Annotated in this window: 103 protein-coding genes, 1 tRNA gene and 5 pseudogenes (2 of these 109 running past the window's edge); 79 read left to right on the forward strand and 30 right to left on the reverse strand. The window is 50.2% G+C overall.

From position 1 onward, the window contains the following. Nucleotides 1-589, reverse strand: partial view of an HD-GYP domain-containing protein gene (locus ET464_RS14915; protein ID WP_129442184.1) — the 5' portion only. Its footprint begins 497 nt before the window's first position; the window shows 589 of its 1,086 coding nt (coding positions 1-589); the start codon lies at nt 587-589; the stop codon falls past the left edge of the window. 45 nt (nt 590-634) lie between these two features. Next, nucleotides 635-3,124 (reverse strand): DNA gyrase subunit A, encoded by a 2,490-nt coding sequence (gyrA, locus tag ET464_RS14920; protein WP_129442186.1) that lies wholly within the window; start codon nt 3,122-3,124, stop codon nt 635-637. Nucleotides 3,125-3,441: 317 nt separating this feature from the next. On the opposite strand from gyrA, the gene ET464_RS14925 reads away from it, so the two are divergent. Continuing rightward, nucleotides 3,442-4,209, forward strand: coding sequence for a YheC/YheD family protein (locus ET464_RS14925; protein WP_129442188.1), 768 nt, complete (start codon nt 3,442-3,444; stop codon nt 4,207-4,209). Nucleotides 4,210-4,343: 134 nt separating this feature from the next. Here the strand turns inward: ET464_RS14925 and gyrB are convergent. From gyrB to dnaA, 6 genes and pseudogenes are all read right to left on the reverse strand, one after another. Further along, nucleotides 4,344-6,253: pseudogene (gene gyrB, locus ET464_RS14930) on the reverse strand (DNA topoisomerase (ATP-hydrolyzing) subunit B). Nucleotides 6,254-6,291: 38 nt separating this feature from the next. Continuing rightward, nucleotides 6,292-6,543, reverse strand: coding sequence for an extracellular matrix regulator RemB (remB, locus tag ET464_RS14935; RefSeq protein WP_129442190.1), 252 nt, complete (start codon nt 6,541-6,543; stop codon nt 6,292-6,294). Between the two features lie 23 nt (nt 6,544-6,566). Then, on the reverse strand, nt 6,567-7,676 hold the full coding sequence (recF, locus tag ET464_RS14940; RefSeq protein WP_129442192.1) for a DNA replication/repair protein RecF: 1,110 nt from the start codon (nt 7,674-7,676) through the stop codon (nt 6,567-6,569). Nucleotides 7,677-7,704: 28 nt separating this feature from the next. Beyond that, nucleotides 7,705-7,920, reverse strand: coding sequence for a S4 domain-containing protein YaaA (yaaA, locus tag ET464_RS14945; protein WP_129442194.1), 216 nt, complete (start codon nt 7,918-7,920; stop codon nt 7,705-7,707). 41 nt (nt 7,921-7,961) lie between these two features. Further along, nucleotides 7,962-9,104 carry a DNA polymerase III subunit beta gene (gene dnaN / locus ET464_RS14950; protein WP_129442196.1) on the reverse strand — a complete coding sequence of 381 codons (1,143 nt, stop codon included), beginning with the start codon at nt 9,102-9,104 and terminating at the stop codon, nt 7,962-7,964. A 251-nt stretch (nt 9,105-9,355) separates the two neighbouring features. After that, nucleotides 9,356-10,705: a chromosomal replication initiator protein DnaA gene (gene dnaA, locus ET464_RS14955; protein WP_129442198.1), complete on the reverse strand. Its 1,350-nt coding sequence runs from the start codon at nt 10,703-10,705 to the stop codon at nt 9,356-9,358. A 564-nt stretch (nt 10,706-11,269) separates the two neighbouring features. Here dnaA and rpmH point away from each other — a divergent pair. The 12 genes from rpmH to ET464_RS15015 all read left to right on the forward strand — a co-directional run bounded on the left by rpmH (nt 11,270) and on the right by ET464_RS15015 (nt 22,524). Then, a complete protein-coding gene (gene rpmH, locus ET464_RS14960) occupies nt 11,270-11,404 on the forward strand; it encodes a 50S ribosomal protein L34 (RefSeq protein WP_068778604.1) in 135 nt (44 codons plus the stop codon). Nucleotides 11,405-11,599: 195 nt separating this feature from the next. After that, nucleotides 11,600-11,983, forward strand: a complete 384-nt coding sequence (rnpA, locus tag ET464_RS14965; protein WP_129442200.1) for a ribonuclease P protein component — start codon at nt 11,600-11,602, stop codon at nt 11,981-11,983. Between the two features lie 83 nt (nt 11,984-12,066). Continuing rightward, nucleotides 12,067-12,984, forward strand: coding sequence for a YidC/Oxa1 family membrane protein insertase (locus tag ET464_RS14970; RefSeq protein ID WP_482811941.1), 918 nt, complete (start codon nt 12,067-12,069; stop codon nt 12,982-12,984). Next, nucleotides 12,981-13,601, forward strand: coding sequence for an RNA-binding cell elongation regulator Jag/EloR (gene jag, locus ET464_RS14975; protein ID WP_129442202.1), 621 nt, complete (start codon nt 12,981-12,983; stop codon nt 13,599-13,601). The genes ET464_RS14970 and jag overlap by 4 nt, the downstream gene beginning before the upstream one ends. 91 nt (nt 13,602-13,692) lie before the next feature. Beyond that, nucleotides 13,693-15,072: a tRNA uridine-5-carboxymethylaminomethyl(34) synthesis GTPase MnmE gene (gene mnmE, locus ET464_RS14980; RefSeq protein ID WP_129442204.1), complete on the forward strand. Its 1,380-nt coding sequence runs from the start codon at nt 13,693-13,695 to the stop codon at nt 15,070-15,072. A gap of 98 nt (nt 15,073-15,170) precedes the next feature. Next, nucleotides 15,171-17,057 carry a tRNA uridine-5-carboxymethylaminomethyl(34) synthesis enzyme MnmG gene (mnmG, locus tag ET464_RS14985; protein WP_129442206.1) on the forward strand — a complete coding sequence of 629 codons (1,887 nt, stop codon included), beginning with the start codon at nt 15,171-15,173 and terminating at the stop codon, nt 17,055-17,057. Beyond that, nucleotides 17,058-17,777 (forward strand): 16S rRNA (guanine(527)-N(7))-methyltransferase RsmG, encoded by a 720-nt coding sequence (gene rsmG, locus ET464_RS14990; RefSeq protein WP_129442208.1) that lies wholly within the window; start codon nt 17,058-17,060, stop codon nt 17,775-17,777. A gap of 254 nt (nt 17,778-18,031) precedes the next feature. Continuing rightward, a complete protein-coding gene (gene noc, locus ET464_RS14995) occupies nt 18,032-18,853 on the forward strand; it encodes a nucleoid occlusion protein (protein ID WP_129442210.1) in 822 nt (273 codons plus the stop codon). A 240-nt stretch (nt 18,854-19,093) separates the two neighbouring features. Then, entirely contained in the window at nt 19,094-19,867 is a 774-nt protein-coding gene (locus ET464_RS15000; RefSeq protein WP_129442212.1) for a ParA family protein, read from the forward strand. Next, complete coding sequence (locus ET464_RS15005; protein WP_129442214.1) at nt 19,848-20,702, forward strand: ParB/RepB/Spo0J family partition protein; 855 nt, start codon at nt 19,848-19,850, stop codon at nt 20,700-20,702. The genes ET464_RS15000 and ET464_RS15005 overlap by 20 nt, the downstream gene beginning before the upstream one ends. 118 nt (nt 20,703-20,820) lie before the next feature. Then, nucleotides 20,821-21,987 carry an aminotransferase class V-fold PLP-dependent enzyme gene (locus ET464_RS15010; RefSeq protein WP_129442216.1) on the forward strand — a complete coding sequence of 389 codons (1,167 nt, stop codon included), beginning with the start codon at nt 20,821-20,823 and terminating at the stop codon, nt 21,985-21,987. A 54-nt stretch (nt 21,988-22,041) separates the two neighbouring features. Next, on the forward strand, nt 22,042-22,524 hold the full coding sequence (locus ET464_RS15015) for a DUF4446 family protein (protein WP_129442218.1): 483 nt from the start codon (nt 22,042-22,044) through the stop codon (nt 22,522-22,524). A gap of 32 nt (nt 22,525-22,556) precedes the next feature. On the opposite strand, the gene yyaC is transcribed toward ET464_RS15015, so the two are convergent. Beyond that, the gene (gene yyaC / locus ET464_RS15020; protein WP_129442220.1) at nt 22,557-23,168 is read right to left on the reverse strand and encodes a spore protease YyaC; all 612 of its coding nucleotides are present in this window, start codon (nt 23,166-23,168) and stop codon (nt 22,557-22,559) included. Nucleotides 23,169-23,411: 243 nt separating this feature from the next. Here yyaC and ET464_RS15025 point away from each other — a divergent pair, with 243 nt between their 5' ends. From ET464_RS15025 to ET464_RS15045, 5 genes are all read left to right on the forward strand, one after another. After that, the gene (locus tag ET464_RS15025) at nt 23,412-23,654 is read left to right on the forward strand and encodes a putative Se/S carrier protein (RefSeq protein WP_129442222.1); all 243 of its coding nucleotides are present in this window, start codon (nt 23,412-23,414) and stop codon (nt 23,652-23,654) included. 14 nt (nt 23,655-23,668) lie between these two features. Continuing rightward, a complete protein-coding gene (locus tag ET464_RS15030; RefSeq protein ID WP_244226551.1) occupies nt 23,669-24,586 on the forward strand; it encodes a mechanosensitive ion channel family protein in 918 nt (305 codons plus the stop codon). Further along, entirely contained in the window at nt 24,576-24,815 is a 240-nt protein-coding gene (locus tag ET464_RS15035) for a DUF951 domain-containing protein (RefSeq protein WP_129442224.1), read from the forward strand. The genes ET464_RS15030 and ET464_RS15035 overlap by 11 nt, the downstream gene beginning before the upstream one ends. A gap of 161 nt (nt 24,816-24,976) precedes the next feature. Beyond that, a tRNA-Ser gene (locus ET464_RS15040) sits at nt 24,977-25,067 on the forward strand. Nucleotides 25,068-25,208: 141 nt separating this feature from the next. Further along, nucleotides 25,209-25,514 (forward strand): hypothetical protein, encoded by a 306-nt coding sequence (locus ET464_RS15045; protein WP_129442226.1) that lies wholly within the window; start codon nt 25,209-25,211, stop codon nt 25,512-25,514. A 329-nt stretch (nt 25,515-25,843) separates the two neighbouring features. Here ET464_RS15045 and ET464_RS15050 read toward each other — a convergent pair whose 3' ends face one another. Beyond that, nucleotides 25,844-26,026, reverse strand: a complete 183-nt coding sequence (locus ET464_RS15050; RefSeq protein ID WP_129442228.1) for a YjzC family protein — start codon at nt 26,024-26,026, stop codon at nt 25,844-25,846. 245 nt (nt 26,027-26,271) lie between these two features. Between ET464_RS15050 and rpsF the strand changes: the two genes are divergently transcribed. From rpsF to ET464_RS15070, 4 genes are all read left to right on the forward strand, one after another. Then, on the forward strand, nt 26,272-26,556 hold the full coding sequence (gene rpsF / locus ET464_RS15055) for a 30S ribosomal protein S6 (protein WP_129442230.1): 285 nt from the start codon (nt 26,272-26,274) through the stop codon (nt 26,554-26,556). 35 nt (nt 26,557-26,591) lie between these two features. After that, the gene (gene ssb / locus ET464_RS15060; RefSeq protein ID WP_129442232.1) at nt 26,592-27,128 is read left to right on the forward strand and encodes a single-stranded DNA-binding protein; all 537 of its coding nucleotides are present in this window, start codon (nt 26,592-26,594) and stop codon (nt 27,126-27,128) included. A gap of 19 nt (nt 27,129-27,147) precedes the next feature. Then, nucleotides 27,148-27,426, forward strand: coding sequence for a 30S ribosomal protein S18 (gene rpsR, locus ET464_RS15065; RefSeq protein WP_129442234.1), 279 nt, complete (start codon nt 27,148-27,150; stop codon nt 27,424-27,426). 299 nt (nt 27,427-27,725) lie between these two features. Further along, complete coding sequence (locus ET464_RS15070) at nt 27,726-28,895, forward strand: AI-2E family transporter (protein ID WP_129442236.1); 1,170 nt, start codon at nt 27,726-27,728, stop codon at nt 28,893-28,895. 47 nt (nt 28,896-28,942) lie between these two features. On the opposite strand, the gene ET464_RS15075 is transcribed toward ET464_RS15070, so the two are convergent. Beyond that, a complete protein-coding gene (locus tag ET464_RS15075; RefSeq protein ID WP_129442238.1) occupies nt 28,943-29,284 on the reverse strand; it encodes a DUF4870 domain-containing protein in 342 nt (113 codons plus the stop codon). A gap of 258 nt (nt 29,285-29,542) precedes the next feature. On the opposite strand from ET464_RS15075, the gene ET464_RS15080 reads away from it, so the two are divergent. From ET464_RS15080 to ET464_RS15140, 13 genes are all read left to right on the forward strand, one after another. Beyond that, nucleotides 29,543-29,977 carry a CBS domain-containing protein gene (locus tag ET464_RS15080; RefSeq protein WP_129442240.1) on the forward strand — a complete coding sequence of 145 codons (435 nt, stop codon included), beginning with the start codon at nt 29,543-29,545 and terminating at the stop codon, nt 29,975-29,977. Between the two features lie 145 nt (nt 29,978-30,122). Continuing rightward, a complete protein-coding gene (locus ET464_RS15085) occupies nt 30,123-30,983 on the forward strand; it encodes a DUF2232 domain-containing protein (RefSeq protein ID WP_244226552.1) in 861 nt (286 codons plus the stop codon). A gap of 18 nt (nt 30,984-31,001) precedes the next feature. Next, nucleotides 31,002-32,963 carry a DHH family phosphoesterase gene (locus ET464_RS15090; protein ID WP_129442244.1) on the forward strand — a complete coding sequence of 654 codons (1,962 nt, stop codon included), beginning with the start codon at nt 31,002-31,004 and terminating at the stop codon, nt 32,961-32,963. After that, nucleotides 32,960-33,403, forward strand: coding sequence for a 50S ribosomal protein L9 (rplI, locus tag ET464_RS15095; protein ID WP_129442246.1), 444 nt, complete (start codon nt 32,960-32,962; stop codon nt 33,401-33,403). The genes ET464_RS15090 and rplI overlap by 4 nt, the downstream gene beginning before the upstream one ends. Beyond that, complete coding sequence (gene dnaB / locus ET464_RS15100; RefSeq protein ID WP_129442248.1) at nt 33,400-34,770, forward strand: replicative DNA helicase; 1,371 nt, start codon at nt 33,400-33,402, stop codon at nt 34,768-34,770. Before rplI ends, dnaB begins: the two co-directional genes overlap by 4 nt. 195 nt (nt 34,771-34,965) lie before the next feature. Continuing rightward, complete coding sequence (locus ET464_RS15105) at nt 34,966-36,252, forward strand: adenylosuccinate synthase (protein WP_129442250.1); 1,287 nt, start codon at nt 34,966-34,968, stop codon at nt 36,250-36,252. A 311-nt stretch (nt 36,253-36,563) separates the two neighbouring features. Further along, complete coding sequence (locus ET464_RS15110) at nt 36,564-37,346, forward strand: hypothetical protein (RefSeq protein ID WP_129442252.1); 783 nt, start codon at nt 36,564-36,566, stop codon at nt 37,344-37,346. 271 nt (nt 37,347-37,617) lie between these two features. Next, the gene (locus tag ET464_RS15115) at nt 37,618-39,114 is read left to right on the forward strand and encodes a M23 family metallopeptidase (RefSeq protein ID WP_244226553.1); all 1,497 of its coding nucleotides are present in this window, start codon (nt 37,618-37,620) and stop codon (nt 39,112-39,114) included. A 175-nt stretch (nt 39,115-39,289) separates the two neighbouring features. Beyond that, nucleotides 39,290-40,033, forward strand: a complete 744-nt coding sequence (gene yycF / locus ET464_RS15120) for a response regulator YycF (RefSeq protein ID WP_129444440.1) — start codon at nt 39,290-39,292, stop codon at nt 40,031-40,033. Between the two features lie 71 nt (nt 40,034-40,104). After that, complete coding sequence (locus ET464_RS15125) at nt 40,105-41,877, forward strand: ATP-binding protein (RefSeq protein ID WP_425271774.1); 1,773 nt, start codon at nt 40,105-40,107, stop codon at nt 41,875-41,877. Then, nucleotides 41,874-43,280 (forward strand): YycH family regulatory protein, encoded by a 1,407-nt coding sequence (locus tag ET464_RS15130; RefSeq protein WP_129442258.1) that lies wholly within the window; start codon nt 41,874-41,876, stop codon nt 43,278-43,280. The genes ET464_RS15125 and ET464_RS15130 overlap by 4 nt, the downstream gene beginning before the upstream one ends. Continuing rightward, nucleotides 43,267-44,076, forward strand: coding sequence for a two-component system regulatory protein YycI (gene yycI, locus ET464_RS15135; protein WP_129442260.1), 810 nt, complete (start codon nt 43,267-43,269; stop codon nt 44,074-44,076). Before ET464_RS15130 ends, yycI begins: the two co-directional genes overlap by 14 nt. Nucleotides 44,077-44,350: 274 nt before the next feature. Beyond that, nucleotides 44,351-45,157: an MBL fold metallo-hydrolase gene (locus ET464_RS15140; protein ID WP_129442262.1), complete on the forward strand. Its 807-nt coding sequence runs from the start codon at nt 44,351-44,353 to the stop codon at nt 45,155-45,157. Here the strand turns inward: ET464_RS15140 and ET464_RS15145 are convergent. Beyond that, entirely contained in the window at nt 45,126-45,344 is a 219-nt protein-coding gene (locus ET464_RS15145; RefSeq protein WP_129442264.1) for a hypothetical protein, read from the reverse strand. The genes ET464_RS15140 and ET464_RS15145 overlap by 32 nt on opposite strands. Nucleotides 45,345-45,513: 169 nt before the next feature. Here ET464_RS15145 and ET464_RS15150 point away from each other — a divergent pair, with 169 nt between their 5' ends. The 7 genes and pseudogenes from ET464_RS15150 to ET464_RS20405 all read left to right on the forward strand — a co-directional run bounded on the left by ET464_RS15150 (nt 45,514) and on the right by ET464_RS20405 (nt 51,558). After that, entirely contained in the window at nt 45,514-46,803 is a 1,290-nt protein-coding gene (locus tag ET464_RS15150; RefSeq protein ID WP_129442266.1) for a S1C family serine protease, read from the forward strand. A gap of 447 nt (nt 46,804-47,250) precedes the next feature. After that, on the forward strand, nt 47,251-48,201 hold the full coding sequence (locus ET464_RS15160; protein ID WP_129442271.1) for an acetylxylan esterase: 951 nt from the start codon (nt 47,251-47,253) through the stop codon (nt 48,199-48,201). A gap of 555 nt (nt 48,202-48,756) precedes the next feature. Beyond that, nucleotides 48,757-48,924, forward strand: a complete 168-nt coding sequence (locus tag ET464_RS15165; RefSeq protein WP_129442273.1) for a CxxH/CxxC protein — start codon at nt 48,757-48,759, stop codon at nt 48,922-48,924. A 243-nt stretch (nt 48,925-49,167) separates the two neighbouring features. After that, nucleotides 49,168-49,515, forward strand: a complete 348-nt coding sequence (locus ET464_RS15170) for an MmcQ/YjbR family DNA-binding protein (RefSeq protein WP_129444442.1) — start codon at nt 49,168-49,170, stop codon at nt 49,513-49,515. Between the two features lie 79 nt (nt 49,516-49,594). Next, nucleotides 49,595-50,073: pseudogene (rlmH, locus tag ET464_RS15175) on the forward strand (23S rRNA (pseudouridine(1915)-N(3))-methyltransferase RlmH). A gap of 197 nt (nt 50,074-50,270) precedes the next feature. Continuing rightward, nucleotides 50,271-51,337: pseudogene (locus tag ET464_RS15180) on the forward strand (DNA cytosine methyltransferase). Beyond that, nucleotides 51,301-51,558, forward strand: coding sequence for a DNA cytosine methyltransferase (locus tag ET464_RS20405; protein WP_244226554.1), 258 nt, complete (start codon nt 51,301-51,303; stop codon nt 51,556-51,558). Before ET464_RS15180 ends, ET464_RS20405 begins: the two are co-directional and overlap by 37 nt. Before the next feature lie 44 nt (nt 51,559-51,602). Here ET464_RS20405 and ET464_RS15185 read toward each other — a convergent pair whose 3' ends face one another. Then, a complete protein-coding gene (locus ET464_RS15185; protein ID WP_244226555.1) occupies nt 51,603-52,334 on the reverse strand; it encodes a PmeII family type II restriction endonuclease in 732 nt (243 codons plus the stop codon). Between the two features lie 192 nt (nt 52,335-52,526). On the opposite strand from ET464_RS15185, the gene ET464_RS15190 reads away from it, so the two are divergent. The 6 genes from ET464_RS15190 to ET464_RS15215 all read left to right on the forward strand — a co-directional run bounded on the left by ET464_RS15190 (nt 52,527) and on the right by ET464_RS15215 (nt 57,508). Continuing rightward, the gene (locus ET464_RS15190) at nt 52,527-52,859 is read left to right on the forward strand and encodes a transposase (protein WP_129437896.1); all 333 of its coding nucleotides are present in this window, start codon (nt 52,527-52,529) and stop codon (nt 52,857-52,859) included. Nucleotides 52,860-52,888: 29 nt separating this feature from the next. After that, nucleotides 52,889-53,782 (forward strand): IS3 family transposase, encoded by an 894-nt coding sequence (locus tag ET464_RS15195; RefSeq protein WP_165280014.1) that lies wholly within the window; start codon nt 52,889-52,891, stop codon nt 53,780-53,782. 269 nt (nt 53,783-54,051) lie between these two features. Beyond that, nucleotides 54,052-54,798 carry a hypothetical protein gene (locus ET464_RS15200; RefSeq protein WP_129442279.1) on the forward strand — a complete coding sequence of 249 codons (747 nt, stop codon included), beginning with the start codon at nt 54,052-54,054 and terminating at the stop codon, nt 54,796-54,798. A 198-nt stretch (nt 54,799-54,996) separates the two neighbouring features. Continuing rightward, nucleotides 54,997-55,677, forward strand: a complete 681-nt coding sequence (locus tag ET464_RS15205) for a DUF4145 domain-containing protein (protein ID WP_129442281.1) — start codon at nt 54,997-54,999, stop codon at nt 55,675-55,677. Between the two features lie 121 nt (nt 55,678-55,798). Further along, entirely contained in the window at nt 55,799-56,227 is a 429-nt protein-coding gene (locus ET464_RS15210; RefSeq protein WP_129442283.1) for a hypothetical protein, read from the forward strand. A gap of 60 nt (nt 56,228-56,287) precedes the next feature. Beyond that, the gene (locus ET464_RS15215; protein WP_129437612.1) at nt 56,288-57,508 is read left to right on the forward strand and encodes an IS256 family transposase; all 1,221 of its coding nucleotides are present in this window, start codon (nt 56,288-56,290) and stop codon (nt 57,506-57,508) included. Nucleotides 57,509-58,235: 727 nt separating this feature from the next. On the opposite strand, the gene ET464_RS20910 is transcribed toward ET464_RS15215, so the two are convergent. The 4 genes from ET464_RS20910 to ET464_RS15235 form a co-directional block, all read right to left on the reverse strand. Further along, on the reverse strand, nt 58,236-58,388 hold the full coding sequence (locus tag ET464_RS20910; RefSeq protein ID WP_129444444.1) for a C40 family peptidase: 153 nt from the start codon (nt 58,386-58,388) through the stop codon (nt 58,236-58,238). 200 nt (nt 58,389-58,588) lie between these two features. Then, nucleotides 58,589-63,136, reverse strand: coding sequence for a DUF7507 domain-containing protein (locus ET464_RS15225; protein WP_165280015.1), 4,548 nt, complete (start codon nt 63,134-63,136; stop codon nt 58,589-58,591). 413 nt (nt 63,137-63,549) lie between these two features. Then, the gene (locus ET464_RS15230) at nt 63,550-63,891 is read right to left on the reverse strand and encodes a nuclear transport factor 2 family protein (RefSeq protein WP_129442287.1); all 342 of its coding nucleotides are present in this window, start codon (nt 63,889-63,891) and stop codon (nt 63,550-63,552) included. A 23-nt stretch (nt 63,892-63,914) separates the two neighbouring features. Beyond that, on the reverse strand, nt 63,915-64,706 hold the full coding sequence (locus ET464_RS15235; protein WP_129444446.1) for an SDR family oxidoreductase: 792 nt from the start codon (nt 64,704-64,706) through the stop codon (nt 63,915-63,917). A gap of 251 nt (nt 64,707-64,957) precedes the next feature. Here ET464_RS15235 and ET464_RS15240 point away from each other — a divergent pair, with 251 nt between their 5' ends. The 7 genes from ET464_RS15240 (at nt 64,958) to ET464_RS15275 (ending at nt 70,555) form a co-directional block, all read left to right on the forward strand. Then, nucleotides 64,958-65,839 carry a LysR family transcriptional regulator gene (locus ET464_RS15240; RefSeq protein ID WP_129442289.1) on the forward strand — a complete coding sequence of 294 codons (882 nt, stop codon included), beginning with the start codon at nt 64,958-64,960 and terminating at the stop codon, nt 65,837-65,839. A gap of 195 nt (nt 65,840-66,034) precedes the next feature. Then, nucleotides 66,035-66,952: a multicopper oxidase family protein gene (locus tag ET464_RS15245; RefSeq protein WP_341869699.1), complete on the forward strand. Its 918-nt coding sequence runs from the start codon at nt 66,035-66,037 to the stop codon at nt 66,950-66,952. Between the two features lie 334 nt (nt 66,953-67,286). Continuing rightward, nucleotides 67,287-67,799, forward strand: a complete 513-nt coding sequence (locus ET464_RS15255) for a cysteine hydrolase family protein (protein ID WP_129444450.1) — start codon at nt 67,287-67,289, stop codon at nt 67,797-67,799. A gap of 381 nt (nt 67,800-68,180) precedes the next feature. Continuing rightward, nucleotides 68,181-68,357 carry an Lrp/AsnC ligand binding domain-containing protein gene (locus tag ET464_RS15260; protein ID WP_244226556.1) on the forward strand — a complete coding sequence of 59 codons (177 nt, stop codon included), beginning with the start codon at nt 68,181-68,183 and terminating at the stop codon, nt 68,355-68,357. Nucleotides 68,358-68,530: 173 nt separating this feature from the next. Next, nucleotides 68,531-69,406: an AraC family transcriptional regulator gene (locus tag ET464_RS15265; RefSeq protein WP_129442291.1), complete on the forward strand. Its 876-nt coding sequence runs from the start codon at nt 68,531-68,533 to the stop codon at nt 69,404-69,406. 276 nt (nt 69,407-69,682) lie between these two features. Continuing rightward, a complete protein-coding gene (locus ET464_RS15270) occupies nt 69,683-70,063 on the forward strand; it encodes a VOC family protein (RefSeq protein WP_129442293.1) in 381 nt (126 codons plus the stop codon). 228 nt (nt 70,064-70,291) lie between these two features. Continuing rightward, nucleotides 70,292-70,555 carry a hypothetical protein gene (locus ET464_RS15275; protein WP_129442295.1) on the forward strand — a complete coding sequence of 88 codons (264 nt, stop codon included), beginning with the start codon at nt 70,292-70,294 and terminating at the stop codon, nt 70,553-70,555. Nucleotides 70,556-70,808: 253 nt separating this feature from the next. Here ET464_RS15275 and ET464_RS20915 read toward each other — a convergent pair. Then, nucleotides 70,809-71,746, reverse strand: a pseudogene (locus ET464_RS20915) (sugar-binding transcriptional regulator). A 235-nt stretch (nt 71,747-71,981) separates the two neighbouring features. On the opposite strand from ET464_RS20915, the gene ET464_RS15285 reads away from it, so the two are divergent. The 6 genes from ET464_RS15285 to ET464_RS15310 all read left to right on the forward strand — a co-directional run bounded on the left by ET464_RS15285 (nt 71,982) and on the right by ET464_RS15310 (nt 78,380). Beyond that, nucleotides 71,982-72,716 carry an MBL fold metallo-hydrolase gene (locus tag ET464_RS15285; RefSeq protein ID WP_129444452.1) on the forward strand — a complete coding sequence of 245 codons (735 nt, stop codon included), beginning with the start codon at nt 71,982-71,984 and terminating at the stop codon, nt 72,714-72,716. 79 nt (nt 72,717-72,795) lie between these two features. Further along, the gene (locus ET464_RS15290) at nt 72,796-73,650 is read left to right on the forward strand and encodes a Cof-type HAD-IIB family hydrolase (protein ID WP_165280016.1); all 855 of its coding nucleotides are present in this window, start codon (nt 72,796-72,798) and stop codon (nt 73,648-73,650) included. Between the two features lie 35 nt (nt 73,651-73,685). Next, nucleotides 73,686-74,747: an ABC transporter substrate-binding protein gene (locus tag ET464_RS15295; RefSeq protein ID WP_129442299.1), complete on the forward strand. Its 1,062-nt coding sequence runs from the start codon at nt 73,686-73,688 to the stop codon at nt 74,745-74,747. A gap of 15 nt (nt 74,748-74,762) precedes the next feature. Beyond that, nucleotides 74,763-76,520: an ABC transporter permease gene (locus ET464_RS15300; protein ID WP_129442301.1), complete on the forward strand. Its 1,758-nt coding sequence runs from the start codon at nt 74,763-74,765 to the stop codon at nt 76,518-76,520. Then, nucleotides 76,517-77,581: an ABC transporter ATP-binding protein gene (locus tag ET464_RS15305; RefSeq protein WP_129442303.1), complete on the forward strand. Its 1,065-nt coding sequence runs from the start codon at nt 76,517-76,519 to the stop codon at nt 77,579-77,581. The genes ET464_RS15300 and ET464_RS15305 overlap by 4 nt, the downstream gene beginning before the upstream one ends. Nucleotides 77,582-77,600: 19 nt before the next feature. After that, on the forward strand, nt 77,601-78,380 hold the full coding sequence (locus tag ET464_RS15310) for a Cof-type HAD-IIB family hydrolase (protein ID WP_129444454.1): 780 nt from the start codon (nt 77,601-77,603) through the stop codon (nt 78,378-78,380). 112 nt (nt 78,381-78,492) lie between these two features. On the opposite strand, the gene ET464_RS15315 is transcribed toward ET464_RS15310, so the two are convergent. Next, on the reverse strand, nt 78,493-79,434 hold the full coding sequence (locus ET464_RS15315) for an NADP-dependent oxidoreductase (protein ID WP_208543860.1): 942 nt from the start codon (nt 79,432-79,434) through the stop codon (nt 78,493-78,495). Nucleotides 79,435-79,691: 257 nt separating this feature from the next. On the opposite strand from ET464_RS15315, the gene ET464_RS15320 reads away from it, so the two are divergent. Next, nucleotides 79,692-80,279: a TetR/AcrR family transcriptional regulator gene (locus tag ET464_RS15320; protein WP_129442305.1), complete on the forward strand. Its 588-nt coding sequence runs from the start codon at nt 79,692-79,694 to the stop codon at nt 80,277-80,279. A gap of 107 nt (nt 80,280-80,386) precedes the next feature. Here ET464_RS15320 and ET464_RS15325 read toward each other — a convergent pair whose 3' ends face one another. Continuing rightward, nucleotides 80,387-81,298, reverse strand: coding sequence for a LysR family transcriptional regulator (locus ET464_RS15325; RefSeq protein WP_129442308.1), 912 nt, complete (start codon nt 81,296-81,298; stop codon nt 80,387-80,389). A 139-nt stretch (nt 81,299-81,437) separates the two neighbouring features. On the opposite strand from ET464_RS15325, the gene ET464_RS15330 reads away from it, so the two are divergent. The 4 genes from ET464_RS15330 to ET464_RS19880 all read left to right on the forward strand — a co-directional run bounded on the left by ET464_RS15330 (nt 81,438) and on the right by ET464_RS19880 (nt 86,283). Next, a complete protein-coding gene (locus ET464_RS15330; protein ID WP_129442310.1) occupies nt 81,438-81,914 on the forward strand; it encodes a DinB family protein in 477 nt (158 codons plus the stop codon). Further along, nucleotides 81,914-82,717, forward strand: coding sequence for an alpha/beta fold hydrolase (locus ET464_RS15335; protein WP_244226558.1), 804 nt, complete (start codon nt 81,914-81,916; stop codon nt 82,715-82,717). Before ET464_RS15330 ends, ET464_RS15335 begins: the two co-directional genes overlap by 1 nt. Before the next feature lie 663 nt (nt 82,718-83,380). Then, nucleotides 83,381-85,450 carry an S-layer homology domain-containing protein gene (locus ET464_RS15340; protein WP_165280017.1) on the forward strand — a complete coding sequence of 690 codons (2,070 nt, stop codon included), beginning with the start codon at nt 83,381-83,383 and terminating at the stop codon, nt 85,448-85,450. After that, nucleotides 85,429-86,283, forward strand: a complete 855-nt coding sequence (locus tag ET464_RS19880; RefSeq protein ID WP_165280018.1) for a chitobiase/beta-hexosaminidase C-terminal domain-containing protein — start codon at nt 85,429-85,431, stop codon at nt 86,281-86,283. Before ET464_RS15340 ends, ET464_RS19880 begins: the two co-directional genes overlap by 22 nt. 66 nt (nt 86,284-86,349) lie before the next feature. On the opposite strand, the gene ET464_RS15350 is transcribed toward ET464_RS19880, so the two are convergent. Further along, nucleotides 86,350-87,702, reverse strand: a complete 1,353-nt coding sequence (locus ET464_RS15350; RefSeq protein WP_165280019.1) for an MATE family efflux transporter — start codon at nt 87,700-87,702, stop codon at nt 86,350-86,352. Nucleotides 87,703-87,831: 129 nt separating this feature from the next. On the opposite strand from ET464_RS15350, the gene ET464_RS15355 reads away from it, so the two are divergent. From ET464_RS15355 to ET464_RS15365, 3 genes are all read left to right on the forward strand, one after another. Further along, nucleotides 87,832-88,512 (forward strand): TetR/AcrR family transcriptional regulator, encoded by a 681-nt coding sequence (locus ET464_RS15355; RefSeq protein WP_129442317.1) that lies wholly within the window; start codon nt 87,832-87,834, stop codon nt 88,510-88,512. Nucleotides 88,513-88,573: 61 nt separating this feature from the next. Continuing rightward, a complete protein-coding gene (locus ET464_RS15360; protein ID WP_129442319.1) occupies nt 88,574-89,176 on the forward strand; it encodes a class I SAM-dependent methyltransferase in 603 nt (200 codons plus the stop codon). An 85-nt stretch (nt 89,177-89,261) separates the two neighbouring features. Next, complete coding sequence (locus ET464_RS15365; RefSeq protein ID WP_129442321.1) at nt 89,262-89,732, forward strand: DUF8821 family protein; 471 nt, start codon at nt 89,262-89,264, stop codon at nt 89,730-89,732. Nucleotides 89,733-89,836: 104 nt separating this feature from the next. Here ET464_RS15365 and ET464_RS15370 read toward each other — a convergent pair whose 3' ends face one another. Together ET464_RS15370 and ET464_RS15375 are read right to left on the reverse strand one after the other, a co-directional pair. Further along, entirely contained in the window at nt 89,837-90,412 is a 576-nt protein-coding gene (locus ET464_RS15370) for a GNAT family N-acetyltransferase (RefSeq protein WP_129442323.1), read from the reverse strand. 108 nt (nt 90,413-90,520) lie between these two features. After that, nucleotides 90,521-91,627, reverse strand: coding sequence for an MBL fold metallo-hydrolase (locus ET464_RS15375; protein ID WP_244226559.1), 1,107 nt, complete (start codon nt 91,625-91,627; stop codon nt 90,521-90,523). 608 nt (nt 91,628-92,235) lie between these two features. On the opposite strand from ET464_RS15375, the pseudogene helD reads away from it, so the two are divergent. Then, nucleotides 92,236-94,643 (forward strand): annotated as a pseudogene (gene helD / locus ET464_RS15380) (RNA polymerase recycling motor HelD). A gap of 129 nt (nt 94,644-94,772) precedes the next feature. Here the strand turns inward: helD and nspC are convergent. Both nspC and ET464_RS15390 read right to left on the reverse strand, forming a co-directional pair. Then, nucleotides 94,773-95,900, reverse strand: coding sequence for a carboxynorspermidine decarboxylase (nspC, locus tag ET464_RS15385; protein ID WP_129442327.1), 1,128 nt, complete (start codon nt 95,898-95,900; stop codon nt 94,773-94,775). Nucleotide 95,901: 1 nt separating this feature from the next. Beyond that, nucleotides 95,902-97,143 (reverse strand): saccharopine dehydrogenase family protein, encoded by a 1,242-nt coding sequence (locus ET464_RS15390; protein ID WP_129442329.1) that lies wholly within the window; start codon nt 97,141-97,143, stop codon nt 95,902-95,904. A gap of 785 nt (nt 97,144-97,928) precedes the next feature. On the opposite strand from ET464_RS15390, the gene ET464_RS20615 reads away from it, so the two are divergent. The 6 genes from ET464_RS20615 to ET464_RS15420 all read left to right on the forward strand — a co-directional run bounded on the left by ET464_RS20615 (nt 97,929) and on the right by ET464_RS15420 (nt 104,642). After that, nucleotides 97,929-98,639, forward strand: coding sequence for a GntR family transcriptional regulator (locus tag ET464_RS20615; RefSeq protein WP_129442331.1), 711 nt, complete (start codon nt 97,929-97,931; stop codon nt 98,637-98,639). A gap of 178 nt (nt 98,640-98,817) precedes the next feature. Next, nucleotides 98,818-99,939 (forward strand): ABC transporter substrate-binding protein, encoded by a 1,122-nt coding sequence (locus ET464_RS15400; RefSeq protein WP_129442333.1) that lies wholly within the window; start codon nt 98,818-98,820, stop codon nt 99,937-99,939. Between the two features lie 96 nt (nt 99,940-100,035). After that, nucleotides 100,036-101,682: an ABC transporter permease gene (locus ET464_RS15405; protein ID WP_165280020.1), complete on the forward strand. Its 1,647-nt coding sequence runs from the start codon at nt 100,036-100,038 to the stop codon at nt 101,680-101,682. Further along, nucleotides 101,679-102,767 (forward strand): ABC transporter ATP-binding protein, encoded by a 1,089-nt coding sequence (locus ET464_RS15410; protein ID WP_129442337.1) that lies wholly within the window; start codon nt 101,679-101,681, stop codon nt 102,765-102,767. The genes ET464_RS15405 and ET464_RS15410 overlap by 4 nt, the downstream gene beginning before the upstream one ends. Before the next feature lie 21 nt (nt 102,768-102,788). Further along, nucleotides 102,789-103,745, forward strand: a complete 957-nt coding sequence (locus ET464_RS15415) for a ComEC/Rec2 family competence protein (RefSeq protein ID WP_165280021.1) — start codon at nt 102,789-102,791, stop codon at nt 103,743-103,745. A 66-nt stretch (nt 103,746-103,811) separates the two neighbouring features. Continuing rightward, a complete protein-coding gene (locus tag ET464_RS15420; RefSeq protein ID WP_129442341.1) occupies nt 103,812-104,642 on the forward strand; it encodes an inositol monophosphatase family protein in 831 nt (276 codons plus the stop codon). Nucleotides 104,643-104,791: 149 nt separating this feature from the next. Here ET464_RS15420 and ET464_RS15425 read toward each other — a convergent pair whose 3' ends face one another. Then, complete coding sequence (locus ET464_RS15425) at nt 104,792-109,027, reverse strand: DUF7507 domain-containing protein (protein WP_165280022.1); 4,236 nt, start codon at nt 109,025-109,027, stop codon at nt 104,792-104,794. Nucleotides 109,028-109,083: 56 nt separating this feature from the next. Beyond that, nucleotides 109,084-109,941, reverse strand: coding sequence for a DUF7948 domain-containing protein (locus ET464_RS15430; protein ID WP_165280023.1), 858 nt, complete (start codon nt 109,939-109,941; stop codon nt 109,084-109,086). Nucleotides 109,942-110,292: 351 nt separating this feature from the next. On the opposite strand from ET464_RS15430, the gene ET464_RS15435 reads away from it, so the two are divergent. Continuing rightward, nucleotides 110,293-112,002 (forward strand): right-handed parallel beta-helix repeat-containing protein, encoded by a 1,710-nt coding sequence (locus ET464_RS15435; RefSeq protein ID WP_129442347.1) that lies wholly within the window; start codon nt 110,293-110,295, stop codon nt 112,000-112,002. Nucleotides 112,003-112,066: 64 nt separating this feature from the next. Here ET464_RS15435 and ET464_RS15440 read toward each other — a convergent pair whose 3' ends face one another. From ET464_RS15440 to ET464_RS15450, 3 genes are all read right to left on the reverse strand, one after another. Continuing rightward, complete coding sequence (locus ET464_RS15440; RefSeq protein WP_129442349.1) at nt 112,067-112,828, reverse strand: SDR family oxidoreductase; 762 nt, start codon at nt 112,826-112,828, stop codon at nt 112,067-112,069. Further along, entirely contained in the window at nt 112,825-113,199 is a 375-nt protein-coding gene (locus ET464_RS15445; RefSeq protein WP_129442351.1) for a MerR family transcriptional regulator, read from the reverse strand. The genes ET464_RS15440 and ET464_RS15445 overlap by 4 nt, the downstream gene beginning before the upstream one ends. 116 nt (nt 113,200-113,315) lie before the next feature. Continuing rightward, nucleotides 113,316-113,699, reverse strand: coding sequence for a MerR family transcriptional regulator (locus tag ET464_RS15450; RefSeq protein WP_129442353.1), 384 nt, complete (start codon nt 113,697-113,699; stop codon nt 113,316-113,318). A gap of 88 nt (nt 113,700-113,787) precedes the next feature. On the opposite strand from ET464_RS15450, the gene ET464_RS15455 reads away from it, so the two are divergent. After that, a complete protein-coding gene (locus ET464_RS15455; protein ID WP_129442355.1) occupies nt 113,788-114,642 on the forward strand; it encodes an SDR family NAD(P)-dependent oxidoreductase in 855 nt (284 codons plus the stop codon). Nucleotides 114,643-114,955: 313 nt separating this feature from the next. Further along, on the forward strand, nt 114,956-115,343 hold the 5' portion of the coding sequence (locus ET464_RS15460) for a coiled-coil domain-containing protein (protein WP_129442358.1). It continues 335 nt past the right edge of the window; 388 of the gene's 723 nt are visible here — the first part of the coding sequence; the start codon lies at nt 114,956-114,958; its stop codon lies beyond the right edge, outside the window.

Raw genomic sequence — 115,343 nt, forward strand, 5'->3', positions numbered from 1 at the left:
CCGACGGCTTGAATAAAATGTCCGGATCAATCCTGCTGTTGCCGATGTCGTGAAAAAGCCCCGCCATAGCAATCTGCATCCAATCCTTTTGCGGCAGCCCTACCCATTGTGCAATCAAATAAGAGGTTAAAGCGCATGCTGCACTGCTGTGATACATATATTCCGGCTGCTTAAAGCTCCGCGGCGCAAATGTAAGAGGGTTGTAGCTCCCGATATGGCGCAAAACCTTCTCCAGCTGCTGACGCAGCTCCAACACCGGTATTTCACCAGCGGCTGCCGATTTGAACGTCTTTTTCAGGAGCTCGACCAAGCGTTCGTATTCATCATCAAATGGGATTGGAGCAGCGGGGGCCTTGATCAGGCCAGCATTCTGCTCCTGAATCTCATCGCTGCCGTCTTGATTGGGCGGCATCGTCCGATTACGGTCGTCGCTAATTGAAACTTGCTGCACCATAAATGCCTTCAAGATTTCAATTTCACGCCCTTGAATCACTTTGCCTTTATGAAACAGAGTGCTGCCAAGCGGAGTGAGTACATCTCCCGCAAGCTTATCACCTAACTTAAGTTGTGATACTGCCACTACGCTCACAATGATTCCCGCTCCTCTTATGTCAGATTTGAATAATCGGCTTCACTATTCCAAATCAGTTGGTCCCGCAGCCCCTTCGTCGTTCTCGTCATCCTGCAGGTCCGAATCCTCATTGCGCGCAACACGGGTCACCGTCGCTACGGAATCGTCATCACGCGTATTGATCAGCTTCACGCCTTGCGTGTTGCGTCCCATCGTCGAGATGCCCTCCATACTGGTCCGGATCATCGTACCTGAGGCTGTCATGATCATCAGGTCCTCTTCGTTCTCAACCACTTTAAGGCTGACGACAGGGCCATTCTTATCTGTGATGTTCAATGTCTTGATCCCTTTGCCGCCACGGCTTTGCACCCGGTATTCGGATATCGGCGTACGTTTGCCGTAACCTTTCGAAGTTACGATAAGCACGTCATTGTCCGGATCGACAATATCCATATCGATAACGATATCGCCTTCTTCGAGCTGAATGCCCTTCACCCCGGTTGCAGGGCGTCCCATCGTACGGACATCCGTCTCCGGGAAGCGGATTGACATGCCTTGGGCCGTACCCATAATAATTTCCTTTGTGCCGTCGGTAAGTTTAACGCCAATCAGATCATCATCTTCGCGCAGCGAAATCGCAATAAGGCCCACCTTGCGAATGTTGCTGTAATCGTCCAGAGGAGTTTTCTTCACGACGCCCTGACGGGTTGCAAAGAACAAAAATTTATCAGGGTCAAGCGACTCAACCGGTATGACAGCGTGAATCGTCTCGCCTTGTTCAATTTGGATCAAGTTAATAATCGGCGTTCCCCGTGCAGTACGGCTAAGATCCGGAATCTCATAAGCTTTCAGCTTGTAGACCTTGCCTTTATTCGTAAAGAACAGCAGGTTGTGGTGCGTATTGGAAACAAACAGATGCTCGACAAAATCATCATCCTTTGTATCCATGCCTACCACACCTTTGCCCCCGCGCTTCTGGCTGCGGTACGTCGAGACCGGCAGGCGTTTAATATAACCGGTATGGGTGATGGAGATAAACACATCCTCGCGCGGGATCAGGTCTTCATCCAAAATTTCTTCGTCGCTCAGCGTAATTTCCGTGCGGCGTTCATCGTTGAATTTTTCCTTAATCTCATTGAGCTCGGTGCTGATAATATCCAGAACAAGCTGCTCGTCGGCCAGAATGGCTTTATATTCGGCAATTTTACGCAGCAGTTCCGCATATTCCGCCTCGATTTTCTCGCGTTCCAGACCGGTCAGGCGCTGGAGGCGCATATCGAGAATCGCTTGCGATTGATCGTAGCTGAGCGAGAAGCGCTCCATCAATCCTTCTCTAGCTATATCGGTCGTTTGTGAAGAACGGATAAGCGCAATTACTTCATCCAGATGGTCAAGCGCAATTCGCAAGCCTTCCAGAATGTGGGCGCGTGCTTCCGCTTTTCTCAGATCAAACTCCGTGCGGCGGCGTATAACTTCGATCTGATGCTGCAAATAATGGTATAAAATGTCGCGCAGGTTCAATATTCTCGGCTGGCCGTCCACAAGGGCAAGCATGTTGATACCGAAGTTGAACTGCATTTGCGTTTGTTTGTACAGGTTGTTTAACACGACGCTTGGATTAACGTCACGGCGCAGCTCGATGACAACACGCATGCCGTTACGGTCCGATTCATCACGCAGATCGGTAATGCCGTCGATCTTTTTCTCGCGGACAAGCTCGGCGATTTTCTCCACCAGGCGTGCTTTGATCACCTGATACGGCAGCTCGTGAACGATAATGCGGGCTTTGCCGCCGTTCTCTTCGATTTCGGCGCGGGCGCGCATCGTTACCGTGCCGCGTCCGGTCAAATATGCCTGGCGGATGCCATGGCGGCCAAGCACCAGACCTGCGGTCGGGAAGTCAGGGCCTTTCACATACTCCATCAGCTCAACCGGCGTAATGTCCGGGTTGGCAATAAGCGCCTGCACCCCATCAATGACTTCACCAAGGTTATGCGGAGGAATATTAGTCGCCATACCAACCGCAATACCGGTTACCCCGTTAACAAGCAGATTCGGAAAACGGGCAGGCAAAACGGCCGGTTCTTTCTCCTCGCCATCATAGTTCGGGACAAAATCAACCGTATCTTTATTCAAATCCCGCATCATTTCCATCGCGATTTTCGTTAAACGGGATTCCGTATAACGCATCGCAGCTGCGCCGTCGCCGTCGATCGAACCAAAGTTGCCGTGTCCGTCGACCAGCATGTAACGCATGGAGAAATCTTGCGCCAAACGAACCATCGTCTCATAAACGGCTGCATCGCCGTGCGGGTGATACTTACCGATTACGTCGCCTACGATTCTCGCAGATTTCTTATAAGGCTTGTCCGGCGACATGCCAAGCTCCGACATCGAATATAAAATACGCCGGTGCACCGGCTTCAGCCCGTCCCTCACATCGGGAAGCGCGCGGCTTACGATAATACTCATTGCGTAATCCATAAAGGAATCACGCATTTCCGTACTAATATCACGGTCTATAATTTGCGAATTTCGCTGGTCTTCCGCCATGTTATACCTCCCTGACGTATCTATCGCCACATGCTCGGTTGGCAGTTATGCCGATGGCGAACATGAATACCCATTATATTACTTTCACAAAAAGGGATTCGTTAAACGTTCCCCCGCCGTTCTGCTGGCCCGGTTACCCGGACGGCAGAAACATTATTTTCTAAAAACAGGAAAATAGCCGATTATCTCTTTCCTTTGTTTAAAAGGTGCATAAGATAAACAGACCCAACTTTCATTATACCACTCATTCCAAAGTCTGTCTCCTTCATGCTTGATATACCGCCTGTCCAGGTTAACGATCGAAAGGAGATTTACGAGTGGCCATTCAACGCGTCCAAAGCAAATGGGCAAAAACAAAAGTGCTGCTTCAATCGGAGCAGTTGCGTGAATACATGCCGCTGACAAAACGATTAGAACCCGAAACGCTTCGCTCCATGCTCGATAAATACGGCATGGTGTATGTGAAGCCGGTAAACGGCACATTTGGCCATGGCGTCATTCGCGTGGAGCATCATCCCGGCGGCGGCGCACGTTCGTACACGTTCCAGGAGGGAACGTCTCTCGCATCGTGCGGCTCGTATGAAGAGCTGCACCGCCGGCTGCTGGCCAAAATCAAACGCCGGCCTTACCTGGTCCAGCAAGGAATCGAGCTTCTGCGCCATCAGAACCGAAGGTTCGACATCCGCGCCATGGTGCAAAAAAACGGCCCACACTGGGAAACAACCGGCCTGATCGGACGGCTGGCGCATCCCAAGCGGATCGTTACTAACTATCACAGCGGCGGAACGCCGATGGATTTGTCCATGCTGATGATCGGGCATCTGCAGGGCAATGAGCTGCACGAATTTGAAGAGAAATTGAGGCGGCTGGGTGTAGCCATTGCCAATCAGCTGCAGACCGCCTATCCCGGGCTAAAAGAGATTGGCGTCGATATAGCCGTGGATACGAAAATGCATCCCTGGATACTCGAGGTCAATACACTGCCGGACCCGTTTATTTTCCGCAAACTGAAAGATAAGCGCGTATTCCCGAAAATTTATCGCTATGCCGTCGCTTACGGCCGGTTTAGAAAACGGTCCAAATAAGCCGATCCGCCACGCTCTGCATTCCCCCGCAGGATACAAAAAAAAGCCGCTCTATCAAGAACGTGAACGACTGCCCTTTAAAGGCCCGCCGTTCACGAAGTAGAGACGGCTTTTTATTTTGAATTATCCCGCCGTTAAATATCGAGATTTTTTACGTTTTTCGCATATTGGTTAATGAACTCGCGGCGCGGTTCGACGTTATCCCCCATCAGGGTATCGAACAGGCCGTCCGCTTCCATCGCATCGTCAATCGTAACCTGCAGCATGGTGCGGCTCTCCGGATCCATCGTCGTTTCCCACAGCTGGGTCGGATTCATCTCGCCAAGGCCTTTATAACGCTGTACATTGACTTTCGCGCCTTCGCCGAACTCGGCGATAATGTCGTCCCGCTCTTTTTCCGACTGGGCATAACGGATCGTCTTGTTGCGCTCGATCTTGTAAAGCGGCGGCTGAGCGATATAAATATATCCCGCCTCGACAATCTTCCGCATATACCGATAGAAAAACGTGAGCAAAAGCGTGCGAATATGAGCGCCGTCGACATCGGCATCGGTCATAATGACGATTTTGTGGTAACGGGCTTTCGCCAGGTCGAAATCGTCGCTAATGCCGGTGCCAAGTGCCGTAATGATGGCACGAATCTCCGCATTGGACAAAATGCGGTCGAGGCGCGCTTTTTCAACGTTCAAAATTTTACCGCGCAGCGGCAAAATCGCCTGGAAGTGGCGGTCGCGGCCCTGCTTCGCCGATCCGCCTGCGGAGTCGCCTTCGACGATATACAGCTCGCTGATCGACGCGTCCTTGGAAGAGCAGTCTGCCAGCTTGCCCGGCAAGGAGCTGACTTCCAGCGCGCTTTTGCGGCGCGTCAGCTCGCGCGCTTTGCGTGCCGCTTCGCGGGCTCTGGAAGCAGACAAGCCCTTCTCGAGAATTTTTTTCGAAGTGGACGGGTTTTCCTCTAGAAACTCCTGCAGCTTTTCTGCAAAAAACGACTCGACGATACCGCGCACTTCACTGTTGCCAAGCTTTGTTTTCGTCTGGCCTTCGAATTGCGGCTCCGGAATTTTAACGGAAATGATCGCCGTCAGCCCTTCGCGCACGTCGTCGCCGGTCAGATTGGAGTTGCTGTCTTTAATCACGCCTGTTTTGCGGGCGTAATCATTGATAATCCGCGTCAGCGCGCTCTTGAAGCCCGATTCATGCGTACCGCCTTCATGCGTATGAATGTTGTTCGCAAAGGAATAAATATTCTCGCTGTAGCTGTCGTTGTACTGCAGCGCAACTTCAACTTGAATATTATCTTTGGTTCCTTCGACATAAATCGGCGTTTCATGCAGCGCTTCGCGGTTGCGGTTCAAATGCTCGACAAACTCGATAATGCCGCCGTCATATTTGAATGTGTTCGATACGCCCGAGCGCTCGTCGGTAAGCACCAGCTCGATCCCTTTGTTCAGGAACGCAAGCTCGCGGACACGGGACTGCAGCACGTCATATTCGAACACAGTTGTATCCGTAAAAATTTCCGGATCGGGATGGAACGTCGTTATAGTCCCCGTCTCTTCCGTATCGCCAATAACTTGAATGTCGCTCAGCGGCGTGCCGCGATGATATTCTTGCTGGTAAATATGGCCGTCGCGTTTGACGTTCACGACAACCTTCTCCGAAAGAGCGTTAACGACAGAAATGCCGACGCCGTGCAAACCGCCCGATACTTTATATCCTTCGCCGCCGAACTTGCCGCCTGCATGCAGAACCGTCATAACGACTTCCAGCGTCGATTTTTTCAGCTTCGGATGTTCCCCGACCGGGATCCCCGGCCGTTATCGATAACCGTGATGCTGTTATCTTCATGAATTTTGATCTGGATTTTGTTGCAATAGCCTGCCAGCGCTTCGTCAATACTATTGTCGACAACCTCCCATACAAGATGGTGAAGGCCTTTGGCGCTGGTCGAGCCAATATACATCCCTGGCCGCTTGCGTACAGCTTCCAGCCCCTCAAGTACCTGTATCTGGCTCTCGTCATACGTATTTTGATTCAAAGACATGCCTGCTCACTGCTCCTCTCATACCTGATCCCAAATCTCTATCCATTAGCCGCAAAATGATTGGCTCTTTTTTTCAACGTAGAGGATGATATGGGAGAATAAAAAATTTTACTCTCGGTCACTACGATGGACTTCGGATCCTCTTCCCCGATCATCTCCACCGTCTTCCGTTTGCGGGACTCCGCAACAAACTGCTTGGAAAGCTTGGAGGATTGCTCAATGGAAATATCAAAGATGGCTACAAGCTCGGAAGCCCGAATTATTTTTTCTCCGCCTAAATGAATATACAATGAATTCGCTCCTCCCGGCCTTCCTAACGTGTCACTTGGCCTTCCCGCACATGATAAATACCGGCATCATGAAGCTTGGCAATATTGACGCTTTCGATTCCGGTTGTTGTTATAAACGTTTGCACTTTGCTTTGAAAAGTTTCGATAAGCTGCGTCTGGCGGTGCTGGTCCAGCTCTGACAGCACATCGTCCAGCAGCAAGAGCGGATATTCGCCGATCTCTTCCCGAATCAGCTCAATTTCCGCCAGTTTCAGCGACAAGGCCGTCGTGCGCTGCTGCCCTTGCGAGCCGTAAACATGCGCTTCCTTGCCGTTTATATAAAAAGCAAGATCATCCCGATGAGGCCCGGCAAGCGTCATTCCCCTGCGAACCTCCTGATCTTTCACCTGTGATAACTTTAACATAAATTGTTCAAATAAAACAGTTTCATCTTCCGAGGAGCCTGCGTCAAACGATGGCCGGTACTCAATGACAAGCTGCTCCAGGCCTGCTGTTATGCCGCTATGAATTTGCTCTGCCCAGCCTTGCAGTTTATGAATAAAGTGTTTCCTTTTTTTCATAATTTTAACACCATGCTCCGCAAGCTGCATATTCCATACATCCATCATCGCCTGCTGGAAGCTGCCGCTGCCGGCTGTCTTTAAATAATTGTTACGCTGGACAAGCACTTTGGCGTATTGCTGAAGCGTATGCAAATAACCGGGCTGCACCTGACCGATCTCCATGTCGAGAAACCGTCTCCGCACGCCCGGTGTGCCTTTCACTATTTCCAAATCTTCCGGCGCAAACATGACCACATTAAGCGATCCGACAAAATCACTCAGCTTGCGCTGCTCGAGGCCGTTAATTTTGGCTCGTTTGCCCTGTGTGGACAAAGATAAATCCAGCTTCACCGCGCCGTACCGCTTATCGACTTCGCCGTGGATCCGCGCCGCATCGGCCTGCCAGCCGATCAGCTCCTTGTCCTTGGAGGTGCGATGCGATTTGGTGAGGGCCAGCACAAAGATGGATTCCAGCAAATTCGTTTTCCCTTGTGCATTAGGCCCAACAAACAAATTCACTTGATTGTCCGTCTGCAGCTCCAGCTGGCTGTAGTTCCGGTAGTTTTGCAGATGGATTTGTTTTAAAAACACGATAGGCCCTCCCGGTTGCCGGGCATATTCACGTCCTGGTGACCGTAAATACGCCGCAGCCTTCAACTTCTATCCGATCTCCTGCATACAGCTTTCTGCCGCGCCGGTTATCCGGCTCTCCGTTAATAAGAACCTCATTCTCCTGCAAAAAAAACTTCGCATGCCCGCCGGTTTGAATGCAGTCAGCCAGCTTCAAAAACTGGCCGAGCTGAATGTATTCGGTGTGAATCTCGATTTGTTTCATCGGTATTCCCGTTCCTCTCTGCTTATCTTTGATCCGGCCGCTTAGCCGGTTGTCCGGTAAGGCAAAATGATATAGGTGCTGTGCTCGTAGTCGGTTGGTTTAATGACAATCGGGCTCATTGCGCCGTTAAAGCCGATCAAAATTTGCTCGCTGTCGATAACCTTCAGCACATCCAGCATATATTTGGAGTTAAACGCGATACGCAGCGGATCGCCGGACATCCGGCCTACTTCCAGCTGCTCGGTAACGCGGCCCAGTTCGGTAGAGCTTGACGATATTTCAATTGATTGGTCGTCTTGCGTCACAATGCGGACGATATTGGTTTTTTCCTCGCGGCTCATCAAATAAGCGCGGTCGATTGCGTCGGTTAATTTTTTCGTATCCAGCACGAGTTCTGTTTTGTACACCTGCGGAATAATTTTGGAAGTATCCGGGTAAGTGCCGTCCAGTACGCGGGAATAGAACAAAATATTGTCGATTTTGAACAGAACTTGATTGTCCGCTACGACAATATCGACAGGCGTATTATGTTCCGGCACCAGCTTCGACAGCTCGACCAGCGTTTTGGCCGCGATGACGACATTATGGAAACGGGTATCTTCCGGCGCTTCCACGGTGGCGAAACGGCTGGCCAAGCGGTGGCGGTCGGTGGCTACAAATTTCAATTCCCCGTTTTGGAGCGTCCAAAGCACACCTGTCAAAATAGCCATTTGTTCATTGGCGGAAGCGGCCAGCACTGTCTGACGGATCATCGCTTTCAGCAAATCGCCCGGAATCGGGAACGATTCATTCTCATCAATGGAAGGCAGAACCGGAAATTCCTCCGGGTCCAGACCAACCATCTGAATATCGGTCGAGCCGGAACGGATCTGCGTCTGGAACTGGGCGTTTACTTCGAATTCGACTTGGTCCGAAGGAAGCTTCTTCACGATTTCCACAAAAAACTTCGCCGGCAAAACGACGCTTCCCGGCTTGTCCACATGTGCATAAATATTTCCGTCTTGTTCTACTGGAATAAAGCTTTGAATAGATATATCGGTATCACTTGCTGTAAGCGTAATGCCCTGATGCGTCACTTCGATCTTGATGCCGCCGAGAATCGGAATGGTTGGTCTGGAGGACGCAGCTTTGGCTACATGCTGGATAGCTTCGTTCAGTTCATTTTTAGCTATTTTTAATTTCATGTGTTGAATTCACTCCTAAATTGAATGTAGGCCGAGGCACATGGCCTGTTTTCGGGAAAAAGGTCGGATTTTGAAAAGGCAGCGCAAGCTGCTTGTTTAGATGATGATTTATTTAAAAAAATAGTAGTAGTAGCAGTAGGGCACCTGAATATGTGGATAAGCCCCCAGAACGTTGATAAAGCAAGCCTATCCACATGTGCATAGCGTGTGCATAGGCTTGCTTGGTTGTTCATATGTTTTCACAGCTTGGCTTACGTATGATTCCGGACTTTTTCCGACAAGTTCTGCACGATCTTATAAAGTTCCGGATCTTGTTTCAGCTGCTGCGTAATTTTCTCATGCGCATGGATGACGGTTGTATGGTCGCGGCCGCCAAATGCTTCGCCGATTTTAGGCAGGGAATAATCCGTCAGCTCCCGGGATAAATACATGGCGATTTGGCGCGGAAAAGCGACGGCTTTCGTCCTTTTGCGCGCTTTAAACTCTTCCAGGCGAAGGCCGTAAAACTCGCCGACCTTTTGCTGAATATCCTGAATTGTAATCATTTTCGGGCGGCTGGTCGGGATAATATCTTTAAGCGCCTCTGCTGCCAAATGCGACGTAATATCTTCATTGATCAGCGAGGAGTAAGCGACCACCCGAATTAAAGCGCCTTCCAATTCACGGATGTTGGTATCAATCTGGCTTGCAATATAAATCATCGCTTCGTTTGGAATATCGAGGTTCTCCGCTTTTGCTTTTTTGCGCAAAATCGCAATCCGCGTCTCCAAATCCGGCGCTTGAATATCCGTGATAAGGCCCCATTCAAAGCGGGAACGCAGCCGTTCCTCCAGCGTCGGAATTTCCTTAGGCGTGCGGTCGCTGGAAATAACGATCTGTTTCCGTTCCTCATGCAGCGCATTAAAAGTATGGAAAAACTCTTCCTGGGTGCCGTCTTTGCCGGCGAGAAACTGGATGTCGTCAATGAGCAGCACGTCGATATTCCGGTATTTATTGCGGAAGCTTTCGCCGCGGTTATCCCGGATTGCATTAATGAATTCGTTCGTAAACTTCTCGGACGAAATATACATAATCTTGGTGCGCGGATTATGTTCCATAATGTAATGGCCGATCGCATGCATCAAGTGGGTTTTGCCGAGCCCTACGCCGCCGTATAGGAACAGCGGGTTGTACGCTTTGGCAGGCGCTTCCGCGACAGCCAGCGATGCGGCATGCGCAAAGCGGTTGTTCGCGCCGATGACAAACGTATCGAAAGTGTATTTCGGGTTAAGCATATTAGAGAAAGGCTCTTCCTGGACGGAAGGCAGCTCAACCGGCGGCGGAGCCTGAAGTACGGGTTCAGCCGTTCTTGCTTCTTCAATTGAAAAACGAACGTCCACCTGCCTGCCTAGAAATTCAAACAGGGTCGTTCGTATAAGTTTCGTATATCGGCCTTCCAGCCATTCCGCGGCAAATGTCGTCGGCGCGGTTACTTCCAGCAGCGATTCATTAATGAAGGAAGCTTTGGTCGCTTTAAACCAGGTATCAAAGCTTGGTTTGCTCAGCTTTGTCTGGATGATCGACAACACTTGCTGCCATATATCGTAATTATGGCTGTCCACAGACTGTCACTCCTATCCCAATACTAAAAAAAGCACTTTTATGTGAGAAATCATGTCGAAAAACATGGGTGTATACCGAAATCATCCACATTATGAAGTTCATGAACAGGATGAGTTATAAATAGGGGATAAGTTTGTTCACAATGTTATCCACAGGGTGTTGATAAAGCTGAGGTTAAATCGCTGTCATCCACATCTAAAACAAATTAATCATAGCAAAAGATCCCTTGTATTTCAACGAATTCGGCGATTTTATCCACAACGTCAATAGGTTGTGCATAGAAGTTATCTACAACACTAGATATTGTTTATATCTTGTTAAGTTTCGACAGGATTCGCACAATGGCCGGCTGAAATTGTGCACATGTTATTAGTTTGTGTCGATAAGGGGGCATTTCATTCAGTTGTCCACAATTTATGGCGAATGGATGCCCGGCATTGACTTTTAGGCACTAACATGGTTTAATTGAAAAAGCTTTTTTTCTCCGGTAACGGTACGTCCTCCTTTCGTGGGACGAGTTCGTTTCTGAAGGAGGAGCATGATATAGGGGAGGTGCATTACGAATGAGACCTACATTTAAACCAAATGTAAGCAAACGCAAAAAAGTCCATGGTTTCCGCAAACGGATGAGCACGAAGAATGGACGCAAAGTTTTGGCGGCACGCCGTCAAAAAGGAAGAAAAGTTCTTAGCGCGTAAAGTTGAAGACCACGTCCGGTGGTCTTTTTTTTTACCTTGGAACAGACAGGCCGGCTGAGGAAGAGACGCCAAACGCCGGCTTGACGTTATAGATTAAAAAGGTAGCTACATATAAAAAAGATGGACAGCTGCCTGTTAAGCTGATGTGTAATCGGCAATACTGGCTGACAGGATGGAAAGAGCGGTGAGTGAAGCGTGCATCGGAAATTGCGTTTGAAAAACCGCAATGATTTCAATCGGGTATACCGTGCCGGCAAATCGTTTGCGAACGGCCAATTTGTTGTGTACTGGTCCAGGCAGAGGATTGCTGATCCTTTCCGGCTTGGCGTATCCGCCAGCAAAAAAATCGGCAATGCGGTTGTCCGCAACCGGATGAGGCGTGTCGTGAAGGAAATTGTCCGGTTAAACAGGGACCGGATCGTCCCAAACATCGATTTTATATTAATAGTAAGAAAACCTGCTGTAGAGATGCAGACCAAGGATTTGGAACGGAGTGTGCTTCATGTGCTGAAGCGGGCCGGCCTGCTGAAAAACACGGTTCCTCCAAAAGCTGCAAAGCCGGTGCCGAAGCCCGATTAAAGGCTGTGGACAATTGTTTCTTATCCCAGGTTTATGGTATAGTTAGGATTGGTATGTAATGGCTCTCAGAGAGGAGTTTTGGCGTGTTTTTTCGTAAGAATTGGAATCGAAAATGGCTTGTTGTTTTAGGTTTGACCGCCATGATGGTCCTGCTTGCAGGCTGCGGCTCGTCCGTTAACCAGACGACAAGCACCGAAGATTTGCAGCACGGCAATTGGTGGGAAAAGTACGTTGTTTATTATTTTGCAGTAACGCTGGACAAGTTCGCCGAGTGGATGGACGGCCAGTATGGCCTCGCGATTTTGCTTATGGTTATTATCGTAAGGACGATTATTTTGCCGCTTACGATCAAGCAATATAAGAGCTCGAAAGCAATGCAGGCGCTGCAGCCTGAAATTAAGCAGATTCGGGAAAAATATAAAGACAGTCCGCAAAAGATGCAGGAAGAAATGATGAAGCTGTATCAGGCGAACCAGGTCAACCCGATGGCGGGCTGTTTGCCGATGATTGTCCAAATGCCGGTGTATATCGCGCTCTATAACTCGATTTACCGGAATCCGGATATTCGCGAGCATGCGTTTTTGTGGCTGAAGCTTGGGGAGAAGGACCCGTATTATATTTTGCCGGTTATCGCAGCGATTACGACCTTCGTTCAATCGAAAATGATGCAAAAAACGCAGGTACAGCCAATGCCGGGCATGGGCGCGATGCTCATGATTATGCCGGTCATGATTTTTGTCATGGCGATCAATTTCCCTGCCGCATTGCCTTTGTACTGGATTTACAGTAACGGTTACACGATTGTCCAAAACTACTTCCTTTACATTTTCCCTAACCGGAAAAATAAGAACGACAATCAAGGCAGCTCGAACGGTTCGGGCGGCAACAAAAATGCGGGTGCCGGCAAAGCAAAAGGCGCCGGCGGCAGCAAAGCGAATAACAAAGGTAACAGCAATAAAAGTAACAGCGGCAAGAAAGGCAAGGAGGCCCCTGCGAAATGAAGAAAATCGTTGCATCAGGCAAAACGATAGACGATGCTGTCCGCCAAGGTTTAATGGAATGGAACGTAACGGAGAACCGTGTAAAGGTAGCGGTTTTGGAACAGCCTTCGAAAGGGTTTTTAGGGCTTATTGGCGTAAAGCCTGCGAAAGTTGAGATGGAACTGATCCCGGATCCGATCGAGGAAGCCGAACAGTTTCTCCGTGAAGTGGCAAGTACAATGGGGCTGCAGGTTGAAGTGCAGCATAAGCAAACGAGAGAAGGCAATTACTTATCGTTATCCGGCAGCGGCGATATGGGCATGCTGATTGGCAGACGTGGTCAAACGCTTGATTCTTTGCAGTACTTGGTTAATATTGTTGCCAACCGTTATTCGGACAGCCATTTGCGTATCGTGCTTGATGCAGAAGATTTTCGCGAACGGCGGCGCAAGACGCTGGAGGACATGTCCGACCGTCTAGCAGGCAAAGTCATTCGTACGCAGCAAGAGGTTGTGCTGGAGCCTATGCCGGCGCAAGAGAGAAAAGTGATCCATTCGCAGCTGCAAAACCATCCGAAGGTGAAAACCTACAGCCAAGGGGACGAGCCGAATCGGCGTGTCGTCATTTCACCCAGGTAACGGCAGCATTGGAGCGGGAGGATAAAGATATAGACGCAGCAATGGCTCAATAGTCATTGCTGTTTTTCAATTTAGCGAGGTGGTTTGCTCCATGATTAACGACACAATAGCAGCCATTGCGACAGCAATCGGGGAAGGCGGCATCGCCATTATCCGCGTGAGCGGCCCTGAAGCGATAGAAGGAGTAGGGCGGATTTTTCGCTCGAAAACGGCATTGCAGGATGCGGAGTCGCATACGGTGCATTACGGGAATATTATCGATCCGGCAACGGGCGATTCCATAGAGGAAGTTATCGTGACGCTGATGCGAGGACCTCGGTCCTTTACAGCGGAGGATGTTGTTGAAATCAATACGCACGGCGGCGTTATTGCAGTGAAAAAGGTTCTTGATGCGGTGCTGCTGCAGAAAGATATCCGGATTGCGGAGCCGGGCGAATTTACGAAACGCGCCTTTCTGAACGGGCGTATTGATTTGATGCAGGCGGAGGCGGTTATTGACCTCATCCGCTCGAAATCGGACCGTGCTTTTTCCGTGGCAAGGAAGCAGGCGGAAGGAATATTGTCGAAGCGCATTCAAGCGCTGCGGCAAACGGTCATTGAGCTGCTCGCTCATATCGAGGTCAATATTGATTATCCGGAGCATGATGTGGCTGAAATGACCGCGGCATATATCCGGGAGCAATGCGGCAGTGCGCTGGAAGAGATCGGACGGCTGCTAAAAACGGCGAATGAAGGTAAAATATTAAGAGAAGGCATTATGACGGCCATTGTCGGAAGGCCCAATGTCGGCAAATCTTCGCTGATGAACGTGCTTACCCAGGAAAACAAAGCGATTGTGACCGATATCCCGGGCACGACTCGCGATGTCATTGAAGAATACGTTTCATTGAACGGCATTCCGCTTCGTTTGATGGATACGGCCGGCATTCGGGAAACAACCGATGTGGTGGAGAAAATCGGCGTGGAGCGTTCGCGTTCCGCACTGGAGGATGCCGATCTTGTATTGCTGGTGCTAAATAATCATGAGACGCTGCATGAAGATGACCGCAAACTGATGGAGCTTGTGGAAGGGCGGCCGGTCATTGTTATCATTAACAAAACCGACTTGCCGAATAAGCTGGATATCGGTGAAGTGGAAAGCCGGTTTGGCAGCGAAGCGGTTATCCGGATGTCCGTCGTTGCCGAGCAGGGAATGGATCAGCTGGAAAAAGCGATCAGCCGCATGTTTTTTGAAGGCGAGCTGGATTCCGGCGATTTAACTTATGTGAGCAATGTACGCCATATATCGCTGCTTAAGCAGGCGCGGCAATCGCTGCTGGATGCAGTGGAAGCGTCGGATATCGGCATTCCGATTGATGTCATTCAAATTGATGTCCGAACGGCATGGGAATCGCTTGGCGAAATATTGGGCGATACGGCCGGCGACTCGCTTATCGACCAAATCTTTTCCCAGTTCTGTTTGGGAAAATAAGTTTTACAATAGTGCAGTAACGAATTTAATTATAAATAATGGAATTTATGTTAAACAGTGGATTAAACGCTGTGCGGCTATAGGGAGGGATATGAATAATGGGATATGAAGCGGGTCAATATGACGTTATTGTTGTAGGCGCAGGCCATGCCGGGGTAGAAGCGGCGCTGGCTGCAGCGCGGATGGGATGCGAGACGCTGCTTGTGACGATTAACTTGGATATGGTGGCGTTTATGCCGTGCAATCCGTCTATTGGCGGACCGGCCAAAGGCCATGTTGTGCGTGAAATTGATGCGCTGGGCGGCGAGATGGGCCGCAACATCGATAAAACGTTTATTCAAATGCGGATGTTGAATACCGGGAAAGGGCCGGCCGTTCATGCGCTGCGTGCACAAGCGGACAAATTTTCGTATCAGCATCAAATGAAGAAGACGATTGAGGAAACGGAACATTTGACGCTGCGCCAGGCGATGATTGAAGAGCTGGTTGTGGAGGATGGCGTATGCAAAGGCGTTGTAACCCAAACCGGCGCTATTTACAGCGCGAAAGCGGTCGTAGTCACAACCGGCACTTATTTGCGCGGTAAAATTATTATGGGCGAACTGATGTATTCAAGCGGCCCTAATAACCAGCAACCGTCTTTGAAGCTTGCTGAAAACTTGAAGGAGCTGGGCCTCAAGCTGGTCCGCTTCAAAACGGGCACGCCTCCGCGTGTTCATAAGGATACGATTGATTTTTCGAAAACGGAAATTCAGCCGGGCGATGAGCAGCCGAAGTTTTTCTCCTATGAGACGAAGTCTTCGGATAATGAGCAGCTGCCTTGCTGGCTGACGTATACGTCGGAGCAAACGCATCAAATTATTAATGACAACCTGCATCGCGCTCCGATGTTCTCGGGTGTGATTGAAGGAACGGGGCCGCGGTATTGCCCGTCGATTGAGGATAAAATCGTTCGTTTTGCCGATAAGCCAAAACACCAAATTTTCTTGGAGCCGGAAGGCAAACATACGTCCGAATATTATGTCCAAGGGCTTTCGACCAGTATGCCGGAAGACGTGCAGCTGCAAATTTTAAGGTCAATTCCGGGCCTTGAAAAAGTGGAAATGATGCGTAACGGTTATGCGATTGAATACGATGCGGTGGTGCCCACTCAGCTGTGGCCGTCGCTGGAGACCAAAGTGATTACCGGTTTGTTTACGGCAGGCCAAATTAACGGCACATCCGGTTATGAAGAAGCAGCTGGTCAAGGCATTATGGCTGGCATTAACGCAGCCCGTAAAGTGCAGGGGAAAGAACCGGTGATCATTTCGCGTTCGCAAGGTTATATCGGCGTGATGATCGACGATCTGGTGACGAAGGGAACAAACGACCCTTACCGTCTGCTCACTTCCCGTGCTGAATATCGTTTGCTGCTCCGTCACGATAACGCGGATCTCCGCTTAACGCCGCTTGGCCATGAAATCGGCCTCATTTCGGAAGAGCGGTACCAGTCATTTTTGGCGAAAAAGCAGCTTGTAGCGGATGAGATCGAACGTCTGCGCACAGTAAAAATCCGTCCAGAGGAAGCGGCGGAGATGCTGACGGCTGCAGGATCGGCTCCGATTGCGAATACGACGGACGCGTTGACGCTGCTTCGCCGCCCGGAGGTTTCGTATGCAATGCTGGAGCAAATTGCGCCATCGCCTTTGGAACTGACGGAAGAAATGAAAGAACAGGCTGAAATTCAAATCAAATACGCCGGTTATATTGAGAAACAGCTTCTTCAAGTAGAGCGGCTGAACAAAATGGAAAAGAAAAAGATACCGGATAATATCGTATATGAAGAAATTAATGGCCTAGCTTCGGAAGCGAAGCAAAAACTTAGCGTTGTCCGGCCGTTAACGCTGGGGCAAGCATCACGTGTCGGAGGTGTAACGCCAGCTGATATTTCGATTTTGCTCGTTTATTTGGAGCATTACAATCGGGTAACGGCGGCTAGAGCATAGATGGAACAACATTTTCAATTTCAACAGCAGCTGGAGCAAAAGGGGATTTCACTGAGCCCGGTGCAGCTCCAGCAATTTGAACATTATTATGAACTGCTTGTCGAGTGGAACGAGAAAATGAATTTGACAGGCATTACGGAACGAAATGCCGTTTATGAAAAACATTTTTACGATTCGGTTTCCCTTTCGTTTTTTGTAGAGATGCAAAGCGTCAACAAGCTGGCGGATATCGGCTCGGGGGCAGGTTTTCCGAGCGTTCCGCTTAAAATTTTATTCCCGCATCTGGAAATTACTATTGTGGACTCGTTGAACAAACGAATTCAGTTTCTAAGGATGTTAGCCGAGCAGCTTGGTCTTGACCGGGTCAATTGCGTACATGGCAGAGCTGAAGATATTGCCAGGCTGCCGGAACACCGGGACCGTTATGATCTTGTCACAGCAAGAGCGGTAGCACGATTAAATGTATTGAACGAATTTTGCTTGCCTTTCGTGAAAGTAGGGGGCACCTTTGCTGCTATGAAAGGCGCTAAAAGCGAAGAAGAGGTACAGGAGTCAGCAGCGAGTTTGAAAGCTTTAAGAGGAAAGCTGTTGTCTCAGCATGAATTTGTTTTGCCGCATGAGCAAAGCGAGCGCCATATTGTTCTCATTTCGAAGGTGGATCATACCCCTCGATTATATCCGAGAAAAGCGGGTACGCCTTTAAAGCAGCCGATTGTTTAAAAATAGCTGAACATCAATGACGTTTGACAATAATGTTCCACGTGGAACATTATTGTCACTTTTTTGTGCGGCTTGGCACACTGTCTAGCAGGAAAATTGTGCTTGCTAGTCGAAATAATAGAGTGAAAGATTTGCGTACTCGTCGGTCATTTGTTGATGGAGTTATAAGGCATACATAGAATCACATCTTTGAAGTATCATGCTTCGGATACAAGTGGGGAGCATGAGCTTCTGGGTCGGGTGGTATATAGGTTATGAAAGAGCAATTTTCACGATTGTTTGGTTTGTCCGATTCGCGAAGCAGCGCGGATGAGGTGCGTCAAATTCCGGTTAATGAAATTGATTCAAGTCCATTTCAGCCGCGTACTGTATTTGATGACGAGCGGATTGATGAGCTTTGTCAAACGATTAAGACACATGGCGTCATCCAGCCGATTGTTGTTCGCATCCGTAATGGCCGCTACGAATTAATTGCAGGCGAGCGCCGGTGGCGTGCCGTCACAAAGCTTGGCATGGAGACGATTCCAGCCATTGTACGGGAGTTCAATGATTCACAGACGGCCTCCATTGCGCTGATAGAAAATTTACAGCGGGAAGGCTTGACGGCTATTGAAGAAGCGATTGCTTATCAGAAGCTGATTGAGCTGCACCAATTAACGCAGGAGAGTCTTGCTCAGCGTTTAGGCAAAAGCCAATCCACGATTGCCAATAAGCTGCGGCTGTTAGGGCTTGGAGAGACAGTGAGAAATGCGCTGATCGAACGTAAAATTACAGAGCGTCATGCGAGAGCATTGCTGAGCCTGGAAACGGAAGAACAGCAAAATAAATTACTGGAAGAGATTATTGCGAAAGAACTGAACGTCAAACAGACGGAAGCGCGGATCGCATTTTTGAAAGAGGCGGCTAAAGCGGCGAAGAAGCCGAAACGGTTTTCTTTTACGAAAGATACGAGACTTGCGATCAATACAATCAGGCAGTCGATAGACATGGTGGCCGGTTCCGGATTAAAAATAAAGACAAACGAGCAGGACTACGACGATCATTATGAGATCGTTATTCAAATCCCGAAACGTTAGATTATCTGTATATGCGATAAAAAATCATTTTATTGCTGGATTGTCATGATGCCGTCTTCCAATAGGGAGGCGGCGATGCCGTTTTTCTGGTACAATGCAATTATCGCATTCTTTTTCTAATAGAGAGAAAAGCTGCTATAACGAGCTGATGATAGAGCAGACTTGATTTACAGGATGAGGAGTCGCTGGGATCAGAAGCTGTTGGCTAGACCAAGATTGTTAACTACAGAGGTGAGCGGTTTGTCTAAAATAATTGCAATTGCAAATCAGAAAGGCGGCGTTGGCAAAACAACGACGTCCGTCAATCTTGGAGCCTGTCTCGCTTCGCTTGGCAAACGCGTATTGCTGGTGGATATTGACCCGCAAGGGAATACTACAAGCGGCATTGGCATTAATAAAGCGGATGTGGAAAATTGCATTTACGATGTGCTTATTAATGATGTGCATCCAAGAGATGCGATACAAAACACGGATATTGATAATTTGAAAGTAATTCCGGCAACAATTCAATTGGCCGGTGCCGAGATTGAGTTAGTATCGACGATTTCAAGAGAACTGCGGCTAAAAAAATCGCTGCATCAAGTAAAAGATCAATTTGATTATATTTTAATTGATTGTCCGCCATCGCTAGGTCTTCTTACCATTAACTCGCTTACGGCGGCCGATTCTGTCATTATTCCGATTCAATGCGAATATTACGCTTTGGAAGGGCTTAGCCAGCTTTTGAATACGGTTAGGCTTGTACAAAAGCATTTAAATACGTCGCTTCAAATTGAAGGCGTACTTCTTACGATGCTGGATGCCAGAACGAATCTGGGCATTCAAGTGATCGAGGAAGTGAAAAAGTATTTTCAAAGCAAGGTGTATCAGACGATCATTCCGCGTAATGTCCGCTTAAGCGAAGCGCCTTCCCATGGACAAGCGATTATTACTTATGATCCGAGATCTAAAGGAGCAGAAGTTTATTTAGAACTAGCGAAGGAAGTGATTATGTATGAGCAAGCGGCTAGGTAGAGGTCTCGACGCTCTTATTCCTTCGTTGGCGGTCAGCGAAGATGATAAAGTGGTGGAAATTCCGCTTTCCGAGCTGCGGCCTAATCCGTATCAGCCCCGGAAGCATTTTGAAGACAATTCCATTAAAGAGCTGGCAGAATCCATTAAGCAGCATGGCGTCATTCAGCCGATTATCGTTCGTACCGTTCTTAAAGGATATGAAATTATTGCCGGCGAACGCCGTTTCCGTGCTTCTCAGCTTATTGGCAATGCGACCATTCCGGCTGTCGTCCGGTCGTTCTCCGATCAGCAGGTTATGGAAATTGCGCTTATTGAGAACTTGCAGCGGGAAGATTTGAATGCCATCGAGGTTGCGATTGCATATCAGTCGCTGATGGACAAGTTCAATTTGACGCAAGAAGAGCTGTCGTTAAAAGTGGGGAAGTCGCGTTCGCATATTGCTAACTTTATTCGGCTGCTTTCTTTGCCGGCGGAAATTAAGGATAATGTTTCACGTGGAACAATTTCGATGGGCCATGCCAGAGCGCTGGCCGGTTTGAAAGATACGGCTGTTCAAAAGGAATTGGCAGAACGGATTGTTGAGCAAGAGTGGAGCGTCCGCGAGCTGGAGGAAGCGATTCAGAAGCTGGATATGAAGCCGTTGCCGGACAAGCCGGAGAAAGCAAAACAGAAGAAACGAGACCCTTATATTGAGAGTCTTGAAGATACGCTGCGGGACCGTTTCAAGACAACGGTAAGAATTAAACAGCAAAAAGATAAAGGTAAAATTGAGCTCCAATATTACAGCAAGCAAGATTTGGAAAGGCTTCTTGAACTGCTGCAAAGTTTGAGCTAAAAGCCCGTAAAATATAGCATACCAAAGTTGTAATCTTCGATGTGAAAGATTAAACTAAGGTATGCTATTATTTTTTTGAAATGAACAGATTGATAGGGAAAGAAGAGGGCTGGCGCGGATGAAAAATAATCAGTCACCGGTTATTTATTTGGATCATGCAGCAACATCGTGGCCAAAGCCTTCATCGGTCATCGAAGCGGTTCAGCATGCGATGCTGCATGAAGCCGCAAACCCCGGCAGAGGCAGCCACCGGATGGCCGTTCAAGCGAGCAGAGTGATCTTTCAGGCAAGGAAAGAGTTAAGCAAGCTGTTCCATGTGCATAACCCCAATGATATTGTTTTTGCAGCGAATACAACAGCCGCTTTAAATTTGGCTATTAAAGGCTTTATTCGCGAAGGGGATCATGTCATTGCAACAGCTGTTGAACATAATGCCGTCCGAAGGCCGCTGGAGTATGCGAAGCGGGTTATGAACGTCCAGGTCACGTATGTAGAAGCCGATGAAGAGGGCACAGTAACAGCTGAACAGGTGCTTGCCGCGCTGCAGCCCAATACGAAGCTGGTTATTGTTAACCACAGTTCCAATCTGCTTGGCACCATTCAGCCGGTTGAACAAATCGCTGAATCGCTTAAGGGGAAGGGGATTAAGCTGCTTGTAGACGCCGCCCAAAGCGCCGGACTGCTGCCAATAGACGTACAGGCGATGGGAATTGATATGCTCGCTTTTCCGGGCCATAAAGGGCTGTTAGGGCCGCAAGGAACCGGCGGGTTGTATATTCACCCCGATATTGATTTGGAGCCTCATATGCACGGCGGCACGGGCAGCCAGTCCGAAGCGCCGGAACAGCCGGCAGTCCGTCCAGACCGTTATGAAGCAGGCACATTAAATACGCCGGGGATTGCCGGTTTAGGCGCTGGTGTCCGTTATGTGCTTCAGGAAGGTACGGCAGCGATATACGAGAAGGAATGGCGATTGTCCCAGCGCATAATGGAAGGACTGCTTCAACTCAATCGGATACGAATATTAGGTCCGCGGCTCGGGTCTCCGAGAACCGGCATCGTCTCATTTGTGGCTGAAGGGATTGATCCGTCCGAAATGTCTTTTATTTTAGATCAGCATTACGGGATTGCGGTAAGAGCCGGATTCCATTGCACGCCGCTGGCTCATGAAAGTGCAGGGACTACGGGAACCGGCGCTGTTCGGGCAAGCGTGGGCTGTTTTACAACCGAAGAAGAATGCGACCGCCTCATTGAAGCGGTAAAAGAAATTAGCGCTCATTACTAAACAACAAGATCAGTGCACAAGTTAATCATCAAGAACCGGGAGCGATAAAAGTTCATGGAAGAGTGGAGTTCGAACCCTACAGTAGGGGCTGCAGTTGTCATTGTTATTGGCGTTATTATTATGGTTTTATGGGTATCGGCACTGGGACGCAAACTGAAGCGACTAAGAAAACAATATGTAGAAGTGATGGGCAGCTTTGGCGTTTCGAACATGGAGGAAGTCATTACAGGTCTGAAACAAACAATCGCTTCGCAGCAGCAGGTGATGGACCGCCAGCAGCAGGAGCTGCAAGCGCTGAAGGCACAGCAAAATGAGATGAAGGGGAAAGTAAGCGTAACCCGCTATAATGCTTTTTCCGAGCAGGGCAATAACTTGAGCTTCTCGATTGCGGTGTTAAACGAGCAGAAGGACGGTTATGTATTAACGGGGATTTATAACCGCGATAATACATACGTATATGCCAAGCCAATCGAAAAAGGCGAGTCTGTCCATCCGCTGTCGCCGGAAGAACGAAACGCCATCGATCAAGCCAAATAGCTTTTTGGCAGCAGGGATTTTGAATCCGGCCGTTAGAAGTGGAGGTCTGCGGCGGCGGTTTGATTGCGGGAAACAGCGGATACAGCAGTTCTGTTCACAATGGAATTAAACAAGCTTGCGGAAATGAGCTCGGAAAGCTTCATAACCAGATGAAGCCTTGTGTTCTGCAAAACGAAATATTCCATAAAACCGCCTACATTCACAATACCGGTAATATGAATGTCGCCGACCGGCGGCAAATCTTTATTAACGCCGGCGCCTGGGCGGACAGGACCGACGCCAACTTGCACGCAGCCGACGCTTGCAACTTGTCCGAGGCAAGCATCAATGCCGATTATAAATGGCCGGTGATGCTTCCGGTTAATAAGGAGCAAGGTTTCCTCCAGGTTCATAGCATGGACCGGTTCTTCCAACGTCCCGTATACCGAGAACATCGGGCTTTGGTATTGCGAGAGAGAGGAACCGACAAGAGGGCCCAAGGAATCGCCGGTGGAACGGTCGGTGCCGACGCAAACAATGACAACGGGGCGGGTGCCGGCCATTTCATCCAACATCGCGGTTAAGCGGGCCATCAGCTGGTGGGAAGCATTTGATTCCGTATAAAATACTTTTAAGGGCGAATCTTTAAAAAACGATAGTTTCATAGTTTCCCCTCCAATGAACCGATATGGTACTAGTATATGGAAGGATAGGCCATTTTATACGTAGAGACATGCTATAAAACCGGTGTCAGGAAAGGGCGGGACACAAGCAGCATCAGGCAGGGCTGGTATGGTGGCCGGGAGGCTGCTGCGCCTGCTTGTGCAGAGAAGCCTCTGCGCTGCCCATCCTTTAACAATCGTATAAGAATGTTCAACATGCATCATCCTGACAGGAGGGTTATACGGATGCTGATTGCTTTTGATTCCACGCAGCAGGCGCTCCGGGCGGAGATGCTGCTGGAATATGTCGAGATTGAAATCGATATATGCCCGACTCCCAAAGAAATAACCGCGGGCTGCGCTTTGTCGATTCAGTTCGCTGACGACGATTTGCAGGCGGTAGCCGAAGTGATAGCAAGCGAGCAAGTAGAGATCCGGGGGATCTTTAAAGCGGTGCAGCCGCATATGTATGAGGAAGTTTTGATTTAAAGAGGTGTTACGAAGTGATCGAATTGGCGGAAGATGTGCAGGATGTTCAAACGATCGAAGAAAGCGTAAACTGGTTTCAAGGAATCGTCGAATCGATGACCGACTCCGATACATGGACAAGAATTGGCGAATCCGCATTTCGTATTGTTGTAATTATTGCGATTGGGCTATTGATGATGTGGGTAGTCCATAAAACGATCGACCGGATTATTTTACAAAAGGAAATGCTGCGGCTTCAAAACCATAGCCGGAGAATGAACACGGTAGGCAAGCTGCTCAAAAATATTGTAACTTATGTCGTGTACTTTATTGGCGGGCTGCTTATTTTATCCGAGTTCGGCATTCATCTGGCTCCGCTGCTGGCTGGCGCCGGCGTCATCGGGCTGGCCATTGGCTTTGGCGCGCAAAGCTTAGTGAAGGACGTTATTACCGGATTTTTTATTATATTGGAAGATCAGTTTGCGGTAGGCGATGTCATTCAAACCGGCAGCTACCGGGGGACGGTCGAAGTAATCGGCTTAAGGGCAACCCGGATATTGAGCTGGACCGGTGAAGTGTATATCATTCCGAACGGGATGATTAATGAAGTAACGAATTTCTCGCTGCGTAATGCAGTAGCGGTAATCGATATTGCCATTGCCTACGAATCCGACGTGGAGCGGGCAACAGAAGTTATTAGCGGGCATTTGGCGCAGTTTCAGGACGAGAATCTGGTGAAGACGCCGGAAGTGCTCGGGGTACAGTCGATTGGCGCCTCTGAAGTGACGCTCCGCGTGACGGCGGAGTGCCTGCCGAATACAACGGCTGCCATAAGCCGTAAACTGAACGGCGAGCTGAAAAAGGCGCTGGATGAGAACGGCATCGAATTCCCGTATACGCGTATGATGACCTATCAGCGCAATGAGAAGGGCGGAGCGAAAAATGGAGCGTAAGCAGTTCGAATTAGGCGATATCGTTCAAATGAAAAAGCCGCATCCTTGCGGCACGAACGAGATGGAGATTATCCGCATGGGAATGGACATCCGCATCAAATGCGTAGGCTGCAAGCATAGCGTGCTTGTTCCGCGGGTGAAGTTCGAAAAAAGCATGAAAAAGGTGCTGCGCTCCGCAGCAGATGCAGGCCAGCAATCCGGCAGAACGGATAACGGATCAGCGGAGTAAACCGGGTATTATTCCGCTGGTTTAGCCAGCCCAGCATAAAGGCATCAAAAACAAAGTGGGATATGGAATTATTTTACATAATTTTAAATGCAAAAAAAATTGGTTTTGGGACTTGCGCAAGGCTGATTCGTATGCTAAGATAATTTTTGTCTTGAAAATACGGAGAGGTACCCAAGAGGCCCAAGGGGGCTGACTCGAAATCAGCTAGGCGTGTCAAAGCGTGCGTGGGTTCGAATCCCACCCTCTCCGCCATACATAACCGATTAGCCTTCTGCAGCAGCAAGCTGCAGGGGGCTTTTTTATTATTTATCGCCGGAATGGACAGCCACATAAGCAGCTTAGCGATATGGACATACATTGTATGACCAAGCTATAAAGGAGCGATGTGGTCTCATGGCGCAAAAAAAGAGCAACATCAATATTTTTCTGATTTTCAGCCATAACAAAATTATTCATGTGGAGCAGCGTGCAGAAGGCGGGGCGCAAATTAACCGGAATGTAGGCGCTACAGCCACGCAAGGGGGGCAAAATGCGATTTTTGGACGCACGGCCAATAAATATTCGCAGTTTGCAAACGGCAACGGCAGAAGCGGCATTGCCGGCAAAAAAAACGATGAGCAGGGCGGCCAGGAATCTAAGAAGGTCAAGAAAACGATCATCAAGGGCGCAAGCAAACCTTGGATCAAACGAAAACGCTAATAACGGCTTTAAAAGGCATAAGCAGCAAAAGAGCGGCCCGCAGGAAGCAAGAATCAAAAGAGAGCCCCGGAGGGCTCTCTTTTTGACGGTGATGAATGGGTTTGAGTCTGCTGTCATTACTGCTTAGCAAATCGTGAGTGCATTCTTTTAATCGAATGTGTGTTTACAGACGCTTGTCTTTAGCACAACCCCTCGCTTCTTTGCGAATAGATGACTTCCTCCAGTGTTTCCTGATCCATGAGGTTCAATGGAACCACACCTCGCTTGTCACCGTCGTTTAGTATGATGTCCCGGCATCGTAAAGGTTATACATAAGTCATGCAAAAAAATTAATGGCCCAGCTTTCTCCACTTGCGTTCATGATTGGACGTATCCGGAAATTTCTCGCCTTTGCGCAGATGCACTTTTTTCGGATCCTGAATGCCCATATGAAACGAATTTACGCCATCCTCAATATACGTGCCGTCATTTGGCGCTTTGTCTCCCGGCGAAAAAAAGGTCCATTCACCCATGATGTTCCACCTCCTGCATAATGGCCAAGCTTGAAGGAAAGACGCGCTGACGCGTCCGTCTGTATCGTTTGCAAGCGGTGAGGCGCTCATGAGAGGGGATTGCAGGAAAGGCTGGCAGCCGCGCCAAAGTTCACTTGCCAAGGCCCATTACAATTTGATATAGTAATCAAGTATGCGAACGCGAGAATATATCTCGCTCCTTGCTCCCATATGGGGGCCGCTAGTCCAAGAGGAGGTGAAACAATATGCGCAAATATGAAGTGATGTACATTCTGCGTCCGGAACTTGAGCAAGAAGCTGTTCAAGCCATCGTTGAGAAGTTCAATGGCATCATCTCCAATGGCGGAGAGGTTACGAAGCAAGATCTGATCGGAAAACGCCGTCTTGCGTATGAGATCAACAAAATTCGTGACGGTTACTACGTTTTGGTTAACTTCAACGCAACGACTGAAGTTATCAACGAACTTGACCGCGTCATGAAGATTTCGGATGAAGTTATCCGTTCCTTGATCGTCAAAGACGTAGCTTAATTCCTTCAGTATTGCACGATTGGGAGGTCTGAACGATGTTGAACCGCGTAATTTTGATTGGCAGATTGACGAGGGACCCCGAAATGCGGTACACCCCCGCAGGCGTTGCGGTAACGCAATTTACGCTTGCTGTGGACCGGCCATTTACGAGCGGCGGCGGAGAACGCGAAGCGGATTTTATACCGGTCGTCACATGGCGGCAGTTGGCTGAGACCTGTGCCAACTACTTGCGCAAAGGGCGTTTGACGGCGGTTGAGGGGCGCATTCAAGTGCGCAACTACGAGAATAACGAAGGCAAACGCGTCTATGTCACGGAAGTGATTGCCGATAACGTACGATTCTTGGAATCCGGACGCGATAATGCAGCGCGTGAGGATAATGGCGGCGGCGGTTACGCCGGTGGCAGCGGAAACGGCGGATCTTTCGGCGGAGGCAACGCTCCTTCTTATGGAGGCGGCGGCAGCCAAGGAAGCCGGTCCGGTAATTACTCTCCAACACGTAACGACAACCGTGATCCGTTCTCGGATGATGGTCGACCGATCGACATTTCCGAAGATGATTTGCCATTTTAATTGAAAGGATGGGACAAGAATGAGCTTCAAAGCGAGAGAAGAAGGCGGAGAACGTCCAGAACGCAAGTTCGGCCGTAAAGGCGGACGCAACAAACGCCGCAAAGTTTGCTACTTTACAGTAAACAAAATTACTCACATTGATTATAAAGATACGGATCTGCTCAAAAAGTTCATCAGCGAGCGCGGTAAAATTTTGCCACGCCGTGTAACTGGAACGAGCGCGAAGTATCAACGTGCTCTGACGATTGCGATCAAACGCGCACGTCAAGTTGCATTGCTGCCATACACGACAGAATAGTCGCTTTGGCGGTAACCCAGAAACATCCTTGTCATCCTTCGGGACGGCAGGGATGTTTTTTTATTGCCGTTATGCGGCTTTCCGTTCCTGGATGGGCAACAATAAGAAGGATATTGGCTGTCCGGGGCGAAATGGTTGAGGATTGGAAGCGGAGGCCGGCGGGGCGGCTGGACGCCGGGAGCGGCAGCTTAGACAGGAAGAAGACGGAACTTTGCCGGCAGGCAGCCGTATTACGTTACATATGTCTAACGCTCTCCTGCAAGAAAAAAGGATTATTTTTTCAGAAAGGATACTGGCCTATGAATCATTTCCGCGCCGGCGCAGAACGGTTTAAAGCGTATTTTCTGAACAATAAAGCCGTTATTTTCCTGCTCGTGCTTCTGCTGCTCGGCATTAACATTTTTGTGCTCAACAAGATCAGTTTTATTTTTACGCCCGTCATGGTCATGCTCAAGACTATCCTTCTTCCAATCATTTTGAGCGGTATCGGCTATTATTTGCTTAATCCGATCGTCAATTATTTGGAACGGAAAAAGATAAAGCGAGGTTATTCGATCCTTGCGTTATATTTGCTGATTGCGGCTATATTGGTGCTGCTAATCGTGGCGGTCGTTCCTTTTATTAGCGGTCAGGTGTCCGATTTTATCAGCAGTCTTCCCGACTATATCGTCCAACTGCAAAATGTGATGGAATCGATCATCGGCACGGCGACTGCGTCGGAGCTGCTTAACAAGTTCCATCTGAATTCACCCGACATTACATCATCGCTCAGCCAGCATGTAACTAATTTTATTCAGAACGCCTGGTCGACGATCGGCAGTTTTGTTGGCGCGGTGACGGAAATTGTATTATCCGTTGTCATGGTCCCGCTGATCCTGTTTTATTTGCTGAAGGACGGGAAACGGCTTCCCGATTATTTGAAAAAACTGCTGCCGACAAGGCTGCGCCCCCGTTCCGGCCAAGTGCTGAAGGATATGAACCACCAGATCAGCACCTATATCCGTGGGCAAATTATTGTCAGCTTCTGCATTGGCGTATTGCTCTATATCGGCTATGTCATTATCGGGCTGAAATATTCGCTTATACTCGCGGTAGTGGCGGCCTGCACGGCGGTTATCCCGTATTTGGGGCCGGCGATTGCCATTACGCCCGCGCTTGTTGTTGCGATTGTCACATCGCCTATTATGCTGCTCAAAATGCTGGTCATATGGACGATTGTACAGCTCATCGAAGGCAAGTTTATTTCCCCGCAAATTATGGGCAAAAGCTTGCAGGTGCATCCGATCACGATTTTGTTCGTGATTTTAACCTCGGGCCATCTGTTTGGCGTGGTAGGCGTAATATTGGCGGTTCCGGGCTATGCGGTGCTGAAGGTTATCGTCGTCAGCTTGTTCGACTGGTTCAAGATGCGCACCCGCCTGTACGATGAAGAGGATGGGGCAGACGGCCGTACATGGCCAGCAGAATAAAAATACAGCCCTTGCTTCTGGAAAGAAGCAGGGGCTGCTGAGGGCGTCTACAGCTTGCGGGCTTGCTGCTCCGCAAAATCACCTATAATCGGCAGCTTGTACGCCTTGCCTTGATAAGCGAGCGCCATAAGCGCGATCCAGAGCAGGATGGAGGCCGGGGCAATAACGAAGCCAATAATCGGAATCCAGCCGAATATAAAATTAATGACCATTAACAGAACGGAAACGGCAATGGATTGGACGGCATGAAATTTGACGAACCGGCTTTGCTTTTCTATGAAGAGGAACACGAGGCCGGTTACGAACCATAACAAATAACAAAGCAGAGCAGCTGCCTTTGGATCAAGCCCTGTTGAGGATGGTTCAGGATTAAGCGATGGCTGGACCACGCGAATCCCCCTTTCGGCTTTTATTTATTCTCATCCTATTCGGCCCTATATTTTCATATTCCTTCCATATTATGAGAGATAAACAGGTATGGCTTGAAATATTTTGATCATACGCGCAAACCGCCGATCGTTTACAATAGAGTCGTATTCGTTTAACTTTAATAGGTAAACTTCGAAGGATTGCAGGCCGTCCTTCCGGATGGAGGAACGCAGGCTGCAGCCAGCCTTCGGGCATTAGAATAACGGAGGATATACGATATGAACATTGCATTTTTTCTGCTCCCGAAGCAGGAGGTCGTCACGCTTACCTCGGATGCCACGCTAAGGCAGACGCTGGAGAAGATGGAGCATCACCGGTATACGGCTGTGCCGATCATTGATCCGGACGGCCATTATAAGGGCTCGGTAACGGAAGGCGATTTGTTATGGTATATGAAAAACCATCCGGAGCTTTCATTCGAGCAGACGAATAAGGTGAAGCTGTCGGAAGTGCCGCTGCGCTTGAACGTCCGTACGGTCAGCATTGACTCCAACATGGAGGATTTGATTTCGCTTGCGAAAGCGCAAAACTTCGTGCCGGTCGTCGATGACCGGAACCGTTTTATCGGGATTGTCAGACGGAGCGAAATCATTGATTATTGCGAGAAGCTTATTATTATGCAGGATCATACGGATCTTGAAGCAAGCATGTAAACAAGGACGGGCCGCTTTTGCTGCGATGTACAGCTTTTGTGCTATAATGTTCTGTGACATGTGCTCGGTTGAGCCGTGTAAAACTTACAAGAGGTGAACAGTTTTGAAGGCCGGTTTAAAATCAGTGCTTTGGAGCCTGACAGCATTGTTATTATTGCTATCCTTGCTCATACCCGGATTAAATATGGTAACGGTTATGTTTATGATCGTTCCTTTTACGGTGCTGTACGCTACGTTATCCACGAAGGCCTTTGTGCTTCATGTGGTTCCTGTTCTGATTATTGCAGCTCTCATTTTAGGGTCGCCGGCGCTTATGGTGGGTATCTTTTTTTTAGTGCCTGCCATTGTAATGGGCAATTTGTACCGAAGGCGTACTGCCGCTTCCAAAGTTATCGTTACAGCCGTATTGACTATGCTTGCGATGATGCTGATTGCACTGCTTGGATTCCAGCTTATTATGGACGTATCGCTGATCGACCAGATGCGGGATTCGATTACAACAACAATTGACGATTTGCATAAACAAAATCTGATGCCTGAGCAATGGGACAGCGATCTGACGGATGCGCTGGTGCGCACGATGGTGAACTCGATTCCGCTCACCGTTATTATGGCCGCATTCTTGTATGCGGTTGTTACGCATTATGCAGCCCGCCGGGCGCTTATCCGGAGCGGCATGGATGTGCCGGCGGCACCGCCGGCAAGGGAGTGGATGCTCCCGCGTATTATGGTTATTTATTATTTGATCGCTTATGTCATTGATTTATTTGTGCCAAGCACAAGCACCGGCTTCCTGTCGGTTGCTCTTCTGAATCTCGTGCCGCTGCTGCGGTACGCTTTTGCGATTCAGGCTGTCGGTTTTCTGTTTTTCCTTGCGCATCAGCGCGGCTGGCGCCGTCCTGTTCCGGTTATTCTCTCGATCATCGTGCTTATTTTCCCGCCGTTCAGCTTGCTGGGCGTACTGGATGCTGCGTTTCCAATCCGAAAATCAATGACGAAACGATAATACGGGAGCGAATGGGAAATGCCGAAGTTTTTGTTTAAACGCTGGCATGGGATCCAGCAATGGGTGGGACTGGCGCTTATTTTGGCTCTTGATGCTTTGCTGGCGATGTATGACTGGTGGCTGGGGGCGGCCGGCTTTGTGCTCGCTGCAGCGCTGATTGTCTATACGATTATAGGCGAGAGGGCATTCCGCAGAGACTATAAAGCGTATATCGGTTCGTTAACCCAGCGGCTGAAGCGGACCGGGGAAAATGTCATCAGCGAGCTGCCGTTTGGCATCATTTTGTATAACGAAGAGAAGCAGGTGGAGTGGCATAATCCGTTTGTGGCGCAAATCACAAGGCGTGAGTCTGCCGTCGGCTACTCTTTGACAGAGCTGTTTCCGGTACTGCAGCAGGTCAAAGACCGCGAGAGCGGGCTGGAGGCGGCCATTGACGGCCATGTATACGGATTTCACTTCAAGCCGCAGGAGCGCCTCCTGTTTATTATGGAAATTACGGAGCTGTCTCAGCTCCGTAAAAAATACGAGGAAGAAAAACTGGCTATCGGGATTGTCATGATCGACAGCTTGGAGGAAGTAACGCAAGGGATGGACGACAATCATCGTACATCCCTGCTTTCTAAAGTGACGACGGAAATTACCGAGTGGGCGCAGCAAAACCAGATTCATTTGAAGCGGCTTAATTCGGACCGCTTCTTCCTCGTTACGGATCAGAAAACGCTTCGCACGCTGGAGCAGACCCGTTTCGGCCTGCTGGATGATGTCCGTGAAATGACCAGCGACTTGAAAATTCCGATTACGCTCAGTATCGGTTTTGCGTGTGGTGCCGAAAGTTATGTGGAGCTTGGCCAATGGGCGCAGACGAGCCTGGATGTAGCGCTGGGCCGCGGCGGCGACCAGGCGGTCGTCAAGGTCGGCAGCCGCCAGACATTTTACGGCGGCAAGTCCGGTGCCGTGGAGAAGCGTACGCGCGTCCGGGCAAGGGTTGTGGCCCATGCGCTGCGCGATATGATCCGCGAGAGCCGCAACGTTCTTATTATGGGGCACAAAGTGCCCGATATGGACTCGCTTGGCGCATCCATCGGCGTCATGAAGGCCGCGCAGGCGATTGGCAGAGAAGCGTATATCGTGCTGGAAGGCGACAACCCGTCCATTCAAAATTTGATGGACCTGTTCCGCGAGGACGAGAAGTTTATGAAGCATTTTGTAACGCCGGAGCAGGCTTTAACGCTTGTGGACGATGCAACGCTGGCCGTAGTGGTCGACACTCACCGTGCGTCGATGGTGAAGGAGCCGAAGCTGCTTACGCTTACCGACCGTGTGGTGGTCGTTGACCACCACCGCCGCAGCGAAGATTTCATCAGCAATCCGATTCTCGTTTACATGGAGCCGTACGCTTCTTCCGCATGCGAGCTCGTGACCGAGCTGCTGCAATATATCCATGACCGCATTGTGCTGGACGTCCGGGAGGCGACAGCGCTTCTGGCGGGCATTACGGTCGATACGAAAAGTTTCTCGCTGCGGACAGGCGCACGAACGTTTGAAGCAGCTTCTTTCCTGCGCAGAAGCGGGGCGGATTCCACGCTTGTACAGCGCATGCTGAAGGAAAATCTGGACGAATATGTGCGCAAAGCGGAAATGATCAAAAACGCCGAAGTGCTGTACGGGCATATTTCGATCGCGGTGACCGAGCCGGGGGTGAAATATTCGCAGCTGCTTATCGCACAAGCAGCTGATACGCTGCTCAATATGACGGATATTCTCGCGTCATTTGTTATTGCGGAGCGGACGGACGGCACCGTAGGCATCAGCGCGCGTTCGCTTGGCGACATGAACGTTCAAGTCGTCATGGAGCGGATGGGCGGAGGCGGGCATTTGACCAATGCCGCCTGCCAATCGGAAGGAAGCGTGCACGAAGTTGCTGCGAAGCTGAAACGTGTACTTGAACAAATTGAACAGGAAGAGGGGTTATTTGAATGAAAGTGATCTTTTTGCAGGATGTTAAAGGACAGGGGAAAAAAGGCGAAGTCAAAGATTTGTCCGAAGGATACGTTCGCAATTTCTTGTTTCCGAAAGGGTTGGCGAAAGAAGCGTCCGATGGCAACATGAAGACGCTTGAGCAGCAAACCGCCGCCGAGAAGAAACGGAAGCAAAAAGAAAAAGAGGACGCTGAAGCGCTGGGCAAACGCCTGGAGGAGCTGACGGTTGTCATTAAAACGAAAGCGGGCGAAGGCGGCAAGCTGTTCGGCGCCATTACGAGCAAACAAATTGCCGAAGGCCTTGCGGCGCTGGGCATTAAGATCGACAAGCGGAAAATCGAGCTCGAAGAGCCGATCCGCACGCTGGGCGTTACCCAAGTTGCCGTCAAGCTTCATCCGGAAGTAAAAGCGAAGCTGAACGTGCAGGCGAAGGAAGAATGAGCACGGACTTTAACGAAATGGTATTCGACCGCGTTCCGCCGCAAAATCTAGAGGCGGAGCAGGCGGTAATCGGCGCCATTTTGCTGCAGTCGGAGGCGTTGATTACCGCGATGGAGCGGGTGCGGAGCGAAGATTTCTACAGCGCGCCGCATCAGCATATATTCGAAGCGATGATTGAACTTGCCGAAAACAACCAGCCGGTGGACCTGGTCACCTTGACGGCCCATCTGCAGGATAAGCAGCTGATTGAGGAAATCGGAGGCGTCAGCTATTTGGCGAGACTCGCCAATGCGGTGCCGACGGCGGCCAACGTCGATTATTATGCGCAGATCGTTGAAGAGAAATCGATGCTGCGACGGCTGATCCGCACGGCGACCAATATTGTCTCCAGCGGCTATTCCGGCGCAGAAGAAGTGAATGTGCTGCTCAGCGACGCCGAGCAGCGCATTATGGAAATTTCCAACCGCCGTTCCGGCAGCGGCTTCGTGTCCATCCGCGACGTGCTGATGGAAGTGTTCGAGAAGGTGGAGCATCTCTATACGAACAAAGGCGGGACGACCGGCATTCCGTCCGGTTTTACCGACCTCGATAAGATGACCTCCGGCTTCCAGCGGAGCGACCTGATTATTGTGGCCGCCCGCCCTTCCGTCGGGAAAACGGCATTCGCCCTCAACATCGCGCAAAATGTCGGCGTACGGGCCGGCGAGACGGTAGCTATCTTCAGCCTGGAGATGGGTGCCGCCCAGCTCGTACAGCGTATGATATGCGCCGAAGCGAACGTGGATGCGGGCCGGATGCGTACCGGCCATCTGGAAGGCGACGATTGGGAGAAGCTGACGATGGCGATTGGTTCGCTGTCGGAAGCGCAAATTTTTATTGACGATACGCCGGGCATTACGGTTGCCGATATCCGGGCGAAATGCCGCAGGCTGAAGAAGGAAAAAGGCCTCGGCATGATTCTGATCGACTACCTGCAGCTCATTCAGGGACGCGGCAAGCCAGGCGAAAACCGCCAGCAGGAAGTATCTGAAATTTCGCGTACGCTCAAACAGATTGCGCGCGAGCTGGATGTGCCGGTTATCGCATTGTCCCAGTTAAGCCGGGGCGTCGAGCAGCGCCAGGACAAGCGTCCGATGATGTCCGATCTCCGGGAATCCGGCTCGATCGAGCAGGATGCGGATATCGTTTCGTTCTTGTATCGGGACGATTATTACAATCAGGATTCCGAGAAAAAGAACATTATTGAGATTATTATTGCCAAGCAGCGGAACGGTCCTGTCGGGACGGTCGAGCTGGTGTTCCTTAAAAACTTCAACAAGTTCGTCAGCCTCGACCGGACGCATATGGATCCGTCGCAGGCATCCTAGGGAATGGCGAATCATATCCGAACAATTGTACGGTGAACTGTACAATTGTTCGTTTTTTGTTTGACTTCTATAAGTGTGGCTGTTACACTGGTATTGCTGTCTTTAACAGCTTATAGCGCGTTACTGCGGCAATGAGCTGATACAGAAGCCAGTAATTTTCGGTGTGCGCATAGACACCGGATGGGGGTATGTTTAATGTCAACGGTTGTTGTTGTCGGTACGCAGTGGGGAGACGAAGGCAAAGGCAAAATCACCGACTATTTGGCAGAAGGAGCCGACGTGGTTGCTCGTTACCAAGGCGGAAACAATGCCGGACACACCATTCTCATTGAGAACAAAAAGTACAAATTGACGATGATTCCTTCGGGGATTTTCAATAACAATAAAACTTGCGTTATCGGTAACGGCATGGTTATTAATCCGAAGGCGCTTATTGAGGAAATCGAATATATTCACGAAAATGGCTTTTCGACGGCCAACCTTCGCATCAGCGACCGCGCGCATGTCATTATGCCGTATCACCTTGTGCTGGACGGGCTTGAGGAAGAGCGCAAAGGCGATAACAAAATCGGCACGACCCGCAAAGGGATCGGCCCTTGCTACATGGATAAAGCAGCCCGCAGCGGCATTCGCATTGCCGATCTGATGGATGCAGAAGAATTCCGTGAGAAAGCAACCCGTCTTGTTGCGGATAAAAATGAGCTGATCGCGCAGGTTTACGGCGGCGAAGGGCTGAATGCGGAAGAAATCATCGCTGAATATTTGGGTTATGCGGAGACGCTGCGCCCTTATATTACGGACACTTCGGTAGTGCTGAACGATGCGATCGACGAAGGCAAAAAAGTGCTGTTCGAAGGCGCACAAGGCGTAATGCTCGACATCGACCAAGGCACCTATCCGTTCGTAACGTCGTCCAACCCTTCGGCTGGCGGCGTATGTATCGGTTCCGGCGTAGGCCCATCGAAGATTAAACAAGTTATCGGGGTAGCCAAAGCGTACACGACCCGTGTCGGCGACGGCCCGTTCCCGACGGAACAAATCAATGAAATCGGCGATCTGATCCGCGACAAAGGCCATGAGTACGGTACGGTTACCGGCCGTCCTCGCCGCGTCGGCTGGTTCGATACGGTTGTCGTGCGCCATGCGCGCCGCGTCAGCGGCATTACCGGACTGTCGCTGAACTCGCTTGACGTTTTGTCGGGCCTCGACACGGTTAAAATTTGCACATCCTACAAATACCGCGGCGAAGTGATCGAGCATTACCCGGCAAGCCTGAAGATGCTGGCGGAATGCGAAGCGGTATACGAAGAGCTTCCAGGCTGGTCGGAAGATATTTCGAACGCCAAGACGCTGGCGGATCTGCCGGAAAATACGCGCCGTTATGTGGAACGCGTATCCGAGCTGACCGGTATTCCGATTGCGATCTTCTCCGTAGGACGCAACCGCGAACAAACGAATCAGGTTATGCCAATCTACGAATAATTTAATCAGCCGATGCTGACGAGAGCGCCCCTGCCGGAAAACCGGCGGCGGGCGCTCTTTTTTATGTAAATGGCGCGGGCAGACGAATTTCATCCTAGCTTGTGATTCGGCCGAGAGCCATCATGTTTTTGTTCGTTTGCCCTGCCGTAACGGCGACTCTATCCTTTGTCAGCAGGGAATACTTGCTATCGATGTTGTCCATACTAAGAGATAACAGATTAAGAGAGTGCTGCGCGTGATCCCGGTTCCTTCGTTCGCTGGACGGTCACAGGATGGCATAGGCGGAGACACCGCGAAAGGATGGATAGGCAATGTGGAAAATAGCAAGCTGGCTGGGCAAGCTGGTTGCGGCGGGACTGATTATCAGCTTTTTGTCGATATGGACGACCGGTTATATTGTGAACAGCTACGTGGAGACGCTGCTGAAGCAGTTTAATTTGCCGATACAGGTGCAGCCGATGGCTTTATCCGGCGTTTGGGGCAAACTTTGGGGCGCTGATGACCCTTCGCCGGCGGCGGCAAACGAGGATTCCGGATCAGACGGGGCTGGAAGCGGGCTGGGCGGGCTTGGGCTTGGCGCGGACCCTTCTTCGCAGCCGGACGGCAGCGCGGGTCCGGACACGGACGCTGCTTCCGGCGGGACAGACAAGCCGTCTGACGCGGCAAGCGGCCCGCTCACGGGTCTTGGCGGCGGGAGCGGGTCTGGCGCCCATGCAGGGCCGCCGCCGGAAGACGGTGCGGGTTCAGATGAATTAGGCGGCGCTTCAGATGACGGCCATTCGGCAGCAGAAGCGGACGGCTCCAGCGAAACCAGCGCGTCGTCAGACGAAGCGGCTTCATCGCCGGACGGAACGGAAGTGGCGGTCTCGAACGGGGACATGTCGCAAATCCGGAACGAAATGAGCACGGAAGATAAAAATAGGCTGTTCAGCCTACTTATGAATAAACTGCCGCAGGATGCGTGGCAGAGCATTTCGGCCTATGTCGAAAATGGCCTGACAGACGAGGAATTATCGCAGGTTGAGCAGATCATGGCGCAGTATCTCGACAAGGACGAATATAAACAAATGATGGAGATTCTGAAAAAATATTAATGTGGAAGCGGCTTACAGCCGGTTGCCCCTTCTTTTTACGATATGTTAAAGTATTAGGCGAGTGTTCCGACAGGATATCGCCTTTTTTGTGTTTTTTACTGGAAGGCGTTGTCGGTTTTCGCAAGCGGATGTCAGCTATTCCATAGACTGAAAGACTTTAGTCCTGTACATATAAGACCTGTGACGGAAATGCCGCATAGGCGATTCAGGCTCATTTACATGGAAAAGGTGCAGAGCATCCCGGATATCGAACATGGAAAAGGAGATCATTATGACTGTTTTCAAGAAACAGGTTGAACAGCATGATGCAAGCCAAGCCAAGCCTTCATTTTGGCGAAGAAGACCGCTTCAGATCGGGGCAGGGGCAGTAGTGCTGTTGGCCGCGCTTACGATTGGCGGGATCCAATATGTACACGCAAATACGGTTGAATATTATCATTTGTTCCGCAACGGAACGGAAGTCGGAACGGTCAGCAGCCCTGATGAGGTGGATGCGCTCATCCAGCAGAAGAAACAAGCGGTGGAAGCGGCCAACCCGGAATTGCAGATGGTTGTTGACACGGGGAGTCTCACCTATGAAGGGGACAGCGGTTATAAAGCCGACCCGGATACGGAAGCTACGCTGGACAAGCTGAGCGGCATGATCACAGCTAAAGCGTCCGGCACCGAGCTGTACGTCGACGGCAAGCTGATTGGCATCGTGAAGGACCAAGAGACAGCGGACGCCATATTGGCCCGCGTGCAGACGAAATACGCGCCGAACCTTCCGGCAAACAAGAAGGCGGGAGCCGTTACGACGTTGTCTTATTCGGCGGAATCGAAAGCAGCGGGCACTAAAGCGGACGCAAGCGGCAAACCGCCGGCTGACGGAACGAAGCTGAACAGTGTTTCGTTCAAGGAGAAAGTAAACATCGAATCGGCAGAAGTAGATCCAAGCAAGGTGATGGATCCGGCCGATGTATACAAGAAGCTCATTCAAGGCAGCGTAAAGCCAACAAAATATACGGTGCTGGCCGGTGACTGCATCGGCTGCATTGCGCAGAAGTTCAACATTTCCAAGGACGTCATTTATAAAAATAATCCATGGATCCAGAATGACGAGATTGACGAAGGCGATGTGCTTGATTTGACGGTGCTGCAGCCGGAGCTGACTGTCAAGACGGTAGAGGATGTTACCGAGACGGTCGCGATTGAGCCTGGCGTTGAAATCCAGAAAAACGGCAGCATGCGGGCCGGCGAAACGAAAGTGCTTCGCGAAGGCGCAAGCGGTTCGAAGAAAGTTACCTATCAGGTCGTGAAGGAGAACGGTACGGTCGTCAGCGAGCAGGTCGTGGACCAGCAGGTGGTGAAGGAAGCCGTTTCGAAAATCGTCGTGAAAGGCACTAAGGTAATTCTCGGCGAAGGATCGGGCACGTTTGCCTGGCCGGTAGCGAGCCACTCCATCTCCAGCTCGTATGGCACACGATGGGGCAAGCTTCATAAAGGGATTGATATTACTGGCAGCCGGACGATACTGGCGGCTGATGACGGTGTCGTCACATTCGTAGGCACGAAGACAGGTTATGGCAACACCATTATCATTAACCATAAAAACGGGTACGAAACTTTGTACGGCCATTTGAAGTCGTTCAGCGTCAAGAAAGGCCAGATTGTCCAAAAAGGGGACAAGCTGGGCATCATGGGCGCTACCGGCGACGCTACCGGCGTCCATCTTCATTTTGAAATTCATAAAAACGGCTCGCTTACGAATCCGCTTAAATATTTGTAAGCACCGATTTGAAAGCCCGTGCAGGAGCATTCCTGCACGGGCTTTTTTTGCTGCTCGGGGACAGCTGCAAACCAGCTTGGCCATGAGGGAACTTTCATTGGGAAGCGCATACCGCAGTATGGTAGAATGGGGGTAGTTAATGCCTAAAAAAGGACAAGCGACAGGCGGTGATACGATGCACGGTAAAATTTTAGTGGTCGATGACGAGCAGCCGATTGCAGATATTTTGAAGTTCAACTTGGAGAAGGAAGGCTACGAGGTCATTTGCGCGTTTGACGGCGGCGAAGCGGTGCGTCTGGCTTTGGAGGAACAGCCGGATTTGATGCTGCTTGATTTGATGCTGCCCGTGAAGGACGGTATGGATGTGTGCCGCGAGGTGCGCCAGAAGGAGCTGTACATGCCGATTATTATGCTGACGGCCAAAGATACGGAGCTCGACAAGGTGCTTGGCCTTGAGCTGGGCGCGGACGATTACGTCACGAAGCCGTTCAGCACAAGGGAGCTGCTGGCGCGGGTGAAAGCGCATCTGCGGCGGCAAAAGGCGGCCGGCCAGCAGACGGAGCAGCCGGCGGAAGGCTCCGAGCCGGATAACCAGGGGCTTCGCATCTTTAATTTGTTTATTGATACGGATATGTACGTGGTATACAAAAACGGCGAGCCGCTGGATTTGACGCATCGCGAGTTTGAACTCGTCCATTACATGGCGCGCAACAGCGGCAAGGTGATGACGCGCGAGCATTTGCTGCAGGCGGTGTGGGGCTTCGAATATTTTGGCGATGTCCGCACTGTGGATGTGACGATCCGCAGGCTGCGCGAGAAGATAGAAGATGATCCAAGCCGGCCGGAATATATTATGACGCGGCGCGGCCTGGGCTATATGATGCGCAATTCCAAAACCGGGGGCATGGCCTATTCATGAGAGGGCTGCGTTTTTTTCGCACAATCCAGGTTAAGCTTGTCATCATTTATTTGCTGCTGATTCTCGTGGCGATGCAGCTGATCGCCGTTTATTTTATCGGGACGGTCAAAAACTCGCTGACGGAAAGCTTTACGAACAATATGAAGGAGCAGGCCGATATTTTGTCCAAACTTGCGGCCCAAAGCTTGTCCGCCAAGCCGGAGCAGGGAACCGATGTCAGCGACCAGCAGCCGGACGATCTCAGCCTCGTGGTCCAAAATTTGTTCAGTATAAGCGGCACCGAAGTGCAGGTGCTCGACAGCAACGGCAAAATCGTTGCCACCTCGCTTCAGGTGCATCAGTCGTATATCGGCAAAAAGAATACGTCCCTGGCCGTCAGCCGCGCCTTGCAGGGCATTCCGGACAACGAGGATGAAATCATTGATGAGGACAACGTCCGGAAGAAAATGATCGCCCAGCCGGTGACGTACAACGACAAGGTCGTTGGCGCGGTGTATATGGTGGCGTCGATGAACGACATGTACGATACGGTGGAGCGGGTGAACCGCATCTTTGTCTCCGGCACGCTTATTGCTTTAAGCTTGACCGGCGTGCTGGGCGTAGTGCTGTCGCATACGATTACAAGCCCGATTCAAGGGTTAACCCGCCATGCATCGGCGGTGGCGGACGGGAAGTTCGACCTGCAGGCGCCGGTGCACGGCGACGATGAGATCAGCCGGCTCAGCATGGCGTTCAACAATATGACGACCCGGCTGCGAGACGCGTTATCGCTGAATGAGGAGGAGAACGAGAAGCTCGTCTCCGTCTTGTCCAATATGAGCGACGGCGTGCTGGCATCGGATGAGAACGGGCAAATTATCGTCTGGAACCGGCGGGCGCTTGAGCTGCTTGGCGTCGACAGCGGCGAAGGCCGCGAGCTGAAGGAGCTGCTTGGCATGAGCGAACAGCAGGTGCTGGAGCTGCTGAAAGGGCCGGTCCAGACGACGATTCTGTCGCGCGGCTGGGATGAGGAGGAGGAGGCGCTGCCGGAAGGCATCAGCGTGCTGCGGGCGACGTTCTCCCCGATTCACCGGCGGAACAAAGGCACGACCGGCATGATTGCGGTGCTGCAGGATGTAACGGAGCAGGAGAAGCTGGAGCAGTCGCGGCGCCAGTTCGTGGCGAACGTATCGCATGAGCTGCGCACGCCGCTCACCACGATCAAAAGCTATACCGAGGCGCTGGCAGGCGGCGCGCTGGAGGAACGGGAACTGTCGGAGCGGTTCGTCGGCGTTATTCAAAGCGAGACGGAGCGGATGATCCGGCTTGTGACCGACCTGCTGCATCTGTCGCGGCTTGATTCCAACCAGGCGCAGCTGCGCCGCCGCCAGACGGATGTGCTGGAAATGCTGGACGAGGTATCCGACCGCTTCTCGTTCCAAATGCGGCAGAAGTCGATCCGCATCTCGGTCCATGTTGCGCCGGAGCTGAAAAACGCCTGGCTGGACCGCGATCAGATCGACCAGGTGCTTGATAATCTCGTATCCAACGCGATTAAATATACGCTTGACGGCGGTTCCATTGAGCTGAGCGCATATAACCCGGACCCGTCGTCCGTGGCGATCAGCGTAAAGGACACCGGCATCGGCATTCCGAAAAAGGATCTGAGCCGGATATTCGACCGGTTCTATCGCGTCGACAAGGCGCGTTCGCGCAATATGGGCGGGACAGGTCTCGGCCTTTCGATTGCCCGGGAAATTGTAAAAGCGCATGGAGGCGTTATCGCCCTGGAATCGGAGCTTGGGGAAGGCACGAAGGTTACGTTTACGCTTCCTACGCTGCAGGAGGAGGCTGAACTGGCATGATGGAGAAAATAAAATCGTTTGCGCTTGTTGCGCTTGTCGCACTTAGCCTGGTGCAATCCTTTCTGCTCATGTACAGCCCGCCGATGCTGGGAGCGACTGTGCGGACGGACCAGGATTATATCAATACCGAACCGATGGGTTCGGTGCTTGGCGTCGAGCAGGTGATCTTCCCGGATGAGATGGTGCTCCATTTTGGCAAAAACGAGCACACCGTGCTGTACCCGGGTACCACGTTTTACGACATGATTTTGAAAGAGCGGATTCAAGGGCGCGAGTTCAAAAGCTTCCAGCGCAGTCCCGCCAATGTGCTGAACTGGAACGAAATCCGGAAAAATGATATCGGAGTGGAGCTTCGTTTTGACGTAGGCATTCCGGTAGAGCTGCTCCAGAAGCTGCTCAAGCTGAAGGGCGACCTGCTGTTTCTGCAGGATACGATCGACCGGATCTGGATTTTCAAGACGGAAGGCACGGAGGAAGTGCGCACCTTCTTTTTCAGCGCGGACGGCAAAACGGTGTACGAATCGCTGCAGGCGGATCTCACCGTTCGCGACGTACAGGATTATGTCGGGTTCGGCCAATACCAAACCCGGTATTCCATTACTTCCGACGGCATCTATGTGCCGGATAAGCCGGTTCGTGCGGTGCAGTCGCTGTATCCGTATTCGACGTATCCGCCTGAGCTGATGCAGCGCAACCTGTTTTTTGACCCAAGCACTACACGTGCGGTAGAAGGCCGCAACGGTTCGAAAATTTATACCGACGGCAAAAGAGGGCTGCAAGTACAACAGGATTCGACCTGGATCAGCTTCACCGACCCGGCCGCGCCGCAAAGCGGTGCGGATGTGCTGAGCGACAACTTCTATGCTGCGGTAGAGTTCGTGAATACGCATGGCGGCTGGGATGGCAGCTACCGGTTCTCGACGCTGCAGGACGGCTTGGACGGTTCGGTCGTGGAGTTCCAGCAGTATTTGGAAAGCTATCCGATCCTATCGCCTCCGGGATTTCAATACGGCGAAATGCGCCTGCTGCTGCAGCAGGGCACGGTGACGGAATACAACCGCTCGCTCATTACGCTTGCCGATCAGCCGTCGGACCGCCAGCAGCGCTGGCTTCCGGGCGGCTCTGAGCTGCAAAGCGCTTTGCAAAGCTATGACCGGCGCTCCGAGGTTAGTGCGCTGTATCCGGCGGTGCAGGCGGTACAGCGCGAGGAAGGGAAAATTTTGTTTGTGCCGATCTGGGCGGTGCGGCTGAAGGACGGCTCCCAGCATGCCCTGATGGATGCATATCCGGCCGGCTATACCCCGGCCAATACGGACGGCACTGCCGGTGATCCCGCGAGCAGCGGGGCGACCGATGATTCGAAAGACGGCAAACCGGAGGTGAGCGGACATGGACTGGGGTAGGGCAAAAAGCATTCTGATCTTTGCCTTTTTGCTGCTGAATTTGCTGCTCGGCTATCAGCTGGTCGAAAATATACGCGACCAGCTGCATGCGAACAGCAATTCCGCCGAACTGCCCAGCGAAACGGTCAGCTTGATGAAGCTAAAGCATATCGAGCTGTCCGCCGCTCTTCCGCTGGATACGCCAAAGCTGCGCGACCTGACTTACTCGCTGAAAAGCGAACAGGATCATGAGGAAAAGCAGCTGGAGAAGCCGGTCGATACGCGGGTTGTATTCTCGGCATCGGAGCTGAAGGATAAGCTGGGCGACCAAATTCCGGATTTGGACCAGTATATGCTCGATTCGATGATGAGCACGGATCATACGTTTGTGCTGAACCGCGTGGCGGACGGCCGCCCGATGTTCGACGTCAGGCTGGAGCTGCTGTACAGCAACCAGAAAATTACGGCCTACCGCCAGGCGCAGGTCGGACTGATCAGCGGCGGTGAAACACGCGGGCAAGCGGTATTGTCGGCGGCGCAGGTGGTGGCGAACCTCGTGGAAAAATATTTGCCGAACGGGGCGGTTATTACCGATGTGGAGCTTGGCTACCACGGGCAAATATTTGATTCGGAGACGCAGGTGGCCGCACCGTCCTGGCGTGTGCTTCTGGAGGATGGGCCGCCGTATTACGTAGACGCGATCAGCGGCAAGGTGGCGACCGACAGCGGCTCGCAGGCCGATGACGGAACGGCGGACGGGGAAAGCGGGCAATTGAAGCCGGAGCCGGAAGACGGCGGCAGCGGAGGCGCAGAGTAATGGGTTGTGCCTCCGCGGGCATTGTCGTCAGGAGGGCAGATTACCTTCGTGCTTCGCGGGTCGTTGCAGGCTGGAAGTGCAAACCAGTTTTGAAATAAAATATAGCTTGGCAGAATGGGCGGGGTGAATCACACTTATAGAACGGGAAACCTTCGGGTGATTCTGTAAGCGTGATTGACTCCGCTTAGCTTCCTACTTGCAGCAGGTTCCCCTTATAGCAGGGAGAGCGGGCTGCGAGAATCGGGAGATGAAGAGAGGATTGGGCGAGGGAAGCATGGGATTACAATTTACAGTGCTGGCGAGCGGTTCGACCGGCAATGCGACCATTATCCATAATGGCGACAAAATGATTATGGTAGACGCGGGGCTAAGCGTCAAAAAGCTGGAGGAGCTCATGCTGGAGCGAGGCGTCCGCGGGCATCAGCTGGATGCTTTGTTCGTAACGCATGAGCATTCCGACCATATTAAAGGGCTGGGCGCTTTTGCGCGCAAGCATGATTTGCAAGTGTTCGCCAATGAAGCGACCTGGGGAGCGATGGAGCGCCATGTCGGCAAAATCGCGCCGGAGAAGCGTGTTGTCATGCAAACCGGCGAAGCCGTCCTTATCGGCTCGATGGAGGTTCAATCCTATCCGATTTCGCATGATGCGGCGGAGCCGGTCGGATATACGTTTACCGAATACGGAGAGAAGCTGGCGCTTGCAACCGATCTTGGTTATATGAGCGATAAAGTGAAAAAGCATATTATCGATTCGGACGTATTGGTGCTGGAATCGAATCATGATACCGAAATGCTCCGCATGGGGCGTTATCCGTGGAATATTAAGCGCCGGATTTTAAGCGATGTCGGCCATTTGTCCAATGTGGCGGCGGGCGAAGCGTTATGCGAGCTGCTGACCGACCGTACGAAGCGGGTGTATCTGGCCCATTTGAGCCTGGATCACAATATGATGGATTTGGCGATGATGACGGTCCAGTCTGTGCTGGAAGATCGCGGCCTTTTTTTCAAAAAGGACGAGTTCCCGCTGCGCCCAACCTATCATGACCGTCCTACGCCATGGGATGAAGTGAAGCGGAAATAATTGACTCCAGCTGGGCGTCGATTGATTCGGCCTTGCGGGAGAGCTCTTCCTGCGTGAACAAACCTTTATCAATAAGCAGCTCTACGATTGCGCTTAATGTTAGCACTGTCTGGTAATGCTCTTCTTTCATGTCGGCAAGCTTGGCGGCAAGCTCGACTTGCTCCCATGCGGATGGTTTGGATGGCATTGCGGCATCTCTCCTTTTTTAACGGACTCTATTATTATTGTAGGTTAATCTTCCGAAATTATTCTTAAATGCTTGTACAAGCATACATTTATAGAAAAGATTGTGATCCGCAAGGCGGATAGAATGAACGGCGATTCCGGGAACGGGACTGAAAGGGGCGTTTTGTCTAATGAGTTTGTTTAAAGATGATTTCTATTCCACGAAAGTATCCAAGCGCGCCCGAACCCGATTGTCCCGGAATGAGGATCTGTTTCCGAAACGAAGCAAAGGGCAAAAGCAGCAGCCGAACTGGTCGAACATCCGGATTGCGTTTGTTTCCTCGCTGATCAGCTCGGTCGCTGTCGTTCTTATTTTTATAGCGGTGTTTGGCACTTTTGGCAGCTCAAGGTCAGGCGGCAGCCCACACGTGGCTTCAGGGGCGGCTTCGGCCGATCCGTCGGAACGGACGGTGCAAGCATCCGCGAAGGTAGGACCGGCGGTAGTCAGCGTCATTAATGAGCAGACTGCATTGGACGGGAATAAGGACGGTTCGGCGAAGCAGCCTTCCATGGAGGAAGCGGGCGTTGGCTCGGGCATTATATTTAAGAAACAAGACGGCAAAGCGTACATTATGACGAACTATCATGTCGTGCAGGGCGCGGAGAAGGTGCAGGTCGTGCTGGATACGAACGAGAAGCGCGAAGCGCAAATTGTCGGCATGGACCAGATTACCGATCTGGCCGTATTATCGCTGGATGCTCAGGGGATTGATACGGTGGCCGAAATGGGCGATTCGTCCAAGCTCCGTCCGGCTGAATATGTGCTCGCCATCGGCAATGCGCTTGGTTTAGGCGAATCGCTGTCTATGGGAATTGTAAGCAAAACGCAGCAAATGGTGCCGGTGTCGCTGAACCAGGACGGCCATATCGACTGGGAGCAGGAAGTGATTCAGGTCGATGCGTCGATCAACCAGGGCAACAGCGGCGGGCCGCTTATTGATCTGGACGGCAGGGTGGTTGGCATCAACAGCATGAAGATCAGCGATTTTGGCGTAGAAGGCATCGGTTTCGCCATTCCGATCAATGTGGCGATGCCGATTGTGGAGACGCTGATGGAGAAAGGTTACGTGCCCCGCCCGTATTTGGGCGTGTATACGCTGGATCTGGATCAATATGCCGACCAAGCCGACAGCAGCGATGCGAAAGGTGCGGACGGCAAAGACACGCTGAAGCTGCCGGATGAAGTGTACAGCGGCGTTATCGTGCTGGAGGCAGTTGGGCCGGCGAAAGATGCGGGGTTGAAATACAACGACGTCATCGTGAAGCTCGACGGCAAGCCAATCGGCAGCACGAAGGAGCTGCGCCAATACTTGTACGGCTCCAAAAAAATCGGCGACTCGATTGAAGTGACCTATTACCGCGACGGCAAAGAAAAGACTGTGTCTTATACGCTGGGCGAAAACACCGGCGAAGACGACTAGGCGGCGCGGCCTGGGCGTGAAGGGAGCGGCGCGCTGGAGTTGGCGATCGTGCAGCGCACGGTGCGTGGAGTGGTGTGACCGGCCGGGGCCGGTGAGGGCGGGACGCCGCATCGCGGCTATGGCGGGTGTGGTGACATAAAAAGTCGCATGGCTGCTTCGTGCATTAGCGCATGGAGCAATGTAACGTGGCGATTTGATTTGATGCCACTTGTGTGGTGCGTGGCGCCGACGATGCTGTACATCGGTGCAGCCAGGGTTGCTGCACGCGGTGCGGCGATGGTTTCAAAAGAGGTTGGCAGAAGCTGCGACGGCAGGCTTTTGCCAACCTCTCTTTTTTTGGATATGGGGCAGCAGAGGAGTATCTTAAAGGAAGTGGATTGAGCAAACGGAGCAAAGTAGTGTATGGTAAAAGCAGTGTGTAATGAGCTGCCGAAGGGGCGTGAAAGTATGAACGCAATTGAGAAACGGATCGAGGAGCTGTACCGGTACAATCCGGACCTGCAGCCTCCGAGCGATTTGGAGCAATTCTGGAATAATACGCTGGAGACGGCCGAGCAGCGGAAGCCGGTAGGGCAGCGGGTGAAGACGGAAACGCCTTTTGCCGCGGTGGATGCGTACCATGTGACGTATGAAGGTTACGACCATACACCGATCAAAGGCTGGTACATCGTGCCGAAGTTTGTGCAGGCACAAGGCCTGCCTTGCGTGGTGGTATTCCACGGCTATACCGGCGGCAAAAGCTACCCCGAGCATTATGCCGACTGGCTGCTGATGGGGATGGCTGTGCTTGCGGTTGATGTGCGGGGGCAAGGCGGAGAAACGGGCAACCGGATGGACAGCGATTACGGCATGATCAAGGGCTGGGTGACGCAGGGCATCCTGGACAAGGAGAAAAGCTACTACAAAGCGATTGCTGTAGACGCGGTAAAAGCAATCGAGTGGGCGGCGATTCAGCCGGAGGTGGATGCTTCGCGCATCGCGGTGTGCGGCGACAGCCAGGGCGGGGGCATAAGCCTGCTTGCCGCGGCGTTAAGCATGACGCCGGCTGTGGCGGTGGCCAATATCCCGAACATGTGCCATATGGATTTCGGGATTCTTAACTCCACCGGCTCTTTAACGGAGGCGGCGGAGTTCGTGCACCGTTTTCCGCAGCATTTGGACAAGGTGCTGAATACGCTCAGCTATTTTGACATGGTGCATTTGGCGCGGCGCATCGAGATCCCCGTCATGGTTTCGGCCGGGCTGAAGGATACGGTGTGCCTGCCGGAGACGGTGTTCGCTGCATACAACCGCATCCCGTCGGAAAAAATCCTCAACATCTACCCGTTCACCGGGCATAGTGTTGGCGATCATCAGAAGCGGCAAGCGTACGAGTTTGTGAAGCGGCATTTGATTTGACCGTGGTGCGCGGTGTGATATGAAGCGGCGAACGCGCACCGCGGGCAGCCCCACGCGGGAAAGGCGAGGGTGTGGTGCGTGCAGGCAAACGCGGCATGATGCTGGAGCGGCGTGGTGAGCCGCGCGGGGGCAGTGCCGCATCGTACGGACGTGAGACCACGAAGGTGTGCGGCAGTAGATCCGGTGCTGTATATCGCGGATTCGTGACGCAGCGACACAGTGCCGAGTATGCAGTGCATGCAGGGACACGGAGCATCAGCAGGAATAGTCTAGTCTGGCGAAAGGCATGGTGCAGCGACAGGTAAAGCGGTGCAGCCCTGCGTTATAGGCGGATCGGGGTCCGCTGTATACGACAGTGCTATGAAATGCACAACAGTATTAGCTGCTGGCATAACATGCACGCCAGCTGGATGACAGTGGAAGCAGCTTGCCCTTCACAGAAGCGGGGCAATTCTGCTATGCTAGTACATAACAAGCCGATGCGCCCGTCAGTCACGGCGGCGAGGGCGCCATAGGCAATCCAACTTACAGCCAAGAAAGAGGAATCGACTATTTATGTATTGTGTGTGCAAAGGACATGTAGAGCTGGCCATTGATAAATTCGTGGATGAATTCGAAGACGCCCCGGATATCGTGGACCTGAACAAGACCGAATTCGCGGATTGGGATCCGCCTCGCTGCTGCGATTTGTGTGAGCAAAACGCGGAGTTTCTGGTCGTCTAGCGTGCAGGCACATCATTTCTACTCGAATAATCTGCAAGGCTACATACTCTCGTCCGGGCGGACGGGAGTTTTTTTCTGTAAACGTTCATAACTTCATGCCAGAATAGCGGCCAAAGGCCATGGATGTTTTGATAGGCCGAAGAGGCTGGCCGTTTGGCAATCAGCGGACGGCACACTTCGCAGGTGGTTTTTTTCCAAGTACAATATAGAAAGTATATACCCAAGGAGTGATTCCCGTTGTCGCTGTTCGAAGAGTGGGCTTCTTATTGCTTGTCGCGTAAAGGAGCGGTGAAAGACTATCCTTTTGGGCTCGATCCGCTGGTCATGAAGGTCGGAGGCAAGATGTTCGCATTGTTGTCGGAAGCGGGCGGCCAGGTGCACATTTCGCTCAAATGCGAGCCGGAGATGGCCGAGCTGCTTCGCAGCCAACATGAAGCGGTTGTACCGGGCTACCATTTGAACAAGCGGCACTGGAATACCGTCACCGTTAACGGTTCGCTGCCGGAAGAGGAAGTGCGGTGGATGATCGACCATTCCTATGCGCTGGTTGTCAAAAGCTTAACTAAAGCGGTGCGCGAAAGTATCGGTTAGAAGCGGGGCCTTCAAGCAAAATGATTAAGCTACCTGTAGAGAACGTTGGAACAATTGCTGGAGCGGGAGGACATCATTGATGCAAATACAGATTGTATGTGTGGGAAAGCTGAAAGAAAAATACTGGTCCGACGGCGTGGCTGAATACGCCAAACGGCTTGGCGCGTACGCACGCCTTGATATCCGTGAGCTGCCGGACGAGAAAACACCGGACTCCATGAGTCCGGCAGAGGAAGAACAGGTGCGAATCCGCGAAGGAGAGCGCATCCTCGGCGTGTTGAAGCCGGATGCGCACGTTATCGCACTGGCCATTGGCGGCGAGACTTGGTCCAGCGAGCAGCTCGCCGCGCATCTGGACAAGCAAGCCGTATATGGCGGCGGGGCGGTTTCTTTTGTCATCGGCGGGTCACTCGGGCTGTCGCAAGCGGTGCTGTCCCGCGCCGACAAGAAGCTCAGCTTCGGGCGGATGACTTATCCGCATCAGCTGATGCGCGTGCTGCTGCTGGAGCAGGTGTACCGGGCGTTTAAGATTAACCGGGGGAACCGTATCATAAGTGACGGTACACAAAATAAGACAGGAAATAATACTAGACAGTAACTTCATTAACAGAATAACTGCAACGTCATAAGCGAACAATTGTTTGACTAATCTAATAGAGTTGAAATATAATACCCTTAATAAGTTAAATAAATAATTTAACTCTTTCGGAGGGTTATCGATGTATTTAATCAGTAAGGATAAAGTAAGGGCTACAATGAAAAAGGCGGGTATTTCATCGCAGAAAGAACTTGCCGAAAAGTTGGACATTACAAAAAATCAACTATCTATGTTGCTATCCCCCAAGTTCGACCCTATTAAATCAAATGCTAGGAGATTATGTGAAGTGTTGAATGTTCCTTTGGATGACATCGTAGTAAAAGAACAACTAGAAATGTATTTAACCGAAGAAACATCGGATATTGATGAGGAATTACCACTTGAGTACGATCATAATTCAAATGATTTTATTGACGTAAGAAATACTGTTCCAACAAGGAAGTATAATGTGGTGGAATTGTTTGCAGGTGCAGGTGGTCTTGCTCTCGGGCTTGAAAGTGCTGGATTTGAAACATTAGGTCTAGTAGAACTTGATAAAACTGCGTGCCAAACACTACGAAATAATAGACCCTCGTGGAACGTAATAGAAGAGGATGTAATTAAAGTAGCATCATCAGGAGTACGCCAATACCTTAATACTGATGAAGAGATTGATTTGCTTTCGGGGGATACCCTTGTCAGGCGTTTAGCTATGCTGGTAAAAAGATGGGTTTAGATGATATTAGAGGAACAATGTTCTATTACTACTCAAAGATATTAGAAGAGTTAAAGCCTAAAATGTTTTTGGCTGAAAATGTTAGAGGACTTGTTAATCATGATAAGGGCAGAACACTGGAAACGATGCTAAAAGTGTTTTCAGAAATGGGATATGTTGTGAAGTGGAAAGTTCTTAGTGCATTAAACTATGATGTAGCACAGAAAAGAGAACGAATTGTAATTGTTGGTATTAGAAAGGACTTGGTTGAGTCTCATAATATTAGCTACAAGTTCCCTGAATCATATGGTCGAACCTTAGTTCTAAAGGATGTTCTTAAAGACGTGCCTGAATCCGATGGAGCCAGTTACCCCGAATCAAAGAAAAAGTACTTGGATTTGGTACCAGCGGGGGATATTGGCGGGATCTTCCTGATGATTTGGCAAGGGAATACATGGGGAAAAGTTACTTTTCAGGTGGAGGAAGAACTGGTATGGCTAGACGCTTATCTTGGGAAGAGCCGTCACTGACACTAACATGCTCTCCTGCACAGAAGCAAACTGAAAGATGCCATCCCGATGAGACACGCCCGTTCACCGTAAGGGAGTACGCTCGGATTCAGAGTTTCCCTGATAGCTGGGAGTTCCATGGCTCTACCGCTAACCGCTACAAACAAATTGGTAATGCTGTTCCAGTGAACTTTGCTAAAGCAGTTGGGCTTTCAATTGTTGAGGTTTTAAACAAGATTTAACTAAAAATGAGAGAAGGACAATTCCCTCTCTCATTCTTCAAATATTAATTATTAAATGAATCTTCAATTTGTTGTGCTAAGCTATTAATGATTTCTTCTACTAGCTCTGTGCCATCTGTCTCAGTTGCTACATCCCCAATAGCATCGGTGATTCTTTGATAAAAGTTAATATGCCCCGTTAAGCGATGCCAAAAATCAGTACCTACATAAACGGGATGCTCTCTTTGAAGTCTTTTGTAATGCCCACTTAGCTCATCAGAGTGACCATAAAAGACCCCAACGATCAAATCATTAATGCCAATGTTAAGGTTGTTAGTGCGTGCAAGGTTTTTAACACCTGTGAAATGATTAATTATTGTGTCTACATCATCTGCATTGATTGTGTTAGTTCCAGCTTTTACTTGGCAGTATTTCCTTCTACCATCCAGTTTGTCAATAAATTCTATATCAATTCCGGAGGTTGTAGATGCAAAGCCCTCCAAAACCTCGCTGCAAAACTTTTGTAGTTTATTACCGAATATCGTATTTATTGAAGTGCCGATTACTCTAGGGTATACCAATGCCTTTGCTATGCTCCTAGCCTCAACATTTCCAGTTATGAAGCTAGCTTTATACTTGTCTAAAAATGGGTTTAGTCTAAATACCTTTAGGTCTCTGCATTCCTCAGTTTTTCTAATATGATTGGGTACAATTTCTGTTCTGAAAAAATCTTTAGCATTTTCAATGATTTCATTTAACACTTCTTCGCCTAGTACCGATTGGTTATCTATCGTCATTTGCATATTCTCCCATCTCTTTTAGGGCTTTGAGAATATATTACCATAAAAACACCTACTTCAGAACTACCCTGTAGTCTTGATACTGAACACAAGTAAGTGAGGGTTTACCTCTTAAGCCCCAAAATTGGATTTGAGTCTAGGTTACTTAACGTAGTAGGCTAGATGAAGAATCAATGGAGGGGATTTTTTATGCAACGGAGACGATTTACGATCGAGTTCAAACAGCAAGTAATTCATGAAGCCAAAGAAGTCGGGAATGCTGCACAAGTAGCGCGCCGCCATAACATAAATCCGAAGATATTGTACCGTTGGATGGAACAAGCAGAGCACACGGATTGGAAAGCAACCAATTCCTCTGCGAAAGCGGTCAGCGCCTATGTACCTTCGCCACAGGAGTTTCGAACGCTTGAAGGTGAAAACAAACAACTGAAGGAGCTCTTGGGCGAGAAGGATTTGGAGATCGCAGTCCTTCGTGACTTGTTAAAAAAGCAGAACCCAGCTTATCGGACAAGATTGAAATAGCCGACAAATGGATTGAGGTGGGGCATGTAGTGAGCCGCATTCTGCGGATCGTCGGTGTAAGCGAACAGACTTATTACAACCGTAAAAAACAGCCAGGCAACCAAGTCTCTGTAAAGCGTAGAGGTGGTCGTCCTGTGCCTGGTTTCTCGATGACCAAGACAGGAATACCGATTAGTGACGGCCAGATCCAGGAATGGCTCTGTGAACTGTTGAACGGAGAAACAGACGTCTATGGTTACCGTAAGCTGACGATTTGTTTGCGACGTGAGTATGAGCTTGTGATTAACAAGAAAAAAGTATACCGGCTGCTCGATGAGATGGAGATGCTTCAGCCACAGCGGCGTAAACGATTAAAGCATCCGCGCAAACTGGCGAATAACCGTGAGATTAAAGCTTCGAACGAGCTCTGGGAAATGGATATTAAGTATGGCTATATCGCAGGAGAACAGCGCTTTTTCTATTTGCTGTGCGTCATTGATGTGTTAGACCGCGAGATCATCGATTTCCATATGGGACTATCCTGCGAAGGCAAACATGCTGCAGGATTGATTCAACGCACCTTGTGGCAGCGACAGCTATTTAAAACCAAGCAGCGCCCGGTGATTCGCACCGATAACGGACCACAGTTTATTTCTCATGTCTTCGAGGATGTTTGTGTAGTGCATGACGTGACACACGAGAGAATTCCTCCGAAGACTCCGAACAAGAATGCACATATTGAATCGTTCCACAGCTTGTTGGAATCTGAATGCCTGCAGAGGTATGAGTTCAACAGCTACCAGGAAGTTTGCGAGACTGTGGCGAACTATATTCGTTTTTACAACGAGCGGCGTATGCACGGAAGTCTGTATGATCTGGCTCCACAGCAGTTCCGTCAAGCAGTTGCTATGCATCAAGTGCAGGCTAAGATTGTTAAAGTTTGAGAAAAACGAAGAGATGCTAAGCTTACGCTAGTTTAAGTGACTGCGACTCAAATATTCGGGGTTTAACCGCTTTTTTTTAGCTCGACAGCGTATTTTTCGCCGATGCTTCCGTTAAGCAGAAAAATCGTATTATAAGTGACGGCGAAGTTTCTTACTTAGTGGCACGGGGAAGTAGGTTTGTTATATTAAGGAATTGTCAAACCTCTAAATATCAAGAATAACACGTTTTCTGTAATTTCCATATTTCCTACAAAGGAGAAGGAAGAAATATGATTAAAAATTATCATTACATCGACGAATCAAGACTAGATATGTATTTTGATCAGATTCCATTTAAGCTGCCGAAAGAAAAAAAGCGTAAGACTACAGTCGGAATATCTCTGACAGGTCCAAAGTTGGACTTGACTGAAGAAACGTCAGCCAAGGCGTTTAATAAATACGAGAAAATTGATATATTTACTGCTTTTCTAGAAAAAAATAATCTTATCGATTCTAAAAGACCTAAGATCACTTACGGCAATGATAGTGAGATTCCCTTTGTGTTGGAAACATTTACCGCTAGAAAAGTCATTTTTAATAAAGAACTATTGGAGAATATTCCACAGCTACAGCAGTTAGTTATATGGATATCTGATCCCGAAGATTCCGATCTGAGTGATGAACCATGGAATTTTCATGGAACCTTCTTGTATTTAACAGAGTTATGGATGGATGACGGAAGGTATCATACAGTTTGGTCAGGTTGCTCAGCACTACAAGCAATTGTAAACAAAATTGAAGGCAGAAGTTTACTGAATACAATAACCAACACAGTTGAACCATTGGGAAGAAGGAACTTTACTCACCCCGTTACCAAATTATCTAAACTTGGTGCCATTGCCCTCGAAAAACGAAAGGTTACTTCATTATACCAAAAACGATATATAACAAATGAACAATGTTTTACCAAAAATAAAAAGAAATTTAGAGTAAATGATTTATTGGGTTATCCAATATATATCGCAAGTGAACTCTAAGAAGATAACAGCAAGTTCATGCTTCAGGGCATTCGCTCCTCGGTCCGACCGGAGTTAGAAGTGAATTCGGAAGGGGGCTTTCAGTGACAAGCAAGCGGAATCAGTCGGACACATTCGTACCGGCTAAGTGCATTAAGTCGCTGGGATATCGTGAGCATATAGAATATTATCAGAAATCTCAGTAAAGGACGATAATAGATGAAGGAAAAAGTGATTATTTGCCTCCATTGCGGTAATAAGACATCAATGAAAGTCGTAGCAAATCATGACTTAATGGAGCATGAAGAGATTTGGGATTACTCGGTTAATTATTATAGTCCAGCGTATATAACATCTTTTTTTAAACAGTGGGAGATGTATTTATGTCCAGTTTGTACTGAAGTAACTATTCAAAGAACTACTTCTTTTAGCGAAGAGACTGAGCCGAATGGAAATCCTATTAAGTATACCGATACCATATTCCCTTTAGGATTCAGTGAAAATAAACATCTTCCATCACCTGTGCGAGATGCATTTGAGGCTGCGCTAAAAGTAAGGAATCTGGATGGTGCAGTTTGCATTATGGCTTTACGGAGAACTTTAGAGAAGATGTGTAAACATAAAAATGCAAAGGGGAAGGACTTATTTTCTAAATTAAAAGATCTTCAATCAGAAAACATTCTACCTCCGATTATGGAGGGGATTTCATACATATTAAGAAAAGAGGGAAATTCCGCAGCTCACGCAGACGATAAAGAGTTTTCAAGTGAGACTGTGAAATTAATGATTGAGTTTACTGAAGTTATATTAGACTATGTTTATTCGTTACCAGCAAAAATAGAGAAAGCTCAATTGAAGTTAAATCAAGATGTAATCAGTAATGAAGAAAGTGAACTTTAAAATGTGGACAGCCCGTCTCATCAGAGCCCCAGATTCCCATCCCGCATAAAAAGTAGAATAAGGCACCTACTGCTCACGGATCCTCAAATATTACGGATGACAATAGGAGGAAAAACTTCGGGTGGATTACATAATTGAATTTATAAAGGGCTCATTTCCCAATACTACTGAAGCCATTTTGGCGGTGGTCTTTTTGATTCTTGTCGCCTGGATGTATAAGGAACTGCGAGCCAGTTATATAGAGAATAATAAGTCAGATCAACAGCGACTTGATAAGGCACTAGATAGTTACTCTGAATTAGATTTAGAAATTTATAAATACATTCAAGATAAGTCAGATTTGTTTAGTGTAATCGAAAAGGTATCTAAATCTGTTGTTTTCCTGCCTACCGATTTGTTGAAGCAGTACGATTATCTAAAAAGGATCGAAAACGATAATGAACTGAAGGAAGTCCTAAAAGAATTTCAACAAGGGATTCTAAAGGAAATTTCAAGGCTAAAGTTTAAGCAGGTAGATACGATAGTCTCTAAGAACGAGTCTGTAAAATAAAATGTGTAAACTCCCAAAAACCGATTACAATGAAAGCAGAAGAAAGGTTGGGGAGCACACATGGGATTATGGACGAAAGAACAGCTGCGCGCGTTTATTAAGGAAAACCAATTGGTGACGGCACAGGATGCCCAGAACGCGCTGAAGGATCTGTTTGCCGAGACGCTGCAGGAAATGCTGGAAGCCGAAATGGACACGCATCTGGGCTACGAAAAGCATGACGCAAAAAGCAAACAGACGACGAACAGCCGCAACGGCAAAAGCCGAAAAACGGTCACCAGCGAATATGGCGAGCAGGAGATCGCTGTTCCTCGGGACCGCGAAGGCGCCTTTGAGCCGCTGGTTGTGAAAAAGCATCAATCGAACGTCACGGGCATCGAAGATCAGATCGTCGCCCTCTATGCCAAAGGCGTCAGCACACGCGAGATTCAGGATCATCTGCAGCAGTTGTACGGCATTGAGGTGTCGCCAACGCTCATCTCCAATGTCACGAACAAGATCGTGCCGCTCATCAAAGAGTGGCAGAATCGCCCGCTGCAGAGCGTATACGCCGTCGTGTTCCTGGATGCCATCCATTTTAAAGTGAAGCAAGACGGCGCCATTGTGAATAAAGCGGCTTACATGGTCATCGGCATTGATCTGGACGGGAACAAGGATGTGCTGGGCATGTGGATCGGCGAGAACGAGTCCGCGAAGTTCTGGCTCAGCGTCTTAAATGAGTTGAAGAACCGCGGCGTTCAGGATATCCTGATCACCTGTGTGGACAACCTGACCGGCTTCACCCAAGCGATTACGGCCTGTTACCCTCAGACGGAAATCCAGAAGTGCATCATTCATCAAATCCGGAATTCCACGCGCTACGTATCCTACAAGGATCTCAAGAAAGTCACGGCGGATCTGAAGCCGATCTACAAGGCCGCCACAGAGGAAGCTGCGTTAGTGGAACTCGATCGCTTTGAGGAAATCTGGGGCACGAAGTACCCGCTCATCGTGCGTTCCTGGCGCACGAACTGGTCGGAACTCGCCACCTTTTTCAAGTACCCGCCGGAAATCCGCAAACTGATCTACACCACGAACATCATCGAGAGCTACCATCGACAGTTGCGCAAGGTGACCAAAGGTAAGAGCATTTTTCCCTCCGATGAGGCGCTGCTCAAAATGCTTTATCTCTCAACAATGGACGTGATCCGTAAATGGACCGGCCGCGTTCAGAACTGGGGGCAGATGCTCCTCCAGCTCTCCGTCTTTTTTCCGGACCGGGTCGGGCAGCATCTTCGCTAGGCGGCCGCTCCCCCTCGGGGGAGGATTCTTACAAAAGAGTTTACACGAAATTATTGACAGACCCGTCCAGCACTTCATTCGCGCAACGTTATCTCGATTCCGCATACACTTTGGCTAGGAGAATACACGCGCTCCACCAAGATAAGCAAGCCAAACCAAAGGAGAACGACCATCACAGGCGTTCTCCTTTCGTTACGCATGATCTTCCTTTGTCTCTCTTACTACTTGTTGCGAATAGGCTTCACCCAAGCCAATGGATTCGTAATACTCCCGCGTCACCGTTTCCATGCGCTCCATTACAGCCGCATGCTGCTCCTCTGGAACGAACTCCAGGAGACAGCCGTTATGACGTTCTCCCTTGCGGCTTCGCGTAGTTTGACTTCCTCTATGCAGTAATCGTGATAGTCCGTGATTTCTACTCGCTCTCGTTTCTCTGCTTGTTCGAGGAAGGCGGTAGGGGTTTGATTTTGCGCGCAAGGCGCTTCTTCTCCAGCCGTAACTCCAAAAGTTCAGCTTGTAACCGTAGATCGATGGCGTAAACAGCCATAAGGATTTCCTTCACAATTGCGGGAGTCAGGTTCCTGTTCGCTCGTGTATATTATGTCGAATAGCGCATTTTCCGCAAGCTCGCAGGCTTCCAGTTTCAGAATGAAGCAGTCTTTTTCATTAACAAGCTGTGTTTATCTTTTAATGGATCAAACACTTTATCGATCCCGCAGCTAATCGATCAATCTGATTTGATACAAAGTCTTGAAAACTCTGGATTGTAAGGAGAAGCCAAAAGCGCTTGTCTCGACAGTCTCCTACCTGTAGCTGCCCAATAGGCAAAGTGTTCACAGTTATTATGAAAAAGACTAAAACCTCCAAAGTTGCTTGCCAGTTGGCTAGAAGCCCAATGTCTCGAGGTAGACGAGTTCTTCCTCGAAGAGTCCGAAAAATTTCTGTCGTTTTCCCTCGATCGGAATGCAGCCGACGCGCTCTCTGTCCTTCAACTTATCGCTCCGGAAATGCACTGCCGTCAGTTTGCCGCAGAGGGGCTTATCATTCAGCCCCTCCTTTTTTCTTCTTTTTTACCCTATTTCATTCTTCATCCACGATTACATTCACGGAAGCTTCTGCATGTAGGGTTGGTCCATTATCGGAGGAAACAAACACCCGATTGACGATGATTGTGTCTTCCGAGACATCGGGGAGGAGAAACGGAATCCGAATGGATTGATCCGCACCGATTGGGAAAGACTCCATCCTTGTTTGTAAGTGGATCAACGAATCGTTAAAGTTCAGATGGTTCAGCACGATGTTGCCGGTATTTCGGAAGCGAACGGTGAAGAACACGGTATCCCCCGAGGAGCCCTCTGCCCGATCCACGGTCTTAGTCAATGATAGGTTAGGAAGTGATGTAACCGTGACAAGTGCCTGCGCCTGCTGTAATGGCGTTTGGTCAGAGAAAGCGTAGGCGGTGCCATTAATTTCGGTAGCGCCGACAGCATCCGTTGGAATCGTGAACGGCCGCACGAATGATTGGTTTCCTCCGGGCGCCATCGAGGGTATTGCCGTATGGAATCGAGTCAGCGGGTGGACCACGTGCACATCGGTCAAAGTCAGTGGGGAGTTGTTCGTAACCGTAATAGTAAAGAATACCATCTCGCCGGGAGCTGCCAAGGGACGATTGACAACATTCGTCAACTGGAGCAGAAAGCGGGGCAGGCCGGCCAAGACCCGTGCATCACTCTGGGCAATCATGCCTTCGGGACGTTCTGGCCATTGTGCAGTAACTCGGTTAAGGAACAACGTCCCCAGCTTTGCATCGATCGGAATAGTAAACAAGAACTGAACTCGTTGCGTCTGCCCGGGCGCAAGCGCAGGGATGAACTTCTGTGTCCCGGTCATCGAATCCAAAAGCCGGATGCGACTGGCCGGATGATTCCCGGTATTGGAAACCTCTACAGTGTAGGTGATTGTCTCCCCGAGGGCTGCCAGAGTGCGATCGGGTAGCTTACGGAGAGACAAGGACGTGGATTGTCCGGGTGCCGCAACGACTACGACATCCGCAGCGATGCGCTGAAGCGGCGTCTGGTCTGAGCTTGCCGAGAACGTATTCCTGATCAAGCTGCCGTCCGCGGAATCAACAGGCACTGTCATCGAAGCGGTTGTAACGAATGTTCCCGCAGCCGGTAGGATAGGCACAATCTCATGGATGCCAAGCAAGGGATCGCTAAGCGTAACATTCGTCTGCGGCGAGTTAAGCAGGTTCGTAACGGTCATCGTGTAGTTGATCGTTGAGCCCGGAGCGGCCACTGCCGCATCCGCTGTTTTGGTCAAGGAGAGACCTCGGGCAATGACCTTGATTGTCGATAATACTTGTACCGGTCCAGTTTCATTCGAGATGACGGTAAGAATATTAATGATCTCATCGCCAACCAGGGCATCTGCCGGTATGCTGAACGGGAATGACAGCTCCTGTTCTGCACCGATCGCAAGGTCCGGAATGGCAGTATCGATACCCAGCAGTGGATCTGTCACCCGAATCCCCGTAAGCGCAACATTGCCGGGATTCGCGATCGTGATACGATAATTCACGAGTTGTCCGGCGGATGCCTCCGTCGTATTAGGTACTTTGAGTACGCCAATGAAGGGCGATGGAAGCACTTCAACTTCTACAGAAGCAGTCACGCTTGGCGTCTGATCGGATACCGCGTCAACCGAATTCAAATAGATGCCAGGAGGCGTCTCAAGCGGAACGAGGAAGAGGACTTGAATCGTCTCTGTTTGTCCTGCGTCTAGTCTCGGAACCGTGAAGTTTTGCCCAATCAAATAATCAGTCACGACGATATTTGTGAGAGGGAGGTTACCGCTGTTTCTCAGCGTAATGGTGAAGCGAACGGTTCCTCCGGGAATAACGGTCGTTCGATCCGACGTTTTTTCCAGCTCCAGGTGCAGGCTGTCTTGTACCTGCAGGATGGTCGTCGCTCGCATCAGCTGAAGGTTATCGCCGCTAATTTCAGCCGTGTTGATAATAGTGGAACCGATTGGCGCGTCTAAGGGAACCTGGTAAGGCACGCTCAGCGACAGGGTAGCGCCGACTTCGATCTGATCGATCGTTTCATGGATGCCAAGCAGCGAATCCGTTAGCAGGAGGTTGGTGAAGGCGACGTCCCCGACATTGCTGGCATTGATCTCGAAGACGACGGTGCTGCCTGGTGCGGCGACTGTAGGAACGACCGACTTACGGAATATGAGCGTAGGCATCGCTACTACGTTAATCGTGGTGGAGGCTGTTAGACCGATGGGGATCTGATCGGAGAGGACCGTTACGGTATTCGTAATTTGTCTCGGTACCGTACCGGCAGGCACGATGAACGGGGCTTGAACCGTGATGGCTTCTCCGACAGCCAACGCGGGAATCATGTCCGTGAACCCGATTAAGGGATCGGCAATCTGGATATTGGTTAAGGGCACTTCTCCCGTATTCGTAATGGTGATGAAGTAAGTAACACTCTCGCCGGTGAGGACATCTGTTCGATCTGGAACTTTACTCAGGCTCATTTTATCCAGTAAAACGATTTTGGTTACGAAGCCGTCGATAGAGCCGTTCAGCACCGTTTGAAAAGCGCCGTCGGTAACCGGGAAGTTGGCGGAATTGGTAAATCCTGTTACATAGGCTTCCCCCACGGTATTGATCACAATACCGGCGCCGCGATTGGTTGATCCGGATCCCCCTAAGTAGGACGAATAGACAAGCGCGGAACCGGTCGGATTCAGCTTCGTTACATAGGCATTCGATGTCCCGATCAATTCGGGCTGGAAGGCCTGTGCCGTAATCGGGAAATCAGCCGAAGTGGTGACGCCGGTGATGTAGGCGTTACCCGCTGTATCGATGGCGATGGATATGCCCTGATCGTTGCCGAATCCTCCCACAAGCGTAGAATAAACAAGCGCGGAACCGGCCGAATTCAGCTTCGTTACGAATATATCCTGAAACCCTTTCAACTCGGTTTGGAAGGCGCCCGGCGTCGTTGGGAAATCGGCGGAATTGTTTGCATTACCGGTTACATAAGCGTTACCCTCAGCATCTACCTTAATATCAAATGCCACATCGCCTATGCCAGATCCTCCAAGCAAGGTGGAGTAGACAAGCCCGGTACCTTCGGGATTCAGTTTCGAGATGAAGGCATTACCAAACCCTATCAGTTCGGTCTGAAAAGCGCCCGGCGTTGTCGGGAAGTCGGGAGCGCCGCTCGTGACCCCGATGACGTATGCATGGCCGGAGGCATCTATCGTCAAGCCGGTTGATTCATCTAAAGCCGATCCGCCTAGATAAGTGGAATACAGGAGTGCAGTACCAGCCGGATTCAGCTTCGCTACGAAGGCATCGGCCTCCCCTCGTAGATTCGCTTGAAAGGCGCCCGGAGTTACTGGGAAGTTGGAAGATCGCGCAGACCCTGCCACGTATGCGTTGCCCGCGCTATCCACTGCAATACTGGAGCCCGTATCCGAGTCAGATCCGCCGAGATAGGTGGAATAGAGAAGCGATGAGCCGGTCGAATTAAGCTTGGTTACAAATGTGGTATCCGCCGGGCTCAGCTTAGTGGGTTGAATGGCACCTGGCGTAACCGGAAAGTTTGACGAGAACGTCGTTCCGATTACGTAGACATTATTGGCCGCATCCAGCGCGATTTTGCTTGCTGAGTCAGATCCAGATCCGCCCAAATAGGTGGAATAAATCAGCGCGGAACCGGTCGGATTCAGCTTGGTTACAAATGCATCGTCGCCCCCGCCCTGCAGTTGCTGGAAGACGCCTGGAGTTACCGGGAAGTTAGCTGAAGAGGTCTGTCCCGCTATATATAGATTACCATCGGAATCCAATTGAATGGTGGTAGCAAAATCATTGGAGGCTCCCCCTAGATAGGTGGAGAAGCTTATTCCGGGATCGATAATCAGAGTGTAATCGGGATCATACGGCTCGCTTACGATAAAGCCAATACGGAATGATTGTTGTTCATCGGATATAAGCTGGAATGAACCGGCTATCGCCATCCTACGTCCTTCTTTCTCCTGATAGATGACCGGGGAAGGATCGAGCAGTTCTCCAAGCTGAGTTTGAATCACGAGGTTCCCTTCACGATCGAGCGACAATCCGTCGGCACCCACATAGGTGAATTGGATGGATTGTAAGTCGCCGCTAGGTCGAACCCTATATTCGTACTTGATGGCTGTTCCTTCACTTCTGAACACGAGATCAATGCACGGCCATAGCTCCCGATAGAAGATCTCATGATAGGTCGGAATATCCGTATGCCATTGGTTCGGATGAGAGCCTTTCATCCAGTTCACCTTGCCGATGGCTTGGGACTTTCCTTCCGGCTCGACATCTGTTCTCGCATTCAAGAAGCGAAAGTCGAGACGAAGACCTTGATCCTCGTGCAGCAGATCTGTTATGCTGCCCGGCTTCGGTTGTCTTTTGAAAAAGGTGAAGCTCGCTTCTGTCGCTTTAAAGAATGCATCGTAGGCAGCTCCCTTTGAAAAGTAACCAACACGGGGGTCCATCACTTGCCCTGCATTAGGAATGAAATAACAAGGAAACTGCTTGAGACTTTCCAAACCCAATGGATGGTGCACATTTTGCATAAGGACTATCCTCCCACTTTTCAGATGAATATTAGCTATTCTATTCATAACAAGAGGGGGAAATATCCATTGCTGCAAAGATGATCGGATTAATATAACGCGAGCTATCCCCTTTGATCCGTAAATCTACCCATTCGGGGACGATGGTTGATGAGACATACAGCCTTAGCTAATTCCAATAAGAACGCAAATGGGCCTTGCGGGAGTTCTTCCCTAAAGGGCACGATTTCGCTGCGATTATAGATGAATAAGCTGTCGTCACAAGTAACGGCGAAATATTAAACAAAAGGAGTGGATGATTCCAGATCACTGCTACACCATTAAAAACTCCAGAGAAAGATAATTTTATGAAGATGAACTTCAAACTTCACGAAGCGATCTTCCATACGAGAAGCTTTCTGATCAACCCTTTTTTATGTGAAAGAGATATACATTTCCTTTATTTTTCCATTAGCATGCATGAACCGATGATTCATTAGGAGAGGGTCAGGCAGATTGGTTTTATCAAATTCACCATCTATAGATACAGTGACAATAAAATTGTCATCTTGCTCCCTGGCATCAATAATGGCAAATTGAACCTTCGGTTCGAATATTTCCGATTTGCTCCAGCTGGAAATTGCATTCTTCCCAACGAACTTTCTTTTCATATCGACAACAAATGCATGCTCATCGAATGCCGCTAGAAAAGTTTCGGGATCGTTGTCATTCACCGCGTTAAAATAAATCGCCACGGATTCTGGAATTTTAATCATACTTTATACCTCCTTGAGCAAAATTAAACTGTTGGGACTGTGCCCCCGTCAATGACATACTCACTGCCGTGAATAGCGGCTGCGCGGTCCGAGGCCAAAAATGCAGCGAGTTCAGCAACTTCTTCTGGCATTCCAGGGCGGCCAAATGGAATACCTCCAAGGGAATCCATCAGCAGCTTCAAAGCAGTTTCGCGACTTCCCGCAGTAACAGCAAGACGATCAATTAGACGGTTAGCCGCTTCAGTTTGAATAAACCCTGGTGCGATTGTATTTACACGAATTCCTTGTGGAGCGAATTCGTTAGATAGTCCTTTGCTGTAAGTTGTTAAAGCTGCTTTTGCAGCCGCGTATGCCAAAGTGGATTCATACAACGGTAAAACTCTTTGAATAGAACTAATATGGATGATTACGCCTCTGCCTTGTTCAAGCATTAGCGGAAGCAAATTACGATCCAAACGGACAGAACCAAGAAGGTTCAAATTTAATTCCTCAAGCCAATGCTCCTCGGTTAATGCAAGTGCGCCGCCAGCTGGGGAACTTGAGCCGCCAACAGTATTAATTAAGATGTCAATTCCGCCGAGTTTTTCTTTTACAGCATCTACAATGGCTTGCGTTCCTTCAGGTTTCATAATGTCTGCTTGTACAAAATGAACATTAGGAATATTATAATTAGCCGGTTTATTTCTAGCTGTGGTTAGTACAGTCGCGCCGGCTCCTGCCAATCGTTTCACGATTGCAAGGCCCATACCTTGTGTTCCTCCTGTAATCAATGCCCGCTGTCCATAAAATTCCTTTTCATAAGATGCATAGCTCATATAGAAGTCCTCCTTGTTTATGTTGAGCATAATTTCTACGGGGTTAAGTATACTCTTAGACAAAACATAAATATAATTTATATTTTTGATTGTTTTTATTATTAAAATTAATTGAATCAAATATTGCTTATGCTGGGGAGAATGCGCAGAAAATGTTTTTCGCGAAAATTGCTGACCTTGCTTGGACTACAAACGGATTGTATGATTACAACGTAATTCATGAACAAAAGTAGTGGTAGGGGAGTAATGAGATGGAACTGACTCAATTGGAATATTTTTTAAAAGTTGCGAGAATGGAGCATTTGACCAAAGCTGCTGAATCATTATCCATCACTCAGCCCGCTCTAAGTCATTCTATATCGAAGCTGGAAGCTGAACTAGGGGTCCCTCTATTCGAACGCAAGGGAAGAAATCTGAAGATCAATCGTTATGGATTAATGTTCTCGAAACATGTGGAGAAGATACTGCAGGAAGTACAGCGTGGGAAAAAAGAAATCGAGGAGCACTCCAATCCGGATTCTGGCGTGATACATCTCGCATATTTAAATATATTAGGCGTTGATCTAATTCCTAATCTCATCCGAGATTATCAGAAACTGAACCCGGCAATTACGTTCGAATTGTCACAAGGCGACAAGGGGACCATTTTGAATCAGGTTGAGGAAGGGCAATCGGATCTCATGATTACGTCTGAGAAGCCAGTAAATGATACTTTTGAATGGGTGCCGATGTTGTCGCTTCCGCTCTATCTGGTGGTCTCTGCAGACCATCGATTAGCGAAAAAACCTTCGGTTAGTTTAGGAGAAATTACAGGGGAGCCATTTGTAGGACTAAGGCATAACTGTAGCTTGAAAAATTCACTGCTGACTAGAGTCCACCATATGAATTTTACTCTTGCTTCAACCTACGATGCAGAAGATCTTCAGACAGTGGCCGGTTTTGTAGCGGCGGGACTTGGAATATCGGTATTGCCGAAGACGGCTGGTTTAAACATCGATGGCCTTAAGTGGATCCCGATTGAAGATGAAGGATGGTGCTGGGAAGTGGGCTTACATCTCAAGAAAGAAAGATATCTGTCCCCTGCAACAGAGTTGTTTGTCAAATTTATTAAAGAAGGGTTCTCGTTAGGATAGCTCGTGAAGAGCTATAATAAGCCTGATCATGCCTTTTACATTAATTTTATTTATCAATATGATGAAAATCATAAATTTCACAAAAGTAGGATGGAGTAGTTAAATTTAATTTTATGAGAGCACAAGGTGTGAACGTGCGAATTGAGGACTTTTGCGAACGATCAATCCATATATTGATAAAAAGATGATATGGAGATGGACGTTATGGTTATCACGCCCAATATACCGAATTTGCCCTATGCAGAGAGGAACGGAGTCAAATATTTCAGCTTAGTTGCAGAGCCCGTAAAGAGCGAAATTCTTCCCGGCATTTATATGAATGCCTGGGGTTATAATGGCAGTTCTCCAGGTCCAACGATCTGCGTGTACCCGGGCGACTATGTATGCATTAGAGTGTTTAATAAGTTACCTCAGCCAACCAGTGTACACTGGCATGGATTAGATATACCCAATGTAATGGACGGGGTGCCGGATATAGAACCTTCTCCAAGAATTGATCCGGGCGGGTACTTTGATTATCACTTCAAGATTAACAATCCTCCGGGAACTCATATGTACCATTCGCATTTTTACCCCGTCTTTCAAGACATGATGGGGCTGGAAGGCGGATTTATGATTCTTGATCCCCAGGAATCAGAAAAGGATGTGCAAAGAGATTATTATATTATGCTGGGATCCTTTAAGTTAAAGGATATTCCCGCTGGTGTCCTTGAAAGAGGCGTTTATAATATCGATCCCTTTTCAGAAACAGCGAATTTTTTCACGATGAACGGAAGGTGCTTTCCGTATACAGCCCCACTGCCGGTCTCAGAGGGTGATCGTATTCGGATCAGATTCGGGAACGTCGGAATGGCCAACCATCCCATTCACCTCCATGGGCATCAATTCCTTGAAACGGCAGTTGACGGCAATTCCATTGCGAGAGAGAATCAGCTTAAAAAGAGTACGATATTAGTTTCGTCAGGAACGACGAGAGATATTGAGTTAATCGCAAATAATCCCGGCCGGTGGCCGCTGCACTGTCATTTCCCACATCATGTTAGTAATAATATGACGCTTCCGCTAGGAGGAATGGCGACGGCAATGGTCTATGAAGGGTTCCCGAAAATCTGAATATCGCATAAGCCATGCGATACACTTCTAACTACCGGATCGACGGGTTAGGGCTTCTTGTAATATCCGGACAAAAAAGCCCCAGTCCTTTTATTTCCCTTAAGGTTCCGGATTTGCTGTATACTAATGGTATGAAAATGAAAGCTGCCGGTCTGTTTACTGCCAAGGTTCACGGTACTGCACTTCTCACAGGCGGCAATTTCGGACTTGAGGGTTCTTTTGTTCCGGTTACTATCAGTCTTCTGATTTCGATTTCGATGCTGATCGGGGTTAAACGGAGCGGGTTAAAGCTTCCGTAAGATCTGTTCAAGTGATAAATGATGAGGGGGAAATTATGGAGGCTTGCGCGGATGTTTTAATAATTATCGATTTACAGAATGGGGTTTGTTACAACCATGAGCATTTGTTTGAATTAGAAAAATTACTTACTAAAGTAAATGATAGAATCTCATTGTATAGAAAGCGGCATAAACCAATTGTTTTTGTGCAACACTGTGACGAGGAATTAGTACCTGGCGAAGAACAATGGGCTATTAATGCCAAGCTTGATGTTCAAGCACAGGATTTTTTGGTACAGAAAATACATGCAAATTCTTTTTACAAAACAAACTTAAAAGAAGTTTTAGATCAATTAAATGTACAGAGCATAGAGTTTTGTGGCGCGCAGACTGAATACTGTGTGGATGCTACGGTTAAATTTGCACATGGATTAGGTTACAAAAACCTTATGGTAAGAAATGCAACCTCCACCTTAAACCATTCGTTTATGTCTGCCAAAGAGACTATTCACTTCTATGAGAATATGTGGAATCATAGATATTTAGAGTTTATATATGATGAAAAATGAAAATGAATGTATAATTTCAAGGCAAAAAACCACTCCATATTGAACTGACCCCATAAAGTTAGACACCATCTAACATGGGGGGTGCAGTTCATATCAGAGTGGTTTTTGTGTTAAAGGTTGATGTATATTTGGTGATCGAACCATCGAATGAAATCTGCACCAATAGTAATCGTTTCTGGTCTGTCAGGATCGGGCATTGTGGTCCACGAACCGATAGGGTAGACAAAAGTGGAATGCCCCGTACCTATAAGGCAATAGTCAAGCCTCTGGGCTGCGGCCGTTTATGCTCAATTTGACTGCAAAAATGTTAACACGGCACTCATGAATTTCGTTTGATGCTCAATATTCGAGAGGTGAACGGGCGGCAGCCGGACGAACGTTGTGTTCGGTACCAGAACAAGCGGGGAGTTTACCTATTTATTGAAGGTTGTAACCGAAACAAGCGAAACCTTGGAAGCCTTCCTTGAAAGCTGCAACACATTTGGCTTCTCCTCGACGCTTGTTGTTCTGTCCACGCGTTTTGAGGATAAAGGCCTTATTACAAGCCGGGATGCATGAAACTTCAACTGAGACGACAAGCGACACGGTTTGCAAAATAAGGATCGAAAACAGGACAAGGTAATCGTTAGAAGAGGTAACGGCAAGTTTCAGGTAACCTACAAAACGGTGCACAGGATGTCGGATGGGAACTTTCGAGTTCAGCTATTCTGTATGTAAGGGAGGTTATTCGAATGGATTGGCTTTTTAGTCTGAACAGAGCCTTACATTTTATAGAAGAAAATCTTACAGAAGAGATAGACCTGAAGGAAGCAGCTAAGCTGGCCCATTGTTCGGAGTATCACTTTTCAAGAATGTTCTCGTTCCTCGCAGGCATTCCGTTATCAGAGTACATTCGCCGGAGACGCTTGACGCTTGCGGCATTCGAGCTTCAAACAAATGATTTGAGAGTTATGGATGTCGCTGTGAAATATGGCTACAGCTCGGCGGATGCTTTTTCTAGAGCCTTCCAAGGTTTACACGGGATCCTGCCTTCAGCGGTAAAATCCGATGCCGCATCTTTAAAAGCATATCCGCGAATGACCTTCCAGCTAACAATTCAGGGAGGAAACGTTATGAATTATCGTATCGTACAGAAAGAACCGTTCCGTATCGCAGGTATTAAAAAGAGAGTATCCATACAATTTAATGGCGTAAACGAAGAAATTGCAGACATGTGGAAAGGGTTACGCAGCGAAGACATCGCCCAGCTGAAAAAGCTCTCTAATGTTGAGCCGCTTGGCTTGATTTCAGCATCGACAAATTTCTCTGAAGGACGAATGGAGGAGAAAGGGGAGCTTGACCATTATATAGGCGTGGCTACAACCGAGGAGAATACCGGGAAATTTGCGATACTAGAGGTTCCTGCACTAACATGGGCTATTTTCGAAGCTGCAGGGCCTTTTCCCGATACTCTGCAAAATGTTTGGGGACGCATCTATTCGGAATGGTTCCCTTCCGCAAGTTATGAGTTGGGGGTGGGGCCGGAAATATTATGGAACGAAAGCAAGGATGTATCTTCCCCTCATTATAGGAGCGAGATTTGGATACCGGTTATCAAGAAGGTTTAAAGCAATTTTACGAGTTACATCAAACCAGATCTGGAATGAATGAAGCAAAAGAGCTGGCGGCGGGCAGCCCCTTTGCCAATTTGGAGCAATATGAGTCGCATGCCATGCATAGGGTTGATCCCTCTAGAGATAGGCTTTAGGGGATTTTTTGCATGAAGAAATGCCTAATTATTTCCAAAATCATGGTATGATGATAGTACGTATGGATTTGAAACCAGCTCAGAATAGGCAAGACTTATGGATGATTTACAATCATAACCAAAGGAGCTGAATAAAATGAACATTAATCGGTTGGATCATTTAGTGTTGACGGTCACAGATATTGATAAAACATGCGACTTTTATTGTCGAGTGTTGGGAATGCGTATTGTAACGTTTAAAGAAGGACGAAAGGCGCTTCATTTTGGGCAACAGAAAATAAACCTGCATGAAGCAGGCAAAGAGTTTGAACCTAAAGCGAATACGCCGATGCCCGGAACTGCTGATTTATGTTTTATAACGGACGTTCAGATGCCTGATATAATAAGTCATTTAGAAGATTGCCACGTAATAATTGAGGAAGGTCCCGTCATAAGAACAGGAGCATTAGGATCGATAACATCCGTTTATGTAAGAGATCCAGATAGGAATCTAATAGAAATTTCTAATTATAACTGACGGACAGGATGGCTCCGTATCATTGTATGAATAAAAAAGAAGCCCTGCCGAATCGACAGGGGCAAGAATAGAGGTCATGAACGCTGCGATGGCTAATCTCTTGCTGCGGTACTTGTTTCATGGATAAATGAGTGATAGCAGGGATTTAACCGTACATATCCTTCGATCCAGGTATCTATACAAGAAATAGATCTATCAGGTGCCATTGAAGCGGTATCGAAAAATAAAATGGATATCGGAATCGTTGCAGTTGAAGATGATTTGCTTCAAAGATTACCAAACAATCTCCATTGCCGATTGATTCCCTATGAAGGGACGCTTATTATGTCCAGCTTTATGGTGAAGGATGATTTATTTATTCAACAGGGGCGGTTTAAAGCGCTGCCTATTTCAAATCCTCCCTTTAACTCCAATATTACGATTGGGGGCATTTATCGAAAAGATACAAAACAAAAAATCATTGAAACGTTTATAAATACGATTGTGATTTAAAGCAAAGCGGACTAGACTAATGGAATGGTTCGGTTCATTTAATAAGCGCCTCACCAGCCATATAATCGTTTATTAAAAAATGACTACATATACCGGGCCATGAATTGGTGCGAAGTGAAGACGCATATCGATTTCCTGGCGAATGAAACAATGCTTTACCCAATTCGATGAGCAGCTATTACGAAGCGAAGCATCCGGTCAAACGGAGGGCCATCCCGAAAAGGATGGCCCTAGAACTTTCTATTACAGACCGTTACCGCTTCTTGTGAAGCGCAGTCTCCTCGACCAGCTGAACGGCAGTTGTCTCGTCGGTCACAAGCATATGAATCCAGCCGCCTCTTAAAGCAGCCAGGATGCTTTCGATTTTATGCATGCCGAAAGCCAGTCCAACCACTTGCTCTACCTGCCTCAGCTGCTCCAGCTCCATCCCTATGACTCTGCGGTTAATAGGATGATTTACAATTCGTCCTTCCCGGTCAATAAACCGGGAGTTGATATCCGCCGCTGTCCCAAGCTGTTTCAGCTGTTGCAGCAATGTCTCGTCCAAATAGCCAAACCGTTCCATTGTGGACATCCGGTAAGGATTGCCGATGCCTACGATGGCTAGTTTAATTTGCGCTCCTTCCGACATGACCGATTCAATATGCGGCAGCCGTATGAGCTGTTCCTTTAACGCTTCGGATTCGACAATAGAGGGGCATACAGCGATTCGCTTCTGCCGCCAAGCTTCTTAGACAGTTCGTAGGCGATATGATTGGCATGTATCTCCATCCGCTCATGACCGGACCCGCCCACTAGCGGAATGATTTTTACATCTTCTTTTTTATCCAGCGGAAATTCTTTCACCGTATGATAAAGTGTATTTCCCCAGGAAACACCAATTTTATCCCCGTTTTTAATCCATTTATGAATAAATCGCGCAGCCGCTTTCCCGACAACGCTTGTCACATGCTCCTGGTTCAAATCACTGGCAGGAACGATCAGCACCTGTCTTAATCCGTAATGCTGCTCAAGCTTTTGCTCCAATTCCAACGCTTGCGGTGAATGATCATGAACGATGATTTCGACAATCCCGTTCTCCCGGGCCTTTTGCAGCAGCTTGGATATTATCGGCCGGGACACGCCTATTTTTTGAGCAATTTGCTCTTGCGTCCAGGATTGATAGTAATAAAGCTTGCAAATTTGAATCATTAATTCATTGTCGTTATTCAAGCGACCACCCTTATTCTTAAGTTGTAATTAACCTAGCGCTCTATTAAAACTCCATTAGAATTATAGCTCAGCTGTCTAACCGCATGTATAAATTATAGTCAATTTACAAAATTGCTACACCATTCTTACTTTCTCAAAACATATAAATTTTACAGTTGTAATGCACATGAACAAATGTAACGAAGATCATCATGAGGAACGTGAGGTGAAAACAATGAATGTAACCATACTCGGATATTGGGGCGGTTATCCGGTGGCAGGCGGTGCAACAGCCGGGTTTCTTATCGAAACCGGGGAAGGGCGAATCTTGCTGGACTGCGGGAGCGGAGTAATGAGCAAGCTGGCCGGATATGCAAAGGTGGAGCAGCTGGACGGCGTCATCTTGTCTCATCTTCACTATGATCATATAGCGGATGTCGGCATTCTTCAATATGCAGCTGTCGGCGCGCTTCGGGTCGGCAAAATGAAACGGAAGCTTTCCATCTATGCACCGTCTGACCCGGTACAGCTATTCGATACATTGCGCGGGGAGCATTCCGAGGTCAGGACCATCGCTCCCGGCGGGCCCGTTACGATGGCTGGCGCAACGATTGAGTTTATTCCCGTTCCCCATACGATTCCATGCTATGCGGTCAGGATCACGTATCAGGGGAAAACAGTCGTATATTCTGCGGATTCCTCCTATTGCGAGCAATTGATTGATTTTGCGGCTAATGCGGATCTGTTCTTATGCGAAGCTACCGTATGCGATGGCAGTGTCCATACGACCGGACACGGCCATATGTCGGCACAGCAGGCTGGAATGATTGCCGGTAAAGCTAACGTCAAACGCCTTGTTCTCGTCCATCTGCCCGGAGACGGCGATTTCGAACGGATGCAGCAATCTGCCAGTCAGGCGTTTGGCGGACCGGTGGAGCTGCCGGATGCATCCTGCGTATACGCCGTATAACGGACAGGCATGCGAATGAGCATCCGGTTCGGAGACCGCATAACCGGCTGTGCGAATGAAGATAAAGGAAGCGAATGTAATGGTTCAGTTAGTAGCTTTGGATATGGATGGAACATTGCTGAACCGGGACAAGCGGATAACAGCTACGGTGCGTGAGTCGCTTCAAAGGTTCATGCATCAAGGAGGCCTTCTTACCATTGCCTCCGGCCGTTTTCCGGCATCGGTATGGCTGCATGCGAAGGCGCTTGGCATGAATGCGCCGTTAATTGCGCTGAATGGCGCTGTTACGCTGGATGCAGCGACTGGCAAGCAGCTGGACGGAACAGCCATGCCGCCCGCGGATGCGGCCATGCTCGTGCGGCATGCGGAGAGAAGAGGAGCTTACATTCACCTGTACGGCTGTAATGTGCTGTATGTTAACGAGATCAACGAGATGAACAGCCGCTGGCCGCTCGCTAATGTTGTCGTAGAGGCAGGCAAGCCGCTTACGGAGGATAATTACAAGGAGCAATCCCGCCTTATTCAGGTGCAGGCTGCTGACGATCTGGCGGCATTGGCACTCTCCGGTGATTCTCCGGTGTATAAAGCGACCGTCATTAGCGAGGATGAAGCGCTGATTAACGACTTGGTCCGTGAATATACGGGATGGGGCATATTCACGATTACCAGAACCGGCCGGCGCCGATTTGATCTGAACGCTTGCGGCGTATCCAAGCGGTCAGCCTTGGAGCAAGTTTCGCGGAGCTGCGCCATACCGCAAGCTCAAGTCGCAGCGATTGGCGATTATGACAATGATATTGAAATGCTGGCATGGGCCGGACTTGGCATCGCAATGGGCAATGCAAGCGATCGGGTCAAGCAAGCGGCTAATGTTGTCACAACAAGCAATGAAGAAGATGGCGTAGCGTATGCCTTTAGCCGTTATTTGATTTAAAACAAAAATAGAGTACAAGGGAGATTGAAACCATAATGAAAACTAAGGCAGTATTGACACTTGCAGCAGCAACACTGATCTTTACCGGATGCGGCGCTCAAAATAACGGTGGTAACAACACAGCTGACAAAGCAACTGATTCTTCCAATGCAGTTCAAGCAGCCGACAACAAGGCCGTTTCCGGAAAGCTGGACTTCTACACGTCCGAACCCGAAGAGGATGCAACCAAGCTTATCGCAGCTTTCAACAAGAAGTTTCCGAATGTTAAGGTTGAAACTTTCCGCTCAGGTACGGAGGAAGTTGTAGCCAAGATTGAGGCCGAGAAGCAAGCCGGCGCCGTTCAAGCCGATGTGCTGCTTGCGGCGGATTCGATTACCTTTGAAGGCTTGAAGAAAGAAGATATGCTGCTTTCCTATAAGTCTCCTGAAGCAAGCACTATTCCAGACGATCTGAAAGATCCGGACGGTACGTATACCGGAACGAAAGTAATGGCTACTGTTCTTGCGATAAATACCGATCAGGTGAAGACGGCGCCGGACTCCTGGAACGTACTTAAAGATGAAGCAAGCAAAAACAGCGCGATTATGCCGAGCCCGCTTTATTCCGGCGCGGCTGCATATAACATTGGTGTCTTTTCACGTACGGACGGCTTTGGCTGGGATTACCTGAAAGGCTTGAAGGATAACGGTATGTCTGTCATTAAAGGAAATGGCGCTGTTATTCAAGCAGTCGCAAGCGGAGAAAAAAATTATGGCATGGTCGTTGATTACCTGGTAGCCCGTGAGAAGGCGAATGGCTCCCATATTGATCTTGTTTATCCGAAAGAAGGCGTTCCAATCATTACGGAACCAATCGGAATCATGAAGGACACGGACAACGCCGCTGCTGCACAAGCATTTGTCGATTTTGTCCTGTCTGAGGATGGCCAGAAGACGGCTGCCGAGATTGGATACACGCCAATTCGCGAAGGGGTTACTCCTCCTGCCGGATTGAAGAGCATCTCTGAATTTAATGTGCTGTCCGGGGATCTGGCTACGCTGGCAAGCGCACGCGAAGCCGACAAGAAACAATTCACCGATGTGTTCGGAAACGAATGATTGGAGCGATAACGAATGCCAAGCCGAGAAGTTCTCGGGAGTGCTGTACAGAATCGTAAAGGGCGGAATAACCGCCCTTCTTTTCTATCCGGCGCTTCCGTCTATAAGAAAATTGCCGCTGTCACGGGCATGGTCGCCGTTTTATTCTTTTTTATACTGCCGCTGTTGAAATTGCTGCTGTTAAGCGTGGATGGCCCGCATGGCTTAACATTCGGCATCTATGCTGAAATGTTAAGCCAATCGCGATTCTGGCACATCATGAATCATACATTCGTTGTTGTGATTGGCTCTACTGCTCTGGCCATGGCGTTAGGCCTGCTTGTCGCCTGGTTTATGGCGTATACCGATATTCGTTATAAGCGTCTGCTTCATCTTGTCATTTTATCATCGTTTGTATTGCCTTCTTACGTCCTGACATTGTCTTGGTCGAGCTTCATGGGCCCTCAAGGCATGGCGGCTGCATTGCTTCGTCTGCTTCATCCGGGCGCCAAGCCTTGGAGCATGTATAGCATGGGCGGCATTGTATTCGTCATGGGTATTCATCATTTTCCGCTAGTGTATATGTTTACTGCGAATGTGCTTAAAAAAATCCCGAGGGATTTGGAGTGGGCGTCGAGAGCGAGCGGAGCCGGCAAATTTAAAACGTTCAGGAGAGTAACGCTCCCGCTAGCGCTTCCCGGTATTACAGCAGGCGGACTGCTTGTCTTTCTGGCCACACTGGATAATTTCGGCATCCCTGCTTTTCTGGGAACACCGGTCAATATTAGTGTATTAAGCACTTATATTTATGAAGAAATCATTGGCTTTGGTCCTTCGGCTTTCGCCAGAGGAGCATCGCTTTCCGTTATATTAGGCATTATTGCTTTAGTCGGCACATGGCTGCAGTGGCTGTCGGTCCGCAAAAGCAAAACATCGGATACCGTTCTAGTTGATGAAACGCCGCGTTACCGGCTGGGCAAGTCCCGCTTGTGGCTTAGCATAATCATTTGGCTTATGCTGGTTGGCATAACGATTGTTCCTTTATTTTCGATGATCTCGCTTTCTTTGAGAACTTCTTACGGGGCTTCATTTAGCTTGAAGCACATCTCTTTCAAAAACTATCATTATATTTTGTTCGATAATCCGAAAATATGGCAGGCGATTCAAAACAGCTTTATTTTATCACTGGTTACGCTCATTATTTGTCTGATTATAGGCACTTTATTTGCTTATGTTCGTGTCCGGAAGCCATCCAAGCTGTACAAAACCGCAGAACTTATCGTTTCAATTCCGTATACGCTGCCAGGCATTGTATTCGCATTATCAATGATACTTGTCTGGATGGAACCAATTCCAGGCTGGAATCCCGGCATTTACGGCACGACGACGATCTTGTTTATCGCTTATATTTGCCGGTTTCTCATATTGCAGATCAGAGCCGGGGTTACCGCCTTTTTGCAGGTCGATGAGTCTGTAGAAGAAGCAGCCCGGATATCGGGAGCTGGCCCTTGGAAAAAGTGGCATGCCATATTGCTGCCATTGCTGCTTCCGGGACTGCTCAGCGGCGCATTCCTAGTTTTTCTAACTGCGCTGACGGAACTTACCGTATCCGCAATGCTGTATTCATCGGGATCGCAAACGATTGGCGTCATGATATTCAGCTTTGAGCAAGCGGGCAATACGTTATATTCGACTGCAATGTCAAGTCTGATTGTATTGCTTATAGTCGTTGGAGCGGGACTGCTGCAGCTGATCCAGCTGCTAATGGGTCGCAAGAAAGGAGTTCAATTATGAGCATTCAACTGAAACAAATCAACAAGTCGTTTGGCAGCTTCCAGGCGCTTAGCGCGGTCAATCTGACGATTGAGGACGGGGAATTTGTTGCTATTCTCGGACCGTCAGGTTGTGGCAAAACGACACTGCTGCGCATGCTGGCAGGCTTTGAGAAGCCCACTTCCGGAGAAATTATTATAAACGGCGAGATAGCCGCAAGCGAAGCGGTCTTAACGCCGCCTGAAAGACGCCGCATCGGCATGGTGTTTCAAAACTTCGCCCTTTGGCCGCATATGACCGTGTACGAGCATGTCCGGTTTCCTATAAGGACGCATAAGGAAACGCCTAAAGCTATTCGTGATCATGAGGCTGAACGTGTGCAGGACGTATTGGAGCTTGTTGGGCTTTCGCATCTATCCGGGCGAATGCCGCATGAACTTTCCGGCGGGCAGAAACAGCGTGTTGCCATTGCGAGGGCTATTGCCTCTGAGCCCTCTCTGCTATTGATGGATGAGCCGCTGAGCAGCCTGGACGCGATGTTGCGTATGGATTTGCGCCGCGAGATTCAGGCTGTTCACCGGAAGACAAAATCAGCCATCGTATACGTTACACATGATCAAGAAGAAGCGCTTGCCATGGCAGACCGGATTATTGTGATGAAGAATGGGCAGATCGAGCAGGCGGGAACGCCGCAAGACATCTATTTGCGTCCGCAAACGGAATTTGTGGCGAAATTCGTCTCCAAATCCAATCTTGTGCGCGGGCAATGGGTCAAAGAGGGCTTCCTGCCGGAAGGGGCAGACAATGGCGTATGCTGGAGAGGTGAACAGGTAGCGGAATCATTCAGGGAAAATCAGCGGTATCCGGTGCGGCCGGATCAGTTCCAAATCCATGCAGGCGCAGCCGGCGGGCTGCAAGGCATAGTCATGAATGTGCAATTTCAAGGCAAAGCGTATATCTATGATATTTATTCCGCCGGGCAGCAATTTGAAGTCGTTTCTCCGCTTTCTTTTCAGTTAAACGACAAAGTATCCTTGTCGGTGCCTGTTCAGGAAACCGTACAGGAGCTGCACTATGCATAAGGATGCTGCAGCCGGCGGGATGACCAAACGTATCGTCTTCTTCGATATCGACGGCACTTTACTGGATCGGAACAAGCAGCTCCCTTTATCAGCATCGGCTGCTGTCCGGCAGCTGCAGTCAGCGGGCCATGATGTTGTACTGGCCACAGGGCGTTCGCCCTTTATGCTGGCAGATGTGGCAAGAGAGCTGAACATCCGCTCCTATGTGGGGTTTAATGGTCAATATGTCGTATGGCATGGCGAGCTTATTTATTGCAATCCGTTCGCGCCGGATGATTTGCACCGGTTATCCGCCTTTGCGGAACGAAACCGTCATCCGCTTGTTTATTTGGACCATCAAGACATGCGCAGCAGCATCGACAACCATCTTGATGTGGAGACCTGTTTCCGTTCTTTGTGCTATAGGCAGCCTGCATATGATCCGCAATTTTACCGGAACCGCGATATTTATCAGACAATGCTTTTTTGCAGGGAAGGAGAGGATGAGGCATACAGAAGGGCTTTCCCTGAGCTGCAATTCGTTCGCTGGCATCCATTATCTCTCGATATATTGCCGGGTGGAGGTTCGAAGGCTAACGGCATCAAGCATATGCTGCATCGGCTTGGGCATCATCCGCAGGATGCGTACGCTTTTGGGGACAATCTGAACGATATGGAGATGCTCGGGTATATTGGAAACAGCGTAGCAATGGGCAATGCACCTGACGAAGTGAAACGGATTGCCCGTTATGTAACGCCAGAGGCCGATCAGCATGGCATTGCCCGCGGTTTACGTATGGTTGGTCTGCTGCCCGAATAAATAAAGCCGGCACCATAGACAGGCGATGATCCCCGTCCCGATAACGGGGTCAGTCCCGCGCAGGCGGCGGCCACATGGAAGTAAGGGCTTCACCCTATAGTTTAAGCCTTAGTTAAATTATGGAGATGACGATTTTGCCGCGCGTCCGGCGGCTTTCGCTTTTTAGGTGCGCGTTAGCCGTCTCTTCCAGCGGGAATATCGAGTCGATCTCTACATTCAGCTGTCCGCTGTCCACCAGCTGCGATAATTCCTGCAAATAAACCGGGGCGATCGGCGGATACTGTACTTGTTGGACGATAACCGACGCTTTCTCCGCTTGCTCGGACGAGTAGCTTCCCCATGCAATGGGCACGAGCCGTCCGCCGGGCTTTAGCGTGTCCAGAAGCCAGCTCCCTTGATCTCCGCCGGCCGTATCAAGGACAAGATCTGCTATCCGTACCATGTCCGGCGGCAGCACAGCCGTATAGTCTACGAACCGGTCGACGCCCAGCCGATCAAGGAAAGTTTTGTTCCGGGCGGAGGCGGCTCCAATGACGGCGGCTCCTTTCCACCGGGCCAACTGAACGGCCAGGTGACCGACGCCTCCGGCGGCACCGTTGATCAGCACGGTATGGCCGGCCTCCAGCTTCCCTTGGATGAACAGCGCATGCCAAGCGGTGAAGCCGGACTGGGGTAAAGCTGCCGCTTGAACGAAATCGGCTGAACGGGGCTTCAGCGCCAAATGGCCAGCCGGCACGGCGACATATTCCGCGCAGCCCCCGCTGTTGGCGGTCATGCCGTATACGGCGTCGCCTTGCTTCAAGCCGGTGACTCCTTCACCCACGCTCGCCACAACTCCGGATATGTCCCAACCAGGCGTATAAGGCAGCTCAAACCGGTCGCCGGCCAAGCCCGAGCGGATCTGCCAATCGCCAGGATTAACACCGGCGGCATGAACGCGGACGACGACCTCTCCTTCGGCGGCTTTCGGTACGGTGACCTGTTCCAAACGCAGCACATCTGGCCCTCCGTAGGTATGGTAGCGGATCGCTTTCATCGTTTTAGGCATTTCCATCGCGATATCCCTCCTTCATTTCATTGAATAATCTGACTTTTTTCAGTACAATAGTAGGCAAATTAGCGGATCAACACAACGGACAGTCATGCCTGAATGCCGGTTACCCGACAAAACGGCTATTTTGTCGGAGCTGCCGGAACTGCCGGAGCTGACGGGAAATTATTGCCGAATTGCCGCCGGAAGAGACGTTTATCAGGGTTGTTCCGTTCCCTATACCGGGGGACGTCAAACTCAGAGGATAGGGCGTGCGCGTAATGGACAATGAAAAAAATAAAGCCGATAGACGGCGGATCCGTTCACATCGGCTGTTAAAGCAGTCGTTCGAGCAGTTAATGCGGGAGAAAGGGTTTACCGCGATGACCATCCAGGATATCGCCGATCGGGCGGATGTGCACCGGGGGACATTTTATGCCCATTTTCCGGACAAATTCGCGCTGCTGGAGCAGTCCATCCGCGATAAGTTCCGCCACGTGCTGGAACGGCAGCTCCCGCCGGATTCCGGCTGGCATCCTGAGTCGATGCGCGTTCTGGTCCGAACGGTGCTGGAACACGTGCGGTCGCTGTATGGCCGCTGCAGTCCGGTCGACACCGTCGACCCGCTGTTCGAGCGATCGGTACGCCACGAGCTTACCGATCTGCTGCGGCACTGGCTTCGGGAGCTGCAAGCAGCCCGGGCCGGCTGGCAGGCTCCTGTTGATACGATGGCGCTTATGGCAAGTTGGGCGATTTTTGGTGCGGCGGTTGAATGGAGCAAAGGCAGCGAAAACATCAGCGTGGACGAGATGACCGACCGGGTACTGACGGTATTAACCGAAGGGGCTAAAATGGGATTCCATGCATAAGGGATCGCCGACATCATCCGGGCGTTTATTCTGCTTAAGGGATTGCTTGCCGGCTCCGCGGCAAACGGTATGATTGGCTGGCAGGCTGCAAGTTTCATTCACAAACTTTAACCCGATGAGCGGCCAGCATGCTCCATGACGACTTCAATGAAAGACTGCAATTCTTTTATGAATGTTTTTGCGGGCTGCCCCATAAACTTATCTTTCCGATAAATGAGGCATATATCCTGGCTTGGCGTAGGATTGAGCAGCGTAACTGCCGAGATGTTATCGCGGTTTAAATAATCGAGCAGCAATCGTGGAAGCACCGATGCTCCGATTCCTTGTTCGACGAAATTCAGAAGCGTCGATAACGTAGGAGCTGCGATCGGATTGTAGATGGAAATGCCTCTTGCTTGGCAGCAAGAATGGAGAATCTTCGTAATCTGATGCTCCGGACCGAACATGACCATCTTTAACTGCTGCAGCTGCTCGAAGGGGATCGCCTTTGATTTCGCAAGCGGGTGATCCGAATGGATGGCTAAAGCAAACTCTTCATGAAACAAAGGGATGATAGAGATTCGATCGTCCGGATTCGAAGGCACCGTCGTAACTCCAAGGTCTCTTGTGCCCTCAACAACCTCTTCATATACATTCATAGTCTCGGTTACTTGAATGGTAAGCTTGGGGTATGCAAGATGGAAGTTGACTAGAAGCGCGTCGAATAGAAGGTCGCCATCGCCGGGTAATATGCCAATGTCCAGCCGTCCGCCTTCCATCCGCTTAAGATCGGCTATAGCCCCCTTCACATAGTCAATGCGTTCGAAAATCATTCCGCATTGCTCCAATAAAATGCTGCCGGCTTCCGTTAAGGCGATCCGCTTGCCGATACGGTCGAATAGAGGCAGTCCGAGCTCATTCTCCAAAAACTTAATTTGCTGGCTCAAATTCGACTGCGTGGTACACAGGTTTTCTGCTGCCCTGGAGAAATGCATCTCCTTGCATACGGCAGCAAAATATTCAAGCTGTCTAAGTTCCATTCCCAATTCCCTCCTTCTATTCGCCTGCCTTCATTACTAAAACCGATTGAATTCATCGGAATCTCGTGATTGTTGCTTTGCGCTGCAAAAGGTACCCTTTAGATGCAAGCAAACCACATTATCGGGAGGCGTATGAATAATGGCACAATCAATCGTGAACACAGGAAAAGTATTGCGTCAAATTGTAATCGGGCAGATTCAGAGCATTTCGGAGGCGCAATTCGACATTCAACCGAAAGGCTTCAACAATACAATCCGCTGGAATGCCGGCCACATCATTTATTGGATGGACCAATACATCACGTTGTCCTTCGGGCTCCCATCCGCGATTCCTGCACCATACGGGACGCTGTTTAACTCGGGAACGAAACCGGCCGACTGGACGATCGCTCCGCCGTCCAAGGAACAATTGGTCGACATGTTAGCCGAACAGCTAGCCCGTCTTTCGGAGCTGCCGGCTGACGGGCTAGACAAAGCTTTGCGAACGCCGTTTGAAATGGGCCCATTCCGGTTCAACACAGCCGGCGAATTGTTCAACTTCGCTTTGATGCACGAAGCCATTCATCTGGGGGTCATTTCAAGCCTGATGAAAGCAAGCTCGGGAGGCGAAGCGTAGTGCCTTCGTTTATGTCCGACGGGATTGAACTTTATTATGAAGAAGAAGGCGCCGGGTTCCCTTTGGTCATGCTTCATGGGCTGATGTGGAGCGGAATGACGTTCCAGCGTGAAATAGACCGTTTAAAGGCGCATTATCGCGTTATCGCTTTAGATTCGCGCGGGCATGGGAAATCGGGCAAACCGCCCGTGTATACGTGGCAGGACCACGTACAAGACGTAATTGCTTTGCTGGATACTATCGGTATCGAGTCGTGTTATCTGCTGGGCGCATCAATGGGGAGTTATATTGCCCAAGGGGTCGCCATCGCCGTTCCCCGCAGAATCAAGAAACTGGTGCTCATCGCGCCGAAAAGCAACGGGTTAACCTCTTCTATGCAAGAGATGCTGGAGCGCCATGCGGGAGCAATGAAAGATCTCGCTCTTGAAGATCAAATAGGCCGTGCTTTCAGCTATATGTTTCATAACCAGGCTGCGGTCCGGAAAGCGCTGACCGACTGGCATACCGGACAGGTGACGCTGAACGATCCCCAAGAGCAGGCGGCTGCAAACAAGGCGCTTGAAGGCTTTGATTTTCGGCATGATCTAAAGAACGTTACCGCTCAAACCTTAGTCATCAGCGGCAAACACGACGGTTTGAATCCGCCGGAACGAGGGCGGGAGGTTGCTTTGCTCATTCCCGATTCGGCCTTTGTCGAATTCCAGCATTCCGGCCATGCGCCGAGCATTGAAGAACCCGAACGTTTTCTGGAAGAAATAACGAATTTCCTTGCCTCAGCAGTTGAATCGAAAATGTCCATTTAATACCAAGTATGACTCGTATTATAAGGGATGCCGGAGTTTTAGCCAAGTTTCCTTTGCCCCGGCATTCGTCTTCGGGTGCAGGCTTCCAGAGCCAGATTGCAGTAGCCATCCATGGAGGATGCACGCAGACGGTAGGTTCAAAGAAGTCGGTATTTCTGTATGCGGACGTGTCCCGTGTTCAGTTTAAATACGAGGTTCGCATTACACAGCCTGCCGACAGCCGTTTCATAACGAATGTATTTGGCGTAACGAAGATGCCGTTCAAACCGCCAGCACGGCTTGGTCAAGATCGGGAAGTAAAACGGAAGGAGCATCGTTCTCGAAGGTTATTCAACCAAAAGCAGGAATCGGGGTCGCCCGATTCCTGCTTTTTTTAATTAGTCTTGCGTTCGCGGGAAATCAATTTGGCCGGTTTAAGACAGTGTTATTTTATAATCTCTGTGAAGGACAGGAATTTATGGTAGCGGTGTCGAATTAGTTCGAATTGCTCAATTTATGCCTAATTTTTGGGAAAATGTTGCGAAGAATGTCGCAACCTAGTTGCGGATAGAGGGTTATTCCAATTCACTGCCTGTGGCGGGGCGGTGGGCGAAGATTGAATGTATGCGATTCATTTTGCACGAAGGATATTCCACCAGACAAAGGTTAAAGGAGTGCTTCAAAATGAAAAAGAAGTTTTCAAAGCGGCTGCTTCTTCCATTAGGATTAAGCTTGCTCTTGACCAATGCATTCGCTTCAGCGGCATCTGCTGCGCCTGCCGTCCCATCCGCCGCGGTAGCCGCAGGATATGTATCCGCCGCAACTTCGGGTGACTTTGATGATCTGGCGGGTATTGACGATGAGCTAAAGGCCAAAATTGATGCTTTGCTGGCCCAAGGCGTATTTCAAGGCGTCGGTGACGGCACCTTTGGTATTGACCAGAACATGACCCGGTCTCAATTCTCTAAAGTTCTTGACCTCATCTACAATGTGGACGTTGATATGGCGGTCCAAACCTCGTCTTTTAGCGATGTGCAAGTAAGCGATGCCGCTAACGGATGGGCGATTCCTTACATTGAAGCGGCGAAAAAAGCGGGACTTCTTACCGGCATGACCACCACGACATATGCGCCAAGCGCAAATGTTACCTTGGGCCAATTGGCGGCTGCGTTGGATCGCGGACTAGGTTATCAGCCCGATTTAACCGGCACACCTTGGTATGCAGATGCCGTTCAACAAGCGATCTCAAACAGAATTTTGCCTGAAGGAATTGACGGATCTCGGATTGCTACACGTGCTGACCTGGTCGTAGGTGCTTTTAGCGGACAACAAGCCTATCAAGCGAGTACAGATGCCGCTGATGGTAGCGCGACTGTATCCTCTGACACTTCAGGCAGCCGTCCGAAGTTGTCTATTACCCAGGCAAAACAAGTAGGCGCCCAAAAATTTTATGTAGGTTTCAATTTGCACACAGACCCATCGACTATCCGCCTGTCTGTCACGAAGGACGGCATCCCGGTGGATGCACAGGCTGTCCCTGATGCGTTAAACGGCTACACTTTAAACCTCGCAAGCCATGTACAAAGCGGAAATTACGTCATTACGGCAAGCAGCGCGAATATGCCAATGGGTACAAGCTCCGCCACCTTGACGGCTGCTGCTGAGACGGCTGTCAAGATGGAATGGATCGGGTCTTCGGATACGATAGCCAAAGCTTCCCGGGTCCAAATTCCGTTTAAGATTACTAATCAGTTCGGCGAAACGATGCAAGATGCATCCGATGTTTCCGTTATGGCTACAGCCCCCGCCGTTATCGACTCGGCTCGCATGGCGGTTATCGTTGATACTTCATCTCCGGACTTACAGTCTAATCAGTCGGTAGTTTCTATCAGCTTGGTGAATGAGGACGCCCGAATTTCACTCTCCAAAAATTACAAGGTTGGAACAGCGCCATTGGTTGCAAAAATAGAAATGGAAGGCGCGCTTCGTGACAACAATGGGGAAGAGGTACCGCAAGCCGATGGTTCCAGCTCGGCTTATCATGTGGACTTCACCGCGTATGATCAATACGGCAGCTCGATATTGCCGTCCGAGACGCTCTTGACGGATCAGATTCAAGCGATCTTCACGCCTTATAACGCCGATATCTCGGCTGGAGAGGTAGAAGAGGCGGCTGCCGGCGAACCTGGCAGCTTCTCGTTGCCGATCTTATTAAATTGGGAGAGCTACGATGTAGTTGCCCCAGCCAATTACAATTTGCAGCTGTTCTGGCAGGGAGCTAGCGCCACTCAGGTTATCCATGTAGCTCCAGCGGCACGGCAAATACCTAAAACAATGGAGATTAAAGGTTCCTTCCGCGATGAGAACGGGCAAGAAGTGACGCAATTGTTTAAGGATATTCCCTATCATTTGAATTTAGATATGTATGATCAACAAGGCAATAAGATAACGTCATTGCCGTCCCTGCTGTCGGCCTTGTCATCCACGACTCAACTCGCCGTATCGGGGCTTGACGGTTATGGGACGCTAACGGCGGCGCTTGCCGGCGAGCCGGGCGCGTTCTCTTTGCCGGTCATGTTCACATCGGCAAGGGGCGTAAACTCGGTAATGACGATTACTTTGTATACGGCCACCGCTAATATGAGTTATGTTGACCCCCATATATTAACAATCCCTGCAGTGGCGGCGCAGCTGGCGGCTGCAGTGCCGGCGGCTAGTCCTCCGGGGGATCTGTGGCGTCGGGCACGAGTGTAACGCTGAGTGATGCGACGCCGGGGGCAACGATCTACTACACGACGGATGGAAGCACGCCAACGGTATCCAGTGCAGTGTACAGCTCACCGATCAGTATCACAAGCGCCGTTACCATTAAAGCGATCGCAGTGAAAAGCGGCTACGCTAACAGCGGTGTCATGTCAGCTTCATATCAAATAGCGCTTCCGCAAGCCGAGATGCCTTCCGTGAGCATGACTGACTCGGGCAGTATGGTTCTTGTTGCATTAAGTACGGAAACGCCTGGTGCGACGATTTATTATACGACAGACGGCAACGATCCATCGGATCATCCGCAAAATGACCTGTCCACTTTTATGTACAACGGCCCTATCCTGATCGCGAGCAGCCTTACGATTAAAGCGATCGCCGTAAAAGAAGGTCTGGCAAACAGCCATGTATTGACAGTGCCGATTACGGTAGATCCGAGCGTACAGCCGTTTGGTATCACAGCTCTGGATTATCTTGGCCCGGATTCCGATGATGCATCCAAAAGTCTTCTCAAGGTAACGTTCAGCAAAGCCGTCGATCTGGCTACAGCAACGAATGCGGACAATTATTACGTTCAAAGCATGTCAGGAACGGAAGGAATGCCTGGAATGCCGGGAATGGGAGGCATGCCTGCTTCTATTGCCGTTTACTCAGCCGATCCAGGCAGTGCGGACAACGAAATTATACTGCAAGTCGACAGTCTGGCGGATTTAGCGTCCGGCACTTATATCACGATGTTCGTCCATAGCATTCAGTCGAAGGACTTGAGTGAACTGATCCAGTCCGGTGCTGCCGATAGCTATGCGGGATTTATAATGCCGTAATAAAGATCATAATTAAACAAAGAAGGAACCCGGTTACTGCCCGGGTTCCTTCTTTGTTTAATCCTTCTACTGCGCTAAGCTCTCCAGATCCGGCTCCAGCTTGTTCCGCAAAATAAACAGCATGGCGGCGCCAACAAGGAAGGCGGCAGCATCCGCGATGACGAGCGACCAGACTACCCCATGGAAGCCACTCAAATGATTGGCGATAAACAGCACCGGAATGAGCGTAACGCCTTGAATAATGGACATAATAAATGCAGCTGTTCCTTGCGCTGTAGCTTGGAAAATGCCCGTGAACAGCGTGGTCATTCCCGTAATGAACAAGGACAGGAACGTAACATGCAAAATATAGCTGCCCATTTCAATTAATTGCGCGTCATTCGTAAATAAACCAATTAAGTTATCGGAAATCAGATATACGATGATGCCGAACACGACAGCTAATGACACAATGCTTTTTATCGTAAACCCGATGGTGCTCTTCATGCGCAATTTATTAGCTGTAAACGTGAAGGCAATAAGCGGTACGACTCCCTCGCACAAACCCATCAGAATAAACTCAGGAAATTGCAATAAACGGGATGAAATGCCGAAAGCCGCTACGGCTTGGTCGCCGTATTCGACAAGAAAATGGTTAAAGATTAGAGACATGGCTCCTAAAAAGACGCTCATAATAAAGACAGGAACCCCGATTTTAAATACATTGCCCAGAATGTCCCTGGTTGCCTTAAACCATTGCAGAGAGATTGTTAAGAACGGGCTTTTAGCTCCCATATGGAAGGCGTAATAAGCACTTGCAACCAAGTTCGAAATGACGGTAGCAGACGCAACGCCGTTCACGCCCCAATGGAATACGAAGATGGCTAACGCATCAAGGATCATATTGACAACCACACTGAGAATCATACCGGTCATCGACGTGATGGCTGCGCCCTCCGAGCGTACGATGTTTTCCAGCGTAAAGAACAATACGACAACCGGCGAGCCAAGCAGCATAATTCTGACATAGTCCTTTGTGAATCCGAAGGATTCAGGAGTTGCGCCCAGTGCGTGTACGATTGGATCCATCAACGGGAGGCCGGCGGCTATGACGAGAAGGCCGAGAAGTAAACTGCTGTAAAAGGCAAATGAAGACACACGCTTAACGTCATCATATTTTTTCTCGCCCATCAAACGGGAGATGAATGTGCCGCTGCCCATGCCGATCAGGTTGCCTAGCGCCATAATGATTGCGAATAACGGCAGCGTAAGTGCGAGAGCGGTTAGCATAGCGGTATTGTGGAGCGTGCCAAGGAAATACGCGTTCAATATGGAATAAATGACACTCATTGACGTGCCCAGCATCATCGGTACAGCGAAGTGAGCGACGGCTTTTGCGACCGGTGCTTTTTCAAAGTAATGGAGGTTTTCTGCATCCACACGGATCACTTCTTTCTTTTTAGGTTATCTAACAGTGTTAGTTTGTGCCTTACAGTGTTAGATGTTATCATGATTGTAGCGACTTGTAAAGGATAAACTTACACTGTTAGATAAAAAGGGCGGATAGGGATGAAAAAACAGCAGCCTCAGATTTCGGAGGATAAAATTTTAGAAGTGTCCTGGGAGCTTCTGGGAGAGGATGGCATCGAGAAATTCAGCATGAGGCGGTTAGCGGACCGTCTGGGGATTCAGGCTCCCTCTCTGTATTGGTACTTCAAGAGCAAGCAGAATCTTTACCAGCGTCTCGCCAACGATGTATCCAAAAAGATTCTGGAGGAGTTCCACTCCGATGGAGACTGGAAGGAGCAGCTGGAGGAACTCGCGGTAACGGTACGGCGCGTGCTTCAGCGTTACCCTTGCTCCACCCAGCTCATGATGATGACGCTGCCGCATGAACCGGACATTATCCGTTTTACGAACCGGATGCTGCTTTGCGTGGAGTCGACGCCGCTTGAGCAAGCGCAGAAAATGCAAGTGGTGACGACGCTTTTGAACTATGTTTTTTACTTCGTTCTGGACGATTATCAGCATGAGCGCAACGTCTCCGCCATACTTGAGGACAAGAGAGAAGCTCCGGGCGACGAGATGATCCGCCTTCTGGACACGATGAGCGAGACAGATGCGGGGCTGTTCCGGAGAATGTTCAAGAATGGGCTGTTCGAGCTGATGGGGACCGATACGGCGTTTGAATTCGGGGTGAGGCTAATATTGCTCGGGATTGAACAAATCATGAAAGAGCAGGAGAACTAGGATGAACTACGCGCTTTCAGGTTCCAATCTGACGGGCTGCAGAATCTAAGGAGAGATGTGAATGGGAAATACGGACAAATTCGAAATGATCGCCGCCATGTATGATACGCCTGAAAGAATCCAGATCGCGAAGCTTTCAGCGGAGGCTATCGGGGAATACGTGAAGGATGCCAAAGGGAAGCAGGCTATTGATTTTGGCTGCGGGACCGGTCTTGTTGGATTGAACTTGCTGCATGAATTTAATTCGGTGTTATTTCTGGACACATCACCAAACATGATTGATCAAGTTAAGCACAAAATTTCCAGGCTCGCTATTCAGAATGCCGATACGTTATGCTTTGACTTTGAAAAGGAAGGCTTGCCGGATTTGCATGCCGACTATATCTTCATGGCCCAGGTTTTGCTGCATATCCCTGATGCCGAGCCTGTTTTATCCCGGTTATACGATGTTCTGAATGAAGGCGGACACCTGCTGATTGTTGACTTTGACCGGAATGACAATGTCGTGTCGGACATCGTCCGCAACGGATTTGACCAAGCCGAGCTTAAGGAGCTGATGGTGAAAATAGGGTATAGGGATGTGCAGTCCAACACCTTCTATACAGGCAACAAAATATTTATGGGACAGGATGCGTCTATGTTTGTGCTTGATTCCCGGAAATAAACGGGAAAAACGGCCGTTCGGTAAAGGGTTTGGTACGGCGGCGTCGTATAGATGAGAGAGGAAATAAAGAAAACGAGGGATGAACATGTCATATATCGTTGATTTTAAAAAGGTGTCTACAGTTGGTTTGGAGTCCTCGCCTGCAGCGGAAGCGCTGGCTGGCTTGCGTGCGAATGAAGCCCGATATTTCATGAACAAATACAATCATGAATTTACGGTTGTGCCGGCCAGCGAAAGCCAGGAGAACCTTGATTATGTGAACCGGGTTTTGAAAGAAGAGCGCAACATCGTGTTTGCGGCCAAACCATTGGAAACATCGCATTTTCAAGTGGAGAACATCCAATTCACGTATGTCTTTTATGAAGACGGCCTTGAGGTTAATGTCATGTATACGGTGGATGATCCGAAGAAACGGGCTGTCGGGTTCAAGCTTTCGGAGGGAATGGAAGTGCCGCAGGAACTGGAAGGGAAATTTAAGTTTGCCCGGCAGAAGTCCAAGCTTGCGGGAACGATCCGGGGGTCGTATTTTGTCATCAAAGGCGAATACGGACGTTAACCGCAAGCGGAACCATCCGATGCTGCAGCGGAAAGCCTCTAATCTGTAAGCCGGATTAGAGGCTTTATTCGATTACCGGATAGCAGTCGGCTTTATCGCGGTGATCAGCTTAACAGCATAGCCATCATAACCACATTCATAAAAATTTTCGTAGATTCATGCATCAAATAATGAGAGAGCAGCCCTTCTCTGCGGAAGCCCAATTTCTCCAATACTTTAAGTGAAGCCGCATTCTCAGGCAGAACCTCTGCTTGAATCCGGTGCAGCCCCGTCTCTTTTTTGCAGAAATCAAGAGCCGCCGTGAGGGCTTCGGTCATAAAACCTTTGTTCCAGAACGCCGTCTTCAGGTCATACGCAATCGTAAAAGGATAACGCGGCGCATCTTCAAAGGTTCCTCGTATCGGCATAATGACGATCGTTCCAATAAGCTCCCGGTTATTATGCATAGAAATTCCCCAAGGAAGCATTATTTTCTCCTCGAAGCCGTTATTCCAGAAACCGATCATTCTGACACATTCATCAATGGAACCAGGGCCATGCCAGTCCAAATATTGTTTGAATTTCGTGTCGTGATAAAAACCAAACAGGTCCTCGGCATCGGCAGCTGTCATTTGGCGCAGCACCAGCCGTTTTGTCCGGAGTTCCGGAAATGTGCTGAATAAATCATCCCGCTTGTTCATATCGGCAAATACCCCTAATCCATAATCTTCTATTCATCATATAGGGGATAACTTAAAATCAGATGAATTAGATATAAATTTTGGAAAGGGGCTGCCGCTACCCGTTATTTATTCCGGCTGTCTCCACCAATATGACGAAGACTTCTCCGGAGCGTCTATGGCCAGCGTCTGTCCGATCCTTGGCGTTGCGATCGCAGCGCCCTCTCGTTTTGCCGCTTCAAGGACGCGTTCAACCGGATCCGTCCATTCATGCAGCGCTAGCGTAAACGCGCCCCAGTGAATCGGAATGAGCAGCTTGGCCTGTACATCAAGGAAGGCTTGCACCGTCTGCCCCGGCATCATATGAATCGCTTCCCAGTTTTTATCGTATTGGCCGCATTCCATTAATGCGGCGTCGAAAGGCCCGAACCGCTCTCCGATCGCTTTAAAATGAGGGCCGTATCCGCTGTCCCCGCTGCAAAAAATGTTCGTGCTCCGGCCTTTGACCACCCAGGAGCACCAAAGCGTCGCATTCTGATCAAATCCCCGTCTCCCGGAAAAATGGCGCGCCGGCGTGCAGGCAAGCTGCAGCTCGTCTAACGATGCGGTATCCCACCAGCCGAGCTCTTCGATTTTGTCCGGAGCTACGCCCCATCGGATCAAATGGGCCTTTACGCCAAGCGGTACGAAGAAGCGCGCCGCCTTGTCCTTCATCCGCTTAATGGTGCCGTAGTCGAGATGGTCGTAGTGATCATGCGAGATGAGCACGGCATCCAGCGGAGGCAATTGTTCTGCTTCTATCGGCGGCCGGCCGCTGTACCGCCTGCCGCCGATTGCCGGGAACGGCGAGGGCGAAGCTCCCAGCATCGGATCGACGAGAATCGTTTTCCCCTCGATGAACAACAGAAACGTGGAATGGCCGAACCAGATGACGCGCGCCTGGCCGCTCGTATCCGCCCATTCGCCCGGATGGACCGGGTCGGCCGGGATCGCTGCAGCAGGGCGGCGGTTAGCGCCGCCTTTCAAATATTGTTTCGCTGCATCGGCCATGCTGGCAGGGCTGACGGCTGTAGAGGTCGGGATCAGGTTGTTAAATTTCCGGCCGGAATAGCCGTCTCCTCTTGCTGCAAAAGCGCGCCGCTCTGTGCGGGATAATCGTCCGCCGAACGCCGGGTAAGATCGAAACCATACATAAGCTGCGGCTATTAGGCCGACAATAATAAGAATCCACCACATATACATACCACCTTCGTCGTTCCGCCTGCCGGCAAAAAGGATATCAGGATCAGGATCGTTCGGGACCGTCCTGAACCGCTTTATTCATCATAACGCGGCCGGCTGCCCATTGCGAGTCAACCTGCTGCGCCCGTTTATGGCTGGCAGAGCTTCCATAAGCGGCTGCGTCTGAATTCCGCTTAATTCGCTAGGTTCTGCTAGTGCTGGTTTAACCATTTCAATTGGAACTCCCCGCTTTTATTCCATGTTGCCCTCCAGACCGCAACATGCCTCCGGTCTAACGGCTCGAACCGGGGCGCAGAAAATAGAATCAACCTTCATCTTCACTTTAAGGCAAGCCGCATTTCGCTTCCAATCACGGCAAGGAATAGACGTTTATGGGCAAATAAAAAAACCCGGCATATCAGCCGGGTTTACGAAGGCGTATAGTTTAGAATTGCGCGCAAAGAAACGCTGTGGTATGATTGAAAAACCACTAACTCATTTTTATAAATTAAGTCATAATTATCCTATCTTATTTACAATTTAATATTACCACAAGGGACGGCAGTTTGTCAAACGGTATATTTTGTTTCAGATTTAGCGGAAGGAGCGTGTTCGGGACAATGATGCACGGGCAGGAATGGAAGCAGGAACAGGAACGGCTGGATGCGGTAACGGAGAAGCTGCAAGAAAGAATCGCCGAGCTGGAGCCGGAGGTGGCCGGGCTTCAAAACCAGGCGGGTGATATCCGCAAGCGGTTTTGGGAAGAAGTGACGATCAATACAAGCACGCATGAAGATTTTGAGGAGACGTTCTACAGCATTAAGCAGCAGGAAGCGTTGCTGTCGGAACGGGAGCGCAGCTACCGGCTTCGCGTGCAGCAATGGAAAAGCTTGAACCGGCTGTTGCAATCCCCTACTTCGGGCGCATTGATTTTTCTGAAGACGGCTTTACCGAGCAAATCTACATTGGTGTATCCTCTTTCGTCGAGAAGGACGGCCTGAGCTTCCTGGTCTACGACTGGCGAACGCCTGTTGCGAGCATGTATTACGATTACGCCCCGGGGCCGGCTTCTTATGATACGCCGGGCGGACGCATTGCAGGGACAATGGAGCTGAAACGGCAATATCAGATCCATAAAGGCAAACTTCACAATGTTATCGACACGAGTCTGACGATCGGCGATGAATTGCTGCAGCAGGTGCTGGGCCAAAGCGCAGATTCGCAGATGAAGACGATCGTAGCGACCATCCAGAAGGAGCAAAACGCGATTATTCGCGATGACCACAGCCGGATGCTTATCGTACAGGGAGCGGCCGGCAGCGGCAAAACATCCGCAGCGCTGCAGCGGGTAGCTTATTTGCTTTACAAACACCGGGATCGGTTAAAGGCGGACCAGATCGTTTTGTTTTCGCCCAATCCGATGTTCAACAGCTACGTCTCAACCGTTCTTCCCGAGCTTGGCGAAGAAAATATGCAGCAGACGACGTTCCAGGAATATTTGGATTATGAGCTTGGCGCGGATTTGCGCCTGGAAGATCCGTTTGATCAAATCGAATATGTGCTGGCTGAACAAAGCTCGCAAGATTACGAAGCCCGGCTGGCGGGGATCGGGTACAAAGCATCAGTGTCGTTCCTTGAGGCTCTCCTCCGTTATGCGGAGTGGCTTACGCGGGAAGGCATGCAATTTAACAGCATCCGCTTTCGGGACCGCGATTTGATTACCGCCAGCCAAATGAAAAAGCAGTTTTACAGCTATGACCCATCGATCCGCTTGGCCAACCGTGCAGGCATGCTGCAAGAATGGCTGCTGAAGGAGCTGACGTTGCTGGAGCGCAAGGAGCGGGACGAAATTTGGGTGCAGGAGGAGATGAATTACCTCGACCAGGATGAATATGCCGCCGTGCACCGGGAGCTGCATAAAGATAGAGGCGTCTTTGACTTCGCGGAGCAATATGAAGTGATTCAGGAGAAGGTGAATCATAAACCGCGGCGGGACGAAGCCGATTTCGATTATGCCGAGCGGGAGGAAGAAATGCTGCGCCGCATGATTGTGAAGGAATATTTCAAACCGCTGCGGCGAAGCGTGAAGCGGATGATGTTTATCAATATGGCGGCGCTGTACGCCCAGCTGTTCAGCAGCAAAGACGCGTTTGCGGCGATGACGGGCGAGTCTGCTGTTCCGGAGCTATGGGACGGTATTTGCAGGCAGACGAAGGAGAAGCTGAGCAAGCTTGAGCTGTTTTATGAAGATGCGACCCCGTATCTCTATTTAAAAGAGCTTGTCGAAGGCGTCCGGACGAATGTAGAGGTCAGGCATGTGTTTGTTGATGAAGGCCAGGACTATTCGATGTTTCAATATGAATTTCTGAAAAGGCTGTTCCCCCGGGCGCGCATGACGGTGCTCGGCGACTTCGGGCAGGCGATCTTTACGCAGTCAACGGAGCTGTATGGCGCGGATGCGCCGCTTCTCCGGCTTTACGGCGAGCCGGATACGAGACTTGTACGCTTCGTTCGCAGCTATCGGTCAACCCGTGAAATCGTCGAGTTTACGAAGGCGATACTGCCGGACGGCCAGGAAATCGTGCCTTTCGACAGAAGCGGGCGGAAGCCGCTGCTCCTTCAGGCGGCCAGCAGCGAGCAGTTGGCGGCGCTAATCGCGGAAGAAATGGCAGCTCTTCAAGCGGAAGGCTTCCGTTCCATCGCTGTCATTGCAAAAACAGCTGCGGAAAGCAGCGAGGCTTACAGCCGCTTAACTGCCCAAGGCTGTCCGCCGCTGCGTCTCGTGACGAAACGGACGCAAACTTTCGAGAAGGGGACGGTGGTCATTCCGGCGTATCTTGCCAAGGGCGTAGAATTCGACGCCGTTCTGATCTATGATGCTTCTGCGCAGGCTTATCGCCGCGAATCCGAGCGCAAACTGTTTTATACCGCATGTACACGGGCCATGCACCGGCTGCTGCTTTTTGCAGCAGGGGAATGGACGCCGTTTGTACAGCTGGCAGACCCTTCTTTCTATGAGGTAAACAAATAAGGCTCCCTTACGGGAGCCTTATTTGTTCGCTATTTTCGTTCGCTATTATAGAGGACACTTTCCGGCGCGGTTTGCTTGCAGCACGATCGCCAAAAAAGGCACCGGTCAAATACCGGTGCCTGCAAAACATTATGCTAAACGCATTTTAAAATCTTCATAGCCGAACTGGCTTACGACACGGCAGTCGCCGTTTTTGTCCTGGACGGCAATGGCCGGCAGCGCCATGCCATTGAAGGTGTTTGTTTTCACCATGGAGTAAATCGCCATGTCGCCAAACACAAGGCGGTCACCGCATTGCAGCGGCCGGTCGAACGAATAATCGCCGATCACATCGCCCGTCAAGCAGGTTTGGCCGGCAAGCCGGTACGTATACGGCTTCTCGCCGACTTCGCCGCTGTCCGCGAGAGGCGGACGGTACGGCATTTCGAGCACATCCGGCATATGGCAAGTCGCCGAGGTGTCGAGAATGGCGATATCAATGCCGTTCTTATGCAGATCCAGCACGGATGCGATCAAATAACCGGCGTTCAGCGCGACGGCTTCGCCCGGTTCCAGATACACCTCGAGACCATACTTCTCCTGCATCCGTTTGATGCAGGCCTCAAGTCTCGGGATATCGTAATCATCTCTTGTAATATGATGCCCGCCGCCGAAATTAATCCATTCCATCTGCGGCAGAAAATCGCTGAATTTGGCTTCAACCGCATTCAGCGTTGTCTCCAGATCGTCGGAGTTTTGCTGGCAAAGGGTATGGAAGTGAAGCCCTGTTACGCCTTCAAGCAATTCCGGGCGGAAATCTTCCCGTTTCACCCCGAAGCGGGAGCCGGGAGAGCAAGGATCATAAATCTCATGCCCAACCTGCGTCGAGCATTCCGGATTGATGCGGAGGCCAACCTTGCAGCCGGCCTTCAGCGCCTTATCTTTATACTTCTCCAGCTGGGAGAAGGAGTTGAAAATAATGTGATCGCAGATGGAAAGAATCTCGTCGATCTCATCTTCCCGGAATGCTGGGGCAAAGACATGTGTTTCTTTGCCCATTTCCTCGTAGCCCAGCCGTGCTTCATACAAGCCGCTTGCCGTCGTACCACTCAAGTATTCGCCAATAAGGGGATAGAAGGTCGTCATGGAGAATGCTTTTTGCGCCAAAACAATCTTGGCTCCTGTCCGCTGCATTACACCGTTCAGGATTTTCAGATTTTTTTCGATAAGCGCTTCATCGACAACAAAGCAAGGCGTAGGCAGCTGATCGAACCGCATCTTAGCGAACCAGCACAGGTTGCTTGCTGGCAGTTTCTTCTCCATCGTCAACCAGAACAGGATTAAAGTCTTCTACCCATGGAAGTCCCCATTTGTTCAACTCTTCCATAAACGGATCCGGATCAAACTCTTCCACGTTGTATACGCCCGGTTTGTTCCACTTGCCGGTCAGCACCATCGCAGCGCCGATCATGGCAGGGACGCCTGTCGTGTAAGAAATTGCTTGGGAGCCTACTTCTTTATAGCAAGCTTGGTGGTCGCACACGTTGTACACATAATACGTTTTGGCTACGCCGTCTTTTTTGCCTTGGAAAATGCAGCCGATATTGGTTTTGCCGACCGTACGCGGTCCAAGCGATGCCGGGTCCGGCAGCACAGCTTTCAGGAACTGAAGCGGGATAATTTGTTTGCCTTCGAATTCGATCGGCTCGATCGAAGTCATGCCTACGTTTTCCAGCGCTTTCAGGTGAGTCAGATAGCTTTGGCCGAAAGTCATGAAGAAACGGATGCGCTTCAGGCCGGGAATGTTCACCGCAAGGGATTCCAGCTCTTCGTGGTACAGCAGGTACATATCTTTTTGGCCGACTTCAGCGAAGTTATATTGGCGTTTGATTTCCATCGGCTTCGTTTCGATCCATTCGCCGTTCTCCCAGTATCTTCCGTTAGCCGAAACTTCGCGGATATTGATCTCCGGGTTGAAGTTCGTTGCGAACGGGTAGCCGTGGTCGCCGCCGTTGCAGTCCAGAATGTCGATATATTCGATTTCGTCGAAGTAATGCTTAAGCGCATAAGCCGAGAATACGCCTGTTACGCCGGGGTCGAAGCCGCTGCCAAGAAGCGCAGTAATGCCGGCTTTCTCGAAACGCTCGCGATAATCCCATTGCCATTTGTATTCGAATTTTGCCGTATCTTCAGGCTCGTAGTTGGCCGTATCCATGTAATGCGTTTTGGTAGCCAGGCAGGCATCCATGATCGTCAAATCCTGATAAGGCAGCGCCAGGTTCATGACGATGTCCGGTTTGACCTCATTAATCAAAGCGATCAGCTCGTCAACGTTGTTCGCGTCTACTTGCGCGGTCGTAATTTTAGTTTTGCCGCCGTCCAGCTTGGCTTTCAGTTCGTCACATTTCGATTTCGTGCGGCTTGCGATACAAATTTCCTCGAAAACCTCACTGTTTTGAACACACTTATGGATGGCTACAGATGCCACCCCGCCGCAACCAATGATTAACGCTTTCCCCATTTCTCATTCCCCTTACCTTAGTAGTAGTGTGAACCGCAATTTCTTAACAAGGCAACATTTTTTACGCACAAAAAAAACAAGTCGCAATAACGCTTCATAGCGCATCACACTTGTTCTTGTTTAGATATACATAGAAATATTAAATGTCCTCCCCAAAACAGGACATAGCTCTTTTTGAAAGGAAGCTATCTTTAATATTCAAATATATCGATAACGGATCAGAGTCTATATAGCAAATAATCACTTTTACCACTCTTATTGATCGTTTCACAAGTTGTTGTGCGATGCAATGCACTGGTTGTAAAGAAACCAAACTTATAAAATTTGAGCTTTTCGCTCAATCAATAAGGCAACTAAGTTGCCAGTCGGCATTTGACCCGGCTGTCCGTATGGCCTTTACTTCCTTAGTGGATGTGGTCAAAAAATTATCTGCTTGGAAAGACCCTGTATATTTGAATATCTGCTTTCCAATAACAAAATCCATAATAACATAAACTCCGGATTTAGCAATAAGAAAAAAATTAAAATTTACTAACAAATTTCGACATTTTTTTGGACGGGATTGGTTCTTCGGTTGCAGTGCCTTCGTCCCCGCGGCCGGGAACATCGGCCGAATGGGCGGATGCCTATCCGGCTGCGGATTCGAATGCATCCGGCGGTAATGAAACAGCTTTGTTCGGCGTGCGCGAAGCTTCTGCGTTTGTTCAATCCGGATAACAAGGTTGGCATCATAGGCGCATTTTGATAGTCTGAAAACAAAGTCCATTTCATTGGAGAGGAACCGAATGATGGAGAAGAAACTGCTGTATATCCGCATCAAAGAAGAGATCGAGCGGAGAATCCAGGCGGGAGAGATCAAGCCCGGAGAGAGGCTGCCCTCTGAGCCTGCGCTGGCCAAGGAGTTCGAAGTAAGCCGGCCGACCTTAAGAGAATCGCTGAAAATGCTGCAAAGGGAGGGGACGCTCATCAGTAAAAACGGGGTGGGCACTTACGTGAATGAGCGCTCTTCTTCGATTGTCAATCCTTTAAACAAGCTGCGCAGCCTCGGTGACATGATTAAAAGCGTCGGGTATAAAGACAGCGAGGCGGATGTTAAAGTGTATTCGCAGGAAGCCGAAACGGAATGGGCGGAGAAGCTGCAAACCAGCGGTCCGGTCGTTATTTTGGAGCGGGTCCGCACGGCAGACGAGATGAAGGTTGCCTTTTATTATAATATTATCCCTATGGAAATTGCGGCAGATCATTTTACGGAAGGGTTCAGCGGAGCGATCTTCGATTTCCTTCGCGAACGGCTGGGCATTACCGTTTCCTATGCGATAACGGAAATTTGCGCGGTCGGAGCCGGCGGCGCAAGAGACCGCAGAGCGGCGGAAGTGCTGGGGGAGGGCCTTCTGCTGCTGAAACAGCTTCATTTTGACGAGAACGACCGTCCTGTGTTTTACTCGCTGGATTATTTGAAGAGCAGCAGCTTCCAATTGTTTGTCAGACGGGATTAACCCGTTCCGCCATTACCAGAACGCATTGGCTACAAGGGGCCGGGCGTTCTTTTTTTTTGCCTGCAGGCGGCTAACTGGCATATTCATGAAATTTTAACCAGCTGTTGACGTTGCGATAACACTTGTCCTCTACATTGTAGATGTCAGACAGCTTCAACATAAATGAGGAGGATTAGGGATGCAGGGGAGATGGAGTAAGGGAACAAAAGGTGTGCTGGCAGTTGTGCTGCTCTCGATGGTGACCATCCTGGGAGCTTGCGGCCAATCGAACAATAACAACGTTCAGGCGGCTAATCCGTCGTCCGGCACCCCGGCAGCGTCTGAGGGCAGCACGGCAGCGCCTTCAAGTGCGCCGCAATCAACGAAGCTTGTTGTTTATTCCGCGCTGAATGAAGACGACATCATTCAAATTCAGAAGAAATTCAAAGAAGACACCGGCATTGACATTGAATATCTCAGCATCGGAAGCGCCGGTGAAGCCAGCACCCGGGTTCAAGCGGAAAAAGATTCGCCGAAAGCGGATATTTTGGTGGGGGGATCGGTCGAGTTTTACCAGCCGCTGGCTGATCAAGGTTTGCTGGAGAAGTACACATCGCCTAACGCCAGCGGCCTGGACGCGAAGTTCAACGATCCAAGCGGATTTTGGCAGGGCTGGTATATGGGCGTCCTCGGCATCGTGCTGAACAAGGACCGCTTCGAGAAAGAACTGGCTTCCAAAGGCGTCCAGGAGCCTCAAACATGGGATGATCTGCTTGATTCCCACTACAAGGGCCTGTTTGTGACATCCAATCCGGCAACAGCCGGCGGAGCTTATATTTTTGCCGCTGACCAGCTGTTCCGCCTGGGTGACGAGAAGGGCTGGGATTACCTGAAGACGCTGAACGGCAACGTACACCATTACACGCAAAAAGCCGGGGACCCGATCAATCTGGTCGCAACGGGCGAGTTCGCAGCCGGCATGGCTTGGGCGCATGACATCGTCAAAACGGCCAAGCAAGGATACCCGATCAAAGTTATCGTGCCGGATCAAACGGCGGCCGAAATCGGCGGAGTAGGCATCGTAAAAGGCGGGCCGAATACGGAAAACGCCAAAAAGTTCGTCGATTGGCTGTTAACGAAGCCGATTCAAGAGATGAACACGAACAGCTCGAACCGTTATTCGGTGCGAAGCGACGTTGCGCCGCCGGAAGGCATGATCAAGCTGGAGGACGTTCATCTGGCCGACTATGACCGTACGAAAGCATCCGCAATGAAAGCTGATGTTGTGAAGAAATTCACCGACATGATCGGCACCAAATAAGCCGGCACGACCGCCGGAACGCTTCATCGCCTAAAGGAGCGGGAGGCGTTCCGGCATTTCGGGCCGAAACTTTGTACAAGAAAGAGGCGGGACAACTTGATCTCATCCGCTTTTAGGAATGCCTGGACGGACATCAAGAAGCTTAAGCACGAGCCTGTATTGGCGATTATGATTGCTGCCGTTATTCTCTCGACCAGCTATTTCGTAGTCTGGCCGATCGCCAAGGTTGTCGGCTACCCGAAGGCGGCCGATTATTTGCAGCTGCTGACAAATGCCAGATGGTTTCAGGCAGCGCTCAACAGTTTATTTATGACGGTGATTTCTACGCTGTCTTGTACCGCAGTGGCCTTCTTATTCGCTTATGCCGTTGCCAGACTGGACGTGCCGCTGAAAGGCCTGTTCCGTTTCATTACGCTGCTGCCTATCGTCTCGCCGCCATTCATCGTGGCGTTGTCCTATATCCTTTTGTTTGGCAGACAGGGCCTTATCTCGCAGCGGCTGCTTCATCTTAACATCGACATCTACGGCTGGCAGGGACTGTGGCTTGTCCAGACGATTACTTTTTTTCCATATGCTTATGCTGTCATTTATGGCGTGATGAAGTTCGCTTCCGTGCAGCTGGAGTATGCAGCCTGCAATCTCGGAGCGACACGCTGGCAGGCGTTCCGGCATATCTTCCTTCCGCTGTGCCGGCCGGGCATTGCCGGGGGAGCGCTCATTGCAGCGATGAACGTGCTTGCCGACTTTGGCAACCCGATGATTATCGGGGGAAACTTCACGCTGCTGCCAACTGAAGCTTATATGCAGATGTCCAGCTGGTTCGACTTGTCGTCGGCGTCGGTGCTGTCGACGGCTTTACTGCTGCCGGCGGTTACGATATTTTTCGTGAACCGGGTTTGGGTGGGCAAACGCTCTTACGTCACGGTAACCGGCAAAGCTTCCGGGCTCCGGCCTTACCCGGTGCCGTTTGCGGTGAAGTGGGGGCTGTTCGCCTGCTGCCTGCTGATTTCGCTGTTTGTGCTCACGGTATACGGGGTGTTGTTTTACGGCGCTTTTACGAAAACATGGGGCTACGATTGGAGCTTTACGCTGCACAATCTGAAATATGTGTCGGCCAAAGGGCCGGAGCTGTACAACAGCATCCGGTATGCGCTGTTCGCCTCGCTCGCCGCGGTTGCTTTCGGGATGGTATTGGCTTACCTGGTGCAGCGCAGGCAGACCGGCGTAAACCGCCTTATCGATCTGCTTGCAATATTGCCCGGCGCAGTGCCCGGCGTCTTTCTAGGCCTTGGCTTTGCGCTTGCATTCAACCAGCCTCCGGTCGAACTGAGCGGGACTTCCGCCATTATGGTGCTTGCGCTCCTGTTCTGGAACTTGCCGGCTTGTTACAGCGCATGCCTGGCCGGCCTTCAGCAGATCGGCAAGTCGCTGGATGAAGCATCGCTGAATATGGGAGCCGGCAGCTTCGGCACCTTCCGCTTTGTGCTGCTGCCTTTGTTAAGAGGGCCGCTGCTGTCTGCGCTTTCCGTATCGTTTCTCCGTTCGGTCACATGCCTTAGCGTCATCATTTTTATTTATTCCGTTCATACAGCGGTCGGAACGGTATCGATCTTAAGCCTTGTGCAAAGCGGCATCTGGGGAGGGGCTTCCGCGTTTACGGCTGTGCTGATCAGCCTGGCGTTTGCGGTGCTCGCCGCGTCCCGCTGGATTCCAGCTATATTGAATCGGAGGAAGCCATCATGAACATAGCCGAACCGCATATCCGGATTACAAACGTTTCCAAGAGCTTTGGCTCCTTCGCCGCGCTGCACGGAATTTCGCTGGACATTCCGTCCGGGAGCTTCACAACATTGCTTGGGCCAAGCGGCTGCGGCAAAACAACACTGCTGCGGCTGATTGCGGGCTTCGACGAGCCCGACAGCGGGGATATTTGGATCGAAGGGGCTAAAGTAAACGGGCTTCCCCCTTTCCGGCGCAATACGCCGCTCGTGTTCCAGGAATATGCGCTGTTCCCGCATATGACCGTATTTGACAATATCGCTTACGGGCTGAAATTGCAAAAAAAGCCGCGAGAAGCTGTCCGGCAAAAAGTGGACGAGATGCTTGGCATGTTTGGCCTTGCAGGCATGGAGGGAAGGCTGCCCCAGCAGCTAAGCGGCGGGCAGCAGCAGCGTGTAGCTTTTGCCCGTGCGCTCGCTACAGGGCACCGCGTCCTGCTGATGGATGAGCCGCTAAGCAACCTCGATGCCAAAATGCGGGTCGAAGTCCGCAGCGAGCTGCGGGAGCTGCAGCGCCGTGCCGGCATAACCGCCGTGTTTGTAACCCATGATCAGGACGAAGCATTGTCGCTTTCGGACCATATCGCCGTGTTTGACAAAGGGCGCATCCGCCAGGCAGGCACGCCTTTGGACGTCTATTTTAAGCCCCGTGACCGCTTCGTGGCCGATTTTGTAGGTACAGCCAACTTCATCCCGGGGGTAGTCGTCGCAGCCGAAGCGCAGGAGCTGATTGTGCGGAGCGAAATTTCCGTGTTCCGGGTGAATCGGGATGACGCCGGCTCATTCCGCTCCGGGGACGCGATTACAATGGTCATCCGGCCGGAATGCATCTCGATATCGGCGGAGACAGAGGGGGCTGACGGGCTGATCGGCGATATTATAAGCAGCAGTTTTCTCGGGCGGATGATTCGTTACCGTGTCCAGTGCGGTTCGTTAACCTTTATCGTAGATGACGCGAATCCGGGCGCTGGAGGCGCACTTAGCGGCACGGTCAGCCTGCATCCCGATCCCGGTAAAATCCACGTGCTGCCGGAAGAGCGGAAGCTGTAATTTAGCATAGGAAAGAAAGCGGTGATCACCTTGCAGGCCACTGTAAATTTTATCAATGTCGGATGGGGCGACGCGCAGCTGATCCGGCTGCCGTCGGGAGCAGCGACGCTGATTGACGGCGGGGACGGCGCCATCGGCCCGGAACGCGACCATCCGCTGACATGGATGGACCGCCACGGCGTGAGCCGTCTCGATTGGATGATTCTGACGCACATCCATGAAGATCATTTGAACGGGCTGCTTGACATTGCGCGCCGCTGCGAAGTAAAGCGGGCCGTTCTTCCTTATGCGCTGCCGATGCTGCCGCAAAGCCTAAAGGCATGGATCATGGCGGAGGGCCGGCATTTGGCAGCAAGGGTGTACGGGCTGCTGGAAGCTTATTCGGAGCTGATCCGTTTATTGCATGAGCAAGGGACGGATGTTCATTGGCGCAGCGAATATGGAGGGCCGTCCGGCCAGGCTGTCTGGGCAGAAGACGGATACACGCTCGCCCATCTGTATCCGTGGCAGGAAGACCCGTTGCCGGGACTTGGCTTATTGCATGACGCGGCACAGAATGCCGCTGCTGAGCCGGAAGCGGCATCCGCTGCGCTGGAGCGATTTTTCAGCTTGTCCAATGACGACAGCTCCGTTTACCGTCTTGTCCATGCGGAGGATCCGTCCGGCGGCATATTGCTCGGAGGCGATCAGCTGATCCCCGGATGGGAACGCATCGCGAAGCGGACGGAATTGAGAAGCCGGGTATGGAAAGTGCCGCACCATGGCTTGGAGGACGGATTTCAAGCTGCTCAGCTGTCTGAGATCCGTCCGGAGATCTGTGTAATAACGGTTTGCAAGGAGCGGGCAATGCCGCAGCAGGAGCGGTGGGATAAGCTGCACGCTGAATCGGGCGCAGCTATCCATTTGACAGGCAGCGTGAAAGCAGGGGAGCGGGTCCCGCTGACGGACGGGCCGATCGGGACATGGATCGGCGGCTGATCAGGCTGCCCGCTGCCGGCGGATAGAAGACAAGCAGCTTATTTTTTACATAATGGAGGAGAGTCCATGAGCGAAGAGCATACATACAGCAGGTCTATACTGGAATCCGCCATTCGTTATGCACGGGATGCCGGAGAACATATTTTGCACAGCATGACACAGCCTTACGATATGCACGACAAAGTCAATTTGTCCGACTTAGTGACGGCCGTCGACTTGCAGTCCGAGTCGATTATCCGCAGCAGCATCGGCAGAGATTACCCGGAGCATTGGATTGTATCCGAGGAGTCGGACGGGAGCCGCGATGTATTTGATTTGATGAAACAGCCGGCCCCGGGTTACGGCTGGATTGTAGACCCTATTGACGGCACTATTAACTTTGTCCACGGCATTCCGCATTTTGCCATTTCCATCGGGGTGATCGAGGACGGGCAATTGCTTCACGGGGTCGTTTATAATCCGTGCACACAAGAGCTGTATCACGCCACGAGGGGAGAAGGCGCTTACTGCAACGGAACGCGCCTTCAGGCAAGCGGGGAACGGCAGATCGGCAACGCGGTTCTGGCGACCGGCTTTCCTGCAGCGGACTGGTGCAGCGATTCCTTGAATGCAGCGCGCATTAAAGGCGTTGCCGGTACGGCCCGCAACATTCGGATATTGGGATCTGCCAGCCTGGACCTGTGCCTGGTTGCGTCCGGCCGGCTGACCGGCTTCTGGCATGACGGGCTTTATCCATGGGATGTTGCAGCCGGCGTTCTGATCGTCCGGGAGGCGGGCGGAGCCGTAACGAATGCTTCAGGAGAGCCATTTGCATTAAGCGACCGGACGCTTGCGGCATCCAACCCGAAGCTGCAGGATGCATTATTGTCTTTGATTGGCTGCAAGGTCGAATCATAAGGATGAAGCCGGGCGAACGGGGTTAGTAGCCGCGTCCAAGACCGGCTGCTGCACCGCTTCTCCCCATGCCGCACAGCCGGCTCCATCTGCTGAAGGCGGCATGCCAAATCGCCCGGTCCTGAACTTCGGAGGACCGGGCGATTATGTCTTTATTCTTCTTCCTCGGCGATGACCCTCACCGAAGCGGTTGCTTCCCGAGCCGGGCCATTATCGGATACAAGTGTGACAGGGCTTGCAATTAAAGTATCTTCGTCTACATCCGGAAGCACGAACGGAACGCGTATAATATGGCATGCTCCAACCGCAAATTGTTCAATATGCACTTGTAGGTTAAACAGCGTGCCGGTTATCCGCGTGTTCAATAACGGCACATTCCCCGTATTACAAGCTTGGATAGTGAAAATCACCGTTTCTCCGGGCCTTCCGGACGGGCGGTCAACCGTTTCGGTCAGCGATGCGTTCGGCAAAGACTGTATCTCAATGATAACATCCTCTTGCTGAAGAGGCGTCTGGTCGGAAAATTTCGAGACAATGTTGCGGATCTGTGTTCCGCCCTGTGTTCCGGCCGGTATAGCTAACTGCAAAGTGAATACGCGTACTTCTCCCGGCGCTAACGATGGAATAACCGTACGGAAGCCAAGCGTCTGATCGAAGACATGCACATTAGTTAGTGCGGCATTTGTAACGTTCGTGACCGTAATTGTTTTGATTACCGTCTCTCCGGGCGCCGGAGACTCCGGAGCCGCTTCGACTTCCAGTTCAGGCAGTTCGGCCGGCTTGGCAACCGTCACTCTTGCTTCGTCCTCTGCAGGGAGCGAGCCAGGGGGCTGTTCCGGCCAAGTGACCGTGACGCGGTTGGCGATAACGGTTCCTTGAGCAGCGTCCGAAGGCACTGAATACTCCACATGGACGGTTGCTGTCCGGCCTGGCGCGATGGCTTCAATGGTAAACTGCTGTCCGGTCAACGAGTCTTGTATGTTGACGTTGGTGGCCGGGTTCTCGCCGGTGTTCGTGACTTCGATCGTATACCGGATCGTATTGCCCGGCAAGACAGCGCTCCGGTCCGGAAGTTTCCGCACGGTAAGGGTTGTTTCCGGCGAAGGCTCCTGAACGGTAATCTCTGCTGTGGTTTCTACTTCCGGCGATTGATCCGAGGAGGCGGTGAGAACGTTCCGGATCATACTGCCGGCCTCCGCGTCTGCTGGAATGGTGAAGGTGAACGTTAACGTAATCGTATCATTTGCGGGCAAAAGAGGAATCGTCTCGTTCAGCCCAAGCAGCGCATCGGTCAATACAATATTCGTCTGAGGGACGCCCAGCAAATTCGTCACGGTCAGCGTATAGGTGACCGTCTCTCCCGGCTTCGCTGCATTGCGGTCCGGAATTTTATGAATGAGCAGCGACGGGCCGGGAGGTTCCTGCACCGTAACCTCTGCTGCGGTTTCCGCCTCCGGCGACTGATCCGATGAGGCTGTGAGCACATTCCGGATGAGGCTGCCGGGTTCTGCATCTGCAGGAACGGTAAACGTTAACGTCAAGTTAATAGTTTCATTGGGCAGCAGAACAGGAATCGTCTGGCTTAGCCCCAGCAGATCGTCGACGAGGAGGACGTTCGTTTGAGAAGTGCTTAACAAATTCGTTACGGACAGCGTATAGGTGACGGTTTCGCCTGGCGCAGCCGCATTGCGGTCCGGAAGCTTAAGGATAAGCAGCAGCGGCCCCGGAGGCGCCACTACGGTAACGTCCGCATCTGTCACCTGCGGCGGGGTCTGATCCGATTCCACGATGAATGTATTGTGAATAACACTGCCGATTTCTGCATCCAGAGGAGTGTTGAACGTTAATGATAACGTAATGGTTTCGTTGGGCTGCAATAACGGGATCGTCTCGTTAAATCCCAGCAATTCGTCGATCAGAACGACATTCGTCTGTGGAACGTCCAGCAAATTCGTTACGGTTAAGGTATAGACAATTTCTTCGCCGGGAAGCGCCGCCGCACGATCAGGCTGCTTCAGCAGCGACAGCCCGAACCCGGTTACTGTCACGACAGCTTCAACATCCTGAGGTCCGGTCTCGCCCGTTTCAACCTTAAGAATGTTCACGATGTCCGACCCAAGAAGAACGTCTCGCGGAACCGTAAATGTAAACAGATGCTCGCGGACTTCTCCGACCGCCAGATCGGGCACGGCTTCATCAATACCGAGAACCGGATCAATAATCCGAATGCCGGTCAAAGGCACATTGCCGATGTTTTGAAGCAGAACGATATACCGGATCGTTTGCCCGGGTACGACGCTGAATGTCTCCGGAAATTTGGCGATCCCTAGACGCGGATCGTCCGGCACCGTTATTTCCGTACTGGCGGAGACATCGCCCGTCGGCTCGCTGGAGGCTATCGCTGTGTTGGTATACGTTTGAGGGTTTACTTCCAGCGGAACGACGAACGGCACCACAAAAAATTGCGCTTCTCCAGGGAAGAGAGAAGGAATTACAACATCAAATCCGGTAAGATCATCTGTCACATGGACATTGAAAAGGTCCGAATTTCCGGTGTTGATCACTTCGATCGTAAAATGGACCGTTTCTCCCGGAAAAACGATATTCCGATCCGCTGTCTTAAAGATATCCAGTCTAGGGACAGGCAGTACCTCGACCACCGTTCCGATTTCTTCCGGCGGCAAATTGTCGGCGATAATCGTTACGGTATTGGCAATGGACAGCCCCGCCTGCGCGTCCGGAGGAATTTGGAATGCCCACTCGATGACGAACTCCGCTCCGGGCGGAATACTGTCGATGAATTCATTCAGCCCAAGCAGCGGGTCAAACAGATGGATATGGGCCAGATCGGCATCGCCATTGTTGCCGAGCCTTATCGTAAATATGACTGTATCGCCCGGAAAGGCAGCCGGCGGATTTACAGTTTTGACAGCCTCTAAAATAGGTGTTCCTGTGACAAGAATTTCCGAATCTGCTTCAAGCGGCGGACCGGTGATTTGATCGGAGGTGACAAATACTATATTTCTAAGGATTCCAAGCGGCTGCTCGAAAGGAACGATATAGGTGAATTGGACGATATGGGTCGAAAAGGGAGGAATGAACGGAATGATTTCAAAAATACCGAGCAGCGGATCATTTACTGTCACATTCGTGAGTGTGATGGCGCTAGGGTTATGAATGTCAATGGTATAGGTTACTTGTTCGCCGCGGTTGACCTCGAACCGGTCCGGGAACTTTTTAACCGTAGTTCCCAGGCTGAGGCAGATTCTGACGATAAAGGCATCACTGCCGCCATGCAGAAAAGGCTGTACGGCGCCAGGGGTGACCGGTAGATCGAAAGAGAAGGTTTGCCCGGTGATGAACACACAGCCGGTATGATCAACCGCAACAGCATTACCGGTGTCATTCGAGCTGCCTCCAATAAAAGTCGAGAACACCAGCTCATTGCCCGTTATGTTCAATTGTGCGATGAAACCATCGCCGCTCCCGCTGTAAAAAGGCTGAAATGCGTCAGGAGTAACCGGGAAGTTAAAGGAACCGGTGCTTCCCGTCACATAAGCAAAGTCGGAGCGCAGCGCGATGCCATTGCCGGCATCGGATTCACTCCCGCCGAGAAAGGTAGAATATACCAGGTAATTGCCATCGAAACTTAGCTTCGTTACAAAGGCGTCAGAGGACCCGCCGCCGTAAAACGGCTGGAATGAACCTGGCGTAACCGGAAAATCGAACGAAGTGGTGCTTCCTGTTACATAAGCCTGATTGAGCTCATCGACGGCGATGCCATGTCCCTCATCATCTCCGCTGCCTTCAAGGTAGGTCGAGTACAGAAGCACGGACCCCGTCTCGTCTAATTTCGTTACGAAGGCGGATATGACGCCGGACAAGCTGATTTGAAACGCTCCCGGTGTTGTAGGAAAGTCCGCGGAGGTGGTCAGCCCCGTGACATAGGCGTTGCCGAAGCTGTCCAGCGCGATGCCGCGCCCTTCATCAATTCCTTGACCGCCAAGGAGTACCGAATATAGAAGTGCGCTGCCGCCGGAATCCAGTTTCGTAATGAAAACATCCTCATTGCCGCGAGGACCAAAAGAGTTGGTGGCGGGAAAGCTGAACGTGTTGATGACAGGGCCCGTGCTGGTGGTGGCTCCCGTAATATAGGCGTTTCCGAAGTTATCGACGGTAATGGCATATCCGGTATCCGTTCCTTCTCCGCCAAGAAATGTTGAGTATTCGAGAAACCCGCCGTCCGGGCTTAATTTGGTTACGAACGCATCTTGAGCTCCGCCAATGGACATTTGAAACGCCCCCGGCGTTACCGGAAAATCCGGTGACAAAGTCTGCCCTGTCACATAGGCGCTGCCGGCTCCATCAACCGCAATGCCCCGGCCCAAATCAAAGCTGCTGCCGCCAAGGAAAGTCGAGTATAGAAGGGCGGTTCCTTCGGCATTCACTTTGGCAACAAAAGCACTGGAAGATCCATCTTTAAAGGGCTGGAAAACCCCGGCGTAACCGGGAAATCAATGGATAACGTTTGCCCCGTCACATAGGCGTTGTCCTGGTTGTCGACAGCTATGCCATAACCAATATCCGTATCGTTGCCGCCCAGGTAAGTAGAGTAAACGAGCAGTGTCGGATCAATAATTAATTCATGCTCCTGCTGATACCCGTCCCCGATTTCAAAGCCGTATTCACAGCCTTCTTGCTCGCCATGCAGGAGAAACCGGGTGTCCACCGGAACTTTGCGGCCATTGATCCATTGATAGCTGACAGGCTTCTTCTCCGCCAGAACGCCATGCAGCGTATGAATATGAAGATCCCCTTCGCCATTCAGAGACAGCCGGTCAGCGCCCTGGTATACAAACCGGATATTTCCGGGGTTAGCGCCGGGCTTAACGATGACATCGTATTTTAAAACGCCGTTGTCCCCATAGAAAACGAGATCGATTCCGGGCCAAAGCTCCCGATAAGCGATCTCCTGATACGTCGGAAGCCCGGCATGCCATTTGGCCGGATCGTTCCCGATAAAATAATTGACTTTCTCTGCCGCCGGATGTTGTGCTTCCAGCCGGACATCTTTGTTTGCGCCGCGAAAATGCAGGGAGAGAGCGAGCCCCTCCTGCAGGTCCGGCTTGCGTCTGGTGAAAAGAAGCAGGACTTCGTCGGATGAAAATCCGATTTGGCATCCGGGCTTGTTAGACAGATAATGGACGGCTTCCCGCACTTGCCCGGCGTTTTGTACAAAAGTTAACGGAGTGCTCCAGTAGCTCTTGAAGGGTGATGGGTCTTTCGTTTGATTCGCTGGCAAACATATCCCTCCTGTCACTTGCATCTTTGGCTCCAAGTAAACATATACAAATATATGTTTATGGGCTGATGCGCTGCATATGACTTTATTCATTGTAAAGATCATATGCAGTGTCTGCAGAGGCGGATTCATTCCGTGATTTGATGAATGCGGGGGGAAGGTGCCTCGGAAATATGGCGAGCGGATAGAGGACAGGCTTACTTGAATAGGATTGCCAATCATTTCCATTCCCGTTGTAGTCTACATAGTACAACAGGAAGTCGGAATAACGCTATATTCCTGCTCTTCATCACCGATACAATAATGCCAATGGGCTTATCATTCATGCCGGAATCGGAAGGAACGTGAACGATGAACAAAAAATCAGGATACACAACCAAATCACTGCTGATCTGCTTTATCGCATTGGCCATAGTCATTTTTAATTTTAGCTTTAACCACAAATCTCATGCTGCCGGCGCAACGCTGCCCTACCTCGAATATGAAGCGGAAGACGGGGTGACCAACGCAGTTGTTCACGGGCCGTCTACAAAGTATCTGTCCTGGGAAGCGGAAGCTTCCGGCAGGAAATATGTATGTCTTGATTCAGCCGGTCATTATGTGCAGTGGAAAGCGAAGAAGGCGGCCAACACGATGGTCATCCGGTACAGCCTGCCGGACTCGGATGCGGGCCAAGGGATTACGGGCACACTAAGCCTTTATGTGAATGGGGAGTTCTGGCAGAAAGTATCTTTGACATCCAAATATGCCTGGGTATACGGCGATTACCCTTGGACGAAAATTCCGTCCGCAGGGAACGGGCATAAGGTGTTTGATGAAGCTGACTTTTTTACGGCTCGTGATATTCCCGCCGGCGCTGAGGTGAAGCTGCAAATAGACGCGGACGATACGGCGCCTTATTATTTGATTGACTTGATCGACCTGGAGCAGGTCAGCGAGCTGAAGCCCCCTGCAGACGCCCTTTCGATTACAAGCTTTGGCGCTACATCGGGCGACGGGACGGATGACAGAAAAGCGATTATCGACACCATTAATGCAGCCAAGGAGCAAGGCAAAACGGTCTGGATTCCGCCTGGCGAGTTTAATGTCAATTTTGCGCAAATAAACGTGAATGATGTCACCATCCGAGGCGCCGGCATGTGGTATTCCAAGCTGACAGGCTCCAAAGCCGGGTTTAATTTAAGCGGAGATAACTGCAGGTTTTACAATTTTGCGATTATCGGAACCACTACGGTGCGAAACGATCATTCCGCTGCAGACAACGCATTCGCCGGGTCAGGCGGAAAAGGTTCTTATATCGAAGGGGTATGGGTGGAGCATAAGAAATGTGCGGTGTGGATGGCCGGCAATACCGATGGCCTCCAAATTACAAAATGCCGTTTCCGAAATTTGATGGCTGACGGGGTCAATTTCTGCAACGGCACTTCAAATTCCTCCGTGACCAACACGCAAATTCGTTATTCCGGAGACGATGCGCTAGCGACCTGGTCGCCTGGCGATGGACCGGGCGGCGATGGCAATGTGTTTGATTCCAACACCATTCAATTGCCGTGGCTGGCCAATGGCATTGCGCTTTATGGCGGTTCGAACCATAGCGTCACCAATAATCTGGTCTATGATACGGTAACGGGCGGAGCAGGAATCTACATCAGCTCTAACTTTAAGCCGGTTCCTTATTCGGGCAAGCTGACGGTTAGCGGAAATACGTTAATCCGTTGCGGTTCCAATGAGACTTACCTCGGTTATGCGCCTGGTGCGATATGGATTAACGCTTATGATTCGGACATGACAGACATGACCCTTGCTGTTACGGGCAATACGATCCAGGATGCAACGCAATCGGGCATTTCGATAGAAGGACCCAAGGCTCTTGGTAACACCACAATCTCGAATAACACCATAGAGGGAGCGGGCGGCTACGGCATCTGGATTACGAAAGATGCTGCAGGCAATGCCGCTTTTGAGAAGGTGAACGTTTCCGGAGCAGCCTTGGGCGGAATACTGAATGATGCAGGTGCAAATTTTGAAGTGCAAAAAGGCAAAGCCAATACGGGATGGTAACGGAAGCAAGGAGACAAACCAAACCACCATCCCGGACTTGGCTGCAGTGACCGCTCGGCTGATGTTATTCCACCAGATTTTTGGTCGCCTCATACATGTTTGCGGTATACGTATCAATGTCGTCCCGTGACATGCGCAGCCGGTTTACAGAAGTGCCATATCCGATTTCCGGCTTGCCTTCGGCTAAGCCTTGGAAGATGCCGTCTGCGAACGCATCCAGCGGTTCTCCGGTCGTATGAAGCCCTGCGCCGCCTAGATCGGTGTTTACTGCCGGAGGGGCAATCTCGATGACTTCTACATTCGTTCCCGACAGCTGGTGCCGCAGGCTCATCGTGAAGGAATGGAGCGCCGCTTTGGTCGCGGAATAAATCGGAGCGATCGCAAACGGCGTAAATGCTAGCCCGGATGTTACGTTAACGATAGCCGCTTGGTCCTTGGCGGCGAAATAAGGAGCGAACAGCATCGCGAGATGGAACGGCGCCTCAATGTTCGTAGCGATTTCCTGCTTAAAGTAGCTCCAGTTCTCCTTAGCGTCTGCTTTTAGCACATTAAACCGCTGCTGAATGCCCGCGTTGTTGACGAGCACATTCACTTCGGGATAGTTTGCGGTTACCCAATCAAATAAAGCTAGTCGCCCGGATTCGTCGTTTAAATCGCCGGCATGTGTAATAAGGGCGGGATGTTTCTCCTTCGCCTGCTGAAGCGCTTGCTCCCGGCGGCCGGTCGCAATGACGGTATTGCCTGCTTTTATAAAACGTTCTGCAAAAGCCAGTCCGATTCCGGTGCTTCCGCCTGTAATCAGAATCGTATTTCCGGAAAGTTTCATATCAGTTTCACTTCTCCTTTGTTTGTATAACGTGTAATTTTGTAGTCGATCCCTTTTAAGGATTCGGTCATCAGCGCTATTTCCTCTAACACTTCCTGCTTATGCTTCGTCATCATGCGCAGCCGCTGTTCCATCGTGCTGTCCCCTTCGACGACCCAGTCCATATACTGCTTGATGCTGCTTATGGGCATATGCGTATTTTTTAAGCAAATGACGGTCTGAAGGAGCGCCATTTGCTTTTCTGAAAATAACCGCCTGCCCGCATCGTCGCGTTCGATAAGGGGCAGAAGCCCTTTTTTCTCGTAGTAACGCAAGGTTGACTCCGGAATTTGAAGCTCAGCGGCAGCTTCGCTGATGGAATAATAAATCATTTGGAGACCTCCATATCGGTTGCCCGCTTGTCGACAGGACTAGGATACAACTTAAACCATAGTTTAAGTCAACAGCCTGATGTAAGCGGAAAGAAACAGCGGTTACAAGCGGCTAATCAGACTGGCGGATCATGATGGGACCGGTGCGCCCATTCCGAGTAGGAGCGGACTTTTTCATTAATGATTTCCAGCTGATGGGCGAGGTCGTCCAGCTTGCGCCGGGTAAGCTCTTGCTGCTGCACAAGCAGCCGGTACCTTTCGGGAATGGTGTCTTCACCCTGATCGTACAGCTCGAGGTAACGGCGGATCTGGTCGATCGGCATACCGGCTGTTCGGAACGCAATAATGGTGCGCAGCCAGCCGAGTGCGGTTTCGTCAAACATCCGGCGCCCGTTCTGGTCCCGCGTGACGCCGGGAATCAGCTCCTGATCGGTGTAATAACGTACTGTATGGGGAGAAATGCGGAATTGCTCGGCAACTTCTTTCACGGAATAATTCATGTCTGGCAACCTTTCAAAAATGTTGTTGACTTCGAGTTACTCGAATTTATTATACTTCATCTCGACAAATCCATGAGGGGTGAATGAAATGGGAAACAAAGTATGGCTGGTAACCGGGAGTTCCCGGGGGTTGGGCCGCGAGATTGTGCTGGCGGCGCTGCGGAAAGGGGATCGTGTCATTGCTACCGCACGGAATCCGGTTTCTTTGGATGACTTGCCGGCGGCATACGGAGACCGGGTGCTGACACTTAAGCTGGATGTAACGAATGTGGAGGACGTGCAGGCTGCCGTACAAGCAGGCATAAGCCGTTTCGGCACTATTGATGTGCTTGTCAACAATGCGGGTTATGCCAATCTTTCTTCAATTGAAGATATCGATATGGCGGATTTTCATCATCAGGTGGCAACGAATTTTTTTGGCGTCGTCTATATGGCCAAAGCTGTTCTGCCGATAATGCGGGAGCGCAGGCGGGGATCGATTATTAATATCTCTTCTATAGGAGGACGTTTCGGCAACCCGGGGCTTGGCGCCTACCAAAGCTCGAAGTTTGCCGTCAACGGCTTTACGGAAGTGCTGGCGCAAGAGGCGGCTTCTTTCGGAATTAAGGTGACGACCGTGGAGCCTGGCGGCATCGCAACGGACTGGGCGGGTTCATCCATGCATATTCCGCCGATAAGCGAACCTTATGTGCCGGTTATCGGACCGGTAGCGTCGCATTTGCGGGCGCTAAACGATTCCCCGCCTGAAGCGCGCATCGGAATCGTAAGCGACCCGGCCAAAATAGCGGAAGCCGTATGGAAGCTGACGGAGATGGAGGAGCCTCCCGTACATTTGTTAATGGGGACAAGCGCGTGGCAAATCGCGCAGAGCGGCGCAAAACGGCTGGCCGAATCGGACTTGAAATATGAGGAATTAACGAAATCGACGGTGTATACGGAATAACGCCATTTGTTTGATAATATTGCAGGAATGACAGGCATTGGTTCCGTGCCGCAGAAGCTGGAATAGATGGCGGAAAAGCAATGCGAAACGCTGTTCTCCCGCAAGGAGCGCATACGACGGAGACCCGGGAAAATATGTCCCGGGTCTCCGTTTTTCACTTCATTAGACCTAGATGATCCAAGCCCTTCATCCTAATTTCGGCAAGCAAATCGGTTCTTAAGCCCCGCATATAATATTGGAAAATTAATCTATAATGAAAGAAACATTTTTCGATATTTATCGACATATTTTCTCAGAAAAGGTGAGTTGGTCTATGTTTTCTCCTTTCCAAAAGAAGAAGAGCGGTCTTGAACAGCCGCAATCGCGTGAGGATCTTGGCATAAGGGGGGACGTGGAACCGTCACAAGAGGAAGTAGCGGTCGGTGCGGCCCTATTGGAGGAAGGCGAGCCGGCAGGCTCTATCCTGATTAACAAGGCGAATATGGACAAAAGGTCGCTCGATCTTTTATTTGCGGTTGAGCAAATGATTAAGGACAAGCAGCATGTCGAGATGAGCCATAACGACTTGCAGGACCGTCTTGGCCATGCGAATGGCCAAATCGACCGTTTGAATCGGGATATTAAAAACTTGGGCAAAGTGATCGAGGAACGCGAGAAAAGCATCCTGGAGCTTGAGCAGCGGTTAAGCGATAAAAACATGA

The sequence above is a fragment of the Paenibacillus protaetiae genome (assembly GCF_004135365.1).
In the GTDB taxonomy this organism is placed as follows: Bacteria; Bacillota; Bacilli; order Paenibacillales; family Paenibacillaceae; genus Paenibacillus_AP; species Paenibacillus_AP protaetiae.

Coding starts and splice junctions, on each gene's coding strand:
- gyrA (WP_129442186.1), bottom strand. CDS start 3,124: ATGGCGGAAGACCAGCGAAATTCGCAAATTATAGACCGTGATATTAGT.
- yaaA (WP_129442194.1), bottom strand. CDS start 7,920: ATGAAACAAATCGAGATTCACACCGAATACATTCAGCTCGGCCAGTTT.
- dnaN (WP_129442196.1), bottom strand. CDS start 9,104: ATGAAATTAAAAATAGCTAAAAATGAACTGAACGAAGCTATCCAGCAT.
- rpmH (WP_068778604.1), top strand. CDS start 11,270: ATGAGACCTACATTTAAACCAAATGTAAGCAAACGCAAAAAAGTCCAT.
- jag (WP_129442202.1), top strand. CDS start 12,981: ATGAAGAAAATCGTTGCATCAGGCAAAACGATAGACGATGCTGTCCGC.
- mnmE (WP_129442204.1), top strand. CDS start 13,693: ATGATTAACGACACAATAGCAGCCATTGCGACAGCAATCGGGGAAGGC.
- mnmG (WP_129442206.1), top strand. CDS start 15,171: ATGGGATATGAAGCGGGTCAATATGACGTTATTGTTGTAGGCGCAGGC.
- rsmG (WP_129442208.1), top strand. CDS start 17,058: ATGGAACAACATTTTCAATTTCAACAGCAGCTGGAGCAAAAGGGGATT.
- noc (WP_129442210.1), top strand. CDS start 18,032: ATGAAAGAGCAATTTTCACGATTGTTTGGTTTGTCCGATTCGCGAAGC.
- ET464_RS15005 (WP_129442214.1), top strand. CDS start 19,848: ATGAGCAAGCGGCTAGGTAGAGGTCTCGACGCTCTTATTCCTTCGTTG.
- ET464_RS15010 (WP_129442216.1), top strand. CDS start 20,821: ATGAAAAATAATCAGTCACCGGTTATTTATTTGGATCATGCAGCAACA.
- ET464_RS15015 (WP_129442218.1), top strand. CDS start 22,042: ATGGAAGAGTGGAGTTCGAACCCTACAGTAGGGGCTGCAGTTGTCATT.
- yyaC (WP_129442220.1), bottom strand. CDS start 23,168: ATGAAACTATCGTTTTTTAAAGATTCGCCCTTAAAAGTATTTTATACG.
- ET464_RS15025 (WP_129442222.1), top strand. CDS start 23,412: ATGCTGATTGCTTTTGATTCCACGCAGCAGGCGCTCCGGGCGGAGATG.
- ET464_RS15035 (WP_129442224.1), top strand. CDS start 24,576: ATGGAGCGTAAGCAGTTCGAATTAGGCGATATCGTTCAAATGAAAAAG.
- ET464_RS15045 (WP_129442226.1), top strand. CDS start 25,209: ATGGCGCAAAAAAAGAGCAACATCAATATTTTTCTGATTTTCAGCCAT.
- ET464_RS15050 (WP_129442228.1), bottom strand. CDS start 26,026: ATGGGTGAATGGACCTTTTTTTCGCCGGGAGACAAAGCGCCAAATGAC.
- rpsF (WP_129442230.1), top strand. CDS start 26,272: ATGCGCAAATATGAAGTGATGTACATTCTGCGTCCGGAACTTGAGCAA.
- ssb (WP_129442232.1), top strand. CDS start 26,592: ATGTTGAACCGCGTAATTTTGATTGGCAGATTGACGAGGGACCCCGAA.
- rpsR (WP_129442234.1), top strand. CDS start 27,148: ATGAGCTTCAAAGCGAGAGAAGAAGGCGGAGAACGTCCAGAACGCAAG.
- ET464_RS15070 (WP_129442236.1), top strand. CDS start 27,726: ATGAATCATTTCCGCGCCGGCGCAGAACGGTTTAAAGCGTATTTTCTG.
- ET464_RS15080 (WP_129442240.1), top strand. CDS start 29,543: ATGAACATTGCATTTTTTCTGCTCCCGAAGCAGGAGGTCGTCACGCTT.
- ET464_RS15090 (WP_129442244.1), top strand. CDS start 31,002: ATGCCGAAGTTTTTGTTTAAACGCTGGCATGGGATCCAGCAATGGGTG.
- rplI (WP_129442246.1), top strand. CDS start 32,960: ATGAAAGTGATCTTTTTGCAGGATGTTAAAGGACAGGGGAAAAAAGGC.
- dnaB (WP_129442248.1), top strand. CDS start 33,400: ATGAGCACGGACTTTAACGAAATGGTATTCGACCGCGTTCCGCCGCAA.
- ET464_RS15105 (WP_129442250.1), top strand. CDS start 34,966: ATGTCAACGGTTGTTGTTGTCGGTACGCAGTGGGGAGACGAAGGCAAA.
- ET464_RS15110 (WP_129442252.1), top strand. CDS start 36,564: ATGTGGAAAATAGCAAGCTGGCTGGGCAAGCTGGTTGCGGCGGGACTG.
- ET464_RS15115 (WP_244226553.1), top strand. CDS start 37,618: ATGACTGTTTTCAAGAAACAGGTTGAACAGCATGATGCAAGCCAAGCC.
- yycF (WP_129444440.1), top strand. CDS start 39,290: ATGCACGGTAAAATTTTAGTGGTCGATGACGAGCAGCCGATTGCAGAT.
- ET464_RS15125 (WP_425271774.1), top strand. CDS start 40,105: ATGCAGCTGATCGCCGTTTATTTTATCGGGACGGTCAAAAACTCGCTG.
- ET464_RS15130 (WP_129442258.1), top strand. CDS start 41,874: ATGATGGAGAAAATAAAATCGTTTGCGCTTGTTGCGCTTGTCGCACTT.
- yycI (WP_129442260.1), top strand. CDS start 43,267: ATGGACTGGGGTAGGGCAAAAAGCATTCTGATCTTTGCCTTTTTGCTG.
- ET464_RS15140 (WP_129442262.1), top strand. CDS start 44,351: ATGGGATTACAATTTACAGTGCTGGCGAGCGGTTCGACCGGCAATGCG.
- ET464_RS15145 (WP_129442264.1), bottom strand. CDS start 45,344: ATGCCATCCAAACCATCCGCATGGGAGCAAGTCGAGCTTGCCGCCAAG.
- ET464_RS15150 (WP_129442266.1), top strand. CDS start 45,514: ATGAGTTTGTTTAAAGATGATTTCTATTCCACGAAAGTATCCAAGCGC.
- ET464_RS15160 (WP_129442271.1), top strand. CDS start 47,251: ATGAACGCAATTGAGAAACGGATCGAGGAGCTGTACCGGTACAATCCG.
- ET464_RS15165 (WP_129442273.1), top strand. CDS start 48,757: ATGTATTGTGTGTGCAAAGGACATGTAGAGCTGGCCATTGATAAATTC.
- ET464_RS20405 (WP_244226554.1), top strand. CDS start 51,301: ATGGCTAGACGCTTATCTTGGGAAGAGCCGTCACTGACACTAACATGC.
- ET464_RS15185 (WP_244226555.1), bottom strand. CDS start 52,334: ATGACGATAGATAACCAATCGGTACTAGGCGAAGAAGTGTTAAATGAA.
- ET464_RS15190 (WP_129437896.1), top strand. CDS start 52,527: ATGCAACGGAGACGATTTACGATCGAGTTCAAACAGCAAGTAATTCAT.
- ET464_RS15200 (WP_129442279.1), top strand. CDS start 54,052: ATGATTAAAAATTATCATTACATCGACGAATCAAGACTAGATATGTAT.
- ET464_RS15205 (WP_129442281.1), top strand. CDS start 54,997: ATGAAGGAAAAAGTGATTATTTGCCTCCATTGCGGTAATAAGACATCA.
- ET464_RS15215 (WP_129437612.1), top strand. CDS start 56,288: ATGGGATTATGGACGAAAGAACAGCTGCGCGCGTTTATTAAGGAAAAC.
- ET464_RS15225 (WP_165280015.1), bottom strand. CDS start 63,136: ATGCAAAATGTGCACCATCCATTGGGTTTGGAAAGTCTCAAGCAGTTT.
- ET464_RS15230 (WP_129442287.1), bottom strand. CDS start 63,891: ATGATTAAAATTCCAGAATCCGTGGCGATTTATTTTAACGCGGTGAAT.
- ET464_RS15235 (WP_129444446.1), bottom strand. CDS start 64,706: ATGAGCTATGCATCTTATGAAAAGGAATTTTATGGACAGCGGGCATTG.
- ET464_RS15240 (WP_129442289.1), top strand. CDS start 64,958: ATGGAACTGACTCAATTGGAATATTTTTTAAAAGTTGCGAGAATGGAG.
- ET464_RS15245 (WP_341869699.1), top strand. CDS start 66,035: ATGGACGTTATGGTTATCACGCCCAATATACCGAATTTGCCCTATGCA.
- ET464_RS15255 (WP_129444450.1), top strand. CDS start 67,287: ATGGAGGCTTGCGCGGATGTTTTAATAATTATCGATTTACAGAATGGG.
- ET464_RS15265 (WP_129442291.1), top strand. CDS start 68,531: ATGGATTGGCTTTTTAGTCTGAACAGAGCCTTACATTTTATAGAAGAA.
- ET464_RS15270 (WP_129442293.1), top strand. CDS start 69,683: ATGAACATTAATCGGTTGGATCATTTAGTGTTGACGGTCACAGATATT.
- ET464_RS15275 (WP_129442295.1), top strand. CDS start 70,292: ATGGATATCGGAATCGTTGCAGTTGAAGATGATTTGCTTCAAAGATTA.
- ET464_RS15285 (WP_129444452.1), top strand. CDS start 71,982: ATGAATGTAACCATACTCGGATATTGGGGCGGTTATCCGGTGGCAGGC.
- ET464_RS15290 (WP_165280016.1), top strand. CDS start 72,796: ATGGTTCAGTTAGTAGCTTTGGATATGGATGGAACATTGCTGAACCGG.
- ET464_RS15295 (WP_129442299.1), top strand. CDS start 73,686: ATGAAAACTAAGGCAGTATTGACACTTGCAGCAGCAACACTGATCTTT.
- ET464_RS15300 (WP_129442301.1), top strand. CDS start 74,763: ATGCCAAGCCGAGAAGTTCTCGGGAGTGCTGTACAGAATCGTAAAGGG.
- ET464_RS15305 (WP_129442303.1), top strand. CDS start 76,517: ATGAGCATTCAACTGAAACAAATCAACAAGTCGTTTGGCAGCTTCCAG.
- ET464_RS15310 (WP_129444454.1), top strand. CDS start 77,601: ATGACCAAACGTATCGTCTTCTTCGATATCGACGGCACTTTACTGGAT.
- ET464_RS15315 (WP_208543860.1), bottom strand. CDS start 79,434: ATGGAAATGCCTAAAACGATGAAAGCGATCCGCTACCATACCTACGGA.
- ET464_RS15320 (WP_129442305.1), top strand. CDS start 79,692: ATGGACAATGAAAAAAATAAAGCCGATAGACGGCGGATCCGTTCACAT.
- ET464_RS15325 (WP_129442308.1), bottom strand. CDS start 81,298: ATGGAACTTAGACAGCTTGAATATTTTGCTGCCGTATGCAAGGAGATG.
- ET464_RS15330 (WP_129442310.1), top strand. CDS start 81,438: ATGGCACAATCAATCGTGAACACAGGAAAAGTATTGCGTCAAATTGTA.
- ET464_RS15340 (WP_165280017.1), top strand. CDS start 83,381: ATGAAAAAGAAGTTTTCAAAGCGGCTGCTTCTTCCATTAGGATTAAGC.
- ET464_RS15355 (WP_129442317.1), top strand. CDS start 87,832: ATGAAAAAACAGCAGCCTCAGATTTCGGAGGATAAAATTTTAGAAGTG.
- ET464_RS15360 (WP_129442319.1), top strand. CDS start 88,574: ATGGGAAATACGGACAAATTCGAAATGATCGCCGCCATGTATGATACG.
- ET464_RS15365 (WP_129442321.1), top strand. CDS start 89,262: ATGTCATATATCGTTGATTTTAAAAAGGTGTCTACAGTTGGTTTGGAG.
- ET464_RS15370 (WP_129442323.1), bottom strand. CDS start 90,412: ATGAACAAGCGGGATGATTTATTCAGCACATTTCCGGAACTCCGGACA.
- ET464_RS15375 (WP_244226559.1), bottom strand. CDS start 91,627: ATGTGGTGGATTCTTATTATTGTCGGCCTAATAGCCGCAGCTTATGTA.
- nspC (WP_129442327.1), bottom strand. CDS start 95,900: ATGCGGTTCGATCAGCTGCCTACGCCTTGCTTTGTTGTCGATGAAGCG.
- ET464_RS15390 (WP_129442329.1), bottom strand. CDS start 97,143: ATGGGGAAAGCGTTAATCATTGGTTGCGGCGGGGTGGCATCTGTAGCC.
- ET464_RS20615 (WP_129442331.1), top strand. CDS start 97,929: ATGATGGAGAAGAAACTGCTGTATATCCGCATCAAAGAAGAGATCGAG.
- ET464_RS15400 (WP_129442333.1), top strand. CDS start 98,818: ATGCAGGGGAGATGGAGTAAGGGAACAAAAGGTGTGCTGGCAGTTGTG.
- ET464_RS15410 (WP_129442337.1), top strand. CDS start 101,679: ATGAACATAGCCGAACCGCATATCCGGATTACAAACGTTTCCAAGAGC.
- ET464_RS15420 (WP_129442341.1), top strand. CDS start 103,812: ATGAGCGAAGAGCATACATACAGCAGGTCTATACTGGAATCCGCCATT.
- ET464_RS15435 (WP_129442347.1), top strand. CDS start 110,293: ATGAACAAAAAATCAGGATACACAACCAAATCACTGCTGATCTGCTTT.
- ET464_RS15440 (WP_129442349.1), bottom strand. CDS start 112,828: ATGAAACTTTCCGGAAATACGATTCTGATTACAGGCGGAAGCACCGGA.
- ET464_RS15445 (WP_129442351.1), bottom strand. CDS start 113,199: ATGATTTATTATTCCATCAGCGAAGCTGCCGCTGAGCTTCAAATTCCG.
- ET464_RS15450 (WP_129442353.1), bottom strand. CDS start 113,699: ATGAATTATTCCGTGAAAGAAGTTGCCGAGCAATTCCGCATTTCTCCC.
- ET464_RS15455 (WP_129442355.1), top strand. CDS start 113,788: ATGGGAAACAAAGTATGGCTGGTAACCGGGAGTTCCCGGGGGTTGGGC.